The organism is Streptomyces poriticola, from assembly GCF_036689765.1.
Lineage (GTDB): Bacteria > Actinomycetota > Actinomycetes > Streptomycetales > Streptomycetaceae > Streptomyces > Streptomyces poriticola.
Window position 1 is genome coordinate 1 of record NZ_JBAGKH010000027.1, and the last position, 94,688, is coordinate 94,688.

At 73.4% G+C, this 94,688-nt stretch carries 79 protein-coding genes and 2 pseudogenes; 37 read left to right on the forward strand and 44 right to left on the reverse strand.

Annotation, left to right across the window (positions count from 1 at the left end):
- Positions 1-79: 79 nt before the first annotated feature.
- Together V5O46_RS25355 and V5O46_RS25360 are read right to left on the reverse strand one after the other, a co-directional pair.
- Positions 80-1,597, reverse strand: a complete 1,518-nt coding sequence (locus V5O46_RS25355) for a radical SAM protein (protein ID WP_332887010.1) — start codon at positions 1,595-1,597, stop codon at positions 80-82.
- 214 nt (positions 1,598-1,811) lie between these two features.
- Positions 1,812-2,390: an SRPBCC family protein gene (locus V5O46_RS25360; RefSeq protein ID WP_332887011.1), complete on the reverse strand. Its 579-nt coding sequence runs from the start codon at positions 2,388-2,390 to the stop codon at positions 1,812-1,814.
- Between the two features lie 236 nt (positions 2,391-2,626).
- Here V5O46_RS25360 and V5O46_RS25365 point away from each other — a divergent pair, with 236 nt between their 5' ends.
- On the forward strand, positions 2,627-3,628 hold the full coding sequence (locus V5O46_RS25365) for a TIGR00341 family protein (RefSeq protein ID WP_332887012.1): 1,002 nt from the start codon (positions 2,627-2,629) through the stop codon (positions 3,626-3,628).
- A 115-nt stretch (positions 3,629-3,743) separates the two neighbouring features.
- Here V5O46_RS25365 and putP read toward each other — a convergent pair whose 3' ends face one another.
- Positions 3,744-7,355, reverse strand: coding sequence for a sodium/proline symporter PutP (gene putP / locus V5O46_RS25370; RefSeq protein ID WP_408649058.1), 3,612 nt, complete (start codon positions 7,353-7,355; stop codon positions 3,744-3,746).
- A gap of 789 nt (positions 7,356-8,144) precedes the next feature.
- Here putP and V5O46_RS25375 point away from each other — a divergent pair.
- Together V5O46_RS25375 and V5O46_RS25380 are read left to right on the forward strand one after the other, a co-directional pair.
- Positions 8,145-10,589: a protein kinase domain-containing protein gene (locus V5O46_RS25375; protein WP_332887014.1), complete on the forward strand. Its 2,445-nt coding sequence runs from the start codon at positions 8,145-8,147 to the stop codon at positions 10,587-10,589.
- Between the two features lie 75 nt (positions 10,590-10,664).
- Complete coding sequence (locus V5O46_RS25380; protein WP_332887015.1) at positions 10,665-12,992, forward strand: serine/threonine-protein kinase; 2,328 nt, start codon at positions 10,665-10,667, stop codon at positions 12,990-12,992.
- A gap of 71 nt (positions 12,993-13,063) precedes the next feature.
- On the opposite strand, the gene V5O46_RS25385 is transcribed toward V5O46_RS25380, so the two are convergent.
- Positions 13,064-13,558, reverse strand: coding sequence for a peptidylprolyl isomerase (locus V5O46_RS25385; protein ID WP_332887016.1), 495 nt, complete (start codon positions 13,556-13,558; stop codon positions 13,064-13,066).
- 188 nt (positions 13,559-13,746) lie between these two features.
- On the opposite strand from V5O46_RS25385, the gene V5O46_RS25390 reads away from it, so the two are divergent.
- Both V5O46_RS25390 and V5O46_RS25395 read left to right on the forward strand, forming a co-directional pair.
- Entirely contained in the window at positions 13,747-14,946 is a 1,200-nt protein-coding gene (locus V5O46_RS25390; protein WP_332887017.1) for a serine hydrolase domain-containing protein, read from the forward strand.
- A gap of 459 nt (positions 14,947-15,405) precedes the next feature.
- Positions 15,406-16,170 (forward strand): helix-turn-helix transcriptional regulator, encoded by a 765-nt coding sequence (locus tag V5O46_RS25395; RefSeq protein WP_332887018.1) that lies wholly within the window; start codon positions 15,406-15,408, stop codon positions 16,168-16,170.
- On the opposite strand, the gene V5O46_RS25400 is transcribed toward V5O46_RS25395, so the two are convergent.
- The 10 genes from V5O46_RS25400 to V5O46_RS25445 form a co-directional block, all read right to left on the reverse strand.
- Positions 16,161-17,618 carry a YcaO-like family protein gene (locus tag V5O46_RS25400; RefSeq protein ID WP_332887019.1) on the reverse strand — a complete coding sequence of 486 codons (1,458 nt, stop codon included), beginning with the start codon at positions 17,616-17,618 and terminating at the stop codon, positions 16,161-16,163. The two genes, V5O46_RS25395 and V5O46_RS25400, sit on opposite strands and share 10 nt — an antisense overlap.
- Positions 17,615-18,421, reverse strand: a complete 807-nt coding sequence (locus tag V5O46_RS25405) for an ABC transporter permease (protein ID WP_332887020.1) — start codon at positions 18,419-18,421, stop codon at positions 17,615-17,617. Before V5O46_RS25405 ends, V5O46_RS25400 begins: the two co-directional genes overlap by 4 nt.
- Positions 18,408-19,415: an ABC transporter ATP-binding protein gene (locus V5O46_RS25410; protein WP_332887021.1), complete on the reverse strand. Its 1,008-nt coding sequence runs from the start codon at positions 19,413-19,415 to the stop codon at positions 18,408-18,410. The genes V5O46_RS25405 and V5O46_RS25410 overlap by 14 nt, the downstream gene beginning before the upstream one ends.
- The gene (locus V5O46_RS25415) at positions 19,412-20,749 is read right to left on the reverse strand and encodes a hypothetical protein (protein ID WP_332887022.1); all 1,338 of its coding nucleotides are present in this window, start codon (positions 20,747-20,749) and stop codon (positions 19,412-19,414) included. The genes V5O46_RS25410 and V5O46_RS25415 overlap by 4 nt, the downstream gene beginning before the upstream one ends.
- Complete coding sequence (locus V5O46_RS25420; RefSeq protein WP_332887023.1) at positions 20,679-21,779, reverse strand: CPBP family intramembrane glutamic endopeptidase; 1,101 nt, start codon at positions 21,777-21,779, stop codon at positions 20,679-20,681. Before V5O46_RS25420 ends, V5O46_RS25415 begins: the two co-directional genes overlap by 71 nt.
- Positions 21,780-21,783: 4 nt before the next feature.
- Complete coding sequence (locus V5O46_RS25425; protein WP_332887024.1) at positions 21,784-22,689, reverse strand: SagB/ThcOx family dehydrogenase; 906 nt, start codon at positions 22,687-22,689, stop codon at positions 21,784-21,786.
- Positions 22,686-23,579, reverse strand: a complete 894-nt coding sequence (locus V5O46_RS25430) for a nitroreductase family protein (RefSeq protein ID WP_332887025.1) — start codon at positions 23,577-23,579, stop codon at positions 22,686-22,688. Before V5O46_RS25430 ends, V5O46_RS25425 begins: the two co-directional genes overlap by 4 nt.
- An 11-nt stretch (positions 23,580-23,590) precedes the next feature.
- Positions 23,591-24,661, reverse strand: coding sequence for a TOMM precursor leader peptide-binding protein (locus V5O46_RS25435; RefSeq protein ID WP_332887026.1), 1,071 nt, complete (start codon positions 24,659-24,661; stop codon positions 23,591-23,593).
- Positions 24,662-25,139: 478 nt separating this feature from the next.
- Positions 25,140-25,907, reverse strand: a complete 768-nt coding sequence (locus tag V5O46_RS25440; protein WP_332887027.1) for a response regulator transcription factor — start codon at positions 25,905-25,907, stop codon at positions 25,140-25,142.
- Positions 25,904-27,103, reverse strand: coding sequence for a sensor histidine kinase (locus V5O46_RS25445; protein WP_332887028.1), 1,200 nt, complete (start codon positions 27,101-27,103; stop codon positions 25,904-25,906). The genes V5O46_RS25440 and V5O46_RS25445 overlap by 4 nt, the downstream gene beginning before the upstream one ends.
- 262 nt (positions 27,104-27,365) lie before the next feature.
- On the opposite strand from V5O46_RS25445, the gene V5O46_RS25450 reads away from it, so the two are divergent.
- Complete coding sequence (locus tag V5O46_RS25450; protein ID WP_332887029.1) at positions 27,366-28,505, forward strand: hypothetical protein; 1,140 nt, start codon at positions 27,366-27,368, stop codon at positions 28,503-28,505.
- Between the two features lie 281 nt (positions 28,506-28,786).
- Here V5O46_RS25450 and V5O46_RS25455 read toward each other — a convergent pair whose 3' ends face one another.
- Positions 28,787-29,629, reverse strand: a complete 843-nt coding sequence (locus V5O46_RS25455; protein ID WP_332887030.1) for a glutaminyl-peptide cyclotransferase — start codon at positions 29,627-29,629, stop codon at positions 28,787-28,789.
- Between the two features lie 257 nt (positions 29,630-29,886).
- Entirely contained in the window at positions 29,887-30,624 is a 738-nt protein-coding gene (locus V5O46_RS25460; protein WP_332887031.1) for a ferritin-like domain-containing protein, read from the reverse strand.
- Between the two features lie 156 nt (positions 30,625-30,780).
- Between V5O46_RS25460 and V5O46_RS25465 the strand changes: the two genes are divergently transcribed.
- Complete coding sequence (locus tag V5O46_RS25465; protein ID WP_332887032.1) at positions 30,781-31,230, forward strand: SRPBCC family protein; 450 nt, start codon at positions 30,781-30,783, stop codon at positions 31,228-31,230.
- 9 nt (positions 31,231-31,239) lie between these two features.
- On the opposite strand, the gene V5O46_RS25470 is transcribed toward V5O46_RS25465, so the two are convergent.
- From V5O46_RS25470 to V5O46_RS25495, 6 genes are all read right to left on the reverse strand, one after another.
- Positions 31,240-32,349 (reverse strand): class I SAM-dependent methyltransferase, encoded by a 1,110-nt coding sequence (locus V5O46_RS25470; RefSeq protein ID WP_332887033.1) that lies wholly within the window; start codon positions 32,347-32,349, stop codon positions 31,240-31,242.
- 74 nt (positions 32,350-32,423) lie between these two features.
- On the reverse strand, positions 32,424-33,038 hold the full coding sequence (locus tag V5O46_RS25475; RefSeq protein ID WP_332887034.1) for a hypothetical protein: 615 nt from the start codon (positions 33,036-33,038) through the stop codon (positions 32,424-32,426).
- Entirely contained in the window at positions 33,035-33,754 is a 720-nt protein-coding gene (locus V5O46_RS25480; protein ID WP_332887035.1) for an RNA polymerase sigma factor, read from the reverse strand. Before V5O46_RS25480 ends, V5O46_RS25475 begins: the two co-directional genes overlap by 4 nt.
- Positions 33,755-33,774: 20 nt before the next feature.
- On the reverse strand, positions 33,775-34,167 hold the full coding sequence (locus V5O46_RS25485; protein WP_332887036.1) for a hypothetical protein: 393 nt from the start codon (positions 34,165-34,167) through the stop codon (positions 33,775-33,777).
- A 271-nt stretch (positions 34,168-34,438) separates the two neighbouring features.
- A complete protein-coding gene (locus V5O46_RS25490; protein WP_332887037.1) occupies positions 34,439-35,461 on the reverse strand; it encodes a hemolysin family protein in 1,023 nt (340 codons plus the stop codon).
- Positions 35,458-36,804 carry a hemolysin family protein gene (locus V5O46_RS25495; protein ID WP_332887038.1) on the reverse strand — a complete coding sequence of 449 codons (1,347 nt, stop codon included), beginning with the start codon at positions 36,802-36,804 and terminating at the stop codon, positions 35,458-35,460. Before V5O46_RS25495 ends, V5O46_RS25490 begins: the two co-directional genes overlap by 4 nt.
- A gap of 286 nt (positions 36,805-37,090) precedes the next feature.
- Between V5O46_RS25495 and V5O46_RS25500 the strand changes: the two genes are divergently transcribed.
- The gene (locus tag V5O46_RS25500) at positions 37,091-37,546 is read left to right on the forward strand and encodes a tellurite resistance TerB family protein (RefSeq protein WP_332887039.1); all 456 of its coding nucleotides are present in this window, start codon (positions 37,091-37,093) and stop codon (positions 37,544-37,546) included.
- Positions 37,547-37,636: 90 nt separating this feature from the next.
- Positions 37,637-37,915, forward strand: a complete 279-nt coding sequence (locus V5O46_RS25505) for a twin-arginine translocase TatA/TatE family subunit (RefSeq protein ID WP_332887040.1) — start codon at positions 37,637-37,639, stop codon at positions 37,913-37,915.
- An 86-nt stretch (positions 37,916-38,001) separates the two neighbouring features.
- On the opposite strand, the gene V5O46_RS25510 is transcribed toward V5O46_RS25505, so the two are convergent.
- Positions 38,002-39,642, reverse strand: coding sequence for a penicillin-binding transpeptidase domain-containing protein (locus V5O46_RS25510; RefSeq protein WP_332887041.1), 1,641 nt, complete (start codon positions 39,640-39,642; stop codon positions 38,002-38,004).
- Between the two features lie 229 nt (positions 39,643-39,871).
- The gene (locus V5O46_RS25515; RefSeq protein ID WP_332887042.1) at positions 39,872-40,888 is read right to left on the reverse strand and encodes an alpha/beta hydrolase family esterase; all 1,017 of its coding nucleotides are present in this window, start codon (positions 40,886-40,888) and stop codon (positions 39,872-39,874) included.
- A 114-nt stretch (positions 40,889-41,002) separates the two neighbouring features.
- Here V5O46_RS25515 and V5O46_RS25520 point away from each other — a divergent pair, with 114 nt between their 5' ends.
- The 3 genes from V5O46_RS25520 to V5O46_RS25530 all read left to right on the forward strand — a co-directional run bounded on the left by V5O46_RS25520 (position 41,003) and on the right by V5O46_RS25530 (position 43,311).
- Positions 41,003-41,971 carry a LysR family transcriptional regulator gene (locus V5O46_RS25520; RefSeq protein WP_332887043.1) on the forward strand — a complete coding sequence of 323 codons (969 nt, stop codon included), beginning with the start codon at positions 41,003-41,005 and terminating at the stop codon, positions 41,969-41,971.
- Positions 41,968-42,843: a serine hydrolase gene (locus V5O46_RS25525; RefSeq protein ID WP_408649054.1), complete on the forward strand. Its 876-nt coding sequence runs from the start codon at positions 41,968-41,970 to the stop codon at positions 42,841-42,843. Before V5O46_RS25520 ends, V5O46_RS25525 begins: the two co-directional genes overlap by 4 nt.
- Positions 42,844-42,939: 96 nt before the next feature.
- Positions 42,940-43,311: a DUF6479 family protein gene (locus tag V5O46_RS25530; RefSeq protein WP_332887044.1), complete on the forward strand. Its 372-nt coding sequence runs from the start codon at positions 42,940-42,942 to the stop codon at positions 43,309-43,311.
- Between the two features lie 24 nt (positions 43,312-43,335).
- On the opposite strand, the gene V5O46_RS25535 is transcribed toward V5O46_RS25530, so the two are convergent.
- Positions 43,336-43,557: a cold shock domain-containing protein gene (locus tag V5O46_RS25535; RefSeq protein WP_332887045.1), complete on the reverse strand. Its 222-nt coding sequence runs from the start codon at positions 43,555-43,557 to the stop codon at positions 43,336-43,338.
- Positions 43,558-43,694: 137 nt separating this feature from the next.
- Between V5O46_RS25535 and V5O46_RS25540 the strand changes: the two genes are divergently transcribed.
- Positions 43,695-44,198 carry an FxLYD domain-containing protein gene (locus tag V5O46_RS25540; protein ID WP_332887046.1) on the forward strand — a complete coding sequence of 168 codons (504 nt, stop codon included), beginning with the start codon at positions 43,695-43,697 and terminating at the stop codon, positions 44,196-44,198.
- 21 nt (positions 44,199-44,219) lie between these two features.
- Here the strand turns inward: V5O46_RS25540 and V5O46_RS25545 are convergent, their stop codons facing one another.
- Positions 44,220-45,182, reverse strand: a complete 963-nt coding sequence (locus V5O46_RS25545; RefSeq protein ID WP_332887047.1) for a nucleoside hydrolase — start codon at positions 45,180-45,182, stop codon at positions 44,220-44,222.
- Between the two features lie 182 nt (positions 45,183-45,364).
- On the opposite strand from V5O46_RS25545, the gene V5O46_RS25550 reads away from it, so the two are divergent.
- Entirely contained in the window at positions 45,365-46,150 is a 786-nt protein-coding gene (locus V5O46_RS25550) for a hypothetical protein (RefSeq protein ID WP_332887048.1), read from the forward strand.
- A gap of 125 nt (positions 46,151-46,275) precedes the next feature.
- On the opposite strand, the gene V5O46_RS25555 is transcribed toward V5O46_RS25550, so the two are convergent.
- Positions 46,276-47,100, reverse strand: a complete 825-nt coding sequence (locus tag V5O46_RS25555) for a GAF and ANTAR domain-containing protein (protein ID WP_332887049.1) — start codon at positions 47,098-47,100, stop codon at positions 46,276-46,278.
- Positions 47,101-47,229: 129 nt separating this feature from the next.
- Positions 47,230-48,579, reverse strand: a complete 1,350-nt coding sequence (locus V5O46_RS25560) for a helix-turn-helix transcriptional regulator (protein WP_332887050.1) — start codon at positions 48,577-48,579, stop codon at positions 47,230-47,232.
- A 105-nt stretch (positions 48,580-48,684) separates the two neighbouring features.
- Here V5O46_RS25560 and V5O46_RS25565 point away from each other — a divergent pair, with 105 nt between their 5' ends.
- Positions 48,685-48,909 (forward strand): hypothetical protein, encoded by a 225-nt coding sequence (locus V5O46_RS25565; RefSeq protein ID WP_332887051.1) that lies wholly within the window; start codon positions 48,685-48,687, stop codon positions 48,907-48,909.
- Between the two features lie 96 nt (positions 48,910-49,005).
- Here the strand turns inward: V5O46_RS25565 and V5O46_RS25570 are convergent, their stop codons facing one another.
- The 5 genes from V5O46_RS25570 to V5O46_RS25590 form a co-directional block, all read right to left on the reverse strand.
- Positions 49,006-50,601, reverse strand: a complete 1,596-nt coding sequence (locus tag V5O46_RS25570) for an extracellular solute-binding protein (RefSeq protein WP_332887052.1) — start codon at positions 50,599-50,601, stop codon at positions 49,006-49,008.
- A complete protein-coding gene (locus V5O46_RS25575) occupies positions 50,601-53,462 on the reverse strand; it encodes a vWA domain-containing protein (RefSeq protein WP_332887053.1) in 2,862 nt (953 codons plus the stop codon). Before V5O46_RS25575 ends, V5O46_RS25570 begins: the two co-directional genes overlap by 1 nt.
- 4 nt (positions 53,463-53,466) lie before the next feature.
- Positions 53,467-53,832 carry a hypothetical protein gene (locus V5O46_RS25580; protein WP_332887054.1) on the reverse strand — a complete coding sequence of 122 codons (366 nt, stop codon included), beginning with the start codon at positions 53,830-53,832 and terminating at the stop codon, positions 53,467-53,469.
- Between the two features lie 123 nt (positions 53,833-53,955).
- A complete protein-coding gene (locus V5O46_RS25585; protein ID WP_332887055.1) occupies positions 53,956-55,059 on the reverse strand; it encodes a hypothetical protein in 1,104 nt (367 codons plus the stop codon).
- A 176-nt stretch (positions 55,060-55,235) separates the two neighbouring features.
- Entirely contained in the window at positions 55,236-56,339 is a 1,104-nt protein-coding gene (locus tag V5O46_RS25590; protein ID WP_408649055.1) for a PP2C family protein-serine/threonine phosphatase, read from the reverse strand.
- 193 nt (positions 56,340-56,532) lie between these two features.
- On the opposite strand from V5O46_RS25590, the gene V5O46_RS25595 reads away from it, so the two are divergent.
- From V5O46_RS25595 to V5O46_RS25605, 3 genes are all read left to right on the forward strand, one after another.
- Positions 56,533-56,988: a transglutaminaseTgpA domain-containing protein gene (locus tag V5O46_RS25595; RefSeq protein ID WP_332887056.1), complete on the forward strand. Its 456-nt coding sequence runs from the start codon at positions 56,533-56,535 to the stop codon at positions 56,986-56,988.
- A 560-nt stretch (positions 56,989-57,548) separates the two neighbouring features.
- On the forward strand, positions 57,549-58,415 hold the full coding sequence (locus V5O46_RS25600) for a hypothetical protein (RefSeq protein ID WP_332887057.1): 867 nt from the start codon (positions 57,549-57,551) through the stop codon (positions 58,413-58,415).
- A gap of 198 nt (positions 58,416-58,613) precedes the next feature.
- On the forward strand, positions 58,614-59,627 hold the full coding sequence (locus tag V5O46_RS25605) for an endonuclease/exonuclease/phosphatase family protein (RefSeq protein WP_332887058.1): 1,014 nt from the start codon (positions 58,614-58,616) through the stop codon (positions 59,625-59,627).
- Between the two features lie 40 nt (positions 59,628-59,667).
- Here V5O46_RS25605 and V5O46_RS25610 read toward each other — a convergent pair whose 3' ends face one another.
- Positions 59,668-61,755 (reverse strand): PhoX family protein, encoded by a 2,088-nt coding sequence (locus V5O46_RS25610; protein WP_332887059.1) that lies wholly within the window; start codon positions 61,753-61,755, stop codon positions 59,668-59,670.
- Positions 61,756-62,034: 279 nt separating this feature from the next.
- On the opposite strand from V5O46_RS25610, the gene V5O46_RS25615 reads away from it, so the two are divergent.
- The 3 genes from V5O46_RS25615 (at position 62,035) to V5O46_RS25625 (ending at position 65,928) form a co-directional block, all read left to right on the forward strand.
- Positions 62,035-63,537 (forward strand): VWA domain-containing protein, encoded by a 1,503-nt coding sequence (locus V5O46_RS25615; RefSeq protein ID WP_332887060.1) that lies wholly within the window; start codon positions 62,035-62,037, stop codon positions 63,535-63,537.
- A 175-nt stretch (positions 63,538-63,712) separates the two neighbouring features.
- Entirely contained in the window at positions 63,713-65,425 is a 1,713-nt protein-coding gene (gene metG, locus V5O46_RS25620; protein WP_332887061.1) for a methionine--tRNA ligase, read from the forward strand.
- Positions 65,426-65,562: 137 nt separating this feature from the next.
- Positions 65,563-65,928 carry a PH domain-containing protein gene (locus V5O46_RS25625; RefSeq protein WP_332887062.1) on the forward strand — a complete coding sequence of 122 codons (366 nt, stop codon included), beginning with the start codon at positions 65,563-65,565 and terminating at the stop codon, positions 65,926-65,928.
- Positions 65,929-66,046: 118 nt separating this feature from the next.
- On the opposite strand, the gene aspS is transcribed toward V5O46_RS25625, so the two are convergent.
- Positions 66,047-67,810, reverse strand: a complete 1,764-nt coding sequence (aspS, locus tag V5O46_RS25630; RefSeq protein ID WP_332887063.1) for an aspartate--tRNA ligase — start codon at positions 67,808-67,810, stop codon at positions 66,047-66,049.
- Positions 67,811-68,026: 216 nt separating this feature from the next.
- Here aspS and V5O46_RS25635 point away from each other — a divergent pair, with 216 nt between their 5' ends.
- Positions 68,027-70,177, forward strand: a complete 2,151-nt coding sequence (locus V5O46_RS25635) for a SpoIIE family protein phosphatase (RefSeq protein ID WP_332887064.1) — start codon at positions 68,027-68,029, stop codon at positions 70,175-70,177.
- On the opposite strand, the gene V5O46_RS25640 is transcribed toward V5O46_RS25635, so the two are convergent.
- Positions 70,123-71,193: an AI-2E family transporter gene (locus tag V5O46_RS25640; RefSeq protein ID WP_332887065.1), complete on the reverse strand. Its 1,071-nt coding sequence runs from the start codon at positions 71,191-71,193 to the stop codon at positions 70,123-70,125. The genes V5O46_RS25635 and V5O46_RS25640 overlap by 55 nt on opposite strands.
- A gap of 283 nt (positions 71,194-71,476) precedes the next feature.
- Here V5O46_RS25640 and V5O46_RS25645 point away from each other — a divergent pair.
- Positions 71,477-71,605 (forward strand): annotated as a pseudogene (locus tag V5O46_RS25645) (DNA-binding protein); the annotation flags it as partial.
- 127 nt (positions 71,606-71,732) lie between these two features.
- Here the strand turns inward: V5O46_RS25645 and V5O46_RS25650 are convergent.
- Positions 71,733-72,704 carry a pirin family protein gene (locus V5O46_RS25650; RefSeq protein ID WP_332887066.1) on the reverse strand — a complete coding sequence of 324 codons (972 nt, stop codon included), beginning with the start codon at positions 72,702-72,704 and terminating at the stop codon, positions 71,733-71,735.
- A gap of 146 nt (positions 72,705-72,850) precedes the next feature.
- Positions 72,851-73,318, reverse strand: a complete 468-nt coding sequence (locus tag V5O46_RS25655) for an SseB family protein (protein ID WP_332887067.1) — start codon at positions 73,316-73,318, stop codon at positions 72,851-72,853.
- Positions 73,319-73,489: 171 nt separating this feature from the next.
- Here V5O46_RS25655 and V5O46_RS25660 point away from each other — a divergent pair, with 171 nt between their 5' ends.
- The 3 genes from V5O46_RS25660 (at position 73,490) to V5O46_RS25670 (ending at position 77,955) form a co-directional block, all read left to right on the forward strand.
- Positions 73,490-73,618: a hypothetical protein gene (locus tag V5O46_RS25660; RefSeq protein ID WP_332887068.1), complete on the forward strand. Its 129-nt coding sequence runs from the start codon at positions 73,490-73,492 to the stop codon at positions 73,616-73,618.
- Between the two features lie 129 nt (positions 73,619-73,747).
- A complete protein-coding gene (locus tag V5O46_RS25665) occupies positions 73,748-75,574 on the forward strand; it encodes an acyl-CoA dehydrogenase (protein WP_332887088.1) in 1,827 nt (608 codons plus the stop codon).
- Positions 75,575-75,690: 116 nt separating this feature from the next.
- Positions 75,691-77,955, forward strand: coding sequence for a LuxR C-terminal-related transcriptional regulator (locus V5O46_RS25670; protein ID WP_332887069.1), 2,265 nt, complete (start codon positions 75,691-75,693; stop codon positions 77,953-77,955).
- Between the two features lie 79 nt (positions 77,956-78,034).
- On the opposite strand, the pseudogene V5O46_RS25675 reads toward V5O46_RS25670, so the two are convergent.
- A pseudogene (locus V5O46_RS25675) lies at positions 78,035-78,372 on the reverse strand (helix-turn-helix domain-containing protein); the annotation flags it as partial.
- Positions 78,373-78,681: 309 nt separating this feature from the next.
- Between V5O46_RS25675 and V5O46_RS25680 the strand changes: the two are divergent.
- The 8 genes from V5O46_RS25680 to V5O46_RS25715 all read left to right on the forward strand — a co-directional run bounded on the left by V5O46_RS25680 (position 78,682) and on the right by V5O46_RS25715 (position 86,749).
- Positions 78,682-80,076, forward strand: a complete 1,395-nt coding sequence (locus tag V5O46_RS25680; protein ID WP_332887070.1) for an ATP-binding protein — start codon at positions 78,682-78,684, stop codon at positions 80,074-80,076.
- Positions 80,073-80,507 carry a roadblock/LC7 domain-containing protein gene (locus V5O46_RS25685; RefSeq protein WP_332887071.1) on the forward strand — a complete coding sequence of 145 codons (435 nt, stop codon included), beginning with the start codon at positions 80,073-80,075 and terminating at the stop codon, positions 80,505-80,507. The genes V5O46_RS25680 and V5O46_RS25685 overlap by 4 nt, the downstream gene beginning before the upstream one ends.
- Entirely contained in the window at positions 80,504-80,866 is a 363-nt protein-coding gene (locus V5O46_RS25690; protein ID WP_332887072.1) for a DUF742 domain-containing protein, read from the forward strand. Before V5O46_RS25685 ends, V5O46_RS25690 begins: the two co-directional genes overlap by 4 nt.
- Positions 80,844-81,443: a GTP-binding protein gene (locus V5O46_RS25695; protein WP_332887073.1), complete on the forward strand. Its 600-nt coding sequence runs from the start codon at positions 80,844-80,846 to the stop codon at positions 81,441-81,443. Before V5O46_RS25690 ends, V5O46_RS25695 begins: the two co-directional genes overlap by 23 nt.
- 77 nt (positions 81,444-81,520) lie before the next feature.
- Positions 81,521-82,846: a cytochrome P450 gene (locus V5O46_RS25700; protein WP_408649056.1), complete on the forward strand. Its 1,326-nt coding sequence runs from the start codon at positions 81,521-81,523 to the stop codon at positions 82,844-82,846.
- 757 nt (positions 82,847-83,603) lie between these two features.
- The gene (locus V5O46_RS25705) at positions 83,604-84,995 is read left to right on the forward strand and encodes an FAD-binding oxidoreductase (protein WP_332887075.1); all 1,392 of its coding nucleotides are present in this window, start codon (positions 83,604-83,606) and stop codon (positions 84,993-84,995) included.
- 42 nt (positions 84,996-85,037) lie between these two features.
- Positions 85,038-86,336 carry a M18 family aminopeptidase gene (locus V5O46_RS25710; protein WP_332887076.1) on the forward strand — a complete coding sequence of 433 codons (1,299 nt, stop codon included), beginning with the start codon at positions 85,038-85,040 and terminating at the stop codon, positions 86,334-86,336.
- Between the two features lie 143 nt (positions 86,337-86,479).
- Complete coding sequence (locus V5O46_RS25715) at positions 86,480-86,749, forward strand: DUF6458 family protein (RefSeq protein WP_332887077.1); 270 nt, start codon at positions 86,480-86,482, stop codon at positions 86,747-86,749.
- 67 nt (positions 86,750-86,816) lie between these two features.
- On the opposite strand, the gene V5O46_RS25720 is transcribed toward V5O46_RS25715, so the two are convergent.
- Entirely contained in the window at positions 86,817-87,209 is a 393-nt protein-coding gene (locus tag V5O46_RS25720; protein ID WP_332887078.1) for a cupin domain-containing protein, read from the reverse strand.
- A gap of 51 nt (positions 87,210-87,260) precedes the next feature.
- Here V5O46_RS25720 and V5O46_RS25725 point away from each other — a divergent pair, with 51 nt between their 5' ends.
- Positions 87,261-88,328, forward strand: coding sequence for a helix-turn-helix domain-containing protein (locus V5O46_RS25725; RefSeq protein ID WP_408649057.1), 1,068 nt, complete (start codon positions 87,261-87,263; stop codon positions 88,326-88,328).
- Entirely contained in the window at positions 88,325-88,822 is a 498-nt protein-coding gene (locus V5O46_RS25730) for an LURP-one-related/scramblase family protein (RefSeq protein WP_332887080.1), read from the forward strand. The genes V5O46_RS25725 and V5O46_RS25730 overlap by 4 nt, the downstream gene beginning before the upstream one ends.
- A 777-nt stretch (positions 88,823-89,599) precedes the next feature.
- On the opposite strand, the gene V5O46_RS25735 is transcribed toward V5O46_RS25730, so the two are convergent.
- Positions 89,600-90,397 (reverse strand): carbon-nitrogen family hydrolase, encoded by a 798-nt coding sequence (locus tag V5O46_RS25735; RefSeq protein ID WP_332887081.1) that lies wholly within the window; start codon positions 90,395-90,397, stop codon positions 89,600-89,602.
- 195 nt (positions 90,398-90,592) lie between these two features.
- On the opposite strand from V5O46_RS25735, the gene V5O46_RS25740 reads away from it, so the two are divergent.
- Positions 90,593-91,417 (forward strand): maleylpyruvate isomerase family mycothiol-dependent enzyme, encoded by an 825-nt coding sequence (locus V5O46_RS25740; RefSeq protein WP_332887082.1) that lies wholly within the window; start codon positions 90,593-90,595, stop codon positions 91,415-91,417.
- Between the two features lie 253 nt (positions 91,418-91,670).
- Here the strand turns inward: V5O46_RS25740 and V5O46_RS25745 are convergent, their stop codons facing one another.
- The 3 genes from V5O46_RS25745 to V5O46_RS25755 form a co-directional block, all read right to left on the reverse strand.
- Positions 91,671-92,969: an MFS transporter gene (locus V5O46_RS25745; RefSeq protein WP_332887083.1), complete on the reverse strand. Its 1,299-nt coding sequence runs from the start codon at positions 92,967-92,969 to the stop codon at positions 91,671-91,673.
- The gene (locus tag V5O46_RS25750) at positions 92,966-93,619 is read right to left on the reverse strand and encodes a GntR family transcriptional regulator (protein WP_332887084.1); all 654 of its coding nucleotides are present in this window, start codon (positions 93,617-93,619) and stop codon (positions 92,966-92,968) included. Before V5O46_RS25750 ends, V5O46_RS25745 begins: the two co-directional genes overlap by 4 nt.
- A gap of 133 nt (positions 93,620-93,752) precedes the next feature.
- A partial coding sequence (locus tag V5O46_RS25755) for a dihydrolipoamide acetyltransferase family protein (RefSeq protein WP_332887085.1) occupies positions 93,753-94,688 on the reverse strand: 936 nt, incomplete at its 5' end.

The window sequence follows — 94,688 nt, forward strand, 5'->3', positions numbered from 1 at the left end:
GTGACGACGTCGGAGGAGTAGGCGGCGGCGCAGCAGGCTTTCAGGCTGTCGCCGCCCGGGCTGCCGGGTGCCTCGGCACTCATCGGGTGCCCTCCTGTCGGGCTGCGGTCCGGGAGCCGTACGGGGTGTCGGCGAGGCGGTCGGCGAGGGGCAGGGCGTTGGGCGCCACCGGCGCGACGGGGATGCCGGACATGGCCGCGCGGACCTCTTCGCGGTAGCCGACCGAGTTGTACGCGCAGAACGGGATCAGCCGGCCGTCGGGGGTGATCTCCTCCACGCAGCACTTCATCAGCTGCTTGACGTTGAGGGTGTATGGGTCCTGGAAGTCCTGGACGACGATCATGAATGCCTTGTCGCTCAGCTCCTTCACCGCCTCCGGCAGGTCGATGCCGCACGTGTCGGCGCAGTCCAGGGCCTCGGCCGTGGCCCGCAGTTTCTGCTCCGTCGTCTCCGTGCCCATGAACGCCGACGCCGACCACAGCCTCTCCAGTGCCTCGCGGATGCCGGTGTCGGGCAGGACGCGGTTGGTGACGTAGTCGAGGTAGTCCTCGACCTGGAGCAGCCGCGGGACGGGTACGACGGTCCGGTCGTCCTGGTTGCCGTCCACCAGGAGGTAGGTGATCGAGCGGCAGGTGGGGAAGCAGCACGGCACGGGGAAGAAGTCGCCCCTGCGGAACCAGCCCGGGAGCTGCTCCTCGATGAGGCGGATCACGTCCGGGTTGGTCAGGCGGTTCAGCGGGTCGAAGGGGACGTGCCGACCGGAGTGGGTGACCGGCTGGATCGCCACCGACCGTACGGCCGGGTGGTCGACGCCGTACTCGATGACGGCGCCCAGCTCGTGCTCGTTCAGGCCGCGTTCGACGGCCGCGACGAGGGTGACGGTCAGTCCCTCCTCGGCGCAGTTGTCCAGGGCACGCTGCTTGAGACCCCGCAGGTCACGGCCCCGGATCTCGCGGTGGGTGCGCTCGTCGAAGCCGTCGAACTGCAGGTATACACTGACCGACCGGCCCGGGAGCCGGTTGCGCCTGCCGAGTTCGGCGACGAGGTTCCGGTCGCTCGCGAGACGGATGCCGTTGGTGTTGAGGGTGACGTTCCTGATCGGGCGGGCCTGGGCGAGGTCGATGAAGTCGAGGATGTGCCGGTGGATGGTGGGCTCGCCGCCGGAGAACATCACCACCTCCGCCTCGCCCTCGGAGGCGACGAAGGCGTCCAGCATCGTCTCGCACTGCTCGTGGGTGATCGAGTAGCCGTCGCTGTGGTGGCCGGAGTCGGCGAAGCAGATCGGGCAGTCCAGGTTGCACCCCGTGTTGACCTCGATGATGCCCAGGCAGGCGTGCTGCTTGTGTTCGGGGCACAGCCCGCAGTCGCTGGGGCAGCCGTTCTTCACCTCGGTCTGGAAGGTCAGCGGGATGGTGCCGGGTTTGTTGAACCGGCCGGACGACAGGTACTCCTCCGCGTCCCCGTAGACCAGGGCCTCGAACTCGCCGTGGTCGCGGCAGCGCTTGCGCAGATAGACCCTGCCCTGGCGGATGTTGACCTGGGCGTCGACCGGGGTCTTGCACAGCGGGCAGATCGACCTGGTGAATTCGACGAACACCTCCTGCCGGTCCCGTTTCGCACGGGAGCCGCCCGGCGCTGCCGGCTCTCCCCGTTCGGGTGAAGGGTGACGGTTCGTGGTCATCGCGTTGTTCGCCCTCGCTTCGTCGTCGCTTCGCTGTCGCTTCGTCGTCGCTTCGTCATCGCTTCGTCATCGCTTCGTCGTCACGCAGTACCGGGGTCCGGTGAGCGCGCTCACCGGGCCGGGCACGGGCTCAGTCCGGAAGTGCGGCGGCCCTGCGCTCGGCCTCGGTCCCGAGGGAGGCGAGGGAGGCGGCGACCGTGCTCTCCCACCGCCTGGCCACCGCGGCTCCCCACCACTGCCCGAGGCGCCACAGGTCAGTGCCCAGTTCCCCCTCGTACACCAGCCGTGTTCCCGCCTCGTGCTCGCTCAGCACGAAGGACTCGGTGACCTGCGGCACCGGCCCGCGCACCAGCCGGAAGTCGATCCGTCCGGGGCGGGTGAACCGTACGGTCTCCACCGTGACGGCCGTCAGCCGCCCGCCCGCGACGGGGGTGAAGTGCTCGGCCAGCACCAGGTCGCTGCCGCGTTCGAGGACGTGCAGCTTCTCCCGCATCGCCCTCGGCGTACGGCCGAGGTACGGCTGTGCCACCACGTCGAAGACCACCTCCCGGGGAGCGGCGATGTCCACGGACTGCGGGCCGAGCGGGCGGGTGCGCCTGCCCAGCCCCAGGTCGACGGGGAGGACCCCGGTCACCAGCCCCAGGTAGCCGGCGACGGCCACGCCGCCTCCCGCTGCCGCCGCACCCGTCCAGCGCCGAACCCGTCCCATGAGCAGCACTCCCCTGTCTCGCGTCTCGCGCCCCGACCTGTGGCCGACCGTCACGACGCTACGGCCGACCGGTCTCCGGATCGGGGAACACGCCCGTGTCTCTCCCGGCCGCAGGCGGCTGGGGCCTGCAAGCTCTGCAGCCGCAATTCCCGCAAGCGGTTGCCGGCGGGGTGGACCGGACCCGCGCGCCCGTGTCCTGACCGCCGAAGCCGTGCCGATCGTGGTTGTTTGGGGGCGTGATCAGCAACGTTCGCGCCCGTGTCCTGCCGCCCGCACAGCGTCGCTCGCTGGAGGAGCTGACCGACGATCTGGACATGTCGACCGGGGACACCACGTCCAAGCGGTCGGCCTTCTGGACCATGCTGACGCTGTCCTCGGCCATCGCGGCCGGCGGAGTACTCCTGGACTCGACGGCCACCGTGATCGGGGCGATGATCATCGCGCCGCTGTCGACGCCGATCATGGGCATCGCTCTGGGCTCGGTGCAGCGCCGCCGCACCGGGTCGACCAGGGTCGTCTTCTTCGGCTGCTCGCTGGTGATCGCGGTCGGGGTCGTGTTCTCGCTGGTGCTCCCCACCGGCTACGACCTGCTCTCCAACAGCCAGATCGCGTCGCGGACCTCACCGGGGCTGATGGACCTGATCGCGGCCCTGGCGACGGGATTCGCCGGCGCGGTGGCGCTGGCCCGGCGGGACGTCGCCGCCGTACTGCCCGGGGTCGCGATCGCGATCTCCCTCGTCCCGCCGCTGGTGGTGGCCGGAGTGTGCCTGGGCCGGCTGTCGGGATGGTTCGCGCTGGGCGCGCTGGTGCTGTTCGTCTCCAACCTCTTCGCGCTGGTCTTCGGCGGCATGGTGGTCTTCGCCACCCTCGGCTACGGCACCCGGGCCGACCAGGCGGCCGGGCGGCCCGCCCGCCGGACCTATGTCGCCATGGCCCTGCTGTTCGCCGTCGTGATCGTTCCGCTCAGCGGCAACACCGTGATCACCTTCCTGCTCGACCACTGGACCGACCGGACCAAGCAGGCGGCGCAGCAGTGGCTCGCCGACGAGCCGGGCGCGTCCGTCACGAGTGTCGACGCGACGTCCCGGACGATGCACATCCACGTCCGCACCCCCGGAGAGCTCCCGCCGACCCAGTCCCTGCTCGACCGGCTCGACGGACAGATCCCCAACGGCATCCCCATCGTGGTGGACACATCGCGTGGTCAGCGCATCGACGCCGGAGTGGTCGGCGACTGAGCGGCCGGCGACCGAGCAGTCTCGGCGACCGGTTCCTCCGGGAACCCGGGGATCGCAACGCCCCGCAGCCGGCCGGACGAGGAGCCACCCCGGAGCCGGTGGACCGGCGGCGCGGTCAGGTGAGCGGTCCTGCGCTGAGCGGCTCGGCGGTGAGCGGCTCGGCGGGGACGACCTGCTCCGTCCAGATGGTCTTGCCGGTCGTCGTGTAGCGGGTGCCCCAGCGCTGGGCGAGCTGGGCCACGATCAGCAGGCCCCGGCCCCCTTCGTCGGTGGTCCGGGCGTGGCGCAGCCGCGGGGAGGTGCTGCTGGCGTCGGAGACCTCGCAGATCAGGGCACGGTCCCGGATCAGGCGGAGCGAGACCGGTCCGATCGCGTGGCGGATGGCGTTGGTGACCAGTTCACTGACGATCAGCTCCGTGGTGAACGCCAGCTCGTCCATGCCCCACTCCGCCAGCCGCCCGGTGGCGCAGGCCCGGGCCTGCCCCACGGCGGCCGGGTCGCGCGGCAGGTCCCAGGAGGCGACCTGGTCGGGGGCCAGGACCCGGGTCCGGGCCAGCAGCAGCGCAGCGTCGTCGGACGGGGGGCCCGCGAGCAGGGCGCCGACCGCCGTGCGGCCGATCTCCTCCAGCGTCGGTCCGCGCTCCGCCAGTGCGGTGCCGAGACGGGAGAGGCCGACGTCGATGTCCCGGTCGTAGCTCTCGATGAGACCGTCGGTGTAGAGGGCGATGAGGCTGCCCTCGGGCACCTCCAGGTCGACGGACTCGAAGGGGAGGTACCCGAGCCCGAGGGGCGGTCCGGCGGGCAGGTCCAGGAGTTCGGCACCGCCGTCCGGGCCGACGAACACCGGCGGGAGGTGTCCGGCCCGGGCCAGCGTGCACCGTCTGCTGACCGGGTCGTACACGGCGTACAGGCAGGTGGCTCCGAGGAACGCGGCGCCCATCGTCTCGTCCTCGGCCTCCGTCGGCTCACCACCGTCGTCCGCTTCGATGAGGCCGATGACCAGGTCGTCCAGGTGGGCCAGTACCTCGTCCGGGGCGAGGTCCAGGTTGGCGAGCGTGCGGACCGCGGTGCGCAGGCGCCCCATGGTGGTGGCCGCGTTCATGCCGTGGCCGACGACGTCACCGACGACGAGGGCGACCCGGGCCCCCGAGAGCGGGATCACGTCGAACCAGTCGCCGCCCACCCCGCTGGGGGCGTCCGCCGGGAGGTACCAGGACGCCACGTCCAGGGCGGACCCTCCCGTCAGCTTCTGCGGGAGCAGCGAGCGCTGCATGGAGCGGGCCGCGGTGCGTTCGCGGGTGAAGCGGCGTGCGTTGTCGATGCTCACCGCCGCTCGGGAGACGAACTCCTCGGCGAGGCGTACGTCGTCCTCCTCGAAGGGGCTCGCCTTCCGGGACCGGCCGAAGGTCGCCACGCCCAGGGTGACGCCCCTGGCCCGCACGGGGACCACCATCAGCGAGCGGAAGCCGAACGCGCGGATGGAGTCGCCCAGGGATGGGTCCTCGGTCAGCCAGGAGCTGGTGGCGGGGTCCACGGTGTGTTCCACCAGTGTCCTGCTCTCCAGCAGGCAGCGGGTCACGGGCGAGGACGGGGCCCGCCGCACCGTCTCCCCCACCGCCAGGGTCGCCGTCGGCCAGTCCGCGTGCACCGTCTGCCGGGCCGCGCGGCGGAGGACGGGTGTCATGCCGACCGGTCCGGGGGCCGGTTCCTCCCCGCGCATGACCGTGTCCAGCAGGTCGACTGCGGCGAACTCGGCGAGGGACGGTACGGCCGCGTCGGCCAGCTCCTGCGCGGTCCGCGTCACGTTCAGCGTGCTGCCGATCCCGGCACCGGCCTCCTTCAGCAGGGCCAGGCGCTCCTGGGCCCGCCGGCGGTCGGTGACGTCGATGATCATGTACCAGATGCCCACCCGGCGGCCCTGGCGGTCCTTCATGGCGAAGAAGGACGCGGAGTACGCCCGATCCTGGTGCGGGTCGTTGAGCCCGGCGCCGCGGAACTCGTGGTCCATCACCGGGCGCCCGGTCCGCAGAACCGTCCGCATGTGCTCCTCGAACGCCTCCGCGTCCGACCTGGGCAGCACCTCCCTCGCCTCCCGCCCCAGCCGCTGGGCGAGCGGGACCAGGCGGTCCAGCGGCTTGTTCACCCAGACGTAGCGCAGGTCCGTGTCCAGAACGGCGATGCCGACCGGTGCCTGGGTGAGGAACGGGGTCAGCATCAGCTGGCTCACCCCGCCGCCCGGCATCCGCCAGAACGCCCGTTCGGGTGGCCGGCCGACGAATCTGCCGAAGAGCAGCGCGGCCAGGGTGGCCACCAGCACGCCCGGGACCATCTCGTAGATGCCCGACTCGAGCGGTCCGAGCAGGGGGTTGATCCGGTCCCAGAGCAGTACCGTGCCCGCGCCCGAGACGATCCCGGCCATGGCCCCCGCCCAGGTCATGCGCGGCCAGTACAGCGAGAGCAGGACGACCGGGCCGAAGGCCGCCCCGAAGCCCGCCCAGGCGTAGGCGACGACGCCCAGCAGGCCGTCGGCTCTCAGCGCGATCACGTAGGCGATCACGATCACCAGGACGACGGCGCCGCGCCCCAGCCACACCAGCGCCCGGTCCGAGGCGCGGCGGTTGAGGAGCGCGCGGTAGAAGTCCTCCGTGAGGGCGACCGACGACACCAGTAGCTGGCTGTCCGCGGTCGAGATGATCGCGGCCAGTACGGCGATCAGCATCAGCCCGGCGACCCAGGGGTTGAGCAGCGTCTGGCTCAGCACCACGTACACGGTGTCCGGGTCGGGGAGCGGCGGGCCGAGCTGCCCGATCCCGACGAGACCGACGAGCGTGGCACCGCCGAGCACGACGACGACCCAGCCCGTTCCGATGCGCCGGGCCGCGGGGATGGCACGGATGCTGCGGATGCCCATGAAGCGGGCCAGGATGTGCGGCTGACCGAAGTAGCCCAGGCCCCAGGCGAGCAGCGAGAGGATCGCGACGGCGCCGAGCGGCCCGCCCGCCGACCACTGGCCGTCCGCGTAGCCGACGTCGGCACCCATGTCCAGCAGCCCGGGTGCCCTGGCGTCGAGGGCGTCGCCCAGTGCCCCGAAGCCGCCGAGCGCCACGACACCGGTGATGGGGAGCACCAGCAGGGCCAGGAACATCAAGGTGCCCTGCAGGACGTGCGTCAGGCTCACGGCGAGGAATCCGCCCAGGCACGAGTAGACGACGATCACCAGGGCGGTCAGGGTCACCCCGATCCCGAAGCGGATGTCGAAGACGGTGGTGAACAGCAGCCCGCCGGCCACCAGCCCGCTCGCGACGTAGACGGTGAAGAACACCAGGGTGACGGCGGCCGAGGCCATCCGGAGCACCCGGGTGCGGTCCTCGAACCGCTCCTCCAGATACGCCGACAGGCTCACGGCGTTCCCGGCCCGTTCGGTGTAGGTGCGCAGCCTCGGCGCGACGAACCGCCAGTTCAGGTAGGTGCCGATGATCAGTCCGACGGCGATCCAGCTGGCCCCGATGCCGGCCGCGTACACGGCTCCGGGAAGCGCGAGGAACAGCCAGCCGGACATGTCGCTGGCCCCTGCGGACAGGGCGGCGACGGGGGCTCTGAGCCTGCGGCCCCCCAGGGCGAAGTCGGCGAACGTGTGCGTACGGGAGTACGCCCAGATCCCCGTTCCGATCATGGCGGCCACGTACACCAGAAAGGTGACCACGATCGGCGCGCTCAAGTCGAACATACGGCCCTCGCCTGCGAGGCTCATGCGCACCGAAGCGACCGTCGGCACGCCTGGCTGCTGTGCGCCCGGCGGTAACAATCTACACATCTCGGACGTCAGCGGGCGACTCGGTGTGAGCCGTCCACCGGTCCTCGCCCTCCGGTCCTCGCCCTCCGGACCCGCACCGGGTTCGCCCGGAGGGGCCTCCCGGGTGCCGTGCGCGACGGCACGTACGACGCGGGGCCCCGCTCGCGGCGGAGGCCCCTTCCCCGGCTCACGCGCCGCAGAGGTGCGACCAGCCGTGGCCGGTCGCGAGCCCCGCTCGTCGCCCCTGCCGACCAGGGCGTTCATGGCGTTCCGGCCGCCGGCGGGAACGGCGGGGTGTCGGGAACGGCGGGGTGTCGGGAACGGCGGGGTGTCGGGTGCGACCGAAAGGATGAGGACGTCGAGGGGCCGGGGTGCGCCCGAGGTATCCGGCGCACTCGCGGTGTCCGGTGCGCACAGGGTGTGAGGTGCAACCGGGTGTCGGGTTCGCTGGACACCTCGGAAGCCGGCCACGCATCAGGGACCCCGGCCGCGGGCACCGACGCCGGCGGCCGATCGCGGGGCTGCGGCGGCGGATCACCGGTCCGGTGCTCGGTGCGGAGCACCCGGAGCACCCGGAGCACCCGGAGCACCCGGAGAACGAAGAGGACGAAGGCAGCCAAGGCCTGACAGACGGTCAGCGCTCGGCCCGGCGTGCGCTGGACGCCGTCCGGCCCGGGTGCGAAGGTTGATCACCGAGCGGAGCGGCAGCAGGGGGATGACGTCATGTTCGGTGAGGTCCGGGAGTATTCGCCGCGGCAGGTCGGCCCGTACCGGATTCTGGCGCGGCTCGGCACCGGCGGCATGGGCGAGGTGTATCTGGGCGCCGATGTGCGGCCGGCGTCGCCAGGGGACACGGAGCCGCGGCTCGCCGCCGTCAAGACCATCCGCGCCGAGCTGAGCGGCGACGCGGCGTTCCGGGACCGCTTCCGCCGGGAGATGGCGATGGCCAGGTCCGTCGAGAGCCGCTCCACCGCCCGCCTGCTGGCCGGGGACGCGGACGCCGCGGAGCCCTGGATGGCCACCGAGTACGTCGCGGGACCGACCCTGGAGCGGGCGGTACGGGCGGTGGGCCCGCTGCCCCCGGGCGCCGTACTGCGCCTCGGGCTCGGCCTGGCCCGTGCGCTGCGCGGCATCCATCACGCGCGTGTCCAGCACCGCGATCTGAAGCCCGCGAACGTCCTGCTCGGAGCCGAGGGGCCCAAGGTCATCGACTTCGGCATCGCCCGTGCCTTCGGCGCCAGCACGATGACGGCGACCGGTGCGATGGTCGGATCCCCCGGCTACATGTCGCCCGAACACGTCCTGGGCGGCCGGCACGTGGTCGCCGCCTCCGACATCTTCGCTCTGGCCTCCGTGCTCTGCTTCGCCGCCACCGGGGAGAACCCCTTCGGGGACGGTCCGGTGGCCGCCGTGCTGTACCGGATCTCGCAGGCGGAGGCCGATCTCGCCGCCGTACCAGCCGAGGTGCGCGAGCTGATCGAGGACTGCCTCGTCGCCGACCCGTCGGCCCGGCCCGACGCCGCCGCGCTGGACGCCCGGTTCGGGGCGGCCGTCGGCGACCCGGACGGCCCCGTCGTCTGGCCGCCCGAGGTGCAGGCGATGGTGCGGGCGCACGAGGAGGAGCTGGCCCGGACCGTGGCCGGGGCGGGTCCGGTGGTCCAGCCGCCGCCCACCCCCACCATGCCCGGCGCCGCGCCGGTCCACAGTGCGCCGACCGTCACCGGCCCGCCCCCGCAGGCCCCCGCCCGGCCCGCCGCCCCCTCGGGCGCCCGGCGCGGCAGGACCGTCGCGGCCGTGCTGGCGGGCGCGCTGGTGGTGGGCGCGCTCGGCGCGGTCGGGCTGCGGGCGCTGCAGGACGACAGCGGCGGGAGCCCGGCCGGCAACACCGCGAACGGGGATCCGTCGCCGTCGCCCACCGTTCGGCCGGTGGCAGGAGTCGACCGCTACGGCGCCGACCGCACCCGGTACTTCCCCCTCGACCCCGCCGCCCGCCCCGGAGGCTGGAAACCGTGGGGCACCACCCTGGACGGGCGGCCCTGGCGCTGCTCGCTCAACAGCGACCTGCTGGTGTGCCGGACCCTGGACGGCGGCCTGGAGGCGGTGCGCGCCGCCGACGGCGAGCCGCTGTGGAAGGCCGCCTCGGCCGCTCCGGACGAGTCGCCCGCCCTGTCCGGCTCGCGCGGTATCCAGCTGCCCGGGAACCCGACCAACCCGCAGCTCCACGGCGACACCGTCGTCTCCGCCGAGGGGGAGACGGTACGGGGCCGGGCCGCCGCCGACGGCACGGTCCGCTGGGAGCGCCCCCTGCAGGGCGAGGAGACGGGTGCGATCGTCGGCGACCTGTTCCTCCACGACGGGGTCGTCCTCGTCACCGCGGACGCCGGAGCACGGGCCACGGCACACGCCTTCGACGCCGTCACCGGCGAGCCGCTCTGGCAGCGGCGGCTGGCCTCCTCCGACCGGCCCCTGGCCGCCTACGGCGTCTTCACGGGGACGTCGGTCGTGGAGGGACGCTTCGTCGTCGTGACCGAGGGCGGCCTGACCGCGTTCGAGGCGCGCACCGGCGAGCCGACCCAGCTGACCGTGCCGGACAAGGGCGACTGCACCGCGGTCCGCGCCGACGGCGGCGGGGTGCTGTGCGACATCGAGGGTGAGGGGACCGTGACCCTGGACGCCGTGACGCTGGAGCCGGTGGGGCCCAGCGGTCCCGTGATGCCCGGCGACCCGGTGGCCGCCGCGGAAGGCGTGATCTCCGTCGGCCAGGCCGACTACACGCTGGAGCGGGACCGCGCGAAGATGGTCCTCGCCGACCCGTGGGAGCCCGACCGGAGCCCGCGCACCGTCGGGGTCTTCCCCACCCGGCTGGACGACCAGGAGGACGCGGGCGGCGCGGGCGACGGCGCGGCGCCCGGGTACGTGCACTCAGAGGCGACGATCGTGGGCTCCACGGCCCTGTTCCTCGACAACGCCTACCTCTACACACTGCCGCTGAACGGCGGCGAGCGCAGCAGGACCGAGGTCGAGGGCGCCCCCGGCAACCGCGCGGGCGGCGGCGTCAACGGCACCGTCGACGCGTATGTCTGGGCGCCCGAGCTGCTCTCCGTCGGCGGTGTGCTCTACCTCGTCCACCACGACGGAACCGTCCGCTCCATGGAGCTTCCCACCTGATCCCCCTGATCCCCCGCGCCTGTCCCGGAAGTCCGCCTCCGGCCCGACGGCCGCCCGAACTGGAGTCCGCTCACCGTGCTGCGCCCGCTCGACGCCCACGCCCCCTACGACGTCGGCCCCTACCGGCTGCTGGCCGGCCTCGGCTCCGGCGGTATGGGGACGGTCCACCTCGCTCTCCCGCCCGACGGCGGCCCGGACGACCTGGTCGCCCTGAAAACGGTCCGGCGGGACCTGGAGCTGGAGGGCGACTTCCGGGTGCGGTTCCGGCGGGAGGCGGAGGCCGCCCGCGCGGTGCGCAGCCCGTACGTCTCCGCGCTCGTCGACGCCGACCCCGACGCCGAACGGCCCTGGCTCGCCACCGCGTACGTGGTCGGCCCCTCGCTCGACGAGGCGGTCACCCGTACGGGAGCGCTGTCCGTGCCCGTCGTCCGGGAACTCGGCGCCGACCTCGCCCGCGGGCTGGCCGCGGTGCACGGCGCCCGGCTGGTGCACCGCGACCTCAAGCCCGCCAACGTCGTCCTGGGCACCGGCGGGCCGCGGCTCATCGACTTCGGCATCGCCCAGGCCTACGACGCCACGGCGCTCACCGCCACCGGCATCATGGTCGGATCCCCGGGCTTCATGTCGCCGGAGCACGTCGCCGGGGACCGTTCGGTGACGGCCAGGTCCGACGTCTTCTGCCTGGGCGCGGTCCTCTGCTTCGCGGCGACCGGTCGGGGCCCGTTCCAGGACAGTGAACTCGCGGCGATCGTGCACCGCATCGCCCAGGGGCAGGCCGATCTGTCCGGGCTGCCGGAGGAGCTGCGGGAGGTGGTCACCGCCTGTCTGCACCGGGACCCGGAGCAGCGGCCCACTCCGGGCGAGCTGGTCCGGGCGCTGGACCCCGCGGCCGGCGAAAGGCCGGCCGCCCCGGCGCCGCGCACCGGAGCGTTCCCCTGGCCGGACGGTGTGCGCAAGGTGATCACCGAGTACGAGATCGCCGTCGGCAGGGCCCTGATCGCGCCACCCGCGCCGCGCCGCGCACCGGGCCCGGCGGCAGCACCGTCCCCGGCCGGCTCCCCGTCCGTACCCGGGTCCGTGCCCGACGCCGGTCCCGCCGGTATGGCCACCGACGCGCCCGCCGCCCGGCGGCGCCGCAACCGGCTGCGGTGGGCCGTCGGCACCGGTGCCGGACTGCTGGTGGGCACGGTGACCGCGCTGCTGCTGCCGCTGCTCGGCGACGGGGCGGGCACCGGGGCCGACGCGGGTGCCTCGGCCTCCCCCGGCGGCACGGGTGCCGGTGGCGGCGAGGCCGCCGCCGTGCCCGTGGTCTCCAGCAAGACCCGCGACTTCGGCCCGGACGCGCTGGACCGCTCCCGGCTGCCCGCGGGATGGTCGCCGTGGTCCGCATCCTTCGAGGGCTCGGGATCGCCCCTGGACTGTGCGCTCAGCGGCACGGTGATCGTCTGCCGGCTGCACACGGAGGACGGCAACCGGCTGTGGCTGGAGGCCCGGAACGCCTCCGACGGCACTGCCCTGTGGCGCTACCCGGCCGAGGACGAGCCGGCCGACGGCACCCGCGTCGACGGGCTCGACCTGGACGCCCGGCACGCCTACATCACCTCGGCGGACGGGGACGGTTTCGCGATCCTGCGGCTGGACGACGGCGAACCGGTGGCCACGCTGCCCGGCGCGCCCGGCTACGCCCCGTCGACCGCCCGGGTCCACAAGGACCGGATCCTCGTCTCCTACACGGGAGGCGCCGGTACCGGGGGTGCACACAACATGCTGTTCCGTGCCTACGCGCTCGAGGACCGCCGGCAGCTGTGGGAACGCGTGATCAACATGGCCTACCCGGCCTCGCTGGACGTCGTGGGGGACCGGGTCTGGGTGGACGGCGCGCTCGAGGCCCAGACGCTGGACCTGGCGACGGGGAAGACCCTGGCCAGGGTCCCGGAGCGCTGCGTCCTGGCGGGCCGGGGCTCGCGGCACGCCGTCTGTCCCGACGGTGTGCGGGATTCCGGAACCCTGCGACAGATCAGCGGCTTCGAAGGCAGTGGCTCCATGACGGTGAGCCAGAGCGGTCTGGCCGTCGTCGGAGGCCCGCAACGACGGGACGGCTCCGGCTACCTGCGGGCGATCGACCTGGCGGCCGGGCGGGAGAAGTGGTCGGTGACGGTGGGCCGGACCCAGGCCGCCGTGGTGGCCGCGGACCGTGTGCTGGTGCTGGGCGACGCCGGAGCGCGCAGCTTCGAGCTCGACAGCGGGGAGGGGGAGGTCCAGCGGACCTACGCCGACTGGCCCAAGGAGGACGGCCCCGGCGCCACCTTCGTCACCGCGGCCCCCACCACGGTCATGGTGTCGGGCGGTGCGCTGTTCCTCACCTTCGAGGACGGCACGCTGCTGTCCGTGGCCGCCCCCTGAACGGCGGCGGGTCACCCCCGCCCGCTCAGTGGGGCGCGGGTGACCCACCGGGGAACCGGATCCTCCGGGAATCAGGCGACGACGCCGCAGTCCTCGATGACGATCTTCTTGGCGGGGGCGCCGGAACGGCTGCCCAGGGCCTCGACCGCCTTGACGACGTCCTCGCCCTCGACGACCTCGCCGAACACCACGTGCTTGCCGTCCAGCCACGGCGTCACCACGGTGGTGACGAAGAACTGCGAGCCGTTGGTGCCCGGCCCCGCGTTGGCCATGCTCAGCAGGAACGGCCGGTCGTGCTTGAGCTGGAAGTTCTCGTCGGCGAACTCCTCGCCGTAGATGCTCTTGCCGCCGGTGCCGTTTCCGTTGGTGAAGTCACCGCCCTGCAGCATGAAGTCGGGGATGACCCGGTGGAAGGGCGCGCCCTTGTAGCCGAAGCCGTGCTGGCCGGTCGCCAGCTCGCGGAAGTTGCGAGCGGTCTTGGGCACGACGTCGTCGAACAGCCGGAAGACGATGCGGCCGAGGTCCTCCCCGCCGGCCGAGATCTGGAAGTACACGTTCTGACTCATGGCCTCGATTCGATCACAACCGACACGGTCAGGTCGAAGAGGCTGCCCGCCGGGACCTCGGCTGCGGTCCGCCGGTGGCTGCCACCGGCTCTCGGTCCGGGTGGGGCGTGAGGGCCGTACGGGTCGGCTGCGGGGCCCGGCGGGGTGTTGTCCCCGCGGAGGCCCGCACCGGCGCCGAGGGTGCGGGTATGACGCGTACTCGTACGGCGCTGCTGTGCGCCGCCGCCCTGCTCGCCACGACCCTGCAGACCACGACGGCGACCACGGCCGCCGCCCGCCACGAACAGCGGTGCGCCGACACCTCCGACACCCGCCGGGGCGAGGCGCGCCGGGTCATGGACATCGTGCGCGAGGCCCACCGGGATCTGGGCCTCAAGGCCGCGCTGGTCCGGGTCACGACCGACGGCAGGGAGGTGGTGACCGGGGCGGTCGGCGAGTCGATGGCGGGGGTTCCGGCCGGCACCGACATGCACTTCCGGATCGGTTCGGTCGGCATCGCCTACATGGGCACGGTGCTGCTGCAGCTCGTCGACGAGCAGCGGGTCGGTCTGGACGATCCGGTCTCCCGCTGGCTGCCCGACCTGCCGCACGGTGACGAGATCACCCTGCGGATGCTCGGCAGCTCGACGTCGGGACTGCACGACTACGTGACCGACCCGGACTTCCTGGCCCAGCTGGACGCCGCACCGTTCCGCCAGTGGACCCCGCGGGAACTGGTGGCCTTCCCGCTACGCCACCCCCTGTGGTATCAACCGGGCACCAACTGGAGCTACTCGCACGCCAACTTCGTCCTCCTCGGCCTCGCCCTGGAGAAGATCACCGGCACCCCCCTGGAGCGCCTGCTGGACGAACGCGTGATGGATCCGCTGGACCTGCGCGAGACGCGCAACAGCTTCACCCCGCAGATCCCGCAGCCCGTCCTGCACGCCTACGACGACGAACGCGGCACGTACGAGGAGTCCACTTTCTGGAACCCGTCCTGGACCACCGCCCCGGGCGCGGTGCTCACCGGCGACATCTGCGACCTGGCCCGCTCGGCCCGGGCCATCGGCGCGGGCGAGCTGCTCTCCCGGCGCTCCTACCGGGTGCAGCTCGATCCGGGCACCGTCGGCCTGCCGGGCCCGACCGACACCTGTCCGGCGGACGTCTGCCTGCCGCAGACCGAGGAGTTCCACTTCGGGGTCGGCGTGATCGTCGTGAACGGCTGGGTGGTGCAGAACCCGTCCTTCTCCGGCTTCGCCGCCGTCCAGGCCTATCTGCCCTCCGAGCGTCTCGCCATCGCCGTGTCCACGACCGTCGACCAGGACGGGGCGAGCGGCAACACCGCGCAGAGGATCGCCGAGCGGATCGCGGACGCCCTGGCGCCGGAGCAGCCGCTCGGCGGCTGACCGCTGCCACCCAGCCCGGCCCGGCCGGATGCGGCCCAGACCGTCCGGCCCGATGCGGCCCAGACCGTCCGGCCCGATGGGGCCCGATGCGGCCTGGTCCGTCCAGCCGGATGCGATCCGACCGACAGGGCACGACCCCGGCCCGGCAGAACGCGACCCGACCGGCAGGGCGCGACCCCGTCGGGTGCGGCGGACCGGGCCCGGACCGCTCCCGAGATGCCCGCGCGGCCCGCTGTCAACCCGCCCGAACAGGGGATGCGGGCGGGGCCTCCGGTTCCTTGACGCTCCTTTGATCCCCCCGCGAGCATTCACATGACCCGCACATTCGGATGTGCGTCACCCGTACCCGAGGAATCCGGAATGCACGGGATCCCGCCCGTGTGCCTGCTCCTGCCGGGCGCCGTGACCGAGGCGCCCCGTCCCGTCGTTCCGGCCGGACCGTACAAGGGGGATCAATCCATGGACGAGCTCTACGGTCAGCTCCGGTCTGCCGTGGCCCGGTTGTCCGGGCTGACCGAGGCGCTGGACGGCGCCGACCCGGCCGTCGTGCAGGGCGCGCTGCGGCCCGCGCCGGCCGAGCGCATCGACGGCGTCTTCGCGTCCGTCGCCGCCTCCGCCCGGGTCGAACTGCTGGAGGTGCGGCCCGAGATGCCGCGCGCCCAGGGCTCTCCCGGGCCCCGGGCCGCGGTGCGGCATCAGGTGATCGTCGACTCCGGGGTGGCGCACGCCGCCTGCGGGGTGCTCGGGCGAGCCGCCGAACTGCGGACCGCCGCACTGCTGCCGGTCCGGATCGCGGTCGCCGACCGGGACGTACTGGCGCTCGCCGTCAGGCTGACGGAGACCGACGGCTGGCTGCTGACGGACCGCCACTCCGACGCCGCCGCCCGCACCGCCGCCCGTTTCACCGGCAGCTGGTGGCCCCGGGCGCACCGCTACGCGCCCGTCGCCACCACCGCCGAGTCCACCACCGAGGCAGCCGTGATCGCCGGACTGGTCCAGGGCCTCACCGACGAGTCCGTCGCCCTCCGCGTCGGGGTGACCCCGCGCACCGTGCGCCGGCACGTCGCCGCCGTGTCCGCACGGCTGGGCGCCGTGTCCCGGCTCCAGCTCGGCGTGCTGATCGGGCAGAGCGCCGCCCGGGGCGGGAACCCGGAGGCGACGCCGGCACCGTTGGTGACGCCGACGCCGGTGGCGGCCGAGCCGGACGCGGTCGGTCACGGATAGGGCAGCGGATGCACGTTCAGGTCGGCGAAGTCCAGCGGCCGCTCCCGGCGCCCCGACTCGTACGGAACCCTGCCGTAGCGGGGGTTGCCCAGGCCCGGCGCCTGCGGCGGGTAGGGCGGGCTCAGTTCCGGCATCACCACCTTCATCAGGCTGGTGTGCCGGAACTGCGGCAGCGAGAAGTCGAAGGTGACCGGGTCCCAGCCGCGCTCCGCCAGCAGCGAGGTCAGCCGGTCCCAGCGCCGCTCCGGACCGGAGCCGGCCGGGCGCCGCGGAAGCTCCGACAGCGGGATCTCCTCACCGCCGTCGTAGAACCAGGAGACCCGCTCCCGGTTCTCCTCGAAGCCGTAGAACGGGATGACCTGGATGTAGTTGGAGAAGTCGGCGGGCTCGGCGTCCTTGTCGATGGCGAACTGCCGGCCGAACGCCTCGGTGAACTCCCAGTCGGGCGTGGCCAGCGAGATCCGCAGACTGCGCTCGGCCTGCGAGTACTCCGTCAGCGCCGACAGCATCGCCTCCTCGGTGTCGTCGGACACCCCGCCGCCCGCGAAGTAGCCGTAGCGGCGCAGCCAGCCGTCCCGCTCGATCGCCGTGATCACCGGGTAGTCGTGCAGGTCGAGGTTGTGGTGGTGGAAGGTGATCTCGCCGGGCTGCGCCCCGGTGGTGTCCAGCAGGCGGCGCAGCGTCGGGTTGCGCACGGGTCCGTCGAGAACGATCCGGTCCAGCGGGACACCGCCGTACCAGCGCAGGTTGACCGCGTCGCGCTCGAAGAGCTCCAGCACCCCGTGCCACAGGGCGTCCTGGCGGCTGATGTGGCTGGCCAGACCGCCGCTGGGGGCCAGGCCGATGATCGGCTCGTCGGGGCCGTGCAGATAGAAGAGCATGACCAATTGCGCCGGGAGGTACACCTCCTCCCCGGACAGCAGCCGGCGCCCGGCGATCCAGCCCAGCTCGGAGTCCTCCGTCCACGGCTCGTACAGCGGGTCCTCGGCCAGCTGCTCGGGGGCGAAGACCGGGAACTGGTCCGGGTGCAGACAGGGCACTCCCTGCCCGGAGAGGGTGCGGTAGGAGCCGTGCAGGATCCGGTCCATGTGGGTGAGGTAGGCGAGCGAGCCCAGCACCCGCTCCACCGCCTCCCCCACCGACGACGCGGTCGTCCCGAACAGGTCGTGGCCCTTGCCGCCGCCGTACACCTGGCCGCCGAAGCCGGTGTTCAGACCCGGCATGCCGAGCAGCCGGCCCATCGCGTGGTCGAGGTCGAAGTACTGGCCGTGGGCCACGTACATGGGCTTGCCGAGGCCGGAGCGGAAGTAGGTGGTGAACGACCGCAGCGGGCCCAGCGGATGGTAGTAGTCGAGCACCTCCTTGATGGCACCGAACTCGGTGTCGTTCAGCACCGGCTTCAGCAGCCGGTCCCGGTGGTTGAGCCACTCGCTGCGCAGCGTGCTCATCGGTTTCCCTCCCAGGTGGACTTGGAGCGGGCGGTCAGGACGAGGGCCGCGGCGGCGACCAGCACCAGGGCCAGCTCGGGCAGTTCGGAGGCCATGGAGCGGCCCAGATAGGCGTCGACGGACGCGTCGACGACCGGAGTCATCGGGTTGACGGCGGTCAGGGTCTGCAGCCAGCCGGGGAACGAGTCCCGCGGCACCGCCGCCCCGGAGCCGAGGAACAGCACGAAGAACACGGCCGTGCCGGTGATCTGCACACTGCGGGCCGGCAGGTCGAGGCTGCCCAGCAGCACCCCCGCCGCGAAGGTGAACGCCAGCCCGGTCAGCACCACCAGCGCGAACTGCGCCGGCGCGGCCATCACCACCCCGTACGCCACCGCCACCACGGCCAGCAGCGCGGCCACCGCCAGTGCGAACATCAGCAGCCCGACGGCGACCTGCGAGAACCAGAACCACCACATCGGCACCGGCGCCAGCCGGTAGCGGCGCAGCACCCCCGTCGACCGGCACTCGGCGATGTTGATGGCCACGCCGAGCACCCCGAGGTTGACGGCGATGGTGACCACGATGTGCGGCACGTACTCGTCGATGAAGCGCACCCCGTCGGCGCCGGCGCCGTCGGCCGGTTCGGTGCCGTAGGCCACGCCCAGGAACAGCAGCATGGCCAGCGGGAAGACCAGCACGAAGAACACGGCGGCGGGCTCCCGCAGGAACAGCAGCAGCTCGGTGCGGCACAGCCGGCCCAGGCCGCGCGGGGAGCGGCGGGCGGGCGGGGTGAGCGGCGCGGGCGGTTCAGTCACGCGCATGGCGGGGCTCATAGGGGGTTCCCGTCCTCGTCAGATAGAGGTCCTCAAGGTCCGTGGGGCCGGTGGAGGCGGCGGCCAGCACCTGCTGCAGCTCACCGGCCGTGCCGGGCCCGGTGTCCTCCGCCGCCACGTGGGCGCGCAGCGCGGCCACCGCCTTCTCGGCGAAGCCGTGCTCGCCGTAGGCGTAGTACGTGCCGGCCACCACCCGCGAGGTGGTCCAGCCGGGCACCCCGCTCAGCAGCTCCCGCACCCACGGCCGGTCCGGGAGCCGCAGCCGGGTGCTGAGCCCGGCCGCGCCGAGCAGCTCGGCGACCGGGCCGTCGGCGGCGATCCGGCCCCCGTCGAGCACATACACCCGGTGGCAGCGGCTCTGCGCCTCGTGCAGGTCGTGGGTGGCGAGCAGCACCGCGGTACGGCTGCCGGTGAGCTTTTCCAGCACCCCCCACATCTCCAGCCGGGCATGCGGGTCAAGGCCGGTGGTCGGCTCGTCCAGCAGCAGCACCGGTGGCCTGCCGAGCAGTGCGAGGGCGAGGGTCAGCCTGCGCTTCTGGCCGCCGGACAGCTTGCGGTAGAACACCCGGCGGTGCTCGGTCAGCCCGATCTGCTCCAGCAGGTCGTCGATGTCCCAGGGGTCGTCGTAGAAGCCGGCGAACAGCTCCATCGCCTCGGCCACCCGCAGGCGTTCGGCCAGGCTCGACTCCTGCAGCTGGGCGCCGAACGCCAGGTGGTAGGCGGCGGGGCCGGCGGACCGGCTCAGCCCGGCGATCTCGACCTCGCCCCGGTCCGGCCGCCGGATGCCCTCGACGCACTCCAGGAACGTGGTCTTCCCGGCGCCGTTCGGGCCCACCAGGCCGACGATCTCCCCCGCGTGCACCCGGACGGACACCCCGGAGAGCACCGCCTTGCGGTCATAGCTCTTGTACAGGCCCTCGGCCCGCAGGACCACCGGGGCACCCGAGTCCGCCGGCTGCCTCCCCTTCACGGTCACGGTCATGGGCGGGTCTCCTGGCTGATCGGCTGCGGGGGTACGGGGATGCGGGCGGCCGGGGCGAGGGTGCGGCAGGCGGCGGGCAGCACGGCGAGGGCGGGAAGCTCCTCCGGAGCGGCGGACAGGGCGAGCAGACCGCTCGCCCACGGGTCGGCGCCGGCGTCGTCCAGCAGCGCCCGGAGCGTGCCGCCGGTCGCCGCGGCCAGGACCGTACGGCGGGGCAGGCCCGCCTGCTCCCACCAGGACAGCTCGTCGTACAGGCCGTAGCCGGGGACCAGCGACAGGCCGAGCGCGTCGCTGCCCGCCACCAGCGGCACACCGATGTCGTGGGCGTGGGCCAGTGCGTCCAGCAGAAACGCCCAACCGTCGTCGAACTCCCGGCGCGCGGGCCCCTTCAGATGCTCGTAGCCGAAGTGCTCTCGGGCGTACTTGCGGCCGAAGACCAGCCCCGGGCCGCGCATGTCCAGCAGATACTGGTGGAACGGCGCCATCGGCACGGTCCGCTCCAACCGCGGCTCGGACACCGCCTCGTCCAGCAGCGCCGCGCGCCGCCAGGAGTGCAGCAGCGGGACGAGGGACACGCCCTGCCCGGCCAGCGCCCGCAGCGGCTCGGCCGCCGCGGCGCGCACCGCCGGGTCCGCGAAGGCCCGTACGGTGCCGGCGGCCGAGCGGGGGGACGCCGCCTGGGGCAGCAGGCAGCGGGGCAGGTCCTGGACCAGCCGTACGCCGGACTTCGCCGCGGTGACGGCGTCGGTGCGGCCCGGCTGGTGAAGCACCGGCAGCCCGCGCTCCGACGCCGCTGCCACGACTGCCGCGAGCGCACCCGGGTCCAGGGAGGGCCCGGTGCGGACCACCCGCGCCCCGTCCGCCGTGACCGCGTCGACCGCCCGGTGGGCGGACCGGGCGTCGTGCACCAGCCTGGTGGCGGTGGTCGCGGCCGGCGGGCCGTCCAGCACCGGCCCGGTCCACAGCAGCGCCGGGTCGCCGGGGCGGGGATCCTCGGTGAGGGCGAGACAGGGTTCGGTGTGCCCCGCCGCACTGAGGACGACGGTGACGCCGGCCTCCGCGCACAGGGCGAGGCAGGCGCGGTGCGGGGCGAGCGCGTCGCCCTCCACCGCACGGTTGAAGTAGCCGGTGATCCGGGCACAGCCGTCCACGAGCCCCGGCAGCAGCGCGCCGTGCCGCTGCACCGGCTCGCCGCCCGGGTCCGGCGGGTGCGTCCCGGCGCCCCAGTCCGTCACCCGGCCGCCGGTGAGACGGACCCAGCCGTCAGCGAGCCATCGGTGGCCGTCGCACAGCCACGGAGCCGTGTGCACGGTCGCCGTCGCGGTCACGGTCATCGGGCGAACCTCCTTCCTGTGTCGTGTGGGTGGGCCGAACGGTGCGCGTGCCGCGGGTCAGCCGCCGGCACACCAGGAACTGGAAGACGACGTGGGCGGCCACCGCGGGGAGCAGTGAGCCGGACGCGAGCGTCAGCGCGCCCCACAGCAGCCCGTGCACGGCCTTGGCGGGAACTGCACGCAGTCCGAACGAGGCGTGGTGGACGCCGAACAGCGCCGCCTGCAGGACCAGCGCCCCCCACAGCGGCAGTGATCCCTGCAGCCCTGCCAGCAGGTAGCCGCGGAACAGCACCTCCTCGCCCACCCCGGTGAGCAGCCCGAGGGCGAGCAGGACACGGGGGGTGCCGGCCCAGGCGCCGACGGAGCGGGTACCGATGGCACCCGCTCCATGGGCGCGGGTGCCGGGGGCCCGCGGTCTCCCGGCCCGGGTGCCGATGCCGCGCGCCTCCTCGGCACGCGCTCCGCCGGCGCGGGCGGCGCCCGCCTGCCCGGCGTCCGCCCCGCGGGCGCCGCCGCCCGGGCCGTCACCGCGCGCACCGACCGCGCGGAGCCCGTCACCGCCCCCGCCGACCACACCGGAGCCATCGCCCTGGGCGCCGACGACGGCACGTCGGCCGGTACCCGTGTCCGGGCCGGGCGGGCCCTCGTCGGCCGGGGTGGTGGTGCTGGGGGCCCGCCGGGATCTGTGCGGTCCGGCCGTGGACCGGTGGGCGAGGAGCAGTTCTGCGAAGTAGCCCAGGGCGCCGGCCAGGACCCCGGCGACCGTGGCCGCGGCGACCGTCCAGCCGTCCGGGCCCGGGGGATCCGACCCGGCGGTCAGACCGAGACGCACCGGGTCGAACCCGGTGAGCGCCGCGGCGAGGAGCGCCGCGGCACAGACCGTCCCCGTGTACAGCACCGGCGCCAGGCGTTCGACCGCCCGCCGCCCGCCCGCCCCGCCGAGCCGGAACCGCACGGCCACCGCGATCACCGTGCCGAGCAGCAGGGCGAACGCGGGGGCCACCGCCGCCACCAGCAGCAGCCGGTTCACCGGGTCACCGCCCGGCGGGCGGACCGCACGCGAACATCAGCGAGACGAACCTGTCCCGCCCGTCCAGCCGCAGCAGGTCGTTCGCCGTGTCGTCGTCGAACGCGGCCACCGCGCAGCAGCCCAGCCCCAGACCGGTGGCGACGAGGTAGAGGTTCTGCGTCATGACGCCCAGGTCCACATGGGCGAACCGGTAGGAGCGCACGCCGTACTTCCACTCCACCCGGGCCATGTCGAGGGTCAGGACCAGCACGGCGGGCGCGTGGAACAGCCAGTCCGCGGCGATACCGGCCTCGGCGACCTTGCCGCGCATGTTGCCGGAGTCGACGGCCGTCAGTTCCGGCCCGGACGGCCGGTAGTAGTACAGGCCCTGGTCCAGCCCGCTCACGTCGTTGGCGACGACGTACACGTCGACCGGGGCGAGCCCGCCCGCCGAGGGCGCCCGGCGCACCGGGAAGTCCCGCACGTTGTAGCCGGGCCGGCGGTCGCGGATTCCGGCCGCGCCCTCCAGCAGCCCGGCGAGGGTGGGCAGCGGCAGCGGTCCGGGCGCGTACATGGTGGACGAGTGCCGCTGCTCGATGGCGTCCGCCAGGGTGATCCCGGGCAGCGGCTCCGGCTCGGGCAGCGGGACCGAGGGCAGTCCGGCCGGCAGCTCCGGCTCCGCGGGGCGGGGGCGGGCGGCCTGCAGCTCCCTCGGGTCGATCATGTCGTCGCAGACTGCGGCGCGCAGCCGCCGGTGCAGCAGGTCGCGCGGGTTCAGGGGCGGGTCGTCGGGGCCGGCGGCCACCCTCGCGGTGAGACCGCGCAGCGCGGGCAGGTCGCAGACGCGCAGCCCGAGCGCCTGCGCGAGCTGCTCGTCGGTGACGCCGGGGCGCTCCGGGGCGGTGGCTGCGGTGTCGGTGGCCGTGGTCATGCCCGGTCCCCTTCCTGGTCTTCCCCGACTGCCTCGACTGCCTCGACTGCCTCTTCTGCTTCTTCTGCCGTGGCGGTGGCTCCCGCGGGAGTTCCCGCCGGGGTGCGCAGGGCCACCACGGCCAGCGCCGACCGCTCCAGGCCGTCGCAGTGCAGCAGCGTGTCGAGCTCGTCGTCGTAGAAGTCCCGTACCGGGAAGGCCTCGTAGCCGGAACGGCCGGCCAGGCCGCACACCACGTCCAGCAGCACGCCCGCGTCCATGAGCATGTGCCGGTAGCCGCGCGGGCCCCAGGCCAGCATGGTGCGCCAGGGCACTCCGGTCAGCACGAGCGCCGCCTGAGCGGTGCGCAGCGCCTCGGCGGCGTCCGCGTCGGCCATGGCACCGGCGAGGGCCGCGGGGCCCCGGTCGAGGTGGCGTTCGACCCACAGGGCGTTCTCGCCGGGCTGCTGACGGCAGAGTGCGCCGTCGGCGACGACCATCAGGTCGCAGCCGTAGAGGAGGCCGGTGAGCGAGCCGTCCTCGCCGAAGGGCGCGCACAGCGCGGACAGCGGCTGCGGCAGCGCCCCGTGCGGGCGGCGTACGGGGTTGGCCTCGGCGGTGAAGTCCTCCGCGCGGTGCCGGCCGCAGGTGGTGAAGAACCAGCGGCGTACGCCCTCGCGTTCGGCGGCCGTGAGCCGGTCGTCGGGGCGGTGCCGGGAGAGCCGCGTGTTGAGGTGGAAGAGCTCCGCCACGTCGTCCTGGGCGGGGGCGACCCGGTTGACGAACCCGGAGGTCTTGCCGGGGGCGAGCTCCACGACGTTCGGGGACGGGATGAGGGTCTGCTCCAGGGTGCGGCGGAGCAGATGGCCGAGGCCCGGGAAGTCGGCCTTGGTCTCGGTGGGCGAGGACATGGGAGGGCCTCCTACAGGAAGGGGTGCCGGAAGGAGGGCCGCTGCTCGGTGCAGACCGGGCAGCGCGGAAGCCGCAGCACATGCTCCTGGGTGACCTCCAGGCGCTCCAGGTCGATCCGCAGCGCCCGGCCGACCAGGAAGCTCGCGCCGTCCACGAGGTAGCGGGCGGTGCCGATGGCGGCCCAGGACGCGGCGATCGCGGCGTACGGGGCGAGCAGCGGGGGCAGGTCGTCGGCGGTGCGGCGGGCGAGTTCCTCGCTGTAGAGCTGGTACTCGTGGCGCAGCGCGCGGGACGACTCGTGCTGGATCTCGTGCTCGTTGTAGCAGGCCGACTCGCCGGGCACGACGAGCGGTCCGACGATCAGCTCGCTCCCGTCGGCGTAGACCGGCAGCCAGGGCCGTCCGGCGGCGACGGCGGCCCGGTTGAGGCGGTGCAGGAGGGAGGGGCGGAAGCCGTCGAGGGCGAGGACGAGGAGGTCGGTCCCGTCCAGCAGTCCGGCGAGCCGCTCGTCGCCGTCGTGGGCCTCCAGGCCGCCGGCGCCGGCCGCCACGGCGGACACGTCCCCGACGCCGAGCTCGGTGAGCTGCGTGCGGAGCTGTGCCCCGACGGAGCCGCTGCCGACGAGACCGACGGTGGTCTGCTCCAGGCGGCGGACGGGGCGGCCCTCGCTCAGGCTCCGGTGCATCGCGTGCAGACCCGCGTGCTCGGCCACGAGGACACCGTCGTCGGCCAGTTGGTCGATGAGCCCGGACAGCTGCTCCTTGTCGGCGCGGTCGGCGAGGCGGCTGACGACGTCGTCGGCCAGCCGGGGCTCGGCGAAGGCTCGCAGCAGCGGCCCGAGGACCCGGTGCCGGCCGTCGTCGCGCAGCACGCGCGAGTAGCGGGAGCGGGCGCCGTGCCGGAGCAGCACCTCGTCGTCGGTGCACTGCACGACGGTGAGATAGGGGTTCCGGATCAGCCGGGTGCCGGAGCGGTCGGGCGCGGACGCATCGGCCGCGGACGCATCGGCCGCGGACGCATCGGCCGCGGACGCATCGGCCGCGGACGCGTCGGGCACGGCCGCGTCGGGGGACAGGGTCACGGGTTCTCCTCAAAGGCGGCGCGGGAAGGGGCCGCGCGGAAGGCGCGCGGCGGATGGGACGGCGCGGGAGAGACAGCGCAGAAGAGGCAGAAGAGACGGCGCGGAAGCCGCGGAGGCGGCGGAGGACGCGGACGGGAAGGGGCGGCGCGCCCCGTCGGCCGGCTGCCGGACGCCGGGCCCGGTGCGGCGGCACCGGGCCCGGCCGGGGGTCACAGCATCTTCTTGGCGACGGTGCAGTGGCAGTGGCAGCACCAACCGCCGGGCGCAACCGTGGCGTCGGCGGAGAAGTACTTCTCCTCGACCTTGTCGATGATCCGCAGCATGGGACACCTCCTCTCCCGCTCGTCGGGACGGTGGAACGAGCGGGATCAACGTAGGAAGCGGCGCGGAAGACGGGCAATGCCCGCGAAGCGTCCTGAAGCGGTCATGACCTCAGGAGGGCAGAGGCCTTGTCGACGGCACCTCGACTCGCTTACGTTCACCGGGTGTCGGACCCCAGGCCGTCCTCCCGCACCCGCACGGCGAGGTCGATCTTCGTGTACGCGGGACGCCCCGCCCGCTGGTACTTGTCCTTGACGCGGTCGAGGTGGTGCTTGGCGGTGTGCGGGCTGATGCCGGCGCGCCGTGCGGTGGCCTTCAGCGTCAGTCCGGAGGCGTAGTGGCGCAGCACCTCCAGCTCCTTCGGGGAGAGCCGGGGGCGGTGCCGGCCGGTGTCGTGTGCCCAGGCGAAGGCGAGTTCAGGGGAGTGGGCGGTGCCGCCGGCGGCCACTGTCGCGACGGCGTCGACGAGGGTGTCCAGGTCGTTGTCCTTGGTGAGATAGCCGTCGGCACCGGCGGCGACGGCATCGACGACACCGGCCCGGTCGGTCGCCGTGCTGATGATCAGCACGCGGCTGCCGACGGCCCTCAGGCGGCGGATGTTGGCGGCGGGTTCGGAGCCGTCCTTGAGGAGGAGGTCGAGGAGGACGACGTCGGCGGGGGGAGAGGCGGCACGGGTAGGTGGGGCGTGCGGGGACTGGGCGTGCGGAGACTGGGCGTGCGGAGACTGGGCGTGCGGGGCCTGGGCGTGCGGGGACTGGGCGTGCGGAGGCGGAACGGGGGACGGCTGCGCGCCCCGTGCCGGGTCGAGCAGCGCGTCGACCGTGGACACGGCCGCGACCAGCCGCAGCTGTGCCGCGCCGGACAGCCAGGAGGTCAGGCCGTCCAGGAGCATCCGGTCGTCGTCGACCACCGCGACCGTGATCATCCGGGCCAGCGCAGGGTGACGGAGGTGCCCTCGCCGGGCGCGCTGTCGACCTCGGCGGCCCCGCCGGTGTCCCGCATCCGGCCGCGGACGGAGCGCCGCAGGCCCAGCCCGGAGGCCGCGGCCGGCTGCTCGGGGTCGAACCCGGCGCCCCGGTCCACGACGGTCACCAGCAGATGGCCGTCGTCGCCGGTGGCGGTGAGATACGCGCGGCCCGTGCCGGCGTGGCGCAGCACGTTGTTGAGCGCCTCGCGGACGGCGTCCCCGAACGCGGTGGCGACGCCGGCCGGGACAGCGGGCAGTTCGTGGTACTGGGTGGTGACACGCAGCCCCAGGTCCTCGGCGTCCCGGACGGCGCTCTCCAGGGCGGCGCTGACATGGGGCCGGCCGGGCGCCGGGTCGTCCGCGCTCTGCTGCACCAGCCTGCGCAGATAGGCGGCCTCGCGGGCGCACCGGCGGCGGACCGCCGGGGCGTTGGCATCGACGTTGCCCTGGGCTACGGCGGTCAGCGTGGCCAGGACGGTGTCGTGGAGGGCGCGGTGGTGGGCGATCCGCTCGGCGTAGCGGGCGCTCTCGGCCTCGGCGCGCACGGCCTGCTCGGTGGCGGCGTCCAGCATCCGGCCCTGCCGGCGCAGGTACCACCAGAACACCAGGACGATGACGGCCGACGACATCACGGAGTTCAGATGGCCCACGGTCACGGCCACTTCGGCGTCGGCCATGCCGTACCCGACGAGGTGCGTGCCCGCGATGGCCAGTACCGCGGTGGCGGCCGACCAGCGCCGCAGGCCCACGGCGGCGATGGCGGTCGAGGAACCGCCGAGCAGCATCACCCAGGCGATCGACGGGGCGTCCCGGGTGTCCGCCCAGGCGTAGGCGGCGAAGGGCAGGGCGCAGCCCGTGACGAGCACGTCCACGGCGACCGCCCGTCGGTCGAACCAGCCGCGGGCCCGCGCGGTGCCGTGCACCAGCACGCTGCAGCCCAGCGCGGTCGCGAGCAGCACCCAGGAGACCGGGCGGTCGGCCTGGTGCCGGGCCACGGCGGTCAGGCCGGCCACCAGATGGCTGGCGCGGTAGAGGAGGGTCGCGAGGATCAGGAACGCCCGCGCTCGCTGTAAGCCGGAGCCGATCCCGGAAGCGCCGCCGCGGTCGTCGGCCCGGCCCTTCTCCGGTCTCTCCCCGTCGTCCCCCTGCCCCATGTCCCCTCCGCAGACGCGCACGCCCCGTTGAAAGCGACGGACTCGATCGTACAGTCGTACTATCCGTGGAAGCGCGTGAACGCAGGGTGAATACCGGCCCGCCACGACGGAGTTGCCCCGCGGCCCGCCCCTTCCTGTCCCGTCCTGCGCGCTCTCCCGCCCCTCCTGCGCGCTCTCCTGCCCCCTCCTGCCTCGGGCCCGGTGGCCGGCAGCCGCGCAGTCCGCGGCCGCAAGTAGCCTTCTCGGGTCGGAGCAGCCGGAAGTGAGCGGGGGAATCGTGGAGCGCGCGGCATCGCGGCGTCGTCGGTGGCTGTGGGGGGCGGTGTGCGCGGTACTCGCCCTGGGACTGGTCGGGCTCTCGGTCCGGGCACCGCTGAAGGACTGGTGGCTGGCCCGCGAGGCGTGCGGGGGCCAGCTCCCCGGCGACGACCTGGAGACCGTACGGACGGACGCGCGCCTCGGAGCGGAGAAGGAGTCCTTCGACCCGGAACTCGGGCGGTACTCCTGTGTGCTGGAGAACGACGAGGGCAAGGTCGTGGTCGCCGTCGACGCCTATCTGCAGGGGCTGGAGAGACGGGAGGAGCTGAGGTACGTCGGCAGCTCCTATCCGCCGCACGCCGTGCTGCCCGGTGGACTGCCCGGCTTCGAGGACGACAACAGCCTCGTCTACCTCATGCCCGAGTGCCCGCGGGGCGCCGGGGAGGCGCGGGGCGAGAAGCGCAGACTGCTGGTGGGCACCTGGGCGTACTTCGCGGAGAGCCGCGAGGAGAAGGCGGCCATGCTGCGACTGGCGGTACGGATGACCAACGAGGTGAGCCGGAAGCTCGGCTGCGGCAGCGCCCCGCTGCCCGCACCCGCGGACGGGGCGGTCCCGGACACCGGCGCGTATGTGCCGCGCGCGGAGGCGAAGGGCACGCCTTGCGCCGCGCTCGCCACCACGCGGGTCCCCGCGGAAGGGCGCGACGGGATGGTCCGGGTCGCCGTCGCCGAGGGCGGGATGGTCGGACGCTGCACTCTGCGCACGCCGGGGGAGCCCGGTGCCGCGACCGACGGCGGAATGCCGCTCGTCGAGCTGACCAGCTGGCGCGGCGACTGGGGCACGAAGGTCCGTGAGATGGGGTCGGGCCCCGACCCGCTGCCGATGGGCGAGGGCGTCTGGCAGCCCGCGCTCACCGAGCACCGGGCGTGGGCCGTGGCCCGGTGCGACGGCGAGCAGACCGGCTTCGCCGCGCACTGGGGCTACGACCACCCCTACCGGGAGCCGGGCGAGACGTACGAGCCCCCGACGGCGGCCGAGCGCCAGGAGCAGCGCGCCCTGCTGCACGAGTACGTGACCGCCTTCGCCGAGGACCAGGTGCGTCTCGGCGACTGCACGGACCTCCGCCTTCCGGCGGCTCCCTGAGCGGGGAGAGGGGTCACCTTCGCGCCGCGTGCAGGAACCAAGGCGCCGGGTCCCCGTGGCGGGCCGATCCGCCCTGACCCGTGCTCTGGTGGGCGGAGCCTTCGGCGGTCGTGTTGATCTACTTGCCGTCGGCCGCAGGCCGCCGGCCAGCCGATCCGCTGCCCGTCAGCGCCGCCGTGCAGCCGCATACGGTCGGCGGGCGGGCACCCGTCCCACTGCCACCGCGTGACGCGCTCGGTGATGTCGTTCCGCAGCCGAGCGGGGCCGCCCTGACGAACCATTCAGCGCGCACCGTCACTGGGGCGCAGGGAGACGCGGTAGACCGTCGGCCAGTTCTTTCCGGTCAGGAGGAGGTCCGCCGTCCCGGGAACGGCCGCGATCCCGTTCAGGACGCCTGCCCGCGCCGTGGCCCGCTCGGACGGGCGCATGAGCGAGGAGGCGTCGACGTATGCGGTCACGTCGCCGGTGTCGGGATCGAGGCGGGCGATCCGGTCGCTGCCGAGGATGTTCGCGTACACCGTGTCGCCGACGCACTCCAGTTCGTTGAGCCGCTCCACCGGTGTCCCGGCGGCCTGGACGGTGACATGGCCGAGAAGTGCGAACGTCTCGTGATCCCGGAAGTGGAGGCGCGCGGAGCCGTCGCTCATGATCAGCCTCTTCCGGCTCTGTTGGTAGCAGAGACCCCATCCCTCGCCGGAGTACGGGACACGCCTCCGTTCCTTCAACGTTGCGGCATCGCGTTCGACGGCGATCCCGTTGCGCCAGGTCAGCTGCCACAGGGAGGAGTCCGTGAGCGTGATGCCCTCTCCGAACAGGTGCGGATCGAGGTCTCTCCTGACCTGCGGCTCTTCGCCGACCGGACCGGCCTGGACGAGGGAATGTCCCGTCAGTCCGGTGCTCTCGTAGAGAAGCCGGCCGCGCATCTCCAAGCCCTGCGTGAAGAGACTCCGGTCATGAGGGAATTCGCCGACGACGTCAACACCGAGGGCGTCGACGAGATCGGCGTTCGGCGGAGTGGTGGCGGGAGCCGCCGCGGCAGGTCTGTCCGGTCGCGCCCAGCCGGATTCGGGGTGGACCGCGCAGGCGAGTGAAAATGGCAGAATCGCCGGCGCAACCGTTGCCATGGAACGTGCGATCGACGTGCATGCGGTCCAGCGACCACGCAAGAGGTCCAGCCCTTCACCGCCATCTCGCTGTGCGAGAACGGATCCTGCCGCCGAGTTCAGCTTCTCCGAGGTACCGCCCCGCCGAGCGGACGCCACGCCGGAAGGCGCCCAGAAGCGAACGCAAGCGCGACGGGACCGCGATCGTCCGGGTGACGGGCCCAGCCCGGCGGCCCGCATCGCACGGGCCCGTCCGACCGCTGCGACGCGCCGCCTCCTCACCCCTCTGCCGGGCTCGACCGTTCCACGCCCGCAGGGGACAGCACCGCAGCGACCACCCCGCCGGACAGGGCCATCACGTCGGCCACGAAGCGCGGGGCGGCGAGGCCGAGCCTGCGCAGCGCGCGGCGGTGGTCGGCGGCGACGACGAGGGACGCGGCCAGCAGCAGAAGCCGCCACAGGGCCATCACCGGGCGCCGTGCCGGACGGGGCAGCTCGGCCAGCGACGCCCGCAGCCGCTCGCAGTGGAACGGGACGTGGCGCTGCTCGTCGGCGAGGATCCGCCCGGCCACCTCCGAGGTGAGCGTGTCATCGGTGCCCTCGTGCAGGGCCCGGTAGTAGCGCAGCGCCACCACCTCCGCGACCATCAGCACCAGCAGTTCCAGGCGCAGTCCCATCAGGCGCCGCAGCCGTACGAAGACCCGGTCGGTCCAGTGGCCGTTCAGGGTCGGCATGCCGCCCGCCGCCAGCAGCCGGGCGAGCAGCCGCGCGTGGTTCTGCTCCTCGGCGACGAAGAGCCGTACCGCGCGGGCGTAGTCGGGATCGCCGGCCCGGTCCGCCTTGGCTACGAGGTTGGCGCCGTCGCCGTCCTCGCCGACCTGGAAGCGCTGGATGCCGGCCCACACCTCCCGGTGCAGCCTCGCGCCCTCCCGCCAGTCCGGGTCGCCCTGGGCGGCCCTGCGCGCACGCTCCTCCTCGAACCGCCGTGTCCATATGGCGAACCCCGTGGTCTGCACCCGGTCTCCTCTCTCCGCGGCACGGCCGTCGCGCCTCGGAGAGGGACGACGCCGGGGAGCACGGAGCCGTTCCCGGCCGCCACGGGACCAAGGCCGGGGCCGGGGGAGCCGGGTGACCGGCTGGAGGCCGGGGCCGGGAGGGCGGACGCTGGTCCCATGAGCATCGACGTGACCGCCGAGCGCGTGATCCCGGTACCGCCCGAGCGGGTGGCGGCGTACGCCATGGACTGGCGCCACGACGCCGAGTGGACGCAGGGCATCCGCACGGCGGAACTCACCGGCGAGGCGCCCGGGGGCGGCTTCGGCACCGGCGCCGAGGTCACCCGTACGGCCTACTTCCTGGGCCGGCGTATCGACTACGTGCTGCGGGTCGCCGCATACGAACCCCCGCGGCTGCTGGACATGGTGTCGGTGGCCGGTCCGCTGCCGATGCACGTCACGTACACCTTCGACACCCACCCGGACGGCACCCGTGCCCGGATCCGGGTACGCGGCGGCGGGGGCGGTCTCTACCGGCTGGCGGCACCGCTGCTGGCCCGGCGGGTCCGCGCCGACCTCGGGCGGGACCTGCGTGATCTCGAGGCGCGGCTCGTGGGGCACGGGTGAGCCCGCGGGTCAGCCCTTGGTCGCCACGTAGTACACGTTGACCGGGTCGCCCTCGATCGACTCGACGGCGACCTGCGTGAACCCGGCCTCGTGCAGCATCCGCAACGCCGTCTCCCGGCCCCACACCGTGCCCAGGCCGGCGCCGCCGGTGCTGAGCGACGTCGTCATGCAGTAGAAGACCGAGAACCCGTAGAGCGAGGGCCCGAAGGGGTGGCCGAGGTTCTGCTCCAGACGGCTGGAGGCGTCGATGTCGCCCATGAGGAAGGTGCCGCCGTCGCGCAGGGAGCGGGAGATCGCCGCGAGCGTCTCGGCGGGGCGCGCCAGGTCGTGGACCACGTCGAAGGCGGTGATCAGATCGTAGCCGCCGCTGATCTGCGTGGAGTCCGCGCAGGTGTAGCGGACGTTGCCGGTCCCCGCCCCGGCCGCCGCCGCGCGGGCCGCCTCGATGCCGTCCTCCGACTGGTCCAGCCCCTCGAAGCGGCTCGCGGGGAACGCCCTGGCGAGCACCAGCGGAGCATGCCCCTGCCCCGTGCCCACGTCGAGGACGTCGATGCCCTCGCGCAGCCGCTCGGGCAGGCCCGGCACCAGCGGCACGATCATGTCGACCAGCGCCAGGTCATAGACGTGGGCCGTCTCCTTCGCCTGGAGCGCCTGGAAGCGGGGGTAGGCGGAGTACGGCACGCCGCCGCCCTCCCGGAAGCAGCGCAGGACCTGCTGCTCGGCCTCCGCCATCAGCGCGATGTACGGCATCATCGCGGCCAGGTTGTCCAGGCCCGCCGCGGCGGTCAGCGACGCCGCGTGCTCCGGCGGCAGGCGGTAGGTCCCCTGCTCCGGTTCGTAGTCGACGAAGCCGCCGAGGACCATGCCGCCCAGCCACTCGCGCACATAGCGCTCGTCCAGGCCTGCCGCCTCGGCGATGCCGGCGCTGGACGAGGGTGGCAGGGCGGCCATCGTGTCGAAGAGGCCGCACTGGTGGCCGACGCTGGTGAGCAGCGCCAGCACCCCCTTGTTGAGCACGTCCACGACCTCGGCGGCGAACTCCTGCTGCCGGGCCGGATCCGGCACCGGCGCTGGGGACGGTGCCGACGGTGCCGGCTGCTGTGCTTCGAGGCTCGACATGGCCGTTCCTCCGGTGAGTCGCTGCGGGTGCCGACGACGGCCGAGGGCACCCTTCCCTGCCACGGTAGTTCGGATCACCCCGATCCGTCCGAGGCGGCGGTGGGAGCGGAGGAGACCACGGAGGACCGGGGAGAGGGCGGAGGTGAGGAGGGTGGCGGGTACGGGGTCGGGGACGGCGGGTCGTAGGGCGGGGAGTACGGCGGGACGGACGGGCTCGGGTCGTCGCCCGGGGTGGCGTCCGGGGCCGAGGGGCTCGGGGTGGGAAGCAGGGACGACGGTTCCGGGGACGGTGGCGAGGGGTCGGTGGTGACCGCGGGCGGATCCGCCGGGTCCGCCGGGCCGGTCACCGGGCCCCGCACCACCCACGCCAGTCCGGCCACCGCCGCGGCCAGGGCCAGCAGACCGACCGCCGTACGGCTCGGGCGCCGCAGGACGCGCACGGCGCGTTCCGGCACGGCGGCGGGCCGCAGGTCCGCCGGGCCGACGGACAGGGCACGGGCACGCAGCGCGTCCGTCAGCCGGTGCTCCACCAGCGCCGTGGCGTGTTCCTCGTCGCGGCCGCCGCTGTCGCTGTGGCCGCGACGGTGACTGTGGCCGTGGCCGTGATTGTGGCCGTGGCCGTGATTGTGGCCGTGGCCGTGATTGTGGCCGTGGCCGTGATTGTGGCCGTGATTGTGGCCGTGGCTCATCGGGGCCCCTCCAGATGTCTGCTCAGCGCGTCCAGGGCCCGGCTCGCGGTGGACTTGACGGCGCCGCGCGACAGCCCCAGCGTGGCGGCGATCTGTGCCTCCGTCAGGTTCGACCAGTAGCGCAGCACCAGCACCTCGCGCTGCCGGCGGGTGAGCAGCCGCAGCGCGGACAGCACCTCCCGGTGCTCCTCGGCGAGCAGCACCGCGTCGTCCGGCGGCGGCACCCGCTGCTCCCGTTCCGGCACATGGGCGCGCACCGTGCGGCGCCGGCGCAGCACGGACCGTGCGGTGTTGACCACGCTGGTGCGCAGATACGCCTCCGGGTCCTCGACCCCGGCCAGGCCGGCTCCGTGCCGGCGCAGGGCCGCGGCGAAGGCGTCCTGCACCACGTCCTCGGCGGTGGGCAGATCGTCCACGAGGAGGATCGCCAGCCGTACGAGGGCCAGTCGCCGGTGGTGGTAGAGGCGGTCCAACCGGGGCCCGTCCGCCGCCGGGCCAGCGGGCCCCGCGGTGGCGGAGGGGGCGTCGGCGGACGGGGCACCGGCCGCGGTACGGCGGGCCCCGGCCGCCGGTGCCGGGGAGGGGGACCGTCCGGGCGCCGGTCCCGGGGCCGACAGGCCAGTCAGCCGGCGCAGCATGCGGGCGGCGCGCCGCCACGGCTCCGGGTACGCCGGTGGGGCCCACCGGGGCGTGGCGGCGGCTGCTGCGTCACTCATGCGTCTCCTGGCTCCGTGCCTCAGCGCAGGGGCGGGCTCGGCACGGGCGACGGGGTGCCCGGCAGGGACGGCTCGGGCTCCGGGCCGGGTTCCGCGGAGGGCGGCACACTGGGCACCGGCGTCGGCTCGCCGGGCAGCGTCGGCTCCGGCCGCGGGGTGCCCGGCTCGCTCGGTTCGGGGACCGGTGTGCCCGGCAGGGACGGTTCCGGGGACGGGGGCAGGCTGGTGACCGGGGCCGGCTGCTGCGGGGTCGTGGGCTCGGGGACGGGCGTGGCGCTCGACGGGTTCGACGGTGGCCCGTCGTCCCCGGTGCCGGCCTGGGCGGCCACGGCGCCGGTGACGGCGAGGGCGGCACCGGCCGCGCAGGCCAGCAGGACGGTGCGCAGCCGGCGGGTGCGCGTGCTGTCGGACATGTTCTTCCTCGGTCGGGTTCGGGGTCGGGTCGTCGTGGGAGGGACCGGAGGAGGTCTTCGTTCCTCCGGCCCTCGATCCGACAGACGTGCGACCCCCGCCGAGGTTGCGGGTCGCCGTGAAATATCTGCGCGAGGCGCCGCGCGGCCCTCAGCGGCGGGCGGGGCGGGCAGCGGCGGGGAGAGGGCGGCACGGAGACCGGCCCCGGCGCGGTGACCGCGCCGGGGCCGGGACACCCGGGTTCAGGCCAGGCCGGGTTCAGGCAGGCCGGGTTCAGGCCGTGGCGGGGGCCGGGCCGACCAGTTCGGTCAGGACGTCCTCCATCGTCACGAAGCCGAGCACCGTACCGGTCTCGCCGGTGACCGCGGCCAGATGGCTGCCGTCGGCCCGCAGCGCGGTGAGGGTGTCGTCGAGCGGGGTGTCGATGCGCACCCGGGTGACCCGGTGCAGGGACTGGCGCGGGAACGGCCGCTCCCGGTCGGTCAGCCCCAGGGTGTCCTTGATGTGCAGGTACCCGAGCAGGGCGTTCTCCGGGCCGGTGACCGGGAAACGGGAGTAGCCCGCCTCGGCGGCCAGCCGCTCCAGCTCGGCCGGGGTGACGGTGTGCGTCACGGTCCGCATCTGCTGGGCCGGGACGAGGATCTCGCCGACCGGGCGGGTGCCCAGTTCCAGCGCGTCGCGCAGCCGCTCGCCGTCGGTCGGGGTGAGCAGTCCGGCCTCGCTGGCGTCGACCACCATCCGGGCCAGCTGGTCGTCGGTGAACACCGCCTCGACCTCGTCCTTGGGCTCCACCCGCAGCAGCTTCAGCAGCCCGTTGGCGAAGGCGTTGATCCCGAAGACGACCGGGCGCAGCGCCCGAGTGAGGGCCACCAGCGGAGGGCCGAGGATCAGCGCGGTGGCCTTCGGTTCGGCCAGCGCGATGTTCTTCGGGATCATCTCGCCGATCAGCATGTGCAGATACGTGGCCAGAGTCAGCGCGATCGCGAACGCGATCGGATGGACCAGCGCGTGCGGCATGTGCACCCACTCGAAGGCGGGCTCCAGCAGATGGGCGATGGCCGGTTCGGCGACCGCGCCGAGCACCAGCGAGGAGACGGTGATGCCCAGCTGGGCGGTGGCCATCAGCGCCGAGAGGTGCTCCAGACCCCACAGCGTCATCCGGGCGCGCTTGTCGCCCTCCTTGGCCCGCGGTTCGATCTGGCTGCGGCGCACCGAGATCATGGCGAACTCGGCGCCCACGAAGAAGGCGTTGGTGAACAGGGTCAGCGCACCGATGAGGAGCTGGATCGCGGTCATCGGGCCACCTCCGGCTGCTGCTCGGCCACCAGCGGGGCGGGCAGTGCGGGCGCGGTGATGCGGACCCGGTCGGCGCGGTGGTGCTCGACGTCGAGCACGTCCACGCGCCAGCCGTCCAGGTCCACGGCGTCGCCCTTGGCGGGGATGCGGGCCAGGTGGGTGGCGACCAGGCCGGCGACGGTCTCGTAGGGACCGTCGGGCGCGGTCAGACCGATCCGGGTCAGCTGGTCGATGCGGACCGAGCCGTCCGCCTCCCAGGCGGAGCGGCCCTCGGGACCGGCGGGGGCGGGCAGCAGGACCGGCACCTCGACCGGGTCGTGCTCGTCACGGACCTCGCCGACGACCTCCTCGACGATGTCCTCGACCGTGGCCACGCCGGCCGTGCCGCCGTACTCGTCGATGACGACGGCCATGGTGCGGGTGGCGCGCATCCGCTCCAGCAGCCGGTCGGCGGGCAGGCTGTCGGGGACCAGCAGCGGCGCGGTGGCCAGGTCGGTGACCGGGGTGACCGCTCGGCGCTGCGGCGGCAGCGACAGGACGTCGCGGATGTGGACGGTGCCGATGACCTCGTCGAGGCTGTCGCGGTAGACCGGGAAGCGGGACAGGCCGGTGGCGTGGGTGAGGTTGGCGGCGTCCGCGGCGGTGGCGTGCGCCTCCAGCGCCTTGACGTCGACGCGCGGCGTCATCACGTTCTCCGCGGTCAGCTCGCTCAGGTGCAGGGTGCGGACGAACAGCTCCGCCGAGTCCGCCTCCAGGGCGCCCTCCGCGGCGGAGTGCCGGGCGAGGGCGACCAGTTCCTCGGGGCTGCGGGCGGAGGCCAGCTCCTCGGCCGGTTCCAGGCCGAAGCGGCGCACGAACCGGTTGGCGGTGTTGTTCAGGTGGCCGATGAACGGGCCGAACGCGGCGGTGAAGCCGCGCTGGGGGCCCGCCACCACCTTGGCGACGGCCAGCGGCCGGGAGATCGCCCAGTTCTTGGGAACCAGCTCGCCGACGACCATCAGCACGACGGTGGAGACCGCCACGCCGAGCAGGGTCGCCACCGTGGAGGCGGCGCCGCCCAGGCCGATGGCGCGCAGCGGACCGCGCAGTAGCGTGGCGAGGGACGGCTCGGCGAGCATGCCGATGACCAGCGAGGTGACGGTGATGCCGAGCTGGGCGCCGGAGAGCTGCACGGTCAGTCGGCGTACGGCCTTCAGGGCGCCCTCGGCGCCGCGCTCGCCGGACTCGGCGGCTCGCTCCAGGTCACCGCGCTCGACGGTGGTCAGCGAGAACTCGGCGGCGACGAAGACGGCACAGGCCAGGGTGAGGAGGAGGGCCAGCAGGAGGAGCAGGACCTCGGTCACCGCGCCACCCCCGCCCCCACGAGGTCCGCGGTGTCAGCGGCGTCCGCGGCGTCCGCGGCGTCCGCGGTGTGCCCACCGCGGGATATGGCACGGCTGGTACTGGGAGGCTCCATTACGGAACGGGGCTCCTTGACGAGTCGAGAAAAGGGTCAGCACCCATGGTAAAGGGCAAGCAAAGCGTTTCGGTCAAGACATCGACCGGCACCAGCTTATTCCTCTACACGTCTGTAGACTTCTACACCGCTGTAGAAACCATGACCGTCGACGGACGTACGGAGACCGATCCATGGCCCTCTGGGACCGCATCAAGGAGTCCGCATCGCAGATGCAGACCCAGCTCAACGCGAAGAAGAACGACCTCAAGAGCGGCGCCTTCCGCGACGCGAGCATGGCGATGTGCGCGCTGGTCGCCGCGGCCGACGGCACCGTCGATCCGGCCGAGCGGCAGCGGGTGGCCCAGCTGATCGCGGGCAACGACGTGCTGCAGAACTTCCCCGCGGACGATCTGCGCCACCGCTTCGAGGCCAACCTCGACAAGCTGACCGCCGACTTCGCCTTCGGGAAGGTCGGAGTGCTCCAGGAGATCGCCAAGGCGAAGAAGAAGCCGGCCGAGGCCCGCGCCGTCATCCAGATCGGCATCGTCATCGGCGGCGCCGACGGCGACTTCGACCAGGACGAGCGGGCCGTGGTCCGCGAGGCGTGCTACGCCCTGGACCTGCCGCCCCACGAATTCGACCTCTGACCGACACTGGTGGAGATCTCTGACCGACAGTGGCCGGGCACCTGACCGACACTGGTGCGGTCGCTGACCGACCCGACCGACAGGGGCGCCATGTTCGGACTGAGCGAACTCGCCATCATCCTCATCGTCGTCATCGCCGTGCTGGCCATGAAGAAACTCCCGGAGCTGACCCGCTCGGCCGGCAAGTCGGCCCGCATCCTCAAGGCCGAACGCCGCGCCATGCAGGAGCCCGAGCCCGAACAGCGCGGGCAGACCGGGCAGACCGGGCAGCCGGAGCAGACCGGCGGGGCCGAGGAAGGCCGGGGCGACGAGCAGCAGCCTCCCCGGGTGATCGAAGGGGAGGCGATCCGCAGGGACGACCGCTCATGACCGGATCTCGTGGCCTCATGACCAGGGGACTCGTGACCTCATGACCACGGGATCTCATGACCTCGGAGTCTCGTGACTCCATGACCTCATGAGGTCCCCTCCGGCACGGCGGACAGCAGGCTGTGGACGACCGGCCCGGCCGAGCCGCCGCCGGTGACCCCCTCCTCGACGACGACGGCCACCGCGACGTCGCCCCGGTGGGCGACCATCCAGCCGTTGTTGTCCCGGTCCTCGGATACCTCCGCGGTTCCGGTCTTCGCGCCGACCTCCCCGGGCAGGTCGGCGAGGAGGCGCGCGGTGCCGTCGGTGACGGTGGCCCGCATCAGGGTGCGCAGCTGCGTGACGACCTCGCGCGGCAGCGGCTCGGTGCGGGTCCCGTCCTCGTTCGCGGCGGTGAGCGAGGGCTGGTGGAACCGCCCTGACACCGCGGTCGCCGTCACCGACGCCATGATCAGCGGGTTGGCCTGCACCCGGCCCTGCCCGATCATGGACGCCGCCTTCTCCGTCTCGTCCTTCGGCACCGGCACGGAACCGTCGTACGACGGCACCCCGACGTGCCACTCCTGGCCGACCCCGAAGTACGTCCGGGCCACCTCACCCAGCTCCCCCTCGCCGAGCCTGCCGCGCAGACTGATGAAGGCGGTGTTGCAGGACTCGGTGAAGTCCTTGGCGAAGGTCGCGCCCGGGAACGCGGACAGCTCCACGTTCTGGAACCGCTTTCCGACCGTCAGGTACTTCGGGCAGTCCACGACGTCCCCGGGCGCCACCGCACCCTTGAGCAGCAGAGCGCTGCTGGTGACGATCTTCCAGGTGGAGCCGGGCGCGTAGGTGCCGGAGACGGCGCGGTTGAAGCCGGACGCCGGGGAGTTCGCCACCGCGAGGATCTCCCCGTCGTCGACGCGGAGCGCGACCAGCGCGGCGTTCTTGCCGCCGGCCTCGGCGAGCGCCTGCTCCGCGGCGGCCTGCCAGGTCGCGTCCAGGGTGGTGCGGACGGGCCCGCCGTCCCCCGACGCCTTCGTCCGCGGTCCGAACGTCGCCTCCGTGCGCTCGACCTCACCGGTGGCCCGGTCCACCAGCTCCACCGCCCCGCGCGGGCCACCGCCCGCCGCATCGCCGAGCCGGGCCAGCACCGGGGTCAGGGACGGGTACTCCGCGCCGGTCAGCCGGTCGCCCTCGCGGTCGAGGGCCTCCGGCGGCGCGCTCTCCTCCCGCTCCAGCCGGAACTTCTCCGACTCGCTCAGCCGCGGATGCACCAGCGACAACCGCCAGTCCACCTTCCAGGAGCCGTCACCCTGCTCGCGCAGCGGCAGCTCGGCCTCGTACGTCCAGGTCCCGAGGCCCTCGACCGGCATCCGGGCGGTGTAGGGCACGGTCAGCGTGCCGTCGTCGGTCCGCTCGGTGTCCGAGTCCGGGCCCGCGGTCAGTTTCGGCCCGGTGATGTCGAGTCCCGCGGTGAAGCTCTGCAGCACCTGCTCCGCCCGTTCGGGTCTGGTGGTCCGCCCGGCGGCACTCGGCAGCCGCCCGGCCGCCCAGTCGGCGAGAAAGCCCCTGGCCTGCTCCATGGCGGCCGGGTCGGGGCCGTCGTCGCCGCGTGCGAACGGGCCGATCCCGGCGGCGTAGGAGCCGCCCGCGGCGACCGCGAGGACGACGCCCACCGCGGTGAGCGCGCGCACGGCGCTGCGGGGGCGGCGGCGAGAGGTGTGCGGGATGTACTGGTGCTCTGACATGCGGAAATCTCCCGATCTGCGGGTCCGTGGGTCTGTGGGTCTGCGCGGGGCTGCTGGCTACGCGGGCCCTGCGGGGATGCGGGTCTGCGAGTCCGCGCGGCTCCGCGGGCTACGCGGGTCCGCTGGCCCTGCGGGTCTGCGGGTCTGCTGGCTACGCGGACCGCTGGCTGCGAGTCCGCGGGCCTGCGAGTCCGCGGGTCTCGGGGCTGCGGGGCTGCGGGTCCGGGGGTCAGTCGCCGCCCGTGAGGAAGCCGAGGATCGCGGCGGTCGCGTCGAGGTCCTGGCTGGTGGGGCCGAAGCCCTCCGGCGGGGTGACGTCCGAGCCCGGCCAGGTGTGGCCGGCGTCGTGCACGACGAGCAGCTCGACCTCGGCGCCGCCCCGTCCGGTCGGGCGCCACACGGTCCGGTCGTAGCCCCGCTCCCGCTCGGTGACCGGCTCGCCCGCGCCGCCCGCCGCCGCGAACGCCTCGGCGGTGGCCCGCGCCGACCGGGTCGGCGTGATCGGCTCGTCCGCACGGGCCGGCGGGGAGGCCCATCCGGAGAGCGGGCGTACGGGGTCGTCGGCGCCGTAGACGACCATGACCGGGACCGGTCCGGTGGGCTCGACCGCGGCGTCACCCGAGGGCAGCTGGCCGGAGACCGAGGCCGCGCCCGCCAGCAGCGCGGGACGCTCGGCGGCCATCCGCAGCGCCATCGAGCCGCCGTTGGAGAAGCCGACGGCATAGACCCGCTCGGGGTCGGCACCCTCGGTGCGGACCAGGTGGGCCACCAGCGCCTCGGTGAAGCGCACGTCGAGATCCGGGTCGGGCCGCTGCGCGGTCGCCCGCGTCCCGGCACCCCAGCCCTTGCGGAGGCCCTCGGGATAGGCGATCAGCATGCCGCGCGCCCGCGCATCGGCCTCGAACCGGCTCCGCTCACGCAGTTCGGCGGGGGTGGAACCGCGTCCGTGGAAGGCGATGACCAGCGGCTTGCCGCGCCCGGCGGCGGTCTCCGCGGGCCGGTGCAGCAGATAGTTCCGGGTACGCCCGTCCACGCGGAGCTGCTCGCGACGGTCCGGCGCGGCGGTGGCGGCGCCGGAGGATTCCGGGGCGGAGGCGTGCGGCAGGGCCGTCTGCGATGCGGAGGCGTGCGGTGCGCCGCGGTCGGCCGCGGAGCCGCCGCAGCCGACGAGCAGTAGGGCGAGGACGGCGGCGAGCACACCGGAGGCGGATGCACCGCCGGTACGGGAACGCTGAGGGAGGGCCATGGGCCGAGCAGAGCAAGCCGCCGCCCCCATGTCCAAGATTGTTATCGATCTCGGATCGATAAATCCCCGATATGATGACTGCTCGTGGACCTGGTGCGGCACCTGGAGTGCTTTGTGGCTGTTGCAGAAGAGTCACACTTCGGCCGTGCCGCCGCCCGTCTCGGCATCGCCCAGCCACCGCTGTCGCAGCGCATCCGGCGCCTCGAACGGGAGCTGGGCGTCCGCCTCTTCGAGCGCACCAGCCGCCGGGTGACCATCACCGAGGCGGGCACGCTGCTGCTGGGCGAGGCGCGGGACCTGCTCGCCCGCTCCGAGTCGTTCCTGGCCACCGCGCGCCGCATCCGGGACGGCGAGACCGGTCTGCTGCGCGCCGCGCTCTCCCCCGACCTGTCCGGCGAGACCGTCGCCGCGCTGCTCGCGGCCTTCCGGGAGCGCCACGCCGGTCTGGAGCTGGAGCTGCACGAGCTGACCACCGCCGAGCAGCTCGCCGGGTTCGCAGCGCACGACCTCGACGTCGGGCTGATCCACCACCCCTGCGACGTCACCGGCCTGGAGCTGGGCCCGGTCCTGAGGCGCGAACTGGGCGTGCTGCTGCCGCGCTCCGCTCCGCCCGCCGCCCTGCCGGAGGTCCCGCTGGCCGCCCTGGCCGGCCATGATCTGATCCTCTTCCCGCGCGCCCACGCCCCCGCCGTCTACGACGACCTCCTCACCACCTGCGCCCGGCACGGCTACACCCCGCCCGCCGTACGGCACGGGCAGGGCGCCAGCTTCGTCCGCGGACTGGTGCTGTCGTCGGGGGCTGTCGCGCCGGCTCCCCGGGACACCCGCCTCGCCCCGGGCGGCGGCCGGCACGACCCGACCGACGGGGCCGGCGGCGGAAAGGACGCGCTGGTGTGGCGCCCGCTGGCCGGGGCCCCACTGGCCTGGCGGCACTCGGTGGCCTGGCCGAAGGGGCGCGGGGACGCCGCCGTGGGCGCCTTCGCGGACGCGGCCGCGCACGCGCTGCGCGGCACGGCCGAGGCGACCGCGGAACCGGCCGCGCGCCCGCTGCACCTGCGCCCGGCATCGGAGTTCTGGCTGTGACCGACACCCTCGGCCGGATCGGGGCCGCCTTCGCCGAGGCCGGGGTCACCGGCCGGCTGCACGCGCGCGACCTGGACTCCGGCGCGCAGATCGACGCCGGGGCCGACCAGCCGGTGTGCACGGCCAGCGTCCACAAGCTGTGTGTACTGGTCACGCTGCACGCACAGGCGGCGGCCGGGCTGCTGGACCTGACCGAGCAGCTGGAGGTACCGCCGTCGGCCGGGCGCACCCCGGGACCGACCGGCCTGTCCGCCATGCTCGACCCGGTCCGGCTGTCGCTGCGGGACGCCGCGTTCCTGATGATGTCCGTCAGCGACAACACCGCCGGCGACCTGCTGCTGCGCCGGGTCGGGCGGGACGCCGTCAACCGCACCACGGCCCGCCTGGGGCTGACCCGCACCCACGCCGTGCACGGCTTCGGCGAGATGCTGGCGACCATCCGGGAGGACGCCGGCCCCCGGGGCGCCGCCGCCCTCACCGACCCGCACGTCATCGCCCGGCTGCGGGCGCTGGACCCGGCCCGTACCAACCGCAGCACACCGCGGGACATGACACGGCTGCTCGCCGCCGTCTGGCGGGACGAGGCCTGCCCGGCGCCGTACGGGGCGGCGATGCGCCGCATCCTGGGCCTGCAGGTCTGGCCGCACCGGCTGGCCTCCGGTTTCCCCTTCGACGACGTCCACGTGGCCGGCAAGACCGGCAGCCTGCCGACCCTGCGCAACGAGGTCGGCGTCGTCGAGTACCCCGACGGAGGGCGCTACGCGGTGGCGGTCTTCACCCGCACCGCCAACCCGGCTGCCACGCTCCCGGCGGCCGACGCGGTCATCGGCACGGCGGCCCGGATCGCGGTCGACGCACTGCGCGCGCCGTAGCGGGAGCGGCAGCGGGAGCGGCTCGTACCCGACCACCAATCGGACAAACTCTGACTTCTTATCGCATTCCAGTGACGACGGGGCGATACTCGGAGCATGAGTACGGCAACGTATGAAGTGCTGGCCGTGTCGCAGCACACGCTCAACATGACCGCGGCTTTTCTCGGCGGGCTGGTGATCGCCGGCGCGCTGGTCTGGGCCGTACGTGTCGGCATGCGGGTCATGGACCGGGAGTCACCCCGCCCGAACGCCGACGAACAGCCGAAACTCCCCGACACCGGCCCCGTCCACGAGGAACGCGAGATGCGGGAGCCGGACGAGGTCCCCCTGGCGCCCGACGGACGCACACGGCTGATGCCGTACGAACTGCACCCCGCGTCCACCCGCAAGGGCAAGGACCAGGTCCGACGACGCTGGCTGCCAGGCTCCAGCGGCTCCTTCGGCGGCGGCGGCCCGGGCCACGTGTGACGCCGGGGAGCGCCCGGTGGCCCCTCAGGAACGCGGCGTGATCCGCACCGCCCGGTAGTCGAAGCCGTCCTGCCGGAAGCCGGGGGCCTCCCATACGAGGTCGACCTGCCGGCCGGGCACGAGAGCGCGGAAGCCGTCCGTCTCGACGTGGGAGAAGTGCGCCCAGCACCCACCGGGTGTCTCGGGGCGGTCGAGCACGCCCCGCCCCTCGTCCTCGCGCCACTCGCGCACCGTCGCCACCGCCATGACCGCATCGTACGGCGGCACCGACCGGCGGGGCGGTCCCCCGTCGGGGGGCCGTGGGCGTGCGCGGCGGCATTGCGCGGCCTTCACTGGAGGGATCGGGTCCCGTCCCGGGCCCGGCCCCGAACCTTGGAGGCGACATGGCCGCTCACCGTGCGCGCCGGGCGGCAGGTGCCGTTCTCGTCCTGGTCCTGACGACCGCTGTGGCCGGCTGTGGCGACGACGAGGAGAGCGAGCCGCCGCCCTCGGCCGCCGAGAGCGCGGCCAGCCGGGCCGCCTCGGCCGCGGCATCGCTGGCGTCCGAGGGCGCCGACGTGGTGGCCTCGGCGACGGCGGAGGCCAGCCGGTGGCTGGAGGAGATCACCGAGGGTGTCGACGTGCGGCAGGACATCACGCTCGGCGACCCGGAACGGGACGGCGACGGGCGCACCACCGTCGAGGTCACCGCCCGCAACACCAGCGACTCGGCCAGGTCCTTCGCCGTGCAGGTCGACTTCACCGACCAGGACGGCAATCTGCTCGACACGGCCGTCGTGACCGTCGACGACGTCGCCGCCGGCGAATCCGCCCGCGCCACCGCCCGCAGCAACCTCGACCTGGCGGGCGAAGTACGCGCGGAGGTCGCACGGGCGGTGCGGTACTGAACTCCCGCCGTCAGGCCGCCGTCAGCGTTCCACTGCCGCCAGATAGAGCTTCACGTAGCGCGTCACGTCGACGTCGAGGGCGACGTCCACCAGGGCCTGTTCCCGGGTGCCCCCGTGGAGCTCGGACTCGCCGGGGCGGGCCCGGCGGTCGACGATCGTCTGCCCGCGGGCCGGTCCGGGCGCCAGCGACACCTCCACCGGCAGCCGGTGGGTGGTCAGGCCCCCGGGGTCGGCGACCGCGCAGACCGCGCCCGCGTCACCGAGGCCGCCGCCCGGGTCGCTCTCGTCCGTGGCCGGGCCGCGGTGCGCGAGCAGCTCGCCGGCCAGGCGGGTACCCGGCTCGCCGCTCTCCCGCAGCCGGCGCACGTCCGGTCCCGGGACGATCACCCGCTGGAACACGTCCAGGCCGTACATCGTGATCGGCACCCCCGCGGTGAGCAGGATCGCCGCGGCCTCCGGGTCGTGCCAGACGTTGAACTCGGCGACCGGGTTGGCGTTGCCGGTGGCCACCGCGCCGCCCATGAAGACGATCCGCTCGATGTTGCGCACCACGTCCGGGTGGGACCGCAGCAGCAGGGCGATGTTCGTCAGCGGTGCGGTCGGGATCAGGGTGACCGGGCGCGGGGAGGCGAGAATCTCCCGGCGCAGCAGCGTCACCGCGTCCACATCGGCCGGCCGCCGGGCCGGGGCGGGCAGGCCCAGGTCGCCCATGCCGTCGTGGCCGTGCACGTGCCGGGCGGTGCGCACCGACTCGATCAGCGGGCGCTCGGCACCCCGGGCGACCGGCACTTCGGGGGCGCCGGCCTGCTCCAGCACGGTCAGGGTGTTGCGGACGACGCCGTCCACGTCGGTGTTCCCGGCGACACAGGTGACCGCGCGCAGGTCGAGCGCCGGGTGGCGGACCGCGAGCAGCAGGGCGAGGGCGTCGTCGATACCGGTGTCGCAGTCGATGATCACCGGGGTGGGCGGGGCGGCGGTCGGCACGGTGCGGATCCTCCTTCCAGGGCCCGCTGAGGGCCGCTGCCGGTGACCCTACGCGGATTCACCCGGCCCGGGCGGCGCTGCCGACCCGCTCACCCGGACGGACTTCCTCGCTGGTCGGGCGGCGGGAGCGGTGGTGGCGTGGAGGCGTGAGTGTCCCGGCCGCCTCCAGGAGGCACCCCCTGATGAACCGCTCCACGGGCGTCCGTCCCCGCCCCGTCTCCGTGCTCGCCGCGGCCGGTCTGCTCACGGCGCTGACCGCCTGCTCCGGCCTCCCGGGGACGACCGGGCCGACCGGGCCCGCGGCGACGCCGACCTCGCAGTCCCCGGCCGCCCTGCCGACGCCCAGCGCGGCGGCCACGCTGACCGCCGCGCAGGCCCGGTCCGCGCTGATCACCGAGGCCGACCTGGGGGCACCCTGGGAGCCCACCCGAGGCGCCGCGACCTGGCGGGACGGGCGGCTGAAGGCCGTCGCCGAGGATCCCGACTGCCGTCGGCTGCTGGATGTCCTCTACACCGAGGACGTCTTCGGCAACGACCGGGCGCCCCGCGCCGCGGTGGGGCTGGACGACACCGGCGAGGCCAGCCAGCTGCACTACCGGATCACCGCCCACCGTGCGGCCGACGTGGACCGCACCCTGGCCTGGCTGCGCGAGCTGCCGGAGCGGTGCGGGAGCTTCCCGGCGCGGACCGCCGCCGGCGACGCCCAGGAGGTCCGGGTCACCGGTCTGCCCCTGCCGGAGGCCGGAGACGCCCGCCAGGGGCTGCGGGTGACGCTGAGCGCCCCGGCGACCGGGCGGGAGGACACCGTGCTCACCGTGGTCCTCGCCGCCGTACGCGTGGGCGACGACGCGATCAGCCTCACCCACGGTGGCCTCGGCGAGATCTCCGACGAGACCGCCCGGACATCGGTGGAGACCGGCGCCCGGCGCCTGGCCGAGGTGCACCGACAGGGAAGGGTGCAGGTGTGAACGACAGGCGCCGGGTGAGGGCCGACCGCCACCCCGCGCGCCGGCACGGACGCGGGAACTGCCCGACCAGCCACGACGACGCCCCAACCAGCCGACCACACCCCACGAGCACCACAACAGACCACTCAGCGATCCCGGTCGAACCGCTCCCGGTGGGTGACCACATCCCGCGCCACCTCGTACGCCGTGCGTCCGCAGGCGAAGGCACGGGCGCGCAGCCGGGCCAGGGCCTCGTCCGCGTCGACGCCGAGCTGGGCCATGAGCATGCCTACGGCCTGGTGGGTGGTGTCGTAGGCACTGCCGAGCCCGGACGGCCGGCGGCGCTGGAGGACTCCGGCCTCGTACTCCCCGAGATCCCCGAGATCCCCGAGATCCTCGTGCTCCTCCTGCTCCCCGTACGCGTCCTCGCGCGGCAGGGCGGTCAGGGCCGTCATGACGACCGCGGCGACCAGCCGCGCGGTGCTCAACTCGGCGCCGGTGAGCACCCCCGGCGTCTCGCGGTACAGGTCGAGGGTGCCGAAGCACGCCGTGGCGTTGCCGAGCGGCAGCGCGTACACCGCCCGGATCCCGACGCCCGTCGCCTCCTGGGCGAAGACGGGCCAGCGGTCGGCGCCGGCCGCCAGATCGCCGGCCAGGACGGCGACGCCGGTCGCGCCGGCCTGCTCACCGGGGCCCTCACCCAGCGTCGCCTGGAGCTCCGCCAGCCACGCGGCCCGCTCCCCGCTGGCGCACAGCCGCACGGGCAGGCCCTCACCGCGCAGCGACACGCTCGCGCCGGTCACGGGTAGCAGCCGCACCACGGTCCCGCACAGCCGGCCGGGCACCTCGGCGGGCCGGACCCCCCGCACTTCATCGGCGATCACGTCGGCGGCGCTGACGGACCGCGGCGCCCGGTCGCCGCCCGGTGCGCCGGTCCCGCCGGGGCATCCGTCGCTGGGCCGCACGCCCATCGCCTCCTTCGCTCGAGGCGTCTGCAACGTCGCCGGCCCGGAGGTCGGTCTGGAGATCGGTCCGGATATCGGTCCGGAGACGGGCCCCGACTACCCCGCGCCGTCCGCGCGAAACGAAGGCGCGCCGTGCTACAGCGGCGGCTGGGCCGGGGCCGGGCCGAGGGTGGTGGTGCCGGGGGCGGTGCGGTGGCCGAGGCCGGTCCGGTAGGCGTCCATGGCCGCCTCCACCCGGCCGGTGCGGCGCAGCAGATCACCCAGCAGCCGGCACAGGTCGGCGAGGTCGCCGGCCGCGCCCGCCCGTTCCAGCAGACTCAGCGCACGGACGTAGTGCTCCTCGGCGGCGTCGGTGTCCTGCGCGTCCTCCGCGATGATGCCGAGCAGCCGGTGCGCGGCGGCCGCGTGCACGGCGCCCCGCTCGGGGGAGAGGTCGTCCAGCACCTCGTGCAGCAGCGCGGCGGCCTCCCGCGAGCTGCCGCGCCGGTGCAGGACGTCGGCGAGTTCGACGGCGGCCTGGCTGCGGTAGAGGGCGGCACGGCTGGCCGACAGCATGGCGAGCGCCTCGCGCAGCTCGCCCTCGGCACGCTCCAGCTCGCCGTTCTGGGCATGGACGTAGCCGCGCATCCAGTGGCAGTTGGCCAGCTCGGTACGGAGCTGGAGCGAGCGGTAGAGCTCGGCCGCCTTGGCCAGCGAGGCGTCCGCCTCGGTGAGCCGCCCCTCGGCGAGCAGGGTGCGGGCGACCGAGCGGTGCATACGGGCCACCAGCGCCGGGTCGGCGACGCCGGGGGCCAGCGCGAGGGCGAGCTCGGCGGCCTGCGCGGCCCGGGCGTGAGCGCCCATGTCCATGTACGGGCCGATGGCGCTGGCGTACAGCAGCAGCAGCGCGTCGGGGTCGTGCAGGCCCCCGCGGTTCAGCTCGTCGAGGGTGGATTCCAGCAGGTAGACGGCGTACCGGAGTTCACCGGCGAGATAGTGGGCGACGGCCCGGCCGCGCAGGGCGGGGACCCGGGCCGGCAGCGGGGCGTCGGACCGGGCGAGACAGGCCTCCGACCGCTCGAAGTACCGCCGCCCCTCCTCCAGTTCGCCGCTCTCCAGCGCGCACTCCCCGAGCCCGAGCAGCGCCTCGGCGCGCAGATCGGCGAGATCGTGCGTCTCGGCCTCGGCGAGCAGCGCGCCGTACTGCTCCGCGGCCTGCCCGGCGCCGCCGGTAGCGAGGGTGCGCCGCGCCTCGGTGAGCCTGAGGCGCAGATCGGTGGCGAGGCGGGCGGGGCGCCCGGTGAGCAGTTCCTCGTACGCCACCCCGAGCCGCCCGGCGATGTGCCGCAGCGCCTCCTCCGACGGGCGCACCCGGCCCGCCTCCAGGGTGGAGACATAGGCGGGGGTGTAGGCGGGCTCCGCGAGCTGCCGCTGGGTCAGCCCGCGGTCGACCCGCAGCCGCTGCACTCTGCGTCCGATCGCCACCGGATCGTCACGTTCCCGCACGGTCGACTCCCCTGCCGCTCTTGCCGTTCGCTGGCCGCGCCCCTAGGTTAAACGGCGCATTAAACGTGCTTAACACATCGCTGTTGTCGCTGTTGCGAGGTCGCCGTGCTGGAACGGACACGCACCGCGGAGCGCTACGCCAGAGCGTGCGCCGCCGCCGTCGCCGCCGTGGCCGCCCTGATGCTGGCCGCGAACGCGGGCCCGGCCCGCGCTACGCCGGCCCCACCGGCCCAGCACACCGCCGGGCCCGCAGAGCCCGACGGTGACCTCGGCGGCAGTATCTCCCGCGGCTCCGGCCCCTGCTCCGGAAGCGGAGCCGGCTCCGGCTGACGGCCGACGGCGGCGCGCTGACGGCCGCGGTTGACGGCAGGCGCCCGAACCCTGGACTGAGGGCCGGGGGCTGAGGGCCGGCGGTTGACGGCCGGGTCAGTCCGGCAGGGCCTTGCGCAGGGCCGCGTCCAGGTCCCGGGCCAGTGTCGCGTCGTCGGGCGGCTGGTCCGCGAAGAGCGCGCCGAGCACGGTGGTGAACGTCTGGGTGAACGCCCCGTACAGCGGGGTGCGCGGCCGGTGGACCGCCTCCTTGAGGGCGGACAGCAGGACCGGGCGGGCGTACGCCGGGCGGCCCGCCGCGTCCCGGGGCATGCGGTCGGGGCGCTCACCGGTCGGCGCGGCCAGCGGCGACGGCCCGGGCACCGGGCAGGTCAGACCGTCGTCGGTGTACGCCGAGGCGCGCGTCGCCGCGAAGCCGGCGTCCAGCAGACAGCGTTCGCTCTGCCGGCCGGTGAGGTACCCGATCAGTTCGACCGCCTTCGCGCTCCGCCGGGAGTCCGCGGTGACCGCCAGGTTCTGGCCGCCGAGCACCGCCCGTCCGGGCAGCGCGGTCACACCGAGCTGCCCGGCGCCGAACGACTGGTACAGCGTGCGGTACACGTACGGCCAGTGCCGCAGGAACGTGGTGCGTCCGTCGGCGAAGTCCCCGAGGGAGGCCGCCTCGTCGGAGCCGACGGCGTCGCCGAGGGTGTACGACACCTCCGTGCGGCGGCGCAGCTCGGCGATGCCCCGGGCCAGCTCCTCGACGCCGGCGGCGTAGCGGCCCCGCTCGTCGGTGAGCGTGAAGTCGTCCGCGGTCGACGCGAACGCCTCCACTGCGTTGACCGTGCGGCCCTCGTAGGCAGCGAGCTGCGTGGTCCAGCCCCTCTCGCGGCCGGAGGGTCCCGGGGTGTGGTCGTCGACGGTGTTGATCAGGTCGCGCAGCTGCCCCCAGTCGAGGGCGGCCGTCAGGTCCGGGCGCTGCACACCGGCCTGACGCAGGTGGTCGCGCCGGTAGTAGAGCAGGCCGACGTCGCTGTTGAACGGCACCGCGTACACCGCGTCCTCCCACCATGCCGTGCTGGCCACCGAGTCGATGACGTCGTCGTCCTCGACCAGTTCCGGGGGCAGCGGCCGGACCAGGCCGGCGGCGGCGAACTCCGGCACCCAGGTCACGTCCAGGTTGACCACGTCGTAGGCGGAGCTGCCGGACTGCAGCGCGCCGAGCAGCTGGCTGCGCTGCTCGTCGGCGCTGCCCGGGAGTTCGACCAGGCGGGCCCGGTAGCCGGTGCCCTCCTGCTCGCGGTTCCAGGCGTCGATGAGCCGCTGGCGGATGCCGTTCTTGCCGGTGACGTCCCGCCCGCTGGCGACCACGATGTCCCCGGGGACATCACCGGCGGTCCCGGCCGGGGCGGCCCCCTCCCCGCCGCCCGCCGGTCCGCCGCCCGCCTGCCCGCCCGTGCAGGCGACCAACAGGCTCAGCACCAGCCCGAGGACCAGCAGCAGAAGCCCCGGACGCCGCCGGCCCGCCGGTGGCACCGCGCCCCGGCGCAGTGCCGTCCACGGCCCCACCGGCGGCCACAGGCGGGACACCGGGCCCAGCCGCAGCCCGCGCAGGCGGCGCGGGCCCCGGAGCAGCCGCGGAACCCGGCGGTGGCGGGGTGTCGAGTGGATCCTCGGGTCCGGGCGGTGGTGCGGTGCGGGCGCCGGCATCAGTCCTCCCCCGTTCCGGTGCGGGCCACCTCGTCGTGGAGTGCGGCGCCGAGGTCGTCGTCGGCGTCCAGACAGCGGCCCCCGCTCGCCGCCGAGATCCGGGCGTCCGGGCGGCCCGCGTCGCAGCCGCCGCCGGTCAGCGACACCATCGTCACCGGCACCCGGGCCGCGCGGGCCCGGTCGAGCACCGTGTCGAGGCCCGCGCCGTCGAGCCGTCCCGCATCCTCGTCGTCGGTGACGAACACGATCAGGTCGGGGCGCGTGTCGTCGGCGCCGCGCCCCTCCATGTCGTCGAGCGCGGCGAGCAGCGCGTCCCGCGGATCGGCCTCCGCGTCCCGGACCCGGGCGTGGTCCGCGATGATCCGCTCGGCGTCGGCCCGGCTGTGCCGGCCGAATTCGAGCAGCGGGGCGTGGGTGCGCTCCCCCGTGCCGTACACCGACCACACCCCGTACTCGTCCTCCTCGCCCAGCCCGCCCAGTGACTGTCTCAGCAGCCCGGGACCACCGCTCGGCCCCTCCCACAGGTCGCCCATCGAGCCGGAGCTGTCCAGCAGGAACAGCACCCGGCCGGGCCCGTGGGCGCCCCGGTAGCCGGTGAGCGCCGCCTCCATCGCATCCCGTCCGGCCGGCTCGGTGAGCGGCGACGGAGCCTGCAGCACCCCGTCGGCGACGTTCTCGGTGTCCAGCAGGGCCCGGCTGTCGGTCGCCGCGCGGAAGCCGTCCCGGGCGAACGCCGCCCGGCCGCCCGCACCGGCCAGCCACTCACGGAAGTCCTCGGCGGCCCGGTCCCGTTCGGCGGCGTCGCGGTCGGCGCCCGCCCAGCGGACCCGGACGAAGACGGGTTCCAGGCCGGGTACGTCGCCGGGGTACTGGGCGAGCCGCGGGGCACGCCGGGCGCTGTCGCAGCCGACGCCGCTCTTCATCAGGAACTCCGGTACCAGCGCGGCGGTGCGGTTGTCGACGGCGTCGTCGTCGGGCAGCGTGCACAGCAGGTCTGCTGCGGTCGGGGAGGGCGGCCCGCTCTGGTCGAGACGGCGCTCGGCACCGGCGTGGTCGACGGTCCCGGCGCCGGAGCCGGAGCCGGCCTCCTCGGCGTCCGCTCCGCTCGCGTACAGCCCGACCGTGGCGAGCAGGCCGGTGACCGTGAACTCCGGGTCCGGCCGCCGCACTTCCGCGTCCGCGTGCCGGGCCCGCAACGTGTCCAGCATCCGGTCGAGGGAGGGGCCGACCCGGTCGTCCAGGGCCTCGGCGGCCAGGTTCTGCGGTACGGCGAGCACCACCGGCGAGTAGGCCAGCGGCCCGTCGGCGGGTTCCAGCACGGCGACGGCATCGGTGTCCTGACCGGCGGCTACCCGGGCGACGTCGGCGCGGGAGCCCGGGATCCAGACGTCGGGCTGCGGGCCGACGTCGCGCTGCGGGTTGGTGTCGTCGTCGGGCGGCTCCTGCCAGGCGCCGGTCTGCCGGCGCAGGGCGGTGACCGCGTCGGCGGTGCCCGCGCTGTAGACGGTGACACCGCTGCGGCGGCAGTCGTCGCGGGTGTTCTCCTCGGAGGTGAGGTAGGCGTCGGCGGCGGCGCGCACGGTCGGCTCCAGATCGGGGTCGGTGAGCACGCGCAGCTCCAGCGGCGGGGCGCAGGCGGAATCGCCGTCGACCAGGGCGATGAAGACGCCGTACGCGCCGATGGCGAGGGCGATCAGTACGGCGGCGCCGATCAGCAGCAGGCCGGCCGGCGACGGCGGGCGGCGGGCGGAGCGCCCGGCGGCCCGACGCCGGGGGCCCACCACGGCGCGGGCGCGGCGAGAACAGACTGCCAAGGCCCCGGCAGGCGCCGCGAGAAACCTGCGCAGCGCGGCGGCCCGGAGGGAGCGGCGCGGGGGTGGGTCCGGATCGGCGGGCGTCGGACCCGGAAGCGTCGGCCCCGGAGGCGTCAGACCCGGGGATGTCGGACCCGAAGGCGTTGCACCCGGAAGCGTCGGTTCGACGAAGTCGGCCGGGGACGGCACCGTGGGCCGTCCCCCGCCGACTGGATCGGGCCCACCGGACGCACCACCCCCGGTCGTGCCTGCACCCCCCGTCCCGCCGACGCCCTCTCCGGCCCCTCCGGCCCCTCCGGCCCGCACCGCGAGCAGCACGTCCTCCCCCGGCTCGGCGCGGCTCTGCGGCTCCCACGGCGCGTCGCGCAGGGTCCGGAGCCCGTCCGCGGTCATCCGCTCCCGCAGCCCGTCGGCGAGGTCCCGGAACGTCACCCGCGGCGCACCGTCGCCGCGCCCCTCCAGCAGCCGGCCCAGTTCCGCGGTGAACGGCGTCGGTGTGTGCGCATCACCGGCATCGATGCGGTGGTTGGCCTGGACGCTCATCAGCAGCAGCACATGCCGCTTGTCGCGGAACAGCTCCCAGAGCCAGGCCGCGTTGCCCGCGAAGCAGCAGTCGAGGACGACGACGATGCGCTCGGCGCGGCTGGCGGCCAGCACCGTCAGCACCGTGGTGAACGGCTCGCCGCCGGGGAAGACCGCATGCCCGCCCGCCACCACGCTGGCGTTGCGCAGCTGCAGGAACAGCTCGTCGCCCGCGCTGGGAATCGCCCCGTGCCCGGCGAAGTACAGCAGCAGGACGCCCTGTGCCTCCTCGGCGGCGGTGCGCAGCTCCCGGCCGAAGGCGACCTGGTCCGGCGACCGGGACACGGTGATCTCCCGCTCATCGAACACCCGGCCGCGGCGCAGTGCCTCCTGAAGCAGATTCAGATTGTGCCTGACCGCCGGGAGATCCCCGGGAACTCCGTGCGGGGGCCGGGTGAGGTCGTACTCGGACACCCCGACGAGCAGCGCACGGTTCGGCTTGCCACGCGCGTCGAAGACGGCCACGGGTCTACCTGTCGTCGGGGTCCACCGGATCGACACGGCCCGTGGGCGGCTCACCGTCCTCCACCCCCCGGCGGTTGGCCCGCCAGGCCTGCACGGCGCTTCTGACCGTCTGCACCAGCTCGTGCAGCAGTACGCCCGTGGCGCCCTGGACCACTGCCACCACGATCTCCATGCCGACACCCATCGGCGCCCCGGGCGCCGGATCGGAGGCGGGCCGTTCGTGGATGTGCAGTCTGCCCGCGCGGACCAGCTCGTCGAGCGGCTGCTCCCGCTCCAGCCACTTCCGCAGAGCCCCGATGTCACTCTCGGTGGCAGTGCTGTCCAGTCGCACCCGGACACCCCGCACGGCCACTCCGTCCCCCTCAGCCATAACTCACCATCATGGCAGTGCTGTCGGACGGAGGGGAGGGTTCCTGCGCCGATTGCGCACGGGGCACACACGGGGCATGCACGGGGCCCGCACGGCAGCGCGCCCGCCCTGCCGGGGACGCGGTCAGACCGGGGCCTGCTGCGCCCGGAGCCGCTCCAGTTCCCGCCGTACGTGGTCCAGCGCGCCCTCGCGCCGGCCGGGCACCCGGCCGCGCACCCGGGCGAGCAGGATCCCCAGTTCGCGGGCCCGGGACGGATCGCCGACGCGGCCCCACTGGTGGTGGGCCCGGTCCACGGCGGCCTCTACGGCGGGCGCGTCCGGGGCCTGGCCGGCGCCCAGCCGGGCCTCGGCCACCGTCAGCCAGGTGCGGCAGCTGCGCACCGGGTCCCCGGCGAACATCGCCAGGTCGGCCCGGACCTCCGTCCAGTGCAGCGCGTCCTCGGACGCCGGCCCGTGCATCCGCCCGGCGGCCTGCTCGTGCCGGGCGGCGAGCGCGTCGGCGTCGTCGTGCCGGCCGGCCTGGACGGCGGCGGCGATGGCGGCGTGCGGATCGCCGGGCACCGGTCCCGGCGCCGCCAACACCAGCTCCGTACCGGCGCCCGGGGCACCGGCCGCACCCGCACCGCCGCCGCTCTCGGCCCCGGCACGGGCCAGCGCCTGCTGGTGCAGCCGGTCCGTCGGCGGGCGGTGGCCGCTGCGCAGAATCGTCGCGACACCGCGCATGTACGTCGGGACCGCCACCGTGCGCCGCACGGGCGGCGGCGCGATGCGCCCGTAAACGGCGTTGTTGCGGCCCGAGTCGAACGGGTGCGCCCGCAGCCACTCCCAGGTCTCCCGGTCCGCGTGCAGATCCAGCAGCAGGGTCGTCGCACCCGCCGGGCGCAACCGCAGCTCCTCACGGATCCACTGCCAGGGCAGGGCGGTGTAGCGGACGGTCGCCGGGGTGGTGCGGGCCAGCGCCAGGTGCGGCAGGCGCTGGCGGCGGTCCAGGTGGAGCTGTCCGGTGACATACACGGTCAGCGGTCCGGGGGCGGCTGCGGCGGCCCGCAGCCGGGTGAGCACCGCCTGCGGTTCCAGGGGGTCGGCGAGTTCGACGACGTTGGCCGTGTCCGTGCCGGACAGCACGGGTGGCGGCACGGCGGCGAGTACGGGAAGCACGGAGGCGGCGTCCACGAGCCGGCCCCGGCCCACGGGCGAGGCCGCGAGCAGCAGCACGGTTCCGGGCATGTCCCCTCCCCCTGGCGACCCCTGTCGCTCCCGGTCGCTCCCCGTCGATCACGTACGGCAGCACCGTAACCGCTGCGGCTGCAAAGCGGTGCCCGTGCCGACGGACTCGCCCCTACGGAGGACACGCCACCGCCCGGTGTTCCACGCGGCCACCCACCCGCGTGGCGGTTCGGCGGTCAGCGTCGCAGGCGTCGGACCGCGAAGATCGTGGTGTCGTCGGTCAGCCGTGCCCGGCAGTGGCGCAGGGCGCCGTCGCGGACGAAGGCGACCAGCCGGTCCGGGCCGGTCAGACGCGGGTCGGCGGCGACGGCGCGGCCGAGTTCGTCGGCGTACGGGTAGAAGCGCCCGTCGCGGTCGCGGGCCTCGGTCACCCCGTCGGTGACCAGCAGCAGCGTCTCGTCGGGGGCGAGGTCCATCCGGCACACCGGGGGCAGGCCGGAGCCGAGGGCGGCGAAGCCCAGTGGGAGGCCGCCGGTGGGCGCAAGCCGCCGTAACCGGCCCGGTCCGGCCGCCAGCGGTGCCTCGTGGCCGAAGACGACGACGTCCACGCAGTCGGGCGCGTCCTCCGGGAACCCGAGGAGCACGGCGGTGGCGAACCGGTCGCCGTCGGAGCGGCCGAGGGCGGCGGTGTGCGAGCGGTGCCGCAGCATCCGCACCTCCAGCCGTTCGGCGACCGTCGCGAGCTCCGGCTCGTGGTAGCCGGCCTCGCGGAACGTGCCGAGCAGGGCCGCCGCCGCCTCGACCGCGCCCAGCCCCTTGCCCTGTACATCGCCGAGGAGGACGCGGGTGCCGTGCGGGCCCGGCTGGATGTCGTAGAAGTCGCCGCCGACCCGGGCCTCGGTGTCGGCGGAGAGGTAGACGGCAGCGTGGTCGAGCCCGCCCCAGCCGGACGGAAGCGGGCGCAGCACCACGCTGCGGGTGGTGTCGGCGATGTCCCGCATGTGCAGCATGCGGCGCTCGCCGCGCACCCGGACCACACAGGCCAGCGTGGCGAGCAGCCCGCCCACGGCGACGAGGACGAAGCCGGCCAGCCCGGTCTCGTCCCGGTGCCGCCAGACGGTGGTGGCGAGACTGTAGGTGACCAGCGAGAGGATCGCGAACAGGGACGTGGTCCGCACCCCGCAGGTGGCGGCGGCGATCCCGGGCACCAGCACGGTCCAGGCGATCATCCCGAACACCCCGGTGGTGGCGTCGATCAGCGCGATGGCGACCAGCACCAGCAGCGGCGGCAGCCAGGCGACGCTGTGTCCGCGCACGCTGAGCAGCCGTTCCCGGGGCATGAGGCTGTTTCCGCCGGGCGCGTGGACCATCCGGCCGAGCAGCCGCGGTTCCACGCTCGGCCGTACGCGGTCGCGACCCCTCACCACCAGCTCAGCGAACCACGAGCCCTCCGGACCCGCACCCTGACTTGCCGGTCGGCGCACGCCGGTGTGCGCTGGTAGGGGCAGGGGGCGAGGAGAGAGGAGTGCTGCCATGGCTCAGCTGGTACCGGCGTCCGGCCGTGCCCCGGCGATCCGCCGGGGCCAGGGCCCGCGGACACCCGACGTCTTCGGACCGGGCGTCCACCTGGTCGCGAAGTGGGCGTTGCCGGTGGTCCTCGGGCTGGTGTACGGCTACTGGGCGGCATCCAACCGGCGGGCCGGCGGGCCCATCACCGGGTGGAACCTGCTCTTCGGCTTTCTGACCGCGCTCGCGTTCGCGGTGGCGTACGTGGTCGTCCGGGAGGTGGCCTCGCGGCTGCGGCGGGAGCTGCACGCGGTGCTGTGGGCGGCGTTCGCCGGCTGTGCCTTCGGCTTCCTGTACAGCCAGACCGGCAGCAGCGTCCTGCTGTCGACGGGGCTGTCACTGCTGGTCGCGGCGGCCTTCTTCGCTGCGCTGTTCTACCGCTACTACACACACGAGGACGCGGCGGGCCACCGCACCGGCTGAGCCTCTGCTGCCTCCGGCCGGGCCGCCCGGCACCCCACCCGACCGGACCGGCCGGCCACCCGGACCGCCGGCCCGCTACCAGGAGGCCGGCCACCCGGACCGCCCGCCCCCTGGTAGCCGTCCGTCCGCCGCCCCTCGACCCACGCAGCACGGCAGCCGCCTGGCCCACCAGGGAACGACCCGGCCCGCGTACGACCCCGGGCTCGGCGGCGCGCCCAGCCCGGCGGGCACCGACCCGGCGCGCGCCCCGCGACGGCGCAGGCTCGCTCTCCCGATGACTCCGCCCGCCACGGCTGCCCCACCCGGCAGCGGCCCCGGCTCGGCCTCCCGGTGACCATCCGTCGGGCCGATCGACCCGTCCGGGCTCCGGTAGGGCCCCGGACAGCCGTCCGACGCGCGGCCCCGGCGCACGCACCACCGCGCCCGGCAGCCCGCCGGGAAGAAGGGAACCCCGGCCCCGCGGAGGGCGCCCGCCGCCGTTGCCCCGTCCGGTGCTCCGACACCCCCGGATGCAGTCGCCGCGCTCGCGGGGCGCGCCGGGCCGGGGGTTGCCTTGAGGCGTGTCCCACCGTCTGCGCAACACCCTGTCGGCCGCCCTCGTCGCCCTCGCCTGTCTGCTGGCGCCGTGCGGCACGCTCGCGGTGTGGGCGGTGCACGGACTGGGCGACACCGGCCGGTACGTCTCCGCGATGGCGCCGCTCGCCGCCGACCCGGATGTGCGGGACGCCGTCGCGGACACCGTGGGCAACGGGGTCGCCGACCAGCTGGCGCCGGGGCCGATGCACAGCAGCGTCCGCCCGTTCCTGCAGGACGCGGCGCGGTCGTTCACGGCGACCGAGGCCTTCCGCACCGGCTGGGACGCGGCGAACCGCACGGTGCACGGCGCCGTGCTGCGCGCCCTGCGGGACGACCGTGCGACCGGCCGCCCCGTCACCGTCGACCTGGCCCCCGTCACCGCCCGGGTCAAACACCGGCTCACCCGTGACCAGGTGCCGTTCGCCCGGCGCATCCCGGTGCGGCACACCGCGGTGACGGTGCTGCCGGCCGCGGAGACGGACCGGCTGAGGAAGGGGTACCGCGTGCTGGACCTCGCCGCGCTCTGGCTGCCGCTGGCGGCCGTCGTCTTCGCCCTCGCGGGCATCGCCCTGGCCGCCCGGAGGCGGCGCGCGCTCACCGCCGCCGGGCTCGGCACCGCGCTGGGCGGCGCGCTGCTCGCCGTCGCCGTGGTGATCGGGCGCCGGTTCACCCTCGCCGAGGTGCCGGGCACGGTGCACGCCCCGGCCGCCGGCGCGGTCTACGACGCCCTCACGGCCACCCTGCGCACCGCCGCGTGGCTGCTGGTCGCCCTCGGGCTGACCGTGGCCCTGGCCTCCTGGCTCACGTCCCGCACCGGCCCGGTACGGCGCCGCCGCCGACCGCGCATCTGATCCCACGGCCGACCGCCCGCCGGAGCCCGCACCGGCAAGTCCGCGGGAAGCCCGCGCGGACCCGTCCCCGGCACACCCGCGCGGCCGGCCCCGCCGGGGCGCCGGTAGCGGCCGGTCGCTGGAACCTTTCGGGCGTACCGGCCGTCCCTCAGGGGGGTCGGGGCGGCAGTCGGTATCTGCGAGCGAAGGGGCCGGGACTTGGACACGGACACCACGGCGGGCGCATGGCCGGCCCCGGGTGAGGCGCCCGGGCGCCGCCGGGGCGGGCGCAGGTTCGCCGCTTGGTGCGCCGCGCTGCTGTTCGCCGGGGTGAGCGTGGTCGTCGGCTTCCGGATCGCCGACAGCGACGGGGTCACCCCGGTCCCCCAGCTGCTCGCCTTCCTGCCGTGGCTGCTGGCCCCCACCGGCGCCGGGCTGCTGCTGACACTCGCGGCCCGCTGGTGGACGGGCGCGGTCTGGGGAGTCGCCCTGCTCGGACTGCTCGCCTGGTTCATCGAGCCGTACGGCAGAACCGGCGACCCGGTCGGACGTCCCGTGGCCGAGCTGCGGGTGCTGACCTCCAACGTCGAGTTCGGTCAGGGCACCGGCGCCCTGACCGACGCGGTCCGCCGCGAGAGACCCGACCTCGTCTTCGTTCAGGAGTGCGAGTACACCTGCGATGCGGCGCTCCGCCGCGATCTCGCGGAGGACTACCCCCACCGGCGGGCCGTCGAGGGCGGCGGCTCCGAGGGCTCCGTCATCCTCAGCCGCTTCCCGCTCGAGGGCACCGCCGGTGTCCCCGGCACCATGGGCATGCCCGGCGCCGTCGCCGACGTGGACGGCAGCCCCGTCCGCCTCCAGCTCGCGCACCCCATGCCACCCCTGCCCGACCAGCTCGGCCTGTGGCGCTCGGAGCTGGCCGCGCTGCGCGACGCCGCGGCCGGGAACCGCGGGACCGGCACGCCCCTCCTCCTCGCCGGCGACTTCAACGCCTCCCAGGACCACGCCGCCTTCCGGCGCATCCTGGACACCGGCCTGCGCGACGCGGCCCGGCTGGCCGGCGCCGACCGGACACCCACCTGGCCGTCCCGGACGGCACCGGCGTTCGGCGCACAGATCGACCATGTGTTGGTGTCGGAGGAGTTCTCGGCGCGCGACGTCCGATTCCTCGACCTCGCCGACACCGACCACCGGGCCGTCGTCGTCGACCTGACGCTGTACGGGCGCGACTGAGCGGCAGGCCGCGCCCGTACGGAGGCGTCGTACCCCCGGCTCAGACGCCGATGTGGCGGCAGTCCTCGCGCCAGACCACCACGACCGCCGGGCGCACGATCTTGCCGGGCCCGTCGGGCCAGGCGCTGGCCGGGTTCTCCACCGAGGCGCCGTCGACCTCGCCCGGGTGCTGCACGGCGACCAGCACCCGCCGGTCCTGGATGATCGGGCCGCAGGTCTCGGCGCCGTTCGGCACGGTCAGAAACTGCTTCAGCTCACCGCGCCGGGGGCCGCGCGTGGCCACGCCGAACAGGCCGTCGTGGCTGCCGAGCGCGTTGCCGTCGGTGGAGATCCAGAGGTTGCCGTGGTCGTCGAAGGCCACGTTGTCCGGGCAGGAGATCGGGCTGACCCGGTCCTTCGGGAAGCCCGCGAAGTAGGTGGCCGGGTCCTCCGGGTCGCCGGCGACCAGGAACAGCGACCAGGCGAACCGCGTGGCGTCCGCCCGGTTCCAGCGCTCGGTCAGCTCCAGGATGTGACCGTGCTTGTTGCTGTTGCGCGGGTTGGCCTCGTCGGGGCCCGCGTAGCCGGACCTGCCGCGGTTGGAGTTGTTGGTGAGGGCGACGTACACCTTGCCGGTCTTCGGCGAGGGCTCGATGTCCTCGGGGCGGTCCATCTTGGTGGCGCCGACCTTGTCACCGGCGAGCCGGGTGAAGACGCACACCTCCTCGGCCGTCATGCCCTCCACGTGGGAGACGGCGCCGTCCTCGGTGGCGGTGACCAGCGGGACCCACTCGCCACTGCCGTCGAACTCGCCGTCGCTGGGCAGCTTGCCGGTGCCGTCGATCTCGAACGACGGGGAGTCCCCGGAGAGCCTGGCGACGTACAGGGTGCCCTCGTCCAGCAGCGACAGGTTGTGCTCGCGGGCCCAGCGGGAGCTGCCGTGCCGCATCCGCTTGCTGCCGACGAACTTGTAGAAGTAGTCGAACCGCTCGTCGTCACCCGAGTAGACGACCGGGCGGCCGTCCCAGGTCATCCGCACGGTCGCGGCCTCGTGCTTGAAGCGGCCGAGCAGGGTGTGCTTGCGCGGGGTGGAGTCCGGGTCGTACGGGTCGAGCTCGACGACGTACCCGAAGCGGTGCACCTCGTTGGGCTCCTGGGCGACGTCGAAGCGCTTGTCGAAACGCTCCCACTTGCGCCCGGTGGCACCGGTGCCGATGCCGTAGCGCTTGTCGGTGGCGCTGGAGCCGTTGGCGAAGTACTGGTTGAAGTTCTCCTCGCCGTGCAGCGTGGTGCCCCACGGGGTGGTGCCGCCGGAGCAGTTGTTCAGCGTGCCGAGGACCTTTCGGCCGCTGCGGTCGGCGGAGGTCCTGACCAGGTCGGAGCCGGCAGCGGGGCCGGTGAGCCGGAACTCGGTGGTGGCCGTGACGCGCCGGTTGAGGCGGTGGCGGCGCACCGGCGTCAGCCGGCCGCTGCGGCGGTCCTCCTCCACCACCACGGCGCCCAGCCCGTGCGCGGCCCAGGCGATCTCGACCTGCTCCCGGGTGGGGTTGTCGGAGTCGTAGTCGCGGAACATCAGCATCTCGTCGGTGTACTCGTGGTTGGCGACGAGAAGCTGCCGGCCCCGCTCCCCGCGCAGCGGCAGCAGCGCGAGGAAGTCGACGTTGTAGCCGAACTGGCCGGCCTGGGCCTCTGCGGTCTGGTTCTCCGGGTCGAACTCGGGGGCGCCGCGCAGGATGGGCTCGCCCCAGCGGATCACGACGTCCTGGCGGTAGCCCTCCGGGACGACGACGGCGTCCTCGGTGTTGGGCGCCACGGGCGTGAACCGCAGCCCGCGGGCCCCGTCCCGTTTGGGCCCCCACCAGTCGTGTCCGTGGTCGCGTCCGGCCGCGGGGGCCGCCTGCGCCTCGGAGGCGCCCGCGACCGTGACCGCCCCGGCACCGGCCGCGGCGACGGTGACCACTGCGGCGGCGCGCATCATCGAGCGGCGGCTGAGGGCGCCGGCGATGACGTCACCGACGTATTCGTTGGTGCTGGTGTTGGGCACCTCGTGGAAGCAGGCGTCCCCACACCGGAACCGGCACGTCATGGCGGACCGGCCGCCAGGGTGCGATTCGGACGGCGTTCCGATCAACGGCAGCAGCTTGCGCACTGTTCTCTCCCCTTGGGTGCCCATGGTGACAGCGCGACCGTAGGGGCACATATGTGCGGCGGTCGGGCGCCTGAATGAACAGAAAGTGAACCACGCACAACCGCAGGCAAGTTGACCACCCAACCGGCGTGTCCTCCCAGGCAGGGCGGATACTCCCCTTGACGTGGGCGGTACGGATGTGCCAGACCGTGCCCAGGATCACCCGCCGGGGCCGCTAACCTTACGTGTCCGTCCTGGCCAGGGATTGACGGGCTACAACTCACGCGAAGGGTTGCGCACATGGGCATTCTCACTCTCCTGCGGAACGCGTTCGGACGGTCCCGCAAAGCACGGGCCGCCCAGGCCGAGGAGGCCACGCAGGAGACGGCACCCTCGCAGGAACGGGCCGCGGACCAGGAGCCGGCGGCCCCGGCACCGGCCGCCGACCCGGCACCGGCCACACCCCCGAGGGTTCCGTCCCAGCCCGCGGCGCCGGAGCCGTCCCCCGCCGCCCAGGTCCCGGAGCCGCGCCCGTCGAGGGATGAGCACGACCTGGTCTCGGCCGCTTTCGACAGGGTCGATGTCACGGTCCCGAAGCCGTCCTCGGGCCCGGACGCCCCGAAGCCGCGGCAGACCCGTGAGACGCCCCCGGACACGTCCCCGGAGCCGGAGCCGGCACCGGCCCCGGAGCCGACGGCGGCCCCTTCCTCCGCCGCGACGGCCCAGACCCCCGAGCAGACCCCGGAGCAGAAGCGGGAGCGCGATCAGGAGCAGGAGCAGGAGCAGGAGCGGGAGCAGGGACAGGAGCCTCAGTCAGCCCCCGCCCCCGCGCCGGACCCGCAGCCGCAGCCCAAGCTCCAGCCGGACCCGGACCCGCAGCCCAAGCCCCAGCCGGACCCGGACCCGGACCCCGACCCGCAGCCCAAGCCCCAGCCCCAGCCGGACCCGGACCCGGACCCGCAGCAGGAGGCCACCGAGCCTGCCGCCGAACCCGCGACCCAACCGGCCGCCGAACCGGCAGCCGCCGACGGCGATACCGCCCCACAGGGGCCGCCCGCACCCGACCACGCGTCCCGCACAGGTGGTGCGGGTGGGAATCCCGAAGGCGAAGCCGAGGCCCCGAACCCCGCCGACGCCACCCCCGTACTCACCCCCGCCCGCCTCCGCTCCCGGGCCCCGGGCCTGGCCACGGCCCACAAGGCGGCCGCCGCCGCACTGAAGAAACACGCCCTCACCGGCGCCCGCGCCAAGATCTACCTCGTCCTCGACCGCTCCGCCTCCATGCGCCCGTACTACAAGGACGGCTCCGCGCAGGCCCTCGCCGAGCAGACCCTCGCTCTCGCCGCCCACCTCGACCCGGACGCCACGGTGAACGTCGTCTTCTTCTCCACGGAACTGGACGGCACCGGTGAGCTGACCCTCTCCGACCACGAGAACAAGATCGACACCCTGCACGCCGGCCTCGGCAGGATGGGCCGGACCAGCTACCACGCCGCCGTGGCCGAGGTGATCGCCCTCCACGAGAAGACGCCCGACCCCGCCGCCCCGGCCCTGGTGGTGTTCCAGACCGACGGCGCCCCGGACGCCAAGACCCCCGCCACCCAGTCCCTCACGGACGCCGCGAAGAGCCACCCGTCCGTCCACTTCTCCTTCGTCGCGTTCGGCGACCCGGAGAACAAGGCGTTCGACTACCTCCGCAGGCTCAAGACGGGCAACACGACGTACTTCCTCGCCGGCGAGACCCCCCGCGAGCTGACCGACAAGGAGCTGTACGAGGGCATCCTCGCCTCCTGGCGCCCGTAGGCCCTCGCCCCGCACCCCACACCCCACCCCGGGCAGGCCGCCCGCTTCCCACCCCTCAGAACGGGAAGCGGGCGGCCCACCCCTGTCGGCTACGATTTCAAGGTTCGAAGAACGAATGACAGGCGCCCGGATCCGGCGCCGGTCACCCCACGTAGCGACTTGGGAGCAGCCCGCGATGGCTCGACACCTCATCACCAGCGCCCTTCCGTACATCAACGGGATCAAGCACCTGGGCAACATGGTGGGGTCCATGCTCCCGGCGGACGTCTACGCCCGCTATCTGCGCCAGCGCGGCCACGACGTCCTCTACATCTGCGCCACCGACGAGCACGGCACCCCTGCGGAGCTGGCCGCGAAGGAGCAGGGCATCGCGGTGGACGAGTTCTGCGCCCAGGCGCACGACGCCCAGAAGGCGATCTACGACGGCTTCGACCTGGCCTTCGACTACTTCGGCCGCAGCTCCTCCCCGCAGAACCACGAGATCACGCAGGAGATCGCCCGCGAGCTGAAGGCCAACGGGTTCATCGAGGAGCGCGCGATCCGCCAGGTGTACTCCAACACCGACGGCCGCTTCCTCCCGGACCGCTACATCGTCGGCACCTGCCCGCACTGCGGCTACGACAAGGCCCGCGGCGACCAGTGCGAGAACTGCACCCGCGTCCTGGACCCCACCGACCTCATCGACGCCCGCTCCGCGATCAGCGGCAGCAGCGACCTGGAGATCCGTGAGACCAAGCACCTCTTCCTCCTGCAGTCGGCGCTCGCCGGCGAGGTCGAGGCCTGGGTCGACGAGCGCGCCGACAACTGGCCGGTCCTCGCCTCCTCCATCGCCCGCAAGTGGCTCACCGAGGGGCTGCACGACCGCGCGATCACCCGCGACCTGGACTGGGGCGTCCCGGTCCCGGCGGACACCTGGCCGGACCTGGCGGCCGAGGGCAAGGTCTTCTACGTGTGGTTCGACGCCCCGATCGAGTACATCGGCGCGACCAAGGAGTGGGCCGACCAGGACCCGGAGAACCGGGACTGGCGCTCGTGGTGGTGGGAGTCGGACAAGGACGTCCGCTACACCCAGTTCATGGGCAAGGACAACGTCCCCTTCCACAGCGTGATGTTCCCGGCCACCCAGCTGGGCACCCGCGCCCCGTGGAAGAAGGTCGACGTCATCAAGGCGTTCAACTGGCTGAACTACTACGGTGGCAAGTTCTCCACGTCACAGCGCCGGGGCGTCTTCACCCACGACGCGCTCGAGGTGCTGCCCGCCGACTACTGGCGCTATTTCATGATGGCCAACGCCCCCGAGTCCGACGACGCGTCGTTCACCTGGGAGCACTTCACCGCCACGGTCAACAAGGACCTCGCCGACACCCTCGGCAACTTCGTCAACCGCGTCCTCTCCTTCTCCCGCAAGCGCTTCGGCGACGCGGTCCCGGCCGGCGGGGAGCCCGGCGAGGCGGAGCGGGTGCTCGGTGCGGAGATCGCCCGGCTGCTCGCGGAGTACGAGGAGCACATGGAGGCCATCCAGTTCCGCAAGGCCGCCGCGGCGCTGCGCGCCCTGTGGTCCGCGGGCAACTCCTACCTGGAGGAGAAGGCCCCCTGGCTGGAGATCAAGACCGACCAGGACGCCGCGGCCCTCACCCTGCGCACGGCGATGAACCTGATCCACCTGTACGCGGTGGTCTCGGAGCCCTTCATCCCGGCCACCGCGGCGGCGATGCGCGCGGCCTTCGACCTGCCCGGCTCCACGGCGACCTGGGTCACCGCCGAGGAGGCCCGCACCCTCGCCGAGGTCCCGGCCGGCACTCCGTTCACCGTTCCGCCGGTGCTGTTCGCCAAGCTGACGGACGACGACCTGGAGGCCTACAAGACCCGCTTCGGCGGCGCCGAGTAGCACCCGGACGGACCGGGGCGCTGTTCCCGGTCCGTTACCGCCCCGCCATGGACGCCCCGTCCGGTCAGTGAAGATCATGTGACCAGAACCGCAGGGCTTCGCCGACCGGCGAAGCCCCACAGATGGGGGGATCATCCATGGCACTGTTCGGCAACGCGCACAGCATCGACCCGGCCCAGGCGCAGCAGGAGTACGCCCGGCTGCTGGGTCAGGGCGAGCAGGTGCACGCCGCGTATCTGCTGATCCGCGACACGATCCTGTTCACCGACCGCCGGCTGATCCTGGTCGACAAGCAGGGCATCACCGGAAAGAAGGTGGAGTACCACTCCGTCCCGTACCGCAGCATCACCCATTTCGCCGTGGAGACGGCCGGCACCTTCGACCTCGACGCGGAGCTGAAGATCTGGCTCTCCGGCTCCCAGACCCCGATCCAGAAGACCTTCACCAAGGGCGTCGACATCTACGAGGTCCAGGCGATCCTCACCCAGTTCGTGGCGAAGTAGGAGGACCTCTCGTGGCGAGGCAGGGGAAACCCCGCCGACACACGCCAGGGGCCTGGCACCGGAGGTCACTCCGGTGCTAGGCCCCTGGCGTGTGTCGTGCTGCCCGGGATGCGGGCGGCTACTTCGGCTGCGGCTTGCGCACCGACAGGTGCAGCTCCTTCAGCCGGGCCTCGTCCAGCTCGGTCGGGGCGCCCATCATCAGGTCCTGTGCGTTGCCGTTGAGCGGGAAGGCGATCGTCTCGCGGATGTTGGGCTCGTCGGCCAGCAGCATCACGATGCGGTCGACACCGGGGGCGATACCGCCGTGCGGCGGGGCACCGAAGCGGAAGGCGCGCAGCATCCCGGCGAACTGCTCCTCGACGGTCTCCCGGTCGTACCCCGCGATCTCGAAGGCCTTGAGCATGATCTCCGGTTCGTGGTTCCGGATCGCGCCGGAGGACAGCTCGACGCCGTTGCAGACGATGTCGTACTGCCAGCCCAGGATGTCCAGCGGGTCCTGGGTCTGCAGGGCCTCCAGGCCGCCCTGCGGCATGGAGAACGGGTTGTGCGAGAAGTCGATCGCGCCGGTGTCCTCGTCCTTCTCGTACATCGGGAAGTCGACGATCCAGCAGAACCGGAAGACGTCCTCCTCGAAGTGCCCGGCGCGGCGGGCGGCCTCCACCCGCACCGCGCCCATGATCTTCGAGACCTCGTCGAACTCGCCCGCCCCGAAGAACACCGCATGGCCCGGCACCAGGCTGAGCCGCTCGGTGAGGACCTTGACGTTCTCCTCGGTGAGGAACTTGGCGATCGGGCCGGTCAGCGACCCGTCCTCGGCCACCCGCACCCAGGCCAGGCCCTTCGCACCGAGCGTGACGGCGAAGTCGCCGAGCTGGTCGAAGAACTTGCGGGGCTGGTCCTGGACGGCCGGGACCGGCAGCGCGCGGACGTGCTTGCCGGCGAACGCCTTGAACTCCGACCCCTCGAAGACATCGGTGATGTCCACCAGCTCCAGCTGGGCGCGCAGGTCCGGCTTGTCGGAGCCGTACTTCAGCATCGCCTCGCGGAACGGGATGCGGGGGAACGGGGAGGTCACATGGCGGCCGCCGCCGAACTCCTCGAACAGCTCGGTCATCAGCTTCTCGACCGGCTGGAAGACGTCCTCCTGCTCGACGAAACTCATCTCGACGTCGAGCTGGTAGAACTCGCCCGGCGAGCGGTCCGCACGCGCGTCCTCGTCACGGAAGCAGGGCGCGATCTGGAAGTAGCGGTCGAAACCGGAGATCATCAGCAGCTGCTTGAACTGCTGCGGAGCCTGCGGCAGGGCGTAGAACCGGCCCGGGTTCAGCCGGGAGGGGACGACGAAGTCGCGGGCACCCTCGGGGGAGGTGGCCGACAGGATCGGGGTCGCCATCTCGTTGAACCCGAGCGCCGTCATCTTATGACGGATGGCGCTGATCACCGCCGTACGCAGCATGATGTTGCGGTGCATGCGCTCGCGGCGCAGGTCCAGGAAGCGGTACTCCAGACGTCGCTCCTCGTTCACACCGTCCTCGGTGTTGATCGTGAAGGGCAGCGGCTGGGCGGCGCCGAGCAGCTCGACCTCGCCGACCTCGACCTCGATCTCACCGGTGGGCAGATCCGGGTTGACGTTCTCGGCACCACGGGAGACGACCTTGCCGTCGACACGGACCGTGGACTCCTTGGAGAGCCGGTCCAGCGCCTGGTAGGCCTCGGTGCCCGGCCGGGCGACGAGCTGGGTGATGCCGTAGTGATCGCGCAGATCGATGAAGAGGATGCCGCCCAGGTCGCGCCGATTGTGCAGCCAGCCACTCAGCCGGACGTCGGTGCCGACGTCAGAGGAGCGGAGCTCGCCGCAGGTGTGGGACCTGTACCGATGCATCGTCGTTCATCCAGTCTTCGCGGATCGGGGGCGGTGTCTCACGGTGCGTGTTTCACGTGAAACAACCCCAGCGTACCGGGCAGCCACGGCTCGGTTCCTCACCATTGACCGGCCGGCGGCCGTCACCGTGATCCGCGGGCAGCCGGTCCCGGCAACCGTGACCGGCTGCGCGGCGACCGGTGGCAGCGCCCGACGACCTCTTCTTACAGTGGGGAAATGCGCACTGGTGAGCCCCTGCCCGCCGTGGAGGACGTCCTCACCGCCCTCGCGACGGGCCTGTGGCACTGGGACACGGCCACCGGGCTCGTCAGCGTCGATGCGGAGGCCGCCCGGCTACTGGGCCTCCCCGCCCGTCCCGCGGCCCTCACCGAGGCCCAGGTGCGCGCCCGGTTGCACCCGGTCGACTGGAACGAGATCACCGGTGTGATCCGGCTCGCCGCCGCCGAGGGCACCCTCGCCGAGATCCGGGTCCGGATCATGGACGAGCTGGGTCATGTGATCGGCGTCGTGCGCAGCCGCTGCAAGCCCTCCTTCGACGACCGGACCAAGACCTACGAGCTGACCGGCACCATCCAGGAGATAGCCGAGCCGAGACCGGGCACGCCCGCCGGGCGCCGTACCGTCACCGGCGACTGGCGGCGGTCCCGCGAGGCGTTCCTGCTGGACGCGGGCCGGGCACTGGCCGAGGCCCGGTCGACGCAGGAGGTGCTCCGGGTCGCGGCGGGCCTGTCGATGCCCGGCTTCTCGCCCGACGGGCTCGCGGTCTTCGGCGTCGAGGGCGACCGGCTGACCATCATCGGCCACCACGGCCACCAGACCGGGGCCGAGGACCCGTTCACCCATATGTCCCTGGACACCGCCTATCCGGCCGCCGAGGTGGTCCGCACCGGCCGGGCCGTCTACCTGTCATCGCCCGAGCAGTACCGGTCCCGCTATCCGCTCACCTGGCCGCTGGCCGAGCGGTTCCGGCGGCAGTCCTGGGCCTTTCTGCCGCTGACCGTCGCGGGCCATCCGATGGGCGCCTGGATGGCCGCCTTCGCCTACCCGGTGGCGTTCACCCCGGACGAGCGGTCCGTGCTGACCACCGTGGCCCGGATGCTGGCCCAGGCGCTGTCCCGGGCCGGGGCCGCCGAGACCCAGCGGGAGCTCACCGACGGGCTCCAGCGCTCCATGCTGCCCGTACTGGGCCCCGAGATCCCCGGCATGAGCGTCGCCGCCCGCTATGTCCCCACCGGCGGCGGCCTTCAGGTGGGCGGCGACTGGTACGACATGATCTCGCTGCCCCGGGGCCGCTTCGCCCTCGTCATCGGCGACGTCCAGGGCCATGACGTACGGGCGGCCGGGCTGATGGGCCAGCTGCGTATCGCGCTGCGCGCCTACGCCTCCGAGGGCCACCGGCCGGACGCGGTGCTCTCCCGCGCCTCCCGGTTCTTCCACGACATCAGCGCCTCCGGCTCGGATGACGGCGACCCGCGGTTCGCAACCTGCTTCTACGTCGAGGTCGACCCCGCGACCGGGACCGTGGAGAGCGCCCGCGCCGGTCATCTGGACCCGGTGGTACGCATGGCGGACGGCACCGCGCTGATCCGGGCGACGCCCGGCGGACTGCCGCTGGGCATCGCCCCGGACTCCGACTTCCCGACCACCCGGCTGGCGCTGGAGCCCGGCGACACCCTGATGCTCTGCACGGACGGGCTGGTCGAGACCGGCGGCCACGATCTGCACAGCGGCTGGGACCGGCTGCGCGTCATCCTGGAGAGCCACGACGGCGACCTGGAGGAACTCGCCGACTCGCTGGTCCAGGCCGTGCACGGCCCCTCCTCGCACCACACCACCGGCCCGCTCGCCGACCGTCGCGAGGACGACATCGCGGTACTGCTGCTGCGCCGGGAGGACGAAGGATGCGGCTGCGGGGAGGGCATCACCGCCCGGACTCCCGTACGGCGCACGATGCTGTCCGTGGCACAGGCCGAGCCGGAGCGGATCGCCGCCGCCCGCCGTCACCTGGGCGACCTGCTGCACGACTGGCCCAGCGACGAGCAGCGGGACTCGGCGGTCCTGCTGCTCTCCGAGATGCTGACCAACGTGCTGGTCCACACCGACGCCGACGCACTGCTGGTCGCGGAGGTGACCGGGACCCCGGGCGAGCGGCGGATCCGGGTCGAGGTCAAGGACAGCGGCGACGACCTGCCGCACCGGCGCCGACCGGGGGAGATGGCGTCCTCCGGACGCGGCCTGATGCTGATCGAGCTGCTCGCCGACGCATGGGGGGTGGCCCCGCGTGGCCAGGGCAAGAGCATCTGGTTCGAGCTCTACGAGTCCGCGGGCCCGGGAGCGGACTCCGCGGGAGGATCCGCCGCCGCGTAACGGGCCTGCAGCTCGCGGACGACGCCGAAGGCTGCGGCGGTGAGCGGCACGGCGAGCAGCATGCCGAGGATGCCCGCCACCGACGCCCCGGCGGTGATCGCGAGCAGCACCACCACCGGGTGCATCTGCACCGTCCGGCTCTGGATCATCGGCTGGAGCACATGCCCCTCCAGGAGCTGCACGGCCAGTACCACCCCGAGTGCCCACAGCGCGATGACGAACCCGCGGTCGGCCAGCGCGACCAGCACCGCGACCGTCCCGGAGATGAAAGCGCCGAGATAGGGGATGTAGGCGCCGACGAAGACCAGCGCCCCAAGCCCGACCGCACCAGGCACCCGCAGGACGAGCAGCCCCACGGTGATGCAGAAGGCGTCGATCAGCGCGATCAGCGTGGTGCCCCGCATGAAGCCCTCGACGGCGCCGAAGGCCCGTCGCGCCATCGCCTCGGCCATGTCGGCGCCACTGCGCGGAACCAGCGCGCGCACGGTACCGACGGCCTGGTCGGAGTCGCGCAGGAAGAAGAAGACCAGCAGCAGCGCGAGCACGGCCATGGCGATGGTCTCGCCCACCACGCTGACCCCGCTGACGACCCCCGAGGCGGCGGTGGCACCGAACCTGCCCAGCAGCTCCCGGGCGTTGGACGCGAGGTCGTGCAGCGAGGTCCCGGCCGCCCCGAAGTGCTCGGCGACGTCCTCGGCCGCCGTCCGCAGCGAGGCGATGATCTGGTCACCGCTCTCGATCAGCGCGGCGACCACGATATAGACGGCCCCGCCGACCACCGCCACCACTGCGACACAGGTGATCCCCGCGGCCAGCGACCGCTGCACATGGGCCGCCACCAGCCGCCGGTGCAGCGGCCTCAGCAGCGCGGTACCCAGCAGCGCGAGCAGCGCGGGCGTCACGGCGGTGCGGAACTCCACGCAGAGCCGGATCCCGACATAGACGACACCGCTGGCGAGCAGCACGACGGCGCACCACGCGGCGAACCGCCGCACCGCCTCGGGAAGCAGCTGCATACGCCCAGCGGATCACGCGCCGGCCTGCGTGTCCTGCGGGGAGACCTGGTCAGGCGACAGCACGTCAGCGCGGTCCGCCCCGGCCCGGCACTGCTCTTCGGCGCCGCCGCGTGGTCGGCGTTCGTCGAGGGCGTGAAGGCCTGACGCGGTCGACAGAATCGATGCGTCTGTCCACTTTCAGGTGAACATTCTTGCTGTGGACGTGAGTTGCTCCTCGCGCAGCTACGTTCCGACGCGGGGGTGACGCTCGACGGACGAGCAGAGCAACACGCGCAAGGACGCGATCGACATCGACGACTTCGTGTTCGCGGCCACCGGGGCGCGGGTGCGGAGGCCGACGATGCCGGACGGGACGCACTGGTTTCCCGCGGCAGACGTACTCGAAGAGCTGGGGTCGAGACATGAACGTCGTCGACCTCCAGGGTCTGATCCGGTCCACGTGCTTCCGTAGCCACCCACAGGACCGACAGGACAGGCCCGAAGCCGCAACTCGAACTTGCGGCTTCGGGCCTTGTCGTACCGTACCGCCTCCGCGGTCCCTACAGGCCGTCCTCCGACATGCCGTGCACGGCCGGGATCTTCCCCAGCCGCCCCTTCTGGAAGTCCTCGAAGGCCTGCATCAGCTCGTCCCTGGTGTTCATCACGAACGGGCCGTAGTGGGCCATCGGCTCCCGGATCGGCCGACCGCCCAGCAGGACGACCTCCAGGTCCGGGGTGTGGGCGTCCTGCTTGTCGTCGGCCCGCACGGTCAGGGAACCGCCCGCACCGAAGACCGCCGTCCGGCCCAGCTGGACCGGGTGGCGCTCCGCACCCACCGCGCCCCGCCCCGCCAGGACGTAGGCGAGGCCGTTGAAGTCCTCCCGCCACGGCAGGGTGATCTCGGCGCCCGGCGCGAGGGTCGCGTGGATCATCGTGATCGGGGTGTGGGTGATGCCGGGACCGGCGTGGCCGTCCAGCTCGCCCGCGATGACGCGCAGGAGCGCGCCGCCGTCGGGGGTGGTGAGCAGCTGGACACTGCCACCCCGGATGTCCTGGTACCGCGGCGCCATCATCTTGTCCCTGGCCGGCAGGTTCACCCACAGCTGCAGGCCGTGGAAGAGACCGCCCGAGACGACCAGGTGCTCCGGCGGCGCCTCGATGTGCAGCAGGCCCGATCCGGCCGTCATCCACTGGGTGTCCCCGTTGGTGATGGTGCCGCCACCGCCGGTGGAGTCCTGGTGGTCGAAGACGCCGTCGATGATGTAGGTGACGGTCTCGAAGCCGCGGTGCGGATGCCAGGGAGTCCCCTTCGGCTCCCCGGGCTGATACTCCACCTCACCCATCTGATCCATCATGATGAACGGGTCGAGATGGCGGTAGTTGATCCCGGCGAACGCGCGGCGCACCGGGAAGCCCTCGCCCTCGAAACCGCTGGGTGCGGTCGTGACAGCGAGCACGGGACGTGCCACGGCGTCGGCGGGCGCGGTCACACGGGGCAGCGTCAACGGGTTCTCGACGGTCACTGCAGGCATGTCGGTACCTCCTAGGCTGCGCCCAGTTTAGTTGAGTATTGAACTTCTCGCCATCTGCAACAGAGAAAGCCCGGAGGGCATTCCCTCCGGGCTCGTCGGTCTTCCGCTCGGCAGCGGTGGCAGCCAGCCGTGCGTCCCGCGCGCAGCTAGCCGTACATCCTGCGCATCGCGAAGTCGACCATCTCCTCGACGGCCTTCGCGTCGAACACCATCCGGTGCTCGCCCTCCATGTCCAGGACGAAGCCGTAGCCGGTCGGCAACAGGTCGATCACCTCGGCGCCGGTGATCACGAAGTACTTGGACTCCTTGCCCGCGTAGCGGCGGAGCTCCTTCAGCGAGGTGAACATCGGGATCACCGGCTGCTGGGTGTTGTGCAGGGCGAGGAAGCCGGGGTTCTCACCGCGCGGGCAGTAGACCTTCGACGTGGCGAAGATCTGCTGGAAGTCCTCCGCGGCCACCTGCCCGGTGGTGAAGGCACGGACCGCGTCCGCGAGCGAGGGCGGGGACGGCTCCGGGTAGGCCGGCGACTGCTGCTGCCCGTAGCCGCCGGACATCGGCTGCTGCGGCGGGGCGTACTGCCCCTGGGGACCCGCGGTCTGGTCGTAGCCGTACATGAGCGCAAGCGTACCGAGGACCGGGACGCGCCCCACCCCTCCCGGCCGATTCGCGGGCGGCACCCTGGCCGTCCACGGCGGGCGCGTTCTGAGCAGGCCGGGCGAAGTCCGCCGCGGTTCGGAGGCGCCCCGAAGGGGCACGGGGAACTGCGCGCGGATCACGGACGGAGCGTGACGAATCTGCGTCCGCCGCCCCCGGAGAGCGACGGATTCTTCCGGGACGGGTACGAGCAGCAGCCGGCGCGGGTGCAGGGCAGCCTCGAGGAGGGTTACAGCGCGTCACTGATGGTTCCGGTGTGACCTGTCACAGATGACCGGATCGGGGTTGCTTCTTATTACCGACGGGTAGCATCATCGTAGTTACTTGTTGGTACGTGAAACAGGAGCGAGGAGTCAGTGCCTCGCCGATCTCTCAACGGAGCCGTCGCCATGGGGCACTACAAGTCGAATCTCCGCGACATCGAGTTCAACCTCTTCGAGGTACTCGGCCGCGACAAGCTGTACGGCACCGGCCCGTTCGCGGAGATGGACGTCGACACCGCCAAGAGCATCCTGGAGGAGCTGACCCGCCTCTCGGAGAACGAGCTGGCCGAGTCCTTCGCCGACGCCGACCGCAACCCCCCGGTCTTCGACCCGGAGACCAACACCGCGCCGGTCCCCGAGTCCTTCAGGAAGAGCTACCAGGCCTTCATGGACTCCGAGTACTGGCGCCTCGGCCTGCCCGAGGGCATCGGCGGCACCACCGCCCCGCCGTCGCTGATCTGGTCCTACGCGGAGCTGATCCTTGGCGCCAACCCGGCGGTGTGGATGTACTCCTCCGGCCCGGCGTTCGCCGGGATCCTCCACGAGGAGGGCAACGAGGTCCAGAAGAAGATCGCCCAGATCGCCGTCGAGAAGCAGTGGGGCTCCACCATGGTCCTCACCGAGCCGGACGCCGGCTCGGACGTGGGCGCCGGCCGCACCAAGGCCGTGCAGCAGGAGGACGGCTCCTGGCACATCGAAGGCGTGAAGCGCTTCATCACCTCCGGTGAGCACGACATGTCGGAGAACATCCTCCACTACGTGCTGGCCCGCCCCGAAGGCGCCGGTCCCGGCACCAAGGGCCTGTCCCTCTTCCTCGTCCCGAAGTACCTCTTCGACTTCGAGACCGGCGAGCTGGGCGAGCGCAACGGCGCCTACGCCACCAACGTCGAGCACAAGATGGGCCTGAAGGCGTCCAACACCTGCGAGATGACCTTCGGCGACCGGCACCCCGCCAAGGGCTGGCTGATCGGCGACAAGCACGAGGGCATCCGCCAGATGTTCCGCATCATCGAGTTCGCCCGCATGATGGTCGGGACGAAGGCGATCTCCACGCTGTCGACGGGCTACCTCAACGCGCTGGAGTACGCCAAGGAGCGCGTCCAGGGCCCGGACCTGGCCAACTTCATGGACAAGACCGCGCCCAAGGTCACCATCACCCACCACCCCGACGTCCGCCGCTCGCTGATGACGCAGAAGGCCTACGCCGAGGGCATGCGGGCGCTGGTGCTGTACACCGCCTCGGTGCAGGACGCCATCGCCGTCAAGGAGGCGAACGGCGAGGACGCGTCCACCGAGCACGCGCTCAACGACCTGCTGCTGCCGGTCGTCAAGGGCTACGGCTCCGAGAAGGGCTACGAGCAGCTCGCCCAGTCGCTGCAGACCTTCGGCGGCTCCGGCTTCCTGCAGGAGTACCCGATCGAGCAGTACATCCGGGACTCCAAGATCGACACCCTGTACGAGGGCACCACGGCGATCCAGGGCCAGGACTACTTCTTCCGGAAGATCGTCCGCAACCAGGGCGCCGCGCTGAACTCGCTCGCCGAGGACATCAAGAAGTTCCTCGCCCTCGGCACCGGCGGCGAGGAGCTCTCCGGCGCCCGCGAGCAGCTCGCCAAGGCCGCCGTCGAGCTGGAGTCGCTGGTCGGCCTGATGCTCACCGACCTCGCTGCCACCGAGCAGGACGTCAAGAACATCTACAAGGTCGGTCTCAACACCACCCGCCTGCTGATGGCCTCCGGTGACGTGATCGTCGGCTACCTGCTGCTCAAGGGTGCCGCGGTCGCCGCCGAGAAGCTGCCGACCGCCGCCGGCAAGGACAAGGCCTTCTACACCGGCAAGATCGCCGCGGCGAAGTTCTTCGCGGCCAACGTCCTGCCCGGCGTCACCCTGGCCCGCAAGGTCGCCGAGGGCGTCGAGCTGGACCTGATGGAGCTGGACGAGGCGGCGTTCTGAGCGTCTCCCGGCCCTCCCGCCCGTAGGCGACCCGTGAGCGGGCCGTTCCCGGACCTTCCGTCCGGGGGCGGCCCGCTCCGCGCGTTCCTATGCTGGACAGCGGAAGGGAACCGCACATGGGTACCGCGCCACGGCGATCCCGGCCCCCAGGCGGCCCGTCAGGCGACGGCGCACCCGCAGCCGGTCCGTCCCACGACCGGAAGACCGCCGCCCGGAAGGCCACCGCCGAGGACGCCACCGCCGAGGGCTCCGCAGCCGGCGACTCCGCCGCCCGGAAGGCCACCGCCCGCGACGCCGCCGCCCGGGACGCCTGGGCCGACGCCTACCACGTCCTGAGCGCCCTGCCGCCCGGCACGCTCACCCCCGACGACCTCTGTCTGCTCGCCGACGCCGCATGGTGGACCGGGCACCCCGACGAGTCCGTCGCCGCCCGTGCCCAGGCGTACTCCGGCTACGCGCGGACCGGCGCCGAGCGGCCCGCCGGGCACGCCGCCTGGATGCTGTTCTACGACAACCGCGACATCGGACGCCCCGGTGCCGCGAGCGGCTGGCTGCACCGCGCCCGGCAGCACCTGGACGCCCTGCCCGAATGCCTCGAGCAGTGCTACACCGCCTGGAGCGACGCCGAGGAGGCCTCGGAACGCGGCGACGTGCCCGCCGCGCTGGCCGCCGCCCGGCGGATGTCGGCGATCGCCCGCGCCCACGGCGACCGTGATCCGCCCGCGGGCCGCGATCTGCTCGCCATGAGCCACCAGGTGCACGCCGGCGTCCTGCTCGACCACGGCCGCACCGCCGAGGGGCTGGCCCGGCTCGACGACGCCATGTGCTCGGTCACCGCGGGCGAGCTGAGCTCGCTGTTCACCGGATGGATCTACTGCCTCGCCCTCACCCGGTGCATGGCAGCCGCCGACCTCGGGCGGGCCGTCGAGTGGAGCGAGGCCGCGATGCGCTGGTGCGCCGACCGCTCCGCCGACGACCCGTTCCGGGGGCTGTGCCGGGTCCACCGGGTGCAGGTCCTCGATCTGCGCGGCGACTGGCCGGGCGCCGCCGCCGAGGCACTCCGGGTGTGCGCGGAGACGGGCCCCCACGACGCCGGGATCAGCGGCGAGGCGCACTACATCGCCGGCGACATCCACCGGCGGCGCGGTGACTCGGCGGCGGCGGAGACGGAGTACGCCCGCGCACACGCCCTGGGCCGCACCCCGCAGCCCGGTCTCGCCCTGCTGCGGCTCGCCGAGGGCCGGGCCGACCAGGCCGCCGCCGCGCTGCGCCTCGCCCTCACCGACGAGTTCGACGGCACCGGCCCGGCAGGGCCCTTCGGCACGGCCCAGCTGCTGGCCGCCCTGGTCGAGGTGGAACTGGCGGTCGGCAACGCCCGGGCGGCCCGCGTGGCGGTGGGCGAGCTGGAGCGGCTCGCGGGCACGGGTCCGTCGAGTGTGGGCGCGGCGGGCGCACGGGGCACGGGGACCGCACCGAGCACGGCCGACCCGGGCTCGGTGGACGCGCGCACCGGGGGCTCGGAGGACGCAGATCTCGCGGGCAGCGACCACGTGGGTACGGCCCGCTCGGAGAACGCGAGCGCGGCGAGCGCCGGTGGCACAGCCCAGGGGGGCGCGACCCACCCGAAGAACACCGGCCAGGCAGGCACCGGAAGCACAGGGCACGCGGGGGCGGCCCGCCCGAAGAACACCGGCGCAGAAGGCACCGGAGGTACTGGACACGTGGGTGCGGCACGCTCGGCCGGCACGGACGCAGTGGGCGACGGGCCGTCGCGTGCGGTGGGAGCGGACACGGGCACCGTGGGTCCGTCGGATGCCGTACCCGCGGATCCGTCGGGCGCCCGGGACGCTGATGGCGCGGGGCCCCCGCTGCTGCACGCCCTCGCCGACACCGCCCGCGGGGCACTCGCCCTCGCCGAGCTCCGCCCGGACGCCACCACCTCGCCGCAGCAGGCCCGCCGACCGCTGTGCCGGGCGCTCGCGGCCTGGCTGGAGCTGGGTGTGCCGTACGAGGCGGCGCGGGTCAGGATGCTGCTCGCCGCTGCCGACCGGGCCGCCGGTGACCAGGAGGGCATGGTGCTGGAGCTGCGGGCGGCGCACGCGGCGTTCACCGCGCTGGGCTCGGACCCGGAGGCCCGCCGCGCCGCCGCACTGCTCTCCCGGGCCGAGGCACACGACCAGGCCCTGCCCGCCGGGCTGTCACCCCGCGAGGCGCAGGTGCTGCGCCTGGTCGCGGCCGGCCGGACCAACCGCGAGATCGCGGCCGAACTCTGCATCAGCGAGCACACCGTCGCCCGGCACCTGAACAACATGTTCACCAAACTCGGGGTCGGCTCCCGAGCCGCCGCGACCGCCTTCGCCTGCACCCACGACCTGGCCTGAGAGCCGGCTGACGGCACCGAGAACGAGGCACGGTTCCTGGACCGTTCGCGGACGCGTTCGCGGGCGGTCGAAGTACGCGTCAGCTGACCCGGAGACCCACCGCCGGCGTCGGTTCAAGGCCCCGGTGTGGCGATGCCAGACCCGGAAACAGCTCCCGCAGCTGCGACATCCGGTACCGGACTGTCCGGGGATCGACGAACAACGCCGCCGCCCCTCGTCCCGCCTGCCCTGCTGCAGCAGCCACGACCGCAGCGTCTCCTCCAGCCGTCGTCCGGTCGCGGCGGGCAAGGTCCGCAACGGTGCGAGGGCTCGGGCCCGAAGGTCTGCGAACGCGTTCGCATCGGCGCTGAGCACCAGCTCGGGCAGGTGATCCTCGGTGTCGCGGATTTCGGAGGAGAGGGAGCGCGCGCGTGCGGCGTGCGTAGGCGGGTGCAGCTTCCCTGTCCGGTTGACGGATACAGCGACCGCGGCAACGGACAGTTACCAGGCAGTAGCACATTGTTGAGTTCGATTTGTTACCCAGGGCCCTTGAGGCCACCCCTCGGACACAGGATGATCGATCACTCCTGCGCTCCCTTTGTGAGGATGCGGGGGCTCCCTGGCCTACCAGCGCCACGGTGCGTGCCCGGCAGGGCCGATCGAAATCCGATGGGCTCCGACAGAGCCGGCTTGCCTCTTGTCCCGTTTCCTCCGGATGCGCCTCTCCTTCCCCCGTTCGAGGATCTGATGACACAACACATACAGGGGGCGGTGATCTGGTGCCTCGCCATGGCCGCACTCGTCGCGCTGTTGCTGCTGATACGCCAGTACCGGATCACCGCCTCCCTCCGTCGTCTGCTGAGGCTGAGCGAGGCCGACGTAATCGCCCATGAGGCCGAGATGCTGCATCTCGCCGAGGCCCGGCTCCCTGCGATGCTGCAGGCATCCCGCGATACCGGTGCCACACCGGAGCCCGGTCCACTCGACGCGGGATTCGCCGAAACGGCGTACGGAAAGAGCCTGCAGAGGGTGGTCGACCAGTTCTCCGGCGCCGGGGAGGCCGCACAGTCGCGGGCGGACAAGTCCGCGAAGACCACGCTGAAGGCGACGATGCGCGTGCTGCAGGCCCTGGCCAGTGAGCAGCAGTTGTCGATCTCGGAGATGCAAGGCCGCCACGACAACCCCGATGTGCTCCAGGACCTCCTGGAGGTCGATCACGCCAACGCGCAGTTCGGGCGGAGAGCACAGGCCGTCGCCGTCCTCTGCGGCTCGTGGCCCGGACGCCAGCGGGCGGCGTCTGCGCTGCTGGAGGTGGTGCGCGGCGCGACGTCGAGGATCCGGGACTACCGACGCGTCAAGGTTCACTGCCGGGTGGACATGGACGTGGTGAGCCGGGCTGTGGAGCCGGTGGTCCTGGCGGTTGCGGAGCTGTTGGACAACGCGGCCCGGCACTCCCAGCCCAACACCACGGTTGAAGTGACCATCCAGGCAGCCCACAACGGCGTCAGCATCGTCGTCGACGATGCCGGTATCGGCCTGGACGCTCGCGAGACCGAGGAAGCCGCGCGACGTCTGTCCGGAGAGGACGTCGACATCCACCGGCTCGGCGACCCACCGCGGTTCGGCTTCGCCGTGATCGGCGTCCTTGCCGCCCGGTACGGTTTCCGTGTCTCCGTCGACACCCAGTCGCCCTACGGCGGCGTGCGAGCCGTGCTCTTCCTGCCCAACGCCCTCCTCAACCGGGTGCGCTTCATGGGGCCTCCGATCCCCGTGCGGGAAGCCGAGACCCCGCCTGTCTCCGCCCCGTCTTCCACCGCCCGGCCCGAGGCCCCGACCGCCGGTGACCCGGCCGGCCTCCCGGGCCCCGCCGCCGAGACAGCCGCCCGCCTCCAGGCATCCGGGGAGCCGTCCGCTTTCTCCGACGAGGGGGCCGTGGCGTCGGCCGGCGCGGGCGTACTGCCCAGGCGCCGCAGGCGCACACCACTGCACCAGGAGCCCGGTGACAGCGGGGCTCCGGCGCCCGCCGGTCCCGCGCTCGCCCGCCCTGCCGCCGAGACCGCTTCCCGTATGGGCGCATTCGCCCGCGGTACGCGTTCCGGCCGTGACGCATCCACCGACAGCGAAGGGAACGCCGAGAAATGACCGGCCACATGACCAACGAACTCGGGTGGATGCTCGATGAGGTGCTGAAGATCCCCGAGGCCCGCCACGCGATCCTGCTCTCCGCGGACGGCATGCTCCGCGCGCACTCGAAGGACTTCGACCGCGACGAGGCCGAGCGGCAGGCCGCGGCACTGTGCGGGCTGCAGTCGATCAGTCGGAGTACGGCCGAGTTCTGCGCACAGGCTTCCTCGCCGTGGCAGCAGACATTGATCGAATTCGTCGACGGGTACGTCTTCCTGGTGGCAGCCGGCTCGGGCGCGTACCTGGCCGTGTCCGCCGGCCAGGACGTCGACATGGAATCCGTCACCTTCAGCATGCACAAACTGGTCGACCGACTGGGCAAGGAGCTGACGTCTCTGCCCCGGCTGACCTCCGCGGCCGGCGCGTCAGACAGCACTGGTACGCAATGACCCCGCCTCGACCGGGGCGGGACAGGGGGCTGGTACGGCCGTACGTCGTCACAGAGGGCCGCGCTCATCCGAGCCGCAACACGGTGGACCTGGTCACACTGGTCACGGCGGTGCTCGGGCGCCCGGTGAGCGGGCTCAATCCGGAGAAGCTGCGGGTCATGCAACTGTGCGCGGGAGGAGCTCTGTCGGTCGCCGAAGTGGCCGCCCACCTCTCGCTTGCGGTGAGCGTCACCAAGGTCTTGCTCTGCGACCTCATCGACAGCGGCCACCTCAGCGCGCGTCCCCCCATCCCTCAGGCACAACGTCCAGACGCTCAGCTCCTGCAGGAGGTGCTCCTTGGGCTCCGTTCCCGTCTCTGACCCGTCGTACGTGGCTGACACCGTCACCACCACGGTCAAGATCCTCGTCGTCGGCCATTTCGCCGTCGGCAAGACCACGTTCGTCGGAACACTCTCCGAGATCCGTCCCCTGCGCACCGAAGAGACGATGACGCAGGCCGGCGAACTCGTCGACGACCTGGAGGGGGCTCCCGACAAGACGACGACGACCGTGGCGATGGACTTCGGCCGCCTGACACTCAGTGAGTCCCTGGTGCTTTACCTGTTCGGCGCCCCGGGGCAAAGACGTTTCGCCAGATTGTGGGAGGACATGCTGCACGGAGCACTCGGTGCCCTGGTGCTCGCCGACACCCGACGGCTGGACCAGTCCTTCGACATCATGGGGCTGCTGGAGGAACGCGGCGTACCGTATGCGGTCGCCGTCAACCGATTCGAGGGCGCGCCGGTCTTCTCGGTGGCCGACATCCGCGAGGCCCTCGACCTGCTTCCGGAAACCCCCCTGGTGGCGTGCGACGCGCGGGAAGCCACGTCCTCGACCGGAGCGCTGATCTCCCTCGTCGAATACCTGCAGACTCGAATCTCCGGGGAGAAGCGATGACACCACACCGGAACACATCCTCTGCGGTGACTCCTCCCGGCTGCCCGGGGCACGCAGGTGCCCGCCCTGCGGAGCGTTTGTTCGGCGCTGAGTTCGCCGCCGATCCCATGGCGTCGTACACCCGGCTACGTGCCCACGGCTGCGTCGCTCCTGTGGAGATAGCGCCCGGCGTGCACGCATGGCTGGTGACCGGCTACGAGACGGCCCTGGAGGTGCTGCGCAGTCCTGAGCGCTACTCCAAGGATCCGCGACGATGGCGGGCTCTGGCCGACGGGTCGGTGCCGGCGGACAGCCCGGTGGTACCGATGATGATGTACCGGCCGAACGCCTTGTGGACCGACGGCCAGGAGCACAGCAGGCTGCGCGGCGCGATCACGGACAGCCTCGGCCGCGTCGACCCCGACGCGTTGAGGGGGTACGTGGAGCACAGTGCCGACACGCTCATCGACCGCATCGGCCCCAGGGGAAAGGCGGATCTGCTGTCCGAGTACGGCGCCGTCCTGCCCCTGCTGGTCTTCAACCAGCTCTTCGGCTGCCCACCGGACATCGGGGACAAGCTGGTCGACGGAATGTCCGGGATCTTCGACGCGGACGCCGACGCCGAGAAGGCCAACGCGGTCCTGACCGAGGGGGTCGCGGAGCTGGTCGCCCTCAAGCGGCGGGAGCCGGGGCCGGATCTGTCGTCCTGGCTGATGGCGCATCCCGCTCGGCTCACCGACGAGGAGATGATGCACCAACTGGTGCTCCTCATGGGCGCAGGTACCGAGCCGCAGCAGAATCTCATCTGCAACGGGCTGCGGCTGCTGCTGTCCGACGAACGGTTCGCAGGTGACCTCGCAGGCGGCAGCATGCCCGTCGACGACGCCATCGACGAGGTCCTGTGGACCGACCCACCGCTGGCGAACTACGCCATTCACTATCCGGTCCAGGATGTAGAACTCGACGGAAACCTCCTTCGTGCGGGCACCCCTGTTCTGATCAGCCTGGCCGCCGCGAACACGGGTACCGGTCTCGCGTACGACCGTCGGCGCGGCAATCGCGCGCACCTCGCGTGGAGTGCGGGTCCCCACACCTGTCCGGCGAAGGGCCCCGCCCACCTGATCGCCGCAACGGCCTTGGAGAAGCTGCTCGACCGGCTCCCCGACATCGAACTGGACGTCCCCGTCGAGGCTCTGCGCTGGCGGCAAGGTCCCTTCCACCGGGCGTTGGCCGCCCTGCCCGTCCGCTTTCCCCCGATCGCACCCACCACCCGGTGGGCTCCAGGCGACGAAGGGGCGGCGAGCCCGGCCCTGTCGCCGTCCGCCCCTGCGGTCTCGGCATCCAGAGCGCCGGAGTCCGGATCAGCAGCAGGGCCCCGCCGATCCTGGTGGAACCGCGTGACACGGCGCACGCCCACCCGTTGAACCACGGCACCGCCTGCCGGCAGCCGTCCTTCCGAGGAGGCCGGGTCCTGTCGCTGGATCACTGCGCGATACCAACCGCCGAGGTCCTCGACCAGAAGGGAGCGGCGAGCAGGCTGACGAGCCTCGCGTGATCGGCGCTCAGAAGCCGGTGTCCCGTCGATCACGAGGACGGTTCTGATCGAACGGGATCCCTGGTCGGGTGATCCTGGCCGGATGATCCTGGCCGGGTGGGTCCACGAAAGCAGGACCTCCGGTGCGGCACGAGGGCAGCCGGAGGCCGGGCGAAGCCGCACCCCCGCGCCGGTGCGACGGCGGAGGGCCTGCCGACCGTCCTGCGACCCGCCCGGCGGAAGGCGGCCCCACCACGGACGCGGCCACCAGCCGCCGGCCTCCTCACCACCGACCCAGCCGACCCATCAGTCCGACGGCCCGGCAGGCCGGGACCCCACCCGCAGACCGGCCTGAGACGGCCCGTGAACACGCCACGGCCGCGCCCCGTCGGCCGGACGCCCCCCACCACCACCATGCCACGCGCCCCCGTCGGCACTCGGCACCCGCCCGGTCGCCCGCCCGCCGCGCGGGCGGCGACGCAGCCGCCCGATGGGCCGTTCTGCCCATCGGGCAGAGCCGTGACGAATGGGCGGTCCGGTCGATGCCCGGGCCGCCTGCCTTCGCCTAGAACGAAGACACAGGCACCCGCCGATACCTCCGCGGACGCGGACATCGCGTCCGCCGCGCCGGAGAGGAGCTGCGAGCCATGACCGGCACCGTCCACCCGCACCCCGCCCGGGTCCTCGACGCGCTGCACGGCACCGTCCGCGGTGACGTCATCGGCCCGGACGACCCCCGCTACGACCGGGCCCGCCGGGTCTACAACGCGCTGCACGACCGCCGTCCCGCCGTCGTGGTCCGGCCCGTCGACGCCGACGACTGCGCGACCGCCGTGAACCTCGCCCGTGAACGCGGGCTGCCGCTCGCGGTGCGCGGCGGCGGACACTCCGTCGCCGGGCACGGCACCTGCGACGACGGGCTGGTGCTCGACCTGTCCCGGATGCGCACCGTCCGCGTCGACCCGGAGCGGCGCCTCGCCCGGGCCCAGGGCGGCTGCACCTGGCGGGACTTCAACAGGGCGACGTACGCGCACGGCCTGGCAACCACCGGAGGCGTCGTCTCCTCCACCGGTATCGCCGGCCTCACCCTCGGCGGCGGGATGGGGCATCTGGCCCGCCGCTACGGGCTGAGCTGCGACAACCTGACCGCGGCCGAGATCGTCACCGCCGACGGCACCCTGGTGCGCTGCGACGCCGAGCACGAAACCGATCTGTTCTGGGCGCTGCGCGGCGGCGGCGGCAACTTCGGTGCCGCGGTGTCCCTGAGCTACCGGCTGCACCCCGTGGCGGACATCCTCGGCGGCCCCACGTTCTACCCGCTGGACGGCGACGTCGTACGGCGCTGGCGGGGGCTGGTCGCGGACTCGCCGGAGGAGTTCAACACGCTCTTCGCGGTGGCGCTCGGCCCACCCGTGCCGTTCCTGCCGGAGCGCTGGCACGGACGGCCGGTGTGCGGTGTGCTCACCTGCTTCAGCGGCGCCGAGGAAGAGGACGACCGTGTCCTCGCCCGGCTCGCCGGACTCGGCCCGGTCCTCGGCCGGGCCGTGCGGCGGATGCCGTACCCGGTGATCAACACGCTGTTCGACGAACTGCTGCCCGCCGGGCTCTACCACTACTGGAAGGGCGCCTTCAGCCGCGACGTGCCGGACGCCGCCATCGACGTCCACATGAGGTACGGCCGCGCCCTGCCGTCGCTGGAGAGCGACACGATCGTCTTCCCCGTCGACGGCGCCTGCCACCGCGTCGGCCCCGAGGACACCGCGTTCGCCTACCGTGACGCGGTCTTCTCCACCGTGTACGGCGCGAGCGTCCCCGACCCCTCCCACATCGCCGAGGACATCGCCTGGACCCGGGAGTACGACGCCGCGCTCCGCCCGCACACACTCGACGCGGGCTACGTCAACTTCCTCACCGCCGACGACCAGAACCGGATCCGTGCCAGCTACCGTCAGAACCACGACCGGCTGACGGTGGTCAAACGCCGCTTCGACCCGGGCAACCTCTTCCGCCTGAACCACAACATCACGCCCGGGCGGTAACGGACCCGGGAGCGCCCCGTTGTCCGTCGTTAAGGTGAACCCATGAGCGAACCTCCCCGCTTCGACCGCGGCCACACCGACGACCTGATGTCCTTCCTGGCGGCGAGCCCCACGCCGTACCACTCCGTGGCGAACGCCGCCGAACGGCTGGAGAAGGCGGGCTTCCGGCAGGTCGCCGAGACGGACGCCTGGGACGGGACGACGGGCGGCAAGTACGTCCTGCGCGGCGGGGCGATCGTGGCCTGGTACGTCCCCGAGGGCGCCGAGCCGCACACCCCGTTCCGGATCGTCGGCGCCCACACCGACTCCCCCAACCTGCGTGTCAAACCCCGGCCCGACAGCGGGGCGCACGGCTGGCGCCAGGTCGCCGTCGAGGTGTACGGCGGCCCGCTGCTGAACTCCTGGCTCGACCGCGACCTGGGCCTGGCCGGCCGGCTGAGCCTGCGCGACGGCTCCACCGTCCTGGTCGACGTCGACCGGCCGCTGCTGCGCATCCCGCAGCTCGCCATCCACCTGGACCGCACGGTCTCCTCCGAGGGGCTCAAGCTGGACAAGCAGCGCCACCTCCAGCCGGTCTGGGGTCTCGGCGACGACGTCCGCGACGGCGACCTCGTCGCCTTCCTTACGGAGACCGCGGGCATCCCGGCGGGCGAGGTGACCGGCTGGGACCTGATGGTCCACTCCGTGGAGCCGCCCGCGTACCTGGGCCGGGACAAGGAGCTGGTGGCCGGCCCGCGCATGGACAATCTGCTGTCCGTGCACGCGGGCACCGCGGCCCTGGCCGCGCTGGCGACGGCCGACCGGACGCTCTCCTACATCCCCGTCCTCGCCGCCTTCGACCACGAGGAGAACGGCTCCCAGTCGGACACCGGCGCCGACGGCCCGCTGCTCGGCAGCGTGCTGGAGCGCTCGGTGTTCGCGCGCGGGGGGGCGTACGAGGACCGGGCGCGCGCCTTCGCGGCCACGGTCTGTCTGTCGTCGGACACCGGCCACGCGGTGCACCCCAACTACGCGGAGCGGCACGACCCCACGCACCATCCGCGCATCAACGGCGGCCCGATTCTCAAGGTCAACGTCAACAACCGGTACGCCACGGACGGTTCGGGCCGCGCGGTGTGGGCCGCCGCCTGCGAGCGTGCGGACGTCCCCTTCCAGTCCTTCGTCTCCAACAACTCCATGCCCTGCGGCACCACGATCGGCCCGATCACCGCCGCCCGGCACGGCATCCGCACGGTCGACATCGGCGTGGCCATCCTGTCGATGCACAGCGCCCGCGAGCTGTGCGGCGTCGACGACCCGCACCTGCTGGCGAACTCGCTGGTGGCGTTCCTGGAGGGTTAGCCCGGGAGCCCGGTCACCCGCCCGGGAGCCCCGGCACCCGCCCCGCCAACACGCGTGTGACGCATGAGTGTTGCCCTCCGGGGCACCCGGAGGGAGCCGGGCCGGGTGGAACGCCCGGCCCGACCGACAAGGAGGGGACACTCATGGGCCTCGGCGGATGCATCATCCTCCTCGCCGCGGGAGCCATCCTCACGTTCGCGACCGACTGGGAGATGCAGGGCGTCAACCTCGACCTGGTCGGCGTCATCCTCATGATCGCCGGCCTGATCGGTGTGGCGACCTTCGGCAGCATCGCCCGGCGCAGGCGCGTGGTGATGCCCCCCACGACTCCGGTCGTCGAGGATCCTGCGGCCCCGCACTCCGGCCGGCGCGACGGCTACGGCAACGGCTACAGCAACGGCTACGGCGCCTGAGGCCTCAGCGTCCACCCGGTCAGGTCGTTGCGTTGCCCGCCCCGTCATGTCGGTTCGCGCCCCTCGGTCAGGTGAGCGCGTGACCGGTGGTCGCGTCGACGTGGTCCGGGACCTCGTCGTGGCGGTCGCCGACCGTGAGCGTCCCGGTCGGCTCCAGGAGCAGCAGCGCCGTGGGCACGGGTGCGTACGGCTTGTGCTCGATGCCGCGCGGCACCGTGAAGACCGAGCCCTTCGGCAGGACGACGGTGCGCTCGCCGGCCGGCTCGCGCAGGGCGATGTGCAGCTCGCCGTCGAGGACGAGGAAGAACTCGTCGGTGTGGTCGTGGGCGTGCCAGACGTGCTCGCCCTCGACCTTCGCGATGCGGACGTCGTAGTCGTTGACGGCGGTGACGATGCGCGGGCTCCACTGCTCGGTGAAGGAGGCGAGGGCGGCGGCGAGCGAGATCGGTTCCTTGTTCATACGGTCATCGTCGGGGTACCGGGACCCTCGCACGAGTGCTAGGAATCGCATATGCCGCAAGGATCCTCTCAGCCCGCTCGGCCGGGCCAGCCCGCTCAGGCCGCTCAGGCCGCTCAGGCCGCTCCGCCCGCTCAGGCCGCGCGTCCGCACCGTGTCGCCGTGATCGTCGACGAGGGCACGAACCCGTTCGAGGTCGGCTGCGCCACCGAGCTGTTCGGGCTGCCACGGCCCGAGCTGGGGCTTGCCGGCCCCTTGTACGAGGTGACGCTCTGCGCGCCGGATCCCGAGGTGCGGATGAACCACGGCTTCTTCACCCTCACCGATGTGCCGGGCCTGGACGCGGCGGACGACGCCGACACCCTCGTCGTACCGGGCCGGCCGGACAACGTCGTCCCGCGCGGGGAGGCCGTGCTCGCCGCCGTCCGCCGCGCCCACGCGCGCGGTGCCCGCGTGGTGAGCTTCTGCACCGGCAGCTTCGCGCTCGCCGAGGCCGGGCTGCTGGACGGGCGCCGGGCCACCACGCACTGGCTCTGGGCGGACTCCTTCCGCTCGCTGCACCCGGGAGTGGTGCTGGAACCGGACGTGCTGTTCGTGGACGAGGGCGGGATCCTCACCGCCGCGGGCAGCTCCGCCGCGCTGGATCTCGGGCTGCACCTGTGGCGGCAGGACCACGGCGCCGAGATCGCCAACGCCGTCTCCCGGCGGCTGGTGTTCGCCGCACACCGGGACGGCGGGCAACGGCAGTTCGTGGAGCGGCCGGTGCCGGACGTGCCCGACGCCTCGCTCGGCCCGCTGCTGGCATGGGCGCAGGAGCGGCTCGGCGAGCCTCTGACGGTGGCGGAGCTGGCAGCGCGCGCAGCGGTCTCCCCGGCCACCCTGCACCGCCGCTTCCGCACCCAGCTGGGCACCACGCCGCTGGCCTGGCTGACCGCCGAGCGGGTGACCCTGGCCCGGCGGCTGATCGAACGCGGGGAGAACCGGCTGGACGTGGTGGCGGCCCGCTGCGGGCTGGGCACGGCCGCGAATCTGCGGGCGCGGCTCCGGCGCGAGACCGGGCTCAGCCCGTCGGCCTACCGGCGGCGTTTCGGTCCGGGCACGGGGGAACCGATCACCGCATGAGATTCCTCGTGTACGACCGGATCCTGGGTTTCGGCGACGACTACTGGATCGAGGACGACAGCGGAAACAAGGTCTTCCTCGTCGACGGCAAGGCGCTGCGGCTGCGGGACACCTGGGAGCTGAAGGACACCCGGGGGCGGGTGCTGATCGACATCCGCCAGAAGATGTTCGCGCTCCGGGACACCATGGTGATCGAGCGGGCCGGCGAGCCGCTGGCCACCATCCGGCGCAAGCGGCTGTCGCTGCTGCGCAACCACTACCGGGTGTCCCTGGCCGACGGCAACGAGCTGGACGTCAGCGGCAAGATCCTCGACCGGGAGTTCGCCGTCGAGTACGACGGTGAGCTGCTGGCCGTGGTCTCGCGCCGCTGGCTGACGCTCCGCGACACCTACGGCATCGACGTGGTCCGCGACGACGCCGATCCGGCACTGCTCATCGCGCTGGCGGTGTGCGTGATCCACCTGGCGGAGAAGGAACGGGAGGACGACGACTGACCCCGCCTGCGACCGCGTCACACCGGGCGCGGGCAAGCAGGCCAGGCGCGGATACGGCACACCGGATGCGGGGGCGCCACCCCGGGCGCGGGGTACCAGGCGGTGCCGGGCCCCGGGCGCCTGTGTCGGGTCCCTGTGCAGGTCACTCGGCCGACGGGTGCCGGTCTGCCGGGTGCCGGTCTGCCGGGTGCCGGTCTGCCGGCGACGGGGGCCGGCGACGGGGGCCGGCCGGTGGAGTGGGGTGCCTGTCCGCCGGGGCGACGGGTGCCCGGCCGATGGGTGGCACGCGCCGAGCCCCCGGGCACAGGGCGCCGGGCTCCGATGCCGTCCACACCGCGGACGAAGGCCGTGCACCGCGTGCCCGGCGACGGTCTGCCGGACAACGGATGCCGGCCCCCGGGTGCCGACGGAACGCCGCGCGAAGGATGCCCAACTGCCGGGCGGCAGGTGCCAGGTGCCCAGCTGCCGGACAGCAGGTGCCGAGCCCGCGGGCGCGGGCTGCCGGGACCCCGATCCCGACCTGCCGGGCGGATGCCGGGTTCCGGGCGACGGAGAGCCCGGGAGCGGGTGCCGGGGCTGACGCCCGTCGGCGCCCAGGTGGCCGCCGGGCGGGCAGTGCATGGCCTGCAGCGGATGCAGCGGCGCGCGGGGCTGCGTGGGCCCGGCGCGGCGCGCGCAGGGCCGCGGCCGTCGCGCGATGCGCCCGCCGACGGGCGACGGGCGACAGGCGACAGGCGACAGGCGACAGGCGACAGGCGACGGCAAGCCGGTCTCGCGTCAGCGGCGCGGCGGTTCCAGGCCGAGCACGCGGTCCTTGAGCGCCGGGAACTGCTCCCGGATCTTCGCCACCTGCGCCGGATCGAACTCCACGCTGAGCACCTCCTCGCCCGGGCCGGCCTGGGCCAGCACCTCGCCCCAGGGATCGACCACGATCGAGTGACCGGCCTGCGGAACCCCGGCGTGCGTCCCGGCCGTTCCACACGCGAGGACGAACGCCTGGTTCTCCACCGCCCGCGCCTGGGCCAGCAGCGTCCAGTGGGACCGTCGGCGCTCCGGCCAGCCCGCCGGGACGACAAGGGTCTCGGCGCCCGCGCCGACCAGACCGCGGAAGAGTTCGGGGAACCGGAGGTCGTAGCAGGTCGCCACGCCCAGGGTCGTCTGCGGCAGACGCACCGTCACCAGCTCCCGCCCCGCGCCCATCAGCACGGCCTCGCCCTTGTCGAAGCCGAAGCGATGGATCTTGCGGTAGGCGGCGGCCAGGTCGCCGGACGGGGAGAAGAGGAGGGAGGTGTTGTACAGCGGTCCATCAGGGTCGCGCTCGGGGATCGAACCGGCGTGCAGCCACACACCCGCCTCGCTCGCCGCCTTGGCCATCGCCTCGTACGTCGGCCCCTCCAGCGGCTCCGCCTCGGTCCCGAACGCCTCGTAGGCGAACGCCCCCGTGGTCCACAGCTCCGGCAGGACGACGAGGTCGGCGCTGCCCGACTGCTCCCGGACGAGATCCACGGCACGGACCCGGCGCGACACGACCGATTCGTCCTCGTTCACGGCGATCTGGATCAGAGAGGCGCGCACATTACCACCGTCCTGGCATTCGGGCAGTCGACACCTGACATTCCCCCGGGCCTACGATCGTCACACGAAAGCACTGCCGGGGTGCCGCACAGCAGCGTAACTTAGCGTCCCAAGACGCCCGCCGACTGCAGCCACCTCCCACTGGCACCGACGCCACCACCTGCCCGTGTACCGACCGCCGAGGGGTCCCGTTCCGTGAGTCTGCATCCCACCCTCCAGCCCTACGCCGACGCCTGGACTCACTCGATCGAGGCGATATCCGCGCTGGTCCAGCCGCTCGCGGAGGCGGAGTGGAACCGCCGGACGCCGTGCCCGGGCTGGTCGGTGCGGGACATCGTCTCCCACGTCATCGGCCTGGACTGCGAGATGCTCGGCGACCCGCGCCCCATCCACACCCTCCCGCGCGACCTGTTCCACGTCACCAACGAGCACCAGCGGTACATGGAGATGCAGGTCGACGTCCGCAGGCACCACACGGCGCCCGAGATGACGTCCGAGCTGGAGTACACGATCATCCGCCGCAACCGCCAGCTGCGCAACGAGTCGCGCGACCCGGGCACCAAGGTGCGCGGCCCGCTCGGCGCCGAGCAGACCCTTCAGGACGCGATGCGCCGGCACGCCTTCGACGTGTGGGTGCACGAGCAGGACCTGCGCACGGCCCTCGGCCGCCCCGGCAACCTCGACTCGCCGGGCGCCCAGGTCGCCCGTGACGTGCTGCTGGCCGAGTTCCCGCAGATCGTGGCCGAGAAGGCGAACGCGCCGCGCAGCTCGGCCGTCGTCGTCGACGTGCACGGCCCGGTGGAGTTCCTGCGCACCATCCGCGTCGACATCCAGGGCCGCGGCACCCTGGAGACCGCGCCCGCACTCGGCCCGGCCGCCGCCCTCACCCTGGACTGGGAGACCTTCGTCCGCCTGGCCTGCGGCCGCATGACCCTGGAGGCGGCAGCGGACCGGATCAAGACGGAGGGTGACCCGGACCTGGCGGCGGCGATCCTGCGCAACTTCACGGTGACCTCCTGAGCCGGTCGGGGCGAAGTCCGCTGCGGTTCTGCAGCGCCCTGGAGGGGCGCGGGAGGCTGCGCGACCAGCCACGACGGCACCGCAGACGGGCGACGGCATTTCGCGGCACTTCCAGCGGAGCGCTCAGCACGCAGCAGCACCGAACTGCCCGTCCGGCGTTCGAGGACGAGGCCGTCCAGGCCGACAGCGCGGGCCTGGGGGCAGCAGCCCCCAGCCCGGCCCGCACCCGCACCGGGCCCCTAGCACCGGGTGCCTATACGGGAACGTGCACCGTCTCCACCCGACTGGCGACAAGTCGCTCCCGCTCCCGGCGGGCCGCCCTCCTCCGCAGCCGCAGAATCTGGGACACCCCCACCGCCTGCAGTACGAACACGGACGAGAAGGCGACGGAGTACGCGTCCTCGGTGACGTCCAGCAGCACACCGACCGCGAACAGGGTGGTCATCGACGCCACGAAGCCACCCATGTTCGTGATCCCGGACGCCGTCCCCTGCCGCTCCGGCGGATTCGCCGGCCGGGCGAAGTCGAAGCCGATCATCGACGCCGGCCCGCACGCACCGAGCACCGCGCACAGCACCACCAGCAGCCACATCGGAGCTCGCTCGGCGGGCCAGGCCAGTGTGGCGGCCCACAGCGCGGCCGTCGTCGCGACCGTGCCCAACGCAAGCGGCAGCCGCGCCCCGTGGTGCCGGGCCACGATCTGGCCGTAGACCAGGCCGATCGCCATGTTGGACAGCACCACCAGGGTGAGCAGCTCACCGGCGGCGGCCCGGGACAGGCCCTGCGCCTCCACCAGGAACGGCATCCCCCACAGCAGCAGGAACACCATCGCCGGGAACTGCGTGGTGAAGTGCACCCACAGCCCGAGCCGCGTCCCCGGCTCCTGCCACGAGGCGGCGATCTGCCGCCGCACATACGCGGCACCCTGGTGCGGCACCGGCTCCGGCTCGTGCCCCTCGGGGTGGTCCTTGAGGAAGAGCAGCAGCAGGACCAGCACCACGACCCCCGCGAGCGAACTGCCCGCGAACGCCGCCGTCCAGCCGACATCATGCAGCAGCCGGGCCAGGACCAGGGTGGAGACCAGGTTCCCCGCCATGCCGACGAGCCCGGCGAGCTGGGCGACCAGCGGCCCGCGCCGGGCCGGGAACCAGCGGGTGCCGAGCCGCAGCACACTGATGAACGTCATCGCGTCGCCGCAGCCGAGCAGCGCCCGCGCGGCCAGCGCCATGCCGTACGACGGGGAGAGCGCGAAGCCGAGCTGCCCCGCCGTGAACAGCACCACGCCGATCGTCAGCACCTTCTTGGTGCCGAGCCGGTCGACCAGCAGCCCGACGGGTATCTGCATGCCCGCGTAGACCAGCAGCTGGAGGATGGAGAAGGTGGACAGCGCCGAGGCGTTGACGTCGAAGCGGTCGGCGGCGTCGAGGCCGGCCACCCCCAGCGAGGTGCGGAAGATGACGGCGACGAAGTAGACGGAGACGCCGATGCCCCAGACGGCGACGGCGCGCCTGCCCCCCGGAGGGTCCCCGGGCAGGCTGCCGGAGCCGGTCATCGCACCTCTCCCCGGGCCAGGTGCGAGAACCAGCCGACGTGCCGGTGGACGAGGCCGACGGCCCGGTCCGCGTCACCGGTGCGCAGGGCTTCGAGGATCTCCTGGTGCTCGGTCACGTTCTTGGCGATCCGATCGGGGTGGGAGTGCATCACGGCGACACCCATCCGCAGCTGACGGTCGCGGAGCTGGTCGTAGAGGCGGGAGAGGATCTCGTTGCCGCCGCTGCGGACGATCTCGGCGTGGAAGCAGCGGTCGGTGACCGCGGCGCCGGCGAGATCGCCGGTGGCGGCCTGCTGCTTCTGCCGGGCGAGCAGCTCCTCCAGCCGTTCGATCAGCCCCGGCGGGGCGGGTACGGCCTTTCTTGCGGCGTGCTCCTCGACCAGCAGCCGGGTCTCCACCACATCGGCGATCTCCTGGGCGGAGACCGGCAGGACCAGCGCGCCCTTCTTGGGGTAGAGCCGGATCAGCCCCTCGGCCTCCAGGCGGAGCAACGCCTCGCGGACCGGGGTGCGGGAGACCCCCACGGCCCCGGCGAGCTCGCCCTCGGTGAGCAGCGTGCCGCCCTCGTAACGGCGTTCCAGGACGCCCTGTTTGACGTGGGTGTAGACACGGTCGGCGGCGGGCGGCTGCTTCACGGCGAGGGACGGCATGCCGACAGGATAGATACAACACGTACGCATAGAGGTGCGGGTCCACCATGCGGACGTCCGCGACGGCGGCCGGCCTCACCGCCCGGGCCGGCACCGGACGGCGGCCCCCGCTCGCCGCGGGGGCCGCCGGCACTCAGGCCCAGGTGATCAGCCGCTTGGGCTGCTCCAGGATCGCGGCCACGTCGGCCAGTACCTTCGAGCCCAGCTCACCGTCGACCAGCCGGTGGTCGAAGCTCAGCGCCAGAGTGGTGACCTGGCGCGGCTTCACCTTGCCCTTGTGGACCCACGGCTGCGGCTTGATGGCGCCGACCGCGAGGATCGCGGACTCGCCGGGGTTCAGGATCGGGGTGCCGGTGTCGACGCCGAAGACGCCGACGTTGGTGATGGTCACCGTGCCGCCCTGCATCGCCGCGGGGGAGGTCTTGCCCTCCCGCGCCGTGGACACCAGCTCGCCCAGGGACGCCGCCAGCTGCGGGAGCGTCTGGGCGTGGGCGTCCTTGATGTTGGGGACGATCAGGCCGCGGGGGGTGGCCGCCGCGATGCCCAGGTTGACGTAGTGCTTGACCACGATCTCCTGGGCCGCCTCGTCCCACGAGGCGTTGACGTCCGGGTTGCGCCGGATCGCGACCAGCAGGGCCTTGGCGATCAGCAGGAGCGGATTGACCCGCAGGCCCGCGAACTCCTTGTCCTGCTTCAGCTCCTCGACCAGCTTCAGCGTGCGGGTCACGTCGACCGTCACGAACTCCGTGACATGCGGCGCCGTGAACGCCGAGCCGACCATCGCCGCCGCCGTGGCCTTCCGGACGCCCTTGACCGGGACACGGGTCTCCCTGACGGTGTCGTACGACACCGCGGCGGGGGCGGACGGGGCCGCGGGCGCGGGCACCGGCGCGGCCGCCACGGGCTCCGGGGCCGGGGCCGCGGGCGGGGCGACCGCCGCGTGGACGTCCTCGCGGGTGATGATGCCGCCGGGACCGGTCGGGGTGACCGTCGCCAGGTCCACGCCGAGATCCTTGGCGAGCTTGCGCACCGGGGGCTTGGCCAGCGGGCGCTCCCCGCCCGCCGGGGC

Bases quoted from the DNA above. Each gene is read 5' to 3' on its own strand.
- V5O46_RS25360 (WP_332887011.1), bottom strand. From the start codon at position 2,390: ATGGGACGGGTTCGGCGCTGGACGGGTGCGGCGGCAGCGGGAGGCGGC.
- putP (WP_408649058.1), bottom strand. From the start codon at position 7,355: ATGTTCGACTTGAGCGCGCCGATCGTGGTCACCTTTCTGGTGTACGTG.
- V5O46_RS25375 (WP_332887014.1), top strand. From the start codon at position 8,145: ATGTTCGGTGAGGTCCGGGAGTATTCGCCGCGGCAGGTCGGCCCGTAC.
- V5O46_RS25385 (WP_332887016.1), bottom strand. From the start codon at position 13,558: ATGAGTCAGAACGTGTACTTCCAGATCTCGGCCGGCGGGGAGGACCTC.
- V5O46_RS25390 (WP_332887017.1), top strand. From the start codon at position 13,747: ATGACGCGTACTCGTACGGCGCTGCTGTGCGCCGCCGCCCTGCTCGCC.
- V5O46_RS25395 (WP_332887018.1), top strand. From the start codon at position 15,406: ATGGACGAGCTCTACGGTCAGCTCCGGTCTGCCGTGGCCCGGTTGTCC.
- V5O46_RS25400 (WP_332887019.1), bottom strand. From the start codon at position 17,618: ATGAGCACGCTGCGCAGCGAGTGGCTCAACCACCGGGACCGGCTGCTG.
- V5O46_RS25405 (WP_332887020.1), bottom strand. From the start codon at position 18,421: ATGCGCGTGACTGAACCGCCCGCGCCGCTCACCCCGCCCGCCCGCCGC.
- V5O46_RS25410 (WP_332887021.1), bottom strand. From the start codon at position 19,415: ATGACCGTGACCGTGAAGGGGAGGCAGCCGGCGGACTCGGGTGCCCCG.
- V5O46_RS25415 (WP_332887022.1), bottom strand. From the start codon at position 20,749: ATGACCGTGACCGCGACGGCGACCGTGCACACGGCTCCGTGGCTGTGC.
- V5O46_RS25425 (WP_332887024.1), bottom strand. From the start codon at position 22,689: ATGACCACGGCCACCGACACCGCAGCCACCGCCCCGGAGCGCCCCGGC.
- V5O46_RS25430 (WP_332887025.1), bottom strand. From the start codon at position 23,579: ATGTCCTCGCCCACCGAGACCAAGGCCGACTTCCCGGGCCTCGGCCAT.
- V5O46_RS25440 (WP_332887027.1), bottom strand. From the start codon at position 25,907: ATGATCACGGTCGCGGTGGTCGACGACGACCGGATGCTCCTGGACGGC.
- V5O46_RS25445 (WP_332887028.1), bottom strand. From the start codon at position 27,103: ATGGGGCAGGGGGACGACGGGGAGAGACCGGAGAAGGGCCGGGCCGAC.
- V5O46_RS25455 (WP_332887030.1), bottom strand. From the start codon at position 29,629: ATGGCAACGGTTGCGCCGGCGATTCTGCCATTTTCACTCGCCTGCGCG.
- V5O46_RS25465 (WP_332887032.1), top strand. From the start codon at position 30,781: ATGAGCATCGACGTGACCGCCGAGCGCGTGATCCCGGTACCGCCCGAG.
- V5O46_RS25470 (WP_332887033.1), bottom strand. From the start codon at position 32,349: ATGTCGAGCCTCGAAGCACAGCAGCCGGCACCGTCGGCACCGTCCCCA.
- V5O46_RS25475 (WP_332887034.1), bottom strand. From the start codon at position 33,038: ATGAGCCACGGCCACAATCACGGCCACAATCACGGCCACGGCCACAAT.
- V5O46_RS25480 (WP_332887035.1), bottom strand. From the start codon at position 33,754: ATGAGTGACGCAGCAGCCGCCGCCACGCCCCGGTGGGCCCCACCGGCG.
- V5O46_RS25485 (WP_332887036.1), bottom strand. From the start codon at position 34,167: ATGTCCGACAGCACGCGCACCCGCCGGCTGCGCACCGTCCTGCTGGCC.
- V5O46_RS25490 (WP_332887037.1), bottom strand. From the start codon at position 35,461: ATGACCGCGATCCAGCTCCTCATCGGTGCGCTGACCCTGTTCACCAAC.
- V5O46_RS25500 (WP_332887039.1), top strand. From the start codon at position 37,091: ATGGCCCTCTGGGACCGCATCAAGGAGTCCGCATCGCAGATGCAGACC.
- V5O46_RS25505 (WP_332887040.1), top strand. From the start codon at position 37,637: ATGTTCGGACTGAGCGAACTCGCCATCATCCTCATCGTCGTCATCGCC.
- V5O46_RS25510 (WP_332887041.1), bottom strand. From the start codon at position 39,642: ATGTCAGAGCACCAGTACATCCCGCACACCTCTCGCCGCCGCCCCCGC.
- V5O46_RS25515 (WP_332887042.1), bottom strand. From the start codon at position 40,888: ATGGCCCTCCCTCAGCGTTCCCGTACCGGCGGTGCATCCGCCTCCGGT.
- V5O46_RS25530 (WP_332887044.1), top strand. From the start codon at position 42,940: ATGAGTACGGCAACGTATGAAGTGCTGGCCGTGTCGCAGCACACGCTC.
- V5O46_RS25535 (WP_332887045.1), bottom strand. From the start codon at position 43,557: ATGGCGGTGGCGACGGTGCGCGAGTGGCGCGAGGACGAGGGGCGGGGC.
- V5O46_RS25540 (WP_332887046.1), top strand. From the start codon at position 43,695: ATGGCCGCTCACCGTGCGCGCCGGGCGGCAGGTGCCGTTCTCGTCCTG.
- V5O46_RS25550 (WP_332887048.1), top strand. From the start codon at position 45,365: ATGAACCGCTCCACGGGCGTCCGTCCCCGCCCCGTCTCCGTGCTCGCC.
- V5O46_RS25555 (WP_332887049.1), bottom strand. From the start codon at position 47,100: ATGGGCGTGCGGCCCAGCGACGGATGCCCCGGCGGGACCGGCGCACCG.
- V5O46_RS25570 (WP_332887052.1), bottom strand. From the start codon at position 50,601: ATGCCGGCGCCCGCACCGCACCACCGCCCGGACCCGAGGATCCACTCG.
- V5O46_RS25580 (WP_332887054.1), bottom strand. From the start codon at position 53,832: ATGGCTGAGGGGGACGGAGTGGCCGTGCGGGGTGTCCGGGTGCGACTG.
- V5O46_RS25585 (WP_332887055.1), bottom strand. From the start codon at position 55,059: ATGCCCGGAACCGTGCTGCTGCTCGCGGCCTCGCCCGTGGGCCGGGGC.
- V5O46_RS25590 (WP_408649055.1), bottom strand. From the start codon at position 56,339: ATGCCCCGGGAACGGCTGCTCAGCGTGCGCGGACACAGCGTCGCCTGG.
- V5O46_RS25595 (WP_332887056.1), top strand. From the start codon at position 56,533: ATGGCTCAGCTGGTACCGGCGTCCGGCCGTGCCCCGGCGATCCGCCGG.
- V5O46_RS25615 (WP_332887060.1), top strand. From the start codon at position 62,035: ATGGGCATTCTCACTCTCCTGCGGAACGCGTTCGGACGGTCCCGCAAA.
- metG (WP_332887061.1), top strand. From the start codon at position 63,713: ATGGCTCGACACCTCATCACCAGCGCCCTTCCGTACATCAACGGGATC.
- V5O46_RS25625 (WP_332887062.1), top strand. From the start codon at position 65,563: ATGGCACTGTTCGGCAACGCGCACAGCATCGACCCGGCCCAGGCGCAG.
- aspS (WP_332887063.1), bottom strand. From the start codon at position 67,810: ATGCATCGGTACAGGTCCCACACCTGCGGCGAGCTCCGCTCCTCTGAC.
- V5O46_RS25635 (WP_332887064.1), top strand. From the start codon at position 68,027: ATGCGCACTGGTGAGCCCCTGCCCGCCGTGGAGGACGTCCTCACCGCC.
- V5O46_RS25640 (WP_332887065.1), bottom strand. From the start codon at position 71,193: ATGCAGCTGCTTCCCGAGGCGGTGCGGCGGTTCGCCGCGTGGTGCGCC.
- V5O46_RS25650 (WP_332887066.1), bottom strand. From the start codon at position 72,704: ATGCCTGCAGTGACCGTCGAGAACCCGTTGACGCTGCCCCGTGTGACC.
- V5O46_RS25655 (WP_332887067.1), bottom strand. From the start codon at position 73,318: ATGTACGGCTACGACCAGACCGCGGGTCCCCAGGGGCAGTACGCCCCG.
- V5O46_RS25665 (WP_332887088.1), top strand. From the start codon at position 73,748: ATGGGGCACTACAAGTCGAATCTCCGCGACATCGAGTTCAACCTCTTC.
- V5O46_RS25670 (WP_332887069.1), top strand. From the start codon at position 75,691: ATGGGTACCGCGCCACGGCGATCCCGGCCCCCAGGCGGCCCGTCAGGC.
- V5O46_RS25680 (WP_332887070.1), top strand. From the start codon at position 78,682: ATGACACAACACATACAGGGGGCGGTGATCTGGTGCCTCGCCATGGCC.
- V5O46_RS25685 (WP_332887071.1), top strand. From the start codon at position 80,073: ATGACCGGCCACATGACCAACGAACTCGGGTGGATGCTCGATGAGGTG.
- V5O46_RS25690 (WP_332887072.1), top strand. From the start codon at position 80,504: ATGACCCCGCCTCGACCGGGGCGGGACAGGGGGCTGGTACGGCCGTAC.
- V5O46_RS25705 (WP_332887075.1), top strand. From the start codon at position 83,604: ATGACCGGCACCGTCCACCCGCACCCCGCCCGGGTCCTCGACGCGCTG.
- V5O46_RS25710 (WP_332887076.1), top strand. From the start codon at position 85,038: ATGAGCGAACCTCCCCGCTTCGACCGCGGCCACACCGACGACCTGATG.
- V5O46_RS25715 (WP_332887077.1), top strand. From the start codon at position 86,480: ATGGGCCTCGGCGGATGCATCATCCTCCTCGCCGCGGGAGCCATCCTC.
- V5O46_RS25720 (WP_332887078.1), bottom strand. From the start codon at position 87,209: ATGAACAAGGAACCGATCTCGCTCGCCGCCGCCCTCGCCTCCTTCACC.
- V5O46_RS25725 (WP_408649057.1), top strand. From the start codon at position 87,261: ATGCCGCAAGGATCCTCTCAGCCCGCTCGGCCGGGCCAGCCCGCTCAG.
- V5O46_RS25730 (WP_332887080.1), top strand. From the start codon at position 88,325: ATGAGATTCCTCGTGTACGACCGGATCCTGGGTTTCGGCGACGACTAC.
- V5O46_RS25745 (WP_332887083.1), bottom strand. From the start codon at position 92,969: ATGACCGGCTCCGGCAGCCTGCCCGGGGACCCTCCGGGGGGCAGGCGC.
- V5O46_RS25750 (WP_332887084.1), bottom strand. From the start codon at position 93,619: ATGCCGTCCCTCGCCGTGAAGCAGCCGCCCGCCGCCGACCGTGTCTAC.